101 protein-coding genes, 2 pseudogenes and 1 riboswitch are annotated in these 112,216 nt (G+C 44.0%); of the genes and pseudogenes, 57 read left to right on the forward strand and 46 right to left on the reverse strand.

The genetic code is table 11. The annotated features are described in order from the left end of the window. Positions 1-281: 281 nt before the first annotated feature. From DFP98_RS17300 to DFP98_RS17330, 7 genes and pseudogenes are all read right to left on the reverse strand, one after another. On the reverse strand, positions 282-749 hold the full coding sequence (locus tag DFP98_RS17300) for a DUF3888 domain-containing protein (protein ID WP_116061862.1): 468 nt from the start codon (positions 747-749) through the stop codon (positions 282-284). A gap of 213 nt (positions 750-962) precedes the next feature. Continuing rightward, on the reverse strand, positions 963-1,718 hold the full coding sequence (locus DFP98_RS17305) for a hypothetical protein (RefSeq protein WP_116061863.1): 756 nt from the start codon (positions 1,716-1,718) through the stop codon (positions 963-965). A gap of 492 nt (positions 1,719-2,210) precedes the next feature. Next, positions 2,211-2,408 carry a hypothetical protein gene (locus DFP98_RS38685; protein ID WP_147310220.1) on the reverse strand — a complete coding sequence of 66 codons (198 nt, stop codon included), beginning with the start codon at positions 2,406-2,408 and terminating at the stop codon, positions 2,211-2,213. 25 nt (positions 2,409-2,433) lie between these two features. Next, positions 2,434-2,655, reverse strand: a complete 222-nt coding sequence (locus tag DFP98_RS40255) for a DUF7695 domain-containing protein (protein ID WP_425455538.1) — start codon at positions 2,653-2,655, stop codon at positions 2,434-2,436. A 1,358-nt stretch (positions 2,656-4,013) separates the two neighbouring features. Continuing rightward, positions 4,014-4,193, reverse strand: coding sequence for a cation transporter (locus DFP98_RS40145; protein WP_342772494.1), 180 nt, complete (start codon positions 4,191-4,193; stop codon positions 4,014-4,016). 216 nt (positions 4,194-4,409) lie between these two features. Next, the gene (locus DFP98_RS17325; protein WP_116061865.1) at positions 4,410-4,610 is read right to left on the reverse strand and encodes a cation transporter; all 201 of its coding nucleotides are present in this window, start codon (positions 4,608-4,610) and stop codon (positions 4,410-4,412) included. Continuing rightward, positions 4,585-4,971: pseudogene (locus DFP98_RS17330) on the reverse strand (metal-sensing transcriptional repressor). Before DFP98_RS17330 ends, DFP98_RS17325 begins: the two are co-directional and overlap by 26 nt. A 267-nt stretch (positions 4,972-5,238) precedes the next feature. On the opposite strand from DFP98_RS17330, the gene DFP98_RS17335 reads away from it, so the two are divergent. Further along, a complete protein-coding gene (locus DFP98_RS17335) occupies positions 5,239-5,802 on the forward strand; it encodes a YdhK family protein (RefSeq protein WP_116061866.1) in 564 nt (187 codons plus the stop codon). 231 nt (positions 5,803-6,033) lie between these two features. Here the strand turns inward: DFP98_RS17335 and DFP98_RS17340 are convergent, their stop codons facing one another. From DFP98_RS17340 to DFP98_RS17365, 8 genes are all read right to left on the reverse strand, one after another. Continuing rightward, entirely contained in the window at positions 6,034-6,279 is a 246-nt protein-coding gene (locus DFP98_RS17340; RefSeq protein ID WP_342772495.1) for a spore germination protein, read from the reverse strand. Between the two features lie 61 nt (positions 6,280-6,340). Further along, a complete protein-coding gene (locus DFP98_RS40260) occupies positions 6,341-6,514 on the reverse strand; it encodes a M23 family metallopeptidase (RefSeq protein WP_425455539.1) in 174 nt (57 codons plus the stop codon). Next, complete coding sequence (locus DFP98_RS17345) at positions 6,486-7,283, reverse strand: murein hydrolase activator EnvC family protein (RefSeq protein ID WP_246016577.1); 798 nt, start codon at positions 7,281-7,283, stop codon at positions 6,486-6,488. Before DFP98_RS17345 ends, DFP98_RS40260 begins: the two co-directional genes overlap by 29 nt. 128 nt (positions 7,284-7,411) lie before the next feature. After that, positions 7,412-8,032 (reverse strand): D-alanyl-D-alanine carboxypeptidase family protein, encoded by a 621-nt coding sequence (locus DFP98_RS39130; RefSeq protein ID WP_181917759.1) that lies wholly within the window; start codon positions 8,030-8,032, stop codon positions 7,412-7,414. A gap of 81 nt (positions 8,033-8,113) precedes the next feature. Beyond that, positions 8,114-8,677, reverse strand: coding sequence for a rhodanese-like domain-containing protein (locus tag DFP98_RS40150; protein ID WP_342772496.1), 564 nt, complete (start codon positions 8,675-8,677; stop codon positions 8,114-8,116). Between the two features lie 509 nt (positions 8,678-9,186). After that, positions 9,187-11,415, reverse strand: coding sequence for a spermidine synthase family protein (locus DFP98_RS17355; protein WP_116061868.1), 2,229 nt, complete (start codon positions 11,413-11,415; stop codon positions 9,187-9,189). A gap of 49 nt (positions 11,416-11,464) precedes the next feature. Then, positions 11,465-12,709, reverse strand: coding sequence for a multicopper oxidase family protein (locus DFP98_RS17360; protein WP_116061869.1), 1,245 nt, complete (start codon positions 12,707-12,709; stop codon positions 11,465-11,467). A gap of 111 nt (positions 12,710-12,820) precedes the next feature. Further along, positions 12,821-14,116: a D-alanyl-D-alanine carboxypeptidase family protein gene (locus tag DFP98_RS17365; RefSeq protein WP_116061870.1), complete on the reverse strand. Its 1,296-nt coding sequence runs from the start codon at positions 14,114-14,116 to the stop codon at positions 12,821-12,823. Between the two features lie 96 nt (positions 14,117-14,212). Between DFP98_RS17365 and DFP98_RS17370 the strand changes: the two genes are divergently transcribed. Further along, complete coding sequence (locus DFP98_RS17370) at positions 14,213-14,953, forward strand: response regulator transcription factor (RefSeq protein WP_116061871.1); 741 nt, start codon at positions 14,213-14,215, stop codon at positions 14,951-14,953. Then, positions 14,940-16,379, forward strand: coding sequence for a sensor histidine kinase (locus tag DFP98_RS17375; RefSeq protein WP_116061872.1), 1,440 nt, complete (start codon positions 14,940-14,942; stop codon positions 16,377-16,379). The genes DFP98_RS17370 and DFP98_RS17375 overlap by 14 nt, the downstream gene beginning before the upstream one ends. A 5-nt stretch (positions 16,380-16,384) precedes the next feature. On the opposite strand, the gene asnB is transcribed toward DFP98_RS17375, so the two are convergent. Next, positions 16,385-18,259 carry an asparagine synthase (glutamine-hydrolyzing) gene (asnB, locus tag DFP98_RS17380; protein WP_116061873.1) on the reverse strand — a complete coding sequence of 625 codons (1,875 nt, stop codon included), beginning with the start codon at positions 18,257-18,259 and terminating at the stop codon, positions 16,385-16,387. 307 nt (positions 18,260-18,566) lie between these two features. Between asnB and DFP98_RS17385 the strand changes: the two genes are divergently transcribed. Beyond that, positions 18,567-19,070 (forward strand): C40 family peptidase, encoded by a 504-nt coding sequence (locus DFP98_RS17385; RefSeq protein WP_116061874.1) that lies wholly within the window; start codon positions 18,567-18,569, stop codon positions 19,068-19,070. A gap of 51 nt (positions 19,071-19,121) precedes the next feature. Here the strand turns inward: DFP98_RS17385 and DFP98_RS17390 are convergent, their stop codons facing one another. Then, positions 19,122-19,304: a DUF2933 domain-containing protein gene (locus DFP98_RS17390; RefSeq protein WP_116061875.1), complete on the reverse strand. Its 183-nt coding sequence runs from the start codon at positions 19,302-19,304 to the stop codon at positions 19,122-19,124. A 94-nt stretch (positions 19,305-19,398) separates the two neighbouring features. On the opposite strand from DFP98_RS17390, the gene DFP98_RS17395 reads away from it, so the two are divergent. After that, entirely contained in the window at positions 19,399-20,025 is a 627-nt protein-coding gene (locus DFP98_RS17395; RefSeq protein WP_116061876.1) for a TraX family protein, read from the forward strand. Here the strand turns inward: DFP98_RS17395 and DFP98_RS17400 are convergent. Next, positions 20,000-20,428 (reverse strand): cupredoxin domain-containing protein, encoded by a 429-nt coding sequence (locus DFP98_RS17400; RefSeq protein ID WP_116061877.1) that lies wholly within the window; start codon positions 20,426-20,428, stop codon positions 20,000-20,002. The two genes, DFP98_RS17395 and DFP98_RS17400, sit on opposite strands and share 26 nt — an antisense overlap. Positions 20,429-20,705: 277 nt before the next feature. On the opposite strand from DFP98_RS17400, the gene DFP98_RS17405 reads away from it, so the two are divergent. Then, positions 20,706-20,888 (forward strand): hypothetical protein, encoded by a 183-nt coding sequence (locus tag DFP98_RS17405; RefSeq protein WP_116061878.1) that lies wholly within the window; start codon positions 20,706-20,708, stop codon positions 20,886-20,888. A 164-nt stretch (positions 20,889-21,052) separates the two neighbouring features. Here the strand turns inward: DFP98_RS17405 and DFP98_RS17410 are convergent, their stop codons facing one another. The 5 genes from DFP98_RS17410 to DFP98_RS17430 form a co-directional block, all read right to left on the reverse strand. Beyond that, positions 21,053-23,062 (reverse strand): copper-translocating P-type ATPase, encoded by a 2,010-nt coding sequence (locus DFP98_RS17410; protein WP_116061967.1) that lies wholly within the window; start codon positions 23,060-23,062, stop codon positions 21,053-21,055. Positions 23,063-23,256: 194 nt separating this feature from the next. Next, entirely contained in the window at positions 23,257-24,003 is a 747-nt protein-coding gene (locus tag DFP98_RS17415) for an urease accessory protein UreH domain-containing protein (RefSeq protein WP_116061879.1), read from the reverse strand. 31 nt (positions 24,004-24,034) lie between these two features. Further along, entirely contained in the window at positions 24,035-24,676 is a 642-nt protein-coding gene (locus DFP98_RS17420; protein WP_181917749.1) for a phosphatase PAP2 family protein, read from the reverse strand. A gap of 11 nt (positions 24,677-24,687) precedes the next feature. After that, the gene (locus DFP98_RS17425) at positions 24,688-25,590 is read right to left on the reverse strand and encodes a F510_1955 family glycosylhydrolase (RefSeq protein WP_116061881.1); all 903 of its coding nucleotides are present in this window, start codon (positions 25,588-25,590) and stop codon (positions 24,688-24,690) included. Between the two features lie 81 nt (positions 25,591-25,671). Next, the gene (locus DFP98_RS17430; protein ID WP_246016578.1) at positions 25,672-26,874 is read right to left on the reverse strand and encodes a D-alanyl-D-alanine carboxypeptidase family protein; all 1,203 of its coding nucleotides are present in this window, start codon (positions 26,872-26,874) and stop codon (positions 25,672-25,674) included. A gap of 99 nt (positions 26,875-26,973) precedes the next feature. Between DFP98_RS17430 and DFP98_RS17435 the strand changes: the two genes are divergently transcribed. Further along, positions 26,974-27,795, forward strand: a complete 822-nt coding sequence (locus DFP98_RS17435; RefSeq protein WP_116061882.1) for a C39 family peptidase — start codon at positions 26,974-26,976, stop codon at positions 27,793-27,795. On the opposite strand, the gene lgt is transcribed toward DFP98_RS17435, so the two are convergent. From lgt to DFP98_RS39140, 7 genes are all read right to left on the reverse strand, one after another. Beyond that, a complete protein-coding gene (gene lgt, locus DFP98_RS17440) occupies positions 27,792-28,595 on the reverse strand; it encodes a prolipoprotein diacylglyceryl transferase (protein WP_116061883.1) in 804 nt (267 codons plus the stop codon). The two genes, DFP98_RS17435 and lgt, sit on opposite strands and share 4 nt — an antisense overlap. Then, entirely contained in the window at positions 28,576-29,304 is a 729-nt protein-coding gene (locus DFP98_RS17445) for a prolipoprotein diacylglyceryl transferase family protein (protein WP_116061884.1), read from the reverse strand. The genes lgt and DFP98_RS17445 overlap by 20 nt, the downstream gene beginning before the upstream one ends. A 1-nt stretch (position 29,305) precedes the next feature. Further along, a complete protein-coding gene (locus DFP98_RS17450; RefSeq protein WP_246016581.1) occupies positions 29,306-29,815 on the reverse strand; it encodes a TlpA family protein disulfide reductase in 510 nt (169 codons plus the stop codon). Between the two features lie 36 nt (positions 29,816-29,851). Next, positions 29,852-30,568: a cytochrome c biogenesis CcdA family protein gene (locus DFP98_RS17455; RefSeq protein WP_116061886.1), complete on the reverse strand. Its 717-nt coding sequence runs from the start codon at positions 30,566-30,568 to the stop codon at positions 29,852-29,854. Between the two features lie 55 nt (positions 30,569-30,623). Further along, a complete protein-coding gene (locus DFP98_RS17460) occupies positions 30,624-31,472 on the reverse strand; it encodes a M56 family metallopeptidase (RefSeq protein ID WP_116061887.1) in 849 nt (282 codons plus the stop codon). Continuing rightward, a complete protein-coding gene (locus DFP98_RS17465) occupies positions 31,469-31,876 on the reverse strand; it encodes a BlaI/MecI/CopY family transcriptional regulator (protein WP_220377130.1) in 408 nt (135 codons plus the stop codon). The genes DFP98_RS17460 and DFP98_RS17465 overlap by 4 nt, the downstream gene beginning before the upstream one ends. A gap of 66 nt (positions 31,877-31,942) precedes the next feature. Then, complete coding sequence (locus tag DFP98_RS39140; RefSeq protein WP_181917751.1) at positions 31,943-32,083, reverse strand: hypothetical protein; 141 nt, start codon at positions 32,081-32,083, stop codon at positions 31,943-31,945. A 176-nt stretch (positions 32,084-32,259) separates the two neighbouring features. On the opposite strand from DFP98_RS39140, the gene DFP98_RS17470 reads away from it, so the two are divergent. After that, positions 32,260-33,870 carry a multicopper oxidase family protein gene (locus tag DFP98_RS17470; protein ID WP_116061889.1) on the forward strand — a complete coding sequence of 537 codons (1,611 nt, stop codon included), beginning with the start codon at positions 32,260-32,262 and terminating at the stop codon, positions 33,868-33,870. Positions 33,871-33,931: 61 nt separating this feature from the next. Here DFP98_RS17470 and DFP98_RS17475 read toward each other — a convergent pair whose 3' ends face one another. From DFP98_RS17475 to DFP98_RS17490, 4 genes are all read right to left on the reverse strand, one after another. Then, a complete protein-coding gene (locus DFP98_RS17475) occupies positions 33,932-35,044 on the reverse strand; it encodes a sensor histidine kinase (protein WP_116061890.1) in 1,113 nt (370 codons plus the stop codon). Then, positions 35,041-35,736 carry a response regulator transcription factor gene (locus tag DFP98_RS17480; protein WP_116061969.1) on the reverse strand — a complete coding sequence of 232 codons (696 nt, stop codon included), beginning with the start codon at positions 35,734-35,736 and terminating at the stop codon, positions 35,041-35,043. The genes DFP98_RS17475 and DFP98_RS17480 overlap by 4 nt, the downstream gene beginning before the upstream one ends. Positions 35,737-35,813: 77 nt before the next feature. Then, complete coding sequence (locus DFP98_RS17485) at positions 35,814-36,149, reverse strand: four-helix bundle copper-binding protein (protein ID WP_116061891.1); 336 nt, start codon at positions 36,147-36,149, stop codon at positions 35,814-35,816. A 91-nt stretch (positions 36,150-36,240) separates the two neighbouring features. After that, the gene (locus DFP98_RS17490; RefSeq protein ID WP_116061892.1) at positions 36,241-36,867 is read right to left on the reverse strand and encodes a TVP38/TMEM64 family protein; all 627 of its coding nucleotides are present in this window, start codon (positions 36,865-36,867) and stop codon (positions 36,241-36,243) included. Positions 36,868-37,029: 162 nt separating this feature from the next. On the opposite strand from DFP98_RS17490, the gene DFP98_RS40385 reads away from it, so the two are divergent. After that, positions 37,030-37,332, forward strand: coding sequence for a four-helix bundle copper-binding protein (locus DFP98_RS40385; RefSeq protein ID WP_484014902.1), 303 nt, complete (start codon positions 37,030-37,032; stop codon positions 37,330-37,332). 65 nt (positions 37,333-37,397) lie between these two features. Here DFP98_RS40385 and DFP98_RS17495 read toward each other — a convergent pair whose 3' ends face one another. The 5 genes and pseudogenes from DFP98_RS17495 to DFP98_RS17525 form a co-directional block, all read right to left on the reverse strand. Further along, positions 37,398-37,904 (reverse strand): C40 family peptidase, encoded by a 507-nt coding sequence (locus tag DFP98_RS17495; RefSeq protein WP_116061893.1) that lies wholly within the window; start codon positions 37,902-37,904, stop codon positions 37,398-37,400. A 3-nt stretch (positions 37,905-37,907) separates the two neighbouring features. Continuing rightward, a riboswitch (cyclic di-AMP (ydaO/yuaA leader) is annotated at positions 37,908-38,040 on the reverse strand. A 160-nt stretch (positions 38,041-38,200) separates the two neighbouring features. Continuing rightward, a pseudogene (locus DFP98_RS17500) lies at positions 38,201-38,497 on the reverse strand (DUF302 domain-containing protein). 2,611 nt (positions 38,498-41,108) lie between these two features. Then, on the reverse strand, positions 41,109-42,194 hold the full coding sequence (locus tag DFP98_RS17515; protein WP_116061896.1) for an HNH endonuclease: 1,086 nt from the start codon (positions 42,192-42,194) through the stop codon (positions 41,109-41,111). 136 nt (positions 42,195-42,330) lie between these two features. Further along, positions 42,331-44,862 carry a UvrD-helicase domain-containing protein gene (locus DFP98_RS17520; protein WP_181917752.1) on the reverse strand — a complete coding sequence of 844 codons (2,532 nt, stop codon included), beginning with the start codon at positions 44,860-44,862 and terminating at the stop codon, positions 42,331-42,333. Between the two features lie 1,273 nt (positions 44,863-46,135). Then, complete coding sequence (locus tag DFP98_RS17525) at positions 46,136-46,954, reverse strand: ATP-dependent DNA ligase (protein WP_220377127.1); 819 nt, start codon at positions 46,952-46,954, stop codon at positions 46,136-46,138. 1,811 nt (positions 46,955-48,765) lie between these two features. On the opposite strand from DFP98_RS17525, the gene DFP98_RS17530 reads away from it, so the two are divergent. Further along, a complete protein-coding gene (locus tag DFP98_RS17530) occupies positions 48,766-49,623 on the forward strand; it encodes a helix-turn-helix domain-containing protein (protein WP_116061899.1) in 858 nt (285 codons plus the stop codon). A gap of 1,792 nt (positions 49,624-51,415) precedes the next feature. Here DFP98_RS17530 and DFP98_RS17540 read toward each other — a convergent pair. Then, the gene (locus DFP98_RS17540; RefSeq protein WP_116061901.1) at positions 51,416-52,858 is read right to left on the reverse strand and encodes a cell division protein FtsZ; all 1,443 of its coding nucleotides are present in this window, start codon (positions 52,856-52,858) and stop codon (positions 51,416-51,418) included. Between the two features lie 22 nt (positions 52,859-52,880). Beyond that, positions 52,881-53,300 carry a hypothetical protein gene (locus DFP98_RS17545; RefSeq protein ID WP_094048261.1) on the reverse strand — a complete coding sequence of 140 codons (420 nt, stop codon included), beginning with the start codon at positions 53,298-53,300 and terminating at the stop codon, positions 52,881-52,883. A gap of 1,528 nt (positions 53,301-54,828) precedes the next feature. Between DFP98_RS17545 and DFP98_RS17550 the strand changes: the two genes are divergently transcribed. The 13 genes from DFP98_RS17550 to DFP98_RS17625 all read left to right on the forward strand — a co-directional run bounded on the left by DFP98_RS17550 (position 54,829) and on the right by DFP98_RS17625 (position 68,057). Next, a complete protein-coding gene (locus DFP98_RS17550) occupies positions 54,829-56,370 on the forward strand; it encodes a replication-relaxation family protein (protein ID WP_181917754.1) in 1,542 nt (513 codons plus the stop codon). Then, positions 56,371-57,903 carry a hypothetical protein gene (locus DFP98_RS17555; protein WP_116061903.1) on the forward strand — a complete coding sequence of 511 codons (1,533 nt, stop codon included), beginning with the start codon at positions 56,371-56,373 and terminating at the stop codon, positions 57,901-57,903. 335 nt (positions 57,904-58,238) lie between these two features. Then, a complete protein-coding gene (locus tag DFP98_RS17560) occupies positions 58,239-59,750 on the forward strand; it encodes a hypothetical protein (protein ID WP_116061904.1) in 1,512 nt (503 codons plus the stop codon). A gap of 126 nt (positions 59,751-59,876) precedes the next feature. Then, a complete protein-coding gene (locus DFP98_RS17565) occupies positions 59,877-60,602 on the forward strand; it encodes an ankyrin repeat domain-containing protein (protein WP_116061905.1) in 726 nt (241 codons plus the stop codon). 158 nt (positions 60,603-60,760) lie between these two features. Then, positions 60,761-61,183, forward strand: a complete 423-nt coding sequence (locus tag DFP98_RS17570) for a hypothetical protein (RefSeq protein WP_116061906.1) — start codon at positions 60,761-60,763, stop codon at positions 61,181-61,183. Between the two features lie 86 nt (positions 61,184-61,269). Then, positions 61,270-61,722 carry a hypothetical protein gene (locus tag DFP98_RS17575; protein WP_116061907.1) on the forward strand — a complete coding sequence of 151 codons (453 nt, stop codon included), beginning with the start codon at positions 61,270-61,272 and terminating at the stop codon, positions 61,720-61,722. Positions 61,723-61,735: 13 nt separating this feature from the next. After that, the gene (locus DFP98_RS17580; protein ID WP_116061908.1) at positions 61,736-62,203 is read left to right on the forward strand and encodes a hypothetical protein; all 468 of its coding nucleotides are present in this window, start codon (positions 61,736-61,738) and stop codon (positions 62,201-62,203) included. 78 nt (positions 62,204-62,281) lie between these two features. Next, entirely contained in the window at positions 62,282-62,806 is a 525-nt protein-coding gene (locus DFP98_RS17585; RefSeq protein ID WP_116061909.1) for a hypothetical protein, read from the forward strand. A 288-nt stretch (positions 62,807-63,094) separates the two neighbouring features. Then, positions 63,095-64,186, forward strand: a complete 1,092-nt coding sequence (tnpB, locus tag DFP98_RS17590) for an IS200/IS605 family element RNA-guided endonuclease TnpB (RefSeq protein ID WP_116061970.1) — start codon at positions 63,095-63,097, stop codon at positions 64,184-64,186. A gap of 1,331 nt (positions 64,187-65,517) precedes the next feature. Continuing rightward, on the forward strand, positions 65,518-66,036 hold the full coding sequence (locus tag DFP98_RS17605; protein ID WP_116061912.1) for a hypothetical protein: 519 nt from the start codon (positions 65,518-65,520) through the stop codon (positions 66,034-66,036). A 228-nt stretch (positions 66,037-66,264) separates the two neighbouring features. Beyond that, complete coding sequence (locus tag DFP98_RS17610; protein WP_116061913.1) at positions 66,265-66,468, forward strand: hypothetical protein; 204 nt, start codon at positions 66,265-66,267, stop codon at positions 66,466-66,468. A gap of 256 nt (positions 66,469-66,724) precedes the next feature. Further along, the gene (locus DFP98_RS17620; RefSeq protein WP_116061915.1) at positions 66,725-67,159 is read left to right on the forward strand and encodes a hypothetical protein; all 435 of its coding nucleotides are present in this window, start codon (positions 66,725-66,727) and stop codon (positions 67,157-67,159) included. A gap of 160 nt (positions 67,160-67,319) precedes the next feature. Then, positions 67,320-68,057: a hypothetical protein gene (locus tag DFP98_RS17625; protein WP_116061916.1), complete on the forward strand. Its 738-nt coding sequence runs from the start codon at positions 67,320-67,322 to the stop codon at positions 68,055-68,057. Positions 68,058-68,261: 204 nt separating this feature from the next. Here the strand turns inward: DFP98_RS17625 and DFP98_RS17630 are convergent, their stop codons facing one another. Genes DFP98_RS17630 through DFP98_RS17640 form a run of 3 tightly spaced genes read right to left on the reverse strand, consistent with a single transcriptional unit; the run spans position 68,262 to position 70,172 of the window. Further along, complete coding sequence (locus tag DFP98_RS17630) at positions 68,262-68,729, reverse strand: YhjD family protein (protein ID WP_116061917.1); 468 nt, start codon at positions 68,727-68,729, stop codon at positions 68,262-68,264. Next, positions 68,726-69,982: a DNA polymerase IV gene (locus DFP98_RS17635; RefSeq protein ID WP_116061918.1), complete on the reverse strand. Its 1,257-nt coding sequence runs from the start codon at positions 69,980-69,982 to the stop codon at positions 68,726-68,728. Before DFP98_RS17635 ends, DFP98_RS17630 begins: the two co-directional genes overlap by 4 nt. After that, a complete protein-coding gene (locus tag DFP98_RS17640; protein ID WP_116061919.1) occupies positions 69,972-70,172 on the reverse strand; it encodes a hypothetical protein in 201 nt (66 codons plus the stop codon). Before DFP98_RS17640 ends, DFP98_RS17635 begins: the two co-directional genes overlap by 11 nt. 388 nt (positions 70,173-70,560) lie before the next feature. On the opposite strand from DFP98_RS17640, the gene DFP98_RS17645 reads away from it, so the two are divergent. From DFP98_RS17645 to ssb, 8 genes are all read left to right on the forward strand, one after another. Next, entirely contained in the window at positions 70,561-70,914 is a 354-nt protein-coding gene (locus DFP98_RS17645; RefSeq protein ID WP_116061920.1) for a hypothetical protein, read from the forward strand. A 143-nt stretch (positions 70,915-71,057) separates the two neighbouring features. Beyond that, positions 71,058-71,261 (forward strand): hypothetical protein, encoded by a 204-nt coding sequence (locus DFP98_RS17650; protein ID WP_116061921.1) that lies wholly within the window; start codon positions 71,058-71,060, stop codon positions 71,259-71,261. A gap of 388 nt (positions 71,262-71,649) precedes the next feature. Beyond that, the gene (locus tag DFP98_RS17655) at positions 71,650-72,339 is read left to right on the forward strand and encodes a thermonuclease family protein (protein ID WP_116061922.1); all 690 of its coding nucleotides are present in this window, start codon (positions 71,650-71,652) and stop codon (positions 72,337-72,339) included. Positions 72,340-73,193: 854 nt separating this feature from the next. Further along, positions 73,194-73,556, forward strand: a complete 363-nt coding sequence (locus DFP98_RS17670; RefSeq protein ID WP_116061925.1) for a hypothetical protein — start codon at positions 73,194-73,196, stop codon at positions 73,554-73,556. Between the two features lie 41 nt (positions 73,557-73,597). Then, the gene (locus DFP98_RS17675) at positions 73,598-73,834 is read left to right on the forward strand and encodes a hypothetical protein (protein WP_116061926.1); all 237 of its coding nucleotides are present in this window, start codon (positions 73,598-73,600) and stop codon (positions 73,832-73,834) included. A gap of 38 nt (positions 73,835-73,872) precedes the next feature. Beyond that, positions 73,873-74,169: a hypothetical protein gene (locus tag DFP98_RS17680; RefSeq protein ID WP_116061927.1), complete on the forward strand. Its 297-nt coding sequence runs from the start codon at positions 73,873-73,875 to the stop codon at positions 74,167-74,169. Positions 74,170-74,208: 39 nt separating this feature from the next. Beyond that, positions 74,209-75,108 (forward strand): 3'-5' exonuclease, encoded by a 900-nt coding sequence (locus DFP98_RS17685; RefSeq protein WP_116061928.1) that lies wholly within the window; start codon positions 74,209-74,211, stop codon positions 75,106-75,108. A gap of 48 nt (positions 75,109-75,156) precedes the next feature. Continuing rightward, positions 75,157-75,618, forward strand: a complete 462-nt coding sequence (gene ssb / locus DFP98_RS17690; RefSeq protein WP_116061929.1) for a single-stranded DNA-binding protein — start codon at positions 75,157-75,159, stop codon at positions 75,616-75,618. Between the two features lie 183 nt (positions 75,619-75,801). Here the strand turns inward: ssb and DFP98_RS17695 are convergent, their stop codons facing one another. Further along, positions 75,802-76,293 carry a hypothetical protein gene (locus DFP98_RS17695; protein WP_116061930.1) on the reverse strand — a complete coding sequence of 164 codons (492 nt, stop codon included), beginning with the start codon at positions 76,291-76,293 and terminating at the stop codon, positions 75,802-75,804. A gap of 168 nt (positions 76,294-76,461) precedes the next feature. Between DFP98_RS17695 and DFP98_RS17700 the strand changes: the two genes are divergently transcribed. The 10 genes from DFP98_RS17700 (at position 76,462) to lepB (ending at position 92,310) form a co-directional block, all read left to right on the forward strand. Further along, on the forward strand, positions 76,462-76,770 hold the full coding sequence (locus DFP98_RS17700) for a helix-turn-helix domain-containing protein (protein WP_116061931.1): 309 nt from the start codon (positions 76,462-76,464) through the stop codon (positions 76,768-76,770). Positions 76,771-76,937: 167 nt separating this feature from the next. Then, positions 76,938-78,032, forward strand: coding sequence for an IS200/IS605 family element RNA-guided endonuclease TnpB (tnpB, locus tag DFP98_RS17705; RefSeq protein ID WP_116061932.1), 1,095 nt, complete (start codon positions 76,938-76,940; stop codon positions 78,030-78,032). An 870-nt stretch (positions 78,033-78,902) separates the two neighbouring features. Then, positions 78,903-80,213, forward strand: a complete 1,311-nt coding sequence (locus tag DFP98_RS17710) for a replication initiation protein (protein WP_116061933.1) — start codon at positions 78,903-78,905, stop codon at positions 80,211-80,213. 287 nt (positions 80,214-80,500) lie between these two features. Beyond that, positions 80,501-81,679, forward strand: a complete 1,179-nt coding sequence (locus DFP98_RS17715; protein ID WP_116061934.1) for an S-layer homology domain-containing protein — start codon at positions 80,501-80,503, stop codon at positions 81,677-81,679. 410 nt (positions 81,680-82,089) lie between these two features. After that, the gene (locus DFP98_RS17720) at positions 82,090-87,798 is read left to right on the forward strand and encodes an Ig-like domain-containing protein (RefSeq protein WP_116061935.1); all 5,709 of its coding nucleotides are present in this window, start codon (positions 82,090-82,092) and stop codon (positions 87,796-87,798) included. A 311-nt stretch (positions 87,799-88,109) separates the two neighbouring features. Continuing rightward, entirely contained in the window at positions 88,110-89,378 is a 1,269-nt protein-coding gene (locus DFP98_RS17725) for a DNA polymerase III subunit beta (protein WP_116061936.1), read from the forward strand. A gap of 1 nt (position 89,379) precedes the next feature. Beyond that, positions 89,380-90,132: a hypothetical protein gene (locus tag DFP98_RS17730; RefSeq protein ID WP_116061937.1), complete on the forward strand. Its 753-nt coding sequence runs from the start codon at positions 89,380-89,382 to the stop codon at positions 90,130-90,132. A gap of 356 nt (positions 90,133-90,488) precedes the next feature. Continuing rightward, positions 90,489-90,806, forward strand: coding sequence for a hypothetical protein (locus DFP98_RS17740; protein WP_116061938.1), 318 nt, complete (start codon positions 90,489-90,491; stop codon positions 90,804-90,806). After that, positions 90,807-91,199: a hypothetical protein gene (locus DFP98_RS17745; RefSeq protein WP_116061939.1), complete on the forward strand. Its 393-nt coding sequence runs from the start codon at positions 90,807-90,809 to the stop codon at positions 91,197-91,199. A 523-nt stretch (positions 91,200-91,722) separates the two neighbouring features. Further along, positions 91,723-92,310: a signal peptidase I gene (gene lepB, locus DFP98_RS17755; RefSeq protein ID WP_116061941.1), complete on the forward strand. Its 588-nt coding sequence runs from the start codon at positions 91,723-91,725 to the stop codon at positions 92,308-92,310. Position 92,311: 1 nt separating this feature from the next. Here the strand turns inward: lepB and DFP98_RS39475 are convergent, their stop codons facing one another. Beyond that, positions 92,312-92,548 carry a hypothetical protein gene (locus DFP98_RS39475; RefSeq protein ID WP_220377128.1) on the reverse strand — a complete coding sequence of 79 codons (237 nt, stop codon included), beginning with the start codon at positions 92,546-92,548 and terminating at the stop codon, positions 92,312-92,314. Between the two features lie 476 nt (positions 92,549-93,024). On the opposite strand from DFP98_RS39475, the gene DFP98_RS17760 reads away from it, so the two are divergent. From DFP98_RS17760 to DFP98_RS17845, 16 genes are all read left to right on the forward strand, one after another. Beyond that, a complete protein-coding gene (locus DFP98_RS17760) occupies positions 93,025-93,918 on the forward strand; it encodes a helix-turn-helix domain-containing protein (RefSeq protein WP_181917756.1) in 894 nt (297 codons plus the stop codon). An 828-nt stretch (positions 93,919-94,746) separates the two neighbouring features. After that, positions 94,747-96,237 carry a TOPRIM nucleotidyl transferase/hydrolase domain-containing protein gene (locus DFP98_RS17765; protein ID WP_116061943.1) on the forward strand — a complete coding sequence of 497 codons (1,491 nt, stop codon included), beginning with the start codon at positions 94,747-94,749 and terminating at the stop codon, positions 96,235-96,237. Positions 96,238-96,298: 61 nt separating this feature from the next. Beyond that, complete coding sequence (locus tag DFP98_RS38690) at positions 96,299-96,715, forward strand: hypothetical protein (protein WP_147310222.1); 417 nt, start codon at positions 96,299-96,301, stop codon at positions 96,713-96,715. Positions 96,716-96,736: 21 nt separating this feature from the next. After that, positions 96,737-97,807: a hypothetical protein gene (locus DFP98_RS17775; protein WP_116061945.1), complete on the forward strand. Its 1,071-nt coding sequence runs from the start codon at positions 96,737-96,739 to the stop codon at positions 97,805-97,807. 511 nt (positions 97,808-98,318) lie between these two features. Further along, entirely contained in the window at positions 98,319-98,828 is a 510-nt protein-coding gene (locus DFP98_RS17780) for a hypothetical protein (RefSeq protein WP_116061946.1), read from the forward strand. 335 nt (positions 98,829-99,163) lie between these two features. Next, entirely contained in the window at positions 99,164-100,048 is an 885-nt protein-coding gene (locus DFP98_RS17785; protein WP_116061947.1) for a coiled-coil domain-containing protein, read from the forward strand. Positions 100,049-100,050: 2 nt separating this feature from the next. After that, positions 100,051-100,530 (forward strand): prepilin peptidase, encoded by a 480-nt coding sequence (locus tag DFP98_RS17790; RefSeq protein WP_181917757.1) that lies wholly within the window; start codon positions 100,051-100,053, stop codon positions 100,528-100,530. 184 nt (positions 100,531-100,714) lie between these two features. Continuing rightward, the gene (locus DFP98_RS17795; protein WP_116061949.1) at positions 100,715-102,130 is read left to right on the forward strand and encodes a hypothetical protein; all 1,416 of its coding nucleotides are present in this window, start codon (positions 100,715-100,717) and stop codon (positions 102,128-102,130) included. 96 nt (positions 102,131-102,226) lie between these two features. Next, positions 102,227-102,979, forward strand: coding sequence for a hypothetical protein (locus tag DFP98_RS17800; RefSeq protein ID WP_116061950.1), 753 nt, complete (start codon positions 102,227-102,229; stop codon positions 102,977-102,979). A gap of 55 nt (positions 102,980-103,034) precedes the next feature. Continuing rightward, positions 103,035-104,009 carry a DNA adenine methylase gene (locus DFP98_RS17805; protein WP_246016579.1) on the forward strand — a complete coding sequence of 325 codons (975 nt, stop codon included), beginning with the start codon at positions 103,035-103,037 and terminating at the stop codon, positions 104,007-104,009. Then, the gene (locus DFP98_RS17810; protein WP_116061951.1) at positions 104,003-104,368 is read left to right on the forward strand and encodes a hypothetical protein; all 366 of its coding nucleotides are present in this window, start codon (positions 104,003-104,005) and stop codon (positions 104,366-104,368) included. The genes DFP98_RS17805 and DFP98_RS17810 overlap by 7 nt, the downstream gene beginning before the upstream one ends. After that, on the forward strand, positions 104,355-104,945 hold the full coding sequence (locus DFP98_RS17815; protein ID WP_116061952.1) for a hypothetical protein: 591 nt from the start codon (positions 104,355-104,357) through the stop codon (positions 104,943-104,945). The genes DFP98_RS17810 and DFP98_RS17815 overlap by 14 nt, the downstream gene beginning before the upstream one ends. A gap of 79 nt (positions 104,946-105,024) precedes the next feature. Beyond that, positions 105,025-106,101: a phosphoadenosine phosphosulfate reductase domain-containing protein gene (locus tag DFP98_RS17820; RefSeq protein ID WP_246016580.1), complete on the forward strand. Its 1,077-nt coding sequence runs from the start codon at positions 105,025-105,027 to the stop codon at positions 106,099-106,101. 585 nt (positions 106,102-106,686) lie between these two features. After that, positions 106,687-107,607 (forward strand): DUF6094 domain-containing protein, encoded by a 921-nt coding sequence (locus DFP98_RS17830; RefSeq protein ID WP_116061954.1) that lies wholly within the window; start codon positions 106,687-106,689, stop codon positions 107,605-107,607. 694 nt (positions 107,608-108,301) lie between these two features. Beyond that, positions 108,302-110,284 carry a group II intron reverse transcriptase/maturase gene (gene ltrA, locus DFP98_RS17835; protein WP_116061955.1) on the forward strand — a complete coding sequence of 661 codons (1,983 nt, stop codon included), beginning with the start codon at positions 108,302-108,304 and terminating at the stop codon, positions 110,282-110,284. A 264-nt stretch (positions 110,285-110,548) separates the two neighbouring features. Beyond that, entirely contained in the window at positions 110,549-111,442 is an 894-nt protein-coding gene (locus tag DFP98_RS17845; RefSeq protein ID WP_116061956.1) for a hypothetical protein, read from the forward strand. Positions 111,443-112,216 lie beyond the last annotated feature (774 nt).

The raw sequence follows: 112,216 nt of genomic DNA on the forward strand, positions 1-112,216 counted from the left end.
ACTGAGCTATTCCTAGGGGGATGGCTTCAGCTTTCCGTTAAATCCATTTAGTCCCCAAGATCTGCCATCCATGAAACATAGAGTACTGGAGGGAGGGGTTCATTTCAGGGAACATGATTCTGTCAGTGCTTAACAAAATAAAGCACAGAAGGGACATTCTGTACTTAAGCTATGGCTGCCCGTTAGTTGAGAAAACGGCAGCCGATCTTCTGGCCGGCTGCCGTTGTGTTATTATTTGAGCTATCGTTCCCCGTTAGTTCAAACGATAATTGGTGCAACAATTATTTTAATACATCCTGCCAGTTTGGTGGAAAATCAGACTTTTGCGGGTCTTTCAGGTGCTTCCAACTTAACAATTCAACATTATCGGGGTTCTGGAGAGATATATCGAATGTAAGAATGTCTTTTCCAACGGGAATGTGAGGACCAACTGTAGGAACAACTTCCAGAGTTATTGAAAAATGAAATCCTCGAAATCCATTTACTCGATGTACGTCCTTAACTTCGACGAAATATGGATATATCTCTGGTGAGTAATTCAATAACTTTGCATAGATTTCGTCAATTTTCTTATCAATATGTGGTAATAAGAACAACATTAGCATGTCTTGAAACATTAATTCTTTTGAGTCTTCTTTAGGTTTATCTAACTTAATTGATGCAGCTGTAGCTGAAGCCTCAACCATTTTTTCGATCATATATCCATTAATCCCACATAAAAGCAACAGCATTAAAATCAATTTCTTCATTACATTTCCCCCATCCGTTTTGGGATATTATTCCTCATTTTTCATTTCGCTATCCATGCCCATTAGTTGAGAAAACGGCATCCAGTTATACCGGCTGCCGTCTTTTGAACAAACATTCCCAGTTAGCACAAGGAGCAGCGCTAAACTATTGCTTGATTCTTTATACCATGGAGTTCGCAATATTGATTAAGTCTATTGCTTTATATTTCACTTTCAACATTTTCTTGTTTCCAATCGCAAGCGTATATTGCATCCCGTTCTTCTGGAATCGAAGTTTAATTCGAATTTAGGACGGTATAACGCTTTTGTACCGTCCTTTAGCATATAATACACATCGTCCTTTCCTTTGTATCGTTCCAGTTCAACCGCGATAGGAGATGCTTTGACCCGGAAGAAGCCGTTCAGTGCATCGTTTCGATAAACTAGTTCCAGCGATTCGTTACTATCGACATAGCCATCGAACTGAGTTATCTTGAACGGAAATTCAGTGGGTACCAATACGTGTCTTATGAATTTTTTTTGGTATTCCCGGATCAGTCGGGCCTCATCGACGAGTGGATTGGCTCCAGCGAACAGAACGCGGATTTTGATTATTCGGTCGCCCTTTTCGGTCAGTTCCCAGATAAAGGCAAGTCGTTCTCCCTTAAGCACTTCATCATCAAAGTGAGCCAGGAGGATTTTCACATCCTTTTCTGGGGATGAAACAAGTTGTATTCCTCCGATAGGGGAATTCTCATTAATTTCGGGTATTTGGACGAAATCCTTCTCTACATATTTTTGTGCCCCATCAAGATCGTTTCGCAATAAGGCCTTTGCCAACTGTTGTGCTGGTCCTAGGTGAGTTTCGCCATCATTTGGGGCTGCCACGGCTTCGGATGTCGCTATATTTTGCGCTTTAACGCTTCCGGACACCAACAGCATCGAAGACCAACCCACAATCATTAGAAGAAATAGTGCCTTGACACTCATAACATCATCCTTCGAAAAGTCTGCTCGCAGTTATCTCGCCAATCCGAAGTAGTATACCCAATGCTGGAAAGATTTATTAAAGTAATCTCCCGTTACTTTAACGAACAACGGCAGCCGATCCTGTGGCCGGCTGCCGTTGTCTCGCGATTGGACTATAGTTTCCCATTAGCTTGAGTGAGCAATCTAAATCATTTCGAGGGAGTTTAATGGAATATCGGGAATCGGTACATATTCTTGGCATCAAGCGGCAATCGGTATATATTCTTGACACAGATTTTTGTCAAGAATATATACCGATAAAATGAAAAACCCGCGATTTACGCGGGTTGGAATCGGTACACATTCTTGACATCCGACATGTCCGGTGACAACAAGTTTACCCCTATTTTGCCAACAAGTTTTGCCCGTTTATTAAAAATGACAGCAAAGTTTGCCCCTATAAGACATATCTATTGAAACCCGTGCGCGCAATTAATGTATTCTTATCATAGTCTAAATATCATCATTGCTACTTTCAGCGGATGAGCGGACCTTCGGAATAAGTTTATTCTTGCGACTGGAAAGAGTTTCTGAAATCATACGATCACGCTCTGAATCTTGAGAAGGGAGAGACTGCTTTACATACCCGCCGGAAAGACGAGCAACGTCATCAAGAGATTTTCCATATGGCTTTATATGTGGTCTTCTCATATAAAAATCACTCCTAAGTTAGAGCTTAACATAATTTCGCCTCCCATTCAGAGAGTTCCCAATAATCATCAATAGAGCCAGAACGTTTTAAATACTCTCTTCCCCCATCAACTCCAACACGACCACAACGGCAGAATTTAATCTCATGGAAACTAACGGATTCAATTTTAACTAAACAGTGCTTACAGCAAATTGCATTTAGATTGATTTTTCTAATCTGTTCTTTCTTTGCGATGGACATACTCATTTTTGATTATTTGCTTTTACCATGACCATTCAATCTGTGATGCCTCTCCAAAAAATTCACTTCCCTTCATCCGCTGACTGTTATGGTTTTTAAGATGTGAGAGGCGCCATCAATCTATCTTGCAATTGTCTCATTTAACAATATTATTGTCCAACTTCCAACAAGATCAGGTGCAGGTGTTTCTCGCTGCAAAGATACTGCAGGATGACAATGTGGCCATCCACGAGGCCTCCTTAACCCGTATTCCGATGTGCTGTATTAATAAATATCAGGTTTAGTCCCATTTGTTTATATTTTTTCCCTTCCACTACGTACCTCCGCCCCAAATTCTTCGATCAAAAAATCAAGATGCCGATTCCGAAATAAGGTGCGCCTTTGCTCGCTAACATCATCGAAAGAACGGATAGTTTTTGCCTTCCCAGCCGGACTAATTGCGAGCTTCTGAGGGATTTTGGTAGGTATTTCTCTCTATTTGTTCATATGGTTCCCTCAGTCGTTTTATGTCCGCTTTGGGAGGGAAGCCAAATAGACGCTAATAACTGGGATGCACCAGTAATCATTGCATTCTCTCTGGTTTCCTGACTGACCGGACTTGTTCCGGGAACATTCTCCTACACGAAAGCAACAGTATGGATGAATTGCACGCAATCCGCAAACGCATCAGCCCACATACTGGCTCGTTAGGGTGCCGATTACAGCTTTCATGAAGTTGAATGACCGTCACTGGGTCATAACGGATAAACACGAGCAGCCTTAATCATTCATGTCGTGTTCTTTAAAAATTCAAGCTGCCTGGCCGGTCCGCTGGACAATATTCCCGAGCTGCACTCCCTGCCCTCCTTTAAAATAACAAAAAACCGCCGAGTGTGCATTACTTCGGCGGATCAGTACATGCGCTGAAGGTCGTTCTGGTGTGGGATCTCGATGCGGAGAAAGAACGAAAAAAGCGAGCGCAGGAAGCCACTCGCAGTTATCGGGAGTATGAGATGTACCCTGGCCGGTATTCCTAAACTGGAACTTCTTTGATCAGTTCCAAATTGTTCGGTTGCAGGGAGCTCGATTCGTTTCGCTATAATCCCGGAAACGATCGCTTCCGCAAGAGGATGCTCAGAGTCCTTCTCCGCAGCGCCAACCAAGCGAATAAATACGACCTCATCCATTTGTTGCGAGATAACATCCGTAAGTTCCGGCTTGCCCTTTGTGCAATGGCAGGAAAAGAAACGAAGAAATCAGTAATTTACGTTTCTGCTGCGATATTGCTTTCTCTTGGTGCCCAGAGAGATCGGCTTCTTTTTGTTTGGGAACCGCTTTATAACTCAACTTCTCCACAAGCTTCTGCATATCCGCGATCGACACTTCTACAGCATTGTATTCAACCCGTGCTGATATCGCAAAACGGTAGCGTTCGTTACGCCAGGTAGCTTGTTCAACGTCTTTTCAATTTTGACGGCGCATGCAGCGCAGTACATGCCCACAAGCTCAAGATCGACAACCTCTTTGGCTGTGCCGTGACCGAGTTTCTGAATGCTTTTCTCCATTTGTGCGACATTAACATTATTCAAATCGTAGGTAACGAGCTCATTTCAGGGCAAAGTTCACGTTCGCTACTTTCACGCCATCGAGTTTGTTTAGGACCTTCTCAATCCGGTTTGCTCAAGCAGCGCATGTCATGCCGGTAAGTTGCAAGGACGTTTGATCCAAAGTCTGCCTGGTTGATTCCATCCCGAACACCCTTCATTTTTTTCTGTACTATTTTAAACCACATCGTATCCTTGTTCTTCGATGATCTCCTTAATGGCTTCTAGCGTTAGTTTAGTTTCATCGAACGCTACGGCAACTGTGCCTCCAGAGAGATCGACTTTACCGCTTGCTCCGATCGCTTTCAAAGCGCCTTCAATCGAATTTACGCAATGTCCGCAAGACATTCCTTCAACATTCATTGTTACGTTTTTCATTGTCCATTTCTCCTTTGGTTTGTTTTATTTTTATTAGCTTTTGAATGGTTTGTAGTAATTCGTTCTACAACTTCAGCATCGCCTTGTTAATCCGATCCACCACACATTCTTTAAGATGTCCAATGAACAGCACTTTTCGCACTCGATTTAGAGCAGCTTGTGCAACGGCAATCTGATTTTATATTTGGTCGCAGTTCGTATCTTTATCGATCAGGCCGTTTACACCGCGAATTTGCCCTTCAATCCGGTTCAAACGAATTATCAAGTCCGACTTAACGGCATTTGAATGATGACTTCTTCGGCCGTTATTGGAAAAGCAGCATACTTCTTCAATGTCTGTTTCAATAACACCTAACGCCATCAACCCTTTAAAATACTATACCCCCCATAGCTATTAATTGTCAACTTACATTTTTATTTTCCCCCACCCCTATACTTGAAGCGAAAAAAGGATTCTTTCGAATCCACGGGCAAACCCAAATTTCATTAGAATAGTGATTTGGCTCGTCCACTTTGTAGTAAGAATAGACGGCCGAAAACGGCTGTCTCATTTCGTTTGAGTCTCTGTTTGTCAGAATGGGTATACTCTTAAAGGAGCTTTATTATCGAAAAAGGGAGAATATGTATCATGAGAAAACAAATTGTAATGTCAGGGATCGTCGCTTTAACGATTGCCTTTAGTGCCTTTAGTGGATGTGCAAATCAATCGACCTCAGAGAACACGCCAAGAGCTAGCCAACCGGGAAACCATGCCAACATGGATCATTCCACTTCGAGCGAAGTTCCTAAAGGGTTAAAAGAAGCTTCAAATCCGACCTTTAAGGTAGGAAGTCAAGCCATCATCCACGCTGACCATATGGAAGGGATGAATGGCGCTACAGCTAAGATTGTCGGGGCATATGATACGACCGTATATACGGTTTCGTACACACCAACGACTGGTGGGCCCAAGGTTACAAACCATAAATGGGTTATACAAGAGGATATTAAGGATGCCGATGATAAGTCATTCGAAGTTGGAGCGGAAGTGGTGTTAAATGCTGAACACATGAAGGGAATGATGGGAGCAACGGCAAAGATTGATTCAGCGGAAAAGACAACAGTTTATATGGTGGACTACACACCAACTACAGGCGGCGAAGTTGTAAAGAGCCACAAATGGATTACGGAAAGCGAGCTTTCGGTTAAGTAATGATTTCAGTATGCAGGTAGAATCGTGTTTTGAGCTTGCATACTGAAATCGACTGAATGATTATTTGAGTAAGTGGCTAGGCCTACCGGCAATCCTTACTTGTAATTGAGGTCGAGATTTTCCAACCATGCATATCCCGCGTTTCATTGACCAATCGTTATATTTTATGCAAAGCGTTTCTACATCGGACAAATGTAGCTCCTTCTCCACCTGCATTCGACTTCGTTTGTATTAAATTACTCCAGAATTCCCTGCAGTATTTTGATCGGAATCACTGAAATCCGGATCATTTGTATTTGTAGCATTAATGGCATTGTTTGATCTTGCAAGATCACCTGTTAAAAATGATCCTGATCCAGAAAATGTTTTGGTTGTACTTTGCGGAGCAAGTTGTATGGCGTCACCATTGATTAATATTGCACTCCCCCCCAAGCTTACAACTTTGAAAGCTCCAACAATCGCTGGCAAAGTCCTCACCCTTTACATTGTATTCCCGCCTATTGTATGCCGACAGATGCCCATTCGTGCCTAGTCTCACTTACAAATAACTCATCGGATTCTGTGCTTCTTCATTCTTTCGCACTTCAAAATGAAGATGATTTCCCGTAGAATTACCCGTTGAACCGACTTCAGCGATTTTTTGTCCTTGTTTGACTTGTTCCCCCTTTCGACTTTTATGCCATTCATTCGAATATGAGCATACAGAGTCCATATACCACTCCCATGATCAATAATGACAGCATTGCCATAGATTGCGCCACAATGACAGTCCCCGATCCGGCTGCAAGAATAGCAGTTCCTCCAGGTGCGCCAATGTCAAGTCCCTTATGAAACGACTCTTTTTCTCCGGTTATTGGATGTGTTCGGTATCCAAAATCGGAGGTGACAGGATATTTTTTATCGAACGGCCAAGCAATATTTCCTCCAGAGCCGATCACTTTTTTAGTCCGTGAAGCCTCTTCTTTTTGTCTTAATAAATTTGCCTGCTTGTTTGCCAAACGAATCAGGTTCATCTCCTGCTCTTCGGAAATATCGGAGATTGCCTCGCTTTTTTTATTCAAACTCGAAATCAATACAGATTTTTCATTCTCTTGTTTGATCAGATTCGACTTTAATTGTTCTGTTTGGTAAATCAAGGATTTAGCCTGAATCAACTTGTTATCGATTTCTACTTTTTGTTGCTCCACTTGAGTTTGATTCAAGCGGTACTGATCAACCATTTTTTGATCCTGTTTAACTACCATGGTTAGTGTATCCATACGGTCAAGAAAATCGGAGATGCTATTTGCACTTAAAAGTACGTCCAAATACGAAATTTGACCTTCCATATACATAGTTCTAATACGTGCTTCTATAAACTCCCTTCGCTGATCTATTCGCTCTTGTACGGCTTCCATCTCGCCAATGATCTGTTCTAGTTCAATTGTCAGGTCCGCTTTTTTCTGTTTGTAGTTTTCCAATTCTTTTCCGGTTACGTCCATATCCTTCAGTACTTGTTTCAGTTCTTGTTCCGTTGCTTGAATCTCTCGATTAACCGCTTTTAGTTCTTGTTCGGATTCCTGAGTCTCTATCTTCTCTAGTTCGATCTGTTGCTCAAGCTTTCTCGTTATTAATCCGTTCCAATTCCGAATCTGCTTTTCCTTCGACGGTAAAGCTTATTGACCCTATTGCAATGAAGAGAGTGGAAAATAGCGCGATAAGAAGTCTTTTGTTGATCAATAATATTACCTCCGAACGTTATGTAAGTTCTTTCCTTTACGCATTGAGGAATGCTACCGGACGATAGATGCAAAAAATAATCTTCCAATGTAATCTCTTTTAATGCCATTTCCTTGGAGTTGTCGGTTCCCACAAAACGAATATGCCATGGCTCGTATTGATATCCCGTAATGGCTTCCTTACCCTTAGGATAACGGATAATGTATCCGTATTTGTGTGCATGCTGATCCAGCCAGATCGCTTCTTTACGTGCTGCAAAGCAATCCAAAGCAGCGCACTTTCCATCGATTCCGGAGACGTCAATCGCTAAACCGGTCTCATGCTCGCTTGATCCTGGGTGTGCACTGTAAGTTCGTGCTTTTTCTATTCCATCTCTCTTTTCAAAATGATTGAAAATGGCTGATTGTGTTGCATAGGAGCGATAGGCTGAAACTCCTGCCAAGTAGATTTCATCTTGTTTTGCGCCCTTAACCCATTGTTCCAAGGCTTGTACAGCTACCATTCTCATCATGCGTTTTTCACTTTTTACATTGAAAATAAAGGGTATATTCGGATACTCCAGATCCTGTGGTCAATAATTCTACGACAATATTTATTTCTTATTGACAGGGACGGAAATGCTGTCCGGTTCGGATACCAATTGTGCTTCCCCTATCTTTTCTGTCAGACTTCCATACTCTTTTTCTGGATTGGACTGATTTTGAGGGGTTATTTCCTGTTTTTTCTTTTCTAGGGAAGAGGATTCAGGACGATCGTTTTCTAATTCCCCTGACCATTTCGCCATCCCGCCATCCAAATTATAAACTTGCGAATAACCGTTGCTTAACAAAAGATTACCGCTCTCCGTTCCCATACGACCGGTATGACAAACAAAAACGATTTTTTTGTTTTTCGGAAGTTCCAGATATCTATTTTCAATCTGTTCAAACGGAATGTTAATCGACCCTGGAACCTTACCCGAAGTATAAAGATCAGGTTCCCGCAAATCGACAATGACCATATTTTCTTGCGATTTGATCATAGCTGAAAGCTTAATGGTATCGACCAATTGCAACGACTCTTCTTCTTTCTCAACATTTAGGCTCCATACCCAGATAACTGCTGCTAATATGACGATATTAAGACCTATTAATATACCGATCATATAATTTTTCATAAAGTTCCCATACCTCCAATTGAGAAAGTTTTCCCTTATACACTACGTATTGTAGTAGTTGAGAGCTATTGGGTCAACTAGACAGATGATTAATAGAATGGTCTTCACAAGATTCACACACTTATTCCTATAGTCAGGACAACCGCATTTAAAAATAAGATGGGAATCTCTCATTTTTATATTTGAGTATACCGGAAGATTGCGTTCATAAACTACATATTGTAGTATTTTATTCAAGTCCTCATCACAAACCCTGGAGGTGTAGAAATATGAAATCAAATCGATTCATCGTGCTTCTTGTTTTATGCTTATCCTTAGTGGTGGCTGCTGGGTGCAGTAAGAATAACACTCCGCCCACTCCAAGCAACTCTGACGGCAGCATGAGTACAATGGATCACAGCACAATGGATATGGAATAACATACGATATAAAGGTGTGATGGGACTCGAATACAAAAAAAGTATTCGAGTCTCTTTCTGTTTAAGAATCTGTCCCCTGAAACCGGTTGGTCAACCTGTTTCAGGATTTTGCATGCCTAGCTGAGGTTGAATCCAATACAATAAGCCATAGATAGCCCCCCCGATCGCCAGCGTTGCAGCAAAACCGATCGTCATTGAAATCATGACCGACAACAATGAACCGGCTACAGTCATGAGTCCATTAATCCCCCAGCTTATGGCAACAACATGAGGTGGAATTCGGCATAATCCATTAGGAAAAGGCATGCCCATAAAGAAGCCTAAAGGCACTAATAGGATCCCTACAACAATAAGTCGTGCGAGTATGGGGAAACTAATCAAGTGGTCATTCCACCAGGTGATTGCCAAATTTACGCCAAGGGCATAAATCGCAGTGCAAATGAGTGAACCAAATCTTTGATTGGTCCCCATTCGCCATTTTCCAGTAACGAAACTACCGATGCCACCAGAAACCAGCAAAACGCCTAAAACGAGCACAAATGCATAAGTTGGATGGCCTAAAGTCAAAATCAATCGTTGTACAAGTGTTGTTTCGATGAGGATAAACCCGATCGCTATTCCTGAAAAATAAACGGCACGTCCCTTGGCGTAGTTTGTTTTCCGTACGATCATCAGAACCATCAAGAGGATTGCAAGGAGAAGCCATACAAAAACTTGCGGAACTCCGGATGTCATTTGATAGAAATACGGTTTATCGTCTCGGCTTGAAATGGTACTTAGTTGTTGTTCTTCTAACGTATTTGTCAGTAAACGATAGCTGTCCTGAACATAAGGAACATGAATCGGGATTTGCTGAATGCGTTTTGCTTCCTCCTTTAATCGTTGTGCATCCGACGTCTCAAATGGCTTTGAACCAATTAGTACCAGTGGACGCGTGATCAGGGTTCCACCCATCCCCCATACAACATGTCCCAAATGTAGATAAGTGCCAATGACGGCAAAATGGTTTTGAATTTGTGCGGATGGAATTCCTTGAGAAAGAAGCGCGTTTTCAGTTGCCTTCTTTACTTTAGCTAACTCTTTCTCATTATGAAGCAGAAAAGCAAGCTTTCCGCCTGGGTTTAACTTCGCCAAGTAAGCAGTGATGGCTTCCTGGGTAAACAAATAATTTTCTGATAACGCAATGCCAAATCCATTTTCGGACTTCTTCTTCACAAGAGATAAGTAAATGACATCGTATTGATGCCGTGATTGTCGGATATAACTTCGGCCATCAGAAATAATTGCGCGCACATTAGGTTGATGAAATACATCTCCAGAAAAAGCGGACAGTTCCTTAACCGCATTAAAACTTCCGGAATTAATGTCGACGGCTTCAATCATTTGAAATCCAGCCAATTGCGCAGCCAGCACTTCTTGTCCTCCCCCTGCGCCAATAATCAAGGCTCGCTCTTTGGAAAAGAGCTGAAAAGCTAAATAGCTTGTCGTATTTCTTAAATAATCAACGAATTTCAAGTCGCCAGAGTATTTCGAAATGGGAGACATTGCTCCGCCATCAATCGTGATGTATAGCAATTGGCCGTCTCCGGCATCATATACGTCCGTCTTCGAGAAAGCATTCCAATCGGAGAATACGATTCGGGTGTTTTTCTCCGCCATAAAGACGTTGCTCGGACTCGTTTGATAAGATCGAAAGGGCAGCTGCTCGGTTATCGGAAGAATTGCGTTATACAGGAGGGAAAACAGGAGAATGTAATAAACCGTTTTTTTACGGAAAAACGATTTATTCGTACGTGTAAATAAGCTCATCGCAAATAAACTTGCGGACAATAGAAAGATGGTTTGTATAGGGCTGGTTAAGTTCATAAGCGGGATGGCACTCACAGCGCCAAGACCTGCACCTGCCAAATCCGAAAAATATAGTAGATTTACTTCCTGATGTCGATGCTGCATCACAAAGGAAATCAACATCCCGCCAACAAGAAAAGGCAGAATGGCCAAAGCCGAATAGTACCAAATACCGGAATACGGCATGCGATACATGATCAAGACGACCGCGACCAGCACGAGCGAAAAACCCCCAATCCATTCGCTGCGCAACTTATAGAAGTTTCCTGGCGATCGGCTCGACAAATAGCCGCCTATCCCAATCCCAAGCGTCGCTAAGGTAATCGCTAGAAATACCGCTTGATTTTCAAATATCGCTGAAAAAAAGCGGGATAAGCAAATCTCATATACGATGAGGGTGTATGCTGTTCCAAAGGTTAAGATCAAATCTTTCCGAATGGAGGCTTCCATCCCATCCATCCCTTCTTTCATGCACACTCCACTAACCGAAGCCCAAGAAGCTTCGGTTAGGGATCCATGTTTATTTTACGTACTTCACGAGTGCCATCAAACCGCCTGGCTCTATATCTGCATTGGTCGTATGATGCAATTCATGACAATGGAATACCCATTCTCCGGGATTGTCGGCAATGAAGTCAATGTCGTACGTTTCTCCCGGATTGACGGTGACGGTATTCATAATCTGGGGGTTAGTTAAGGGGTGTCCGTCTTTTGCAATAACCCGAAAATCGTGGCCATGCAAATGCATAGGATGTACGCCATTGCTGATATTGGCCAGACGAAGACGAACAAGCTCGCCATTTTTGACTTCAATCGGTTGCGTGTCTGGAAACGATTTCCCGTTAATGGTCCAATAATTGTAATCCATGCCCATTACCGTACTTCCAGTCTTATCGCCAGAAGGTTTAGAGGGCATTTCCATTTGGGCATGCGGATGATTTGGGCTGCTTTTGGTTTGAAGTCCTTTGTTCATCATGCTTCTGATGTTCTCTTTTTTCTTTTGGGAAACATTTTGATCATTTGACATGCCAGTCATGGCGTCATCCCCCATGTTAGGCATTTCCTCTTTTCCTTGTCCACCAGCTTCGTTCGCGATATTCCACCCGCCAAACATAAAGGTGTATTCTCGATCGTGTTTTAAATTCTCATTCTGAGGATCAATGATCAGCAGCCCGTACAACCCTTTGTCGATTTGTTGAATACTGTTAAAGTGAGAGTGATACATATAGGTGCCAGCATGATTGGCAACAAACTCATAGGTAAACGTTTCTCCAGGTTTGATGGCGTGTTGCGTGAAGGCGGGTACGCCATCCATCTTGTTCGGTACATGCAGCCCATGCCAATGAATTGAGGTTTCTTCCGGCAGACTGTTTTTGAGGATGACCCGAATCATGTCACCCTCTTTCGCTCGAATTAGTGGGCCTGGTACCGTGGCATTAAACGTATAAGCATCTGCCTTCACGCCTGAAACGAGCTCCCATTTCGATATTTTGGCTTCGAGTTTGATTTCCCTTAGTTGCCCTGTCGGTTGGATCGAGTCGGGTTCAGACAAAGCAGGTAAGCTTCTTAATTTCTTGGTTGTCAAAATCGAATCAGAGCTGTCTTTTTTTTCTGACTTGGCCAATGACCTAACTTTTTCCCCATCATGGAGTTGTTGTTGTTTGACGTGTGATGATTCAATTGCAGCCCTCTGGTTCACGGAACTGCAGCTAACCAAAAGCAATAAAGCAGAAAACGTTGCAATTGTATGCCAAACATGCTTCATCGCCATGTCCTCCTTCTACTATCGTATGGACGGTAGTATGGATAGATGGCGAACATGTTATACCAACAAAATCCATTTTAATTTAATGCCTATCCTACAGCTCTCATGATATCAAGAGAATAAATTCACGATGGACTTGAACAGGGATGAAAAAAAATTGCCGATCGCTTGCAAGAGTAAGCGAAACCACCCTGATTTTTCGACATCTTCGTTTGCGATTAAATCCACGGTACGGCTATACGGTTGACCGTTCAACGAATAGGTAATCGTCGCAGTCCCTAAAATGGTTCCCTGTTTTATTGGCGCGACAAGTTTGCTCTTATCCACGATCTCCGCTTGAATCTCCAATTGCGGTTCTTCCCCTTTTGCCACCATAAACCGCAAATCCGTATTCGTCACGAGATCGATCATTGTTTGTTTACCCTTATCGACTTTCGCCGTCTCGAAACCTTTAAGTTTGGATTTTGCCGGCAGCACGGTTTTCGGCTCAAACCGGCTGAACCCGTAATCCAACAATTTTTTCGTTTCCGTAAATCGTTTGGATTCAGAGGCTGTGCCCATCACGACGCTGATGAGTCGAGTCCCTTCACGTTCCGCCGTTCCGGTAAAACAATAGCCGGCTTCATCGGTGAAGCCTGTCTTCATGCCATCCAACCCATCATACGCAAAGCTCTTTAACGCCGGAACCTCTTTATTCCCTTCAAGCATCCAATTGTAATTAATGATCGGTTTTTCATCACGTTTCCTGAATTGATACGAAGGCAAGCTGGAGATCTCTAAAAAGTCGGGATGTTCCTTTTGTATGGCAAGGGCCAAAAAAGCTGCGTCGCGAGCGGACATGACCGTTTCGCCATCGATGGATTGGGGTCCTTCCTTCATATCGACTCGGCCTAAACCCGTTGCGTTAATAAAGTGAGCCTTATCCAGTTGGAGTTTTTTAGCCGTTTCATTCATTCTGATCGCAAACGCTTCTTCTGTTCCAGCGATATGTTCAGCCAAAGCTACCGTTGCGTCATTTGCCGACCCCACTGCCATGGCGATAAAAAGTTCTTTCACGGTATGATTGTCTCCAGCGGCTAAAAACACTTTTGACCCTACCGTATCCTGCGCATTTTGAGACACGACCACAGTATTTTCCCAGCTTAATCTTCCACTTTTTATTTCTTTCATCACGATAAATTCTGTCATCATTTTGGACATACTGGCGGGTGGGTAAGCGATATCGGCATTGGATTGATATAAAATCTGCCCCGTACTCGCATCAAGCAAAATAGCCGACTTGGCTTCCAGTATGAGGTCCAGGGGGACTTTTCCAGCCTGTTCATCTTCTCCTGCCATCGCCGCGAGAGGAAATAACGTAAAGACTGTATACCACGCGAGGAAGAGATAAATCCATCTTTTTTGCATCACATGTATTCACTCCTATTTTAAATATGCGAATGTTTTTCTTCACCGTTTCTTTGAAATCTTCGGTTACAATACGTGTTAGAGGAGGCTTACGAAATGACAATTGACTTTTTTTCTTATCCTACAAACAAGAAGATCTTGATCGTAGACGACGAGGAGCCGATGCGTGAATTGTTACAGCTCTATCTGACTGCAGAAGGCTTTGAGACGGATTCGGCAATAGATGGTGAAGAAGCCATTAGACGATTAAAAGCGGGCACCTATGACTTAATACTGCTTGATCTCATGATGCCGAAAATGGATGGGTTAGACGTGTGCAAATGGATTCGCCAAGTGTCAACCGTCCCCATCATCATGTTAACCGCTCGAGATGAAACCATTGACAAAGTCGTCGGACTTAAGATCGGGGCCGATGATTATTTAACTAAACCTTTCGATCGGGCGGAATTAATGGCGCGTATTCATTCCCTGTTTAGAAGAGGGAATCTCAAACCAAGGGATGAGACGCCGGAACGTCCAATTCGCAAAGCGGTGTTGACCTATGAGGCGCTGCACCTCAATATGCAAAACCACCAAGTTTTTTATCGGGATCGCGAACTCCTTCTCACGCCCAAAGAATATGCCCTGCTTAAGCTGTTCTTGTCGAATAAAGAGCGAATCTTTCAACGCGAAGATATTCTTGAACTGTTATGGAAAAACCGTACGATTAACGATGACCGAACCGTAGATACGCATCTCAAAAATCTAAGGGATAAGTTGACTCAAGCCGGCATCCCTGGCCATCAAGTCATCAAAACCGTATGGGGAACGGGATTTATTTGTCATGAAGATACTTAGACCTGACAGCATTGCCGTCAAACTCGGTGCGATTTTCATCCTGTTGTTCATGGTGCTTATTTTTGCGGTCCAAGCCGTACTTTACATGCTATTTATCCGCTTCTATACGGCCGATGTTCTCAACGAGCAAATTCAACGTACCCAGCGTTATGCCGAAGTATTAAGCGATCATTTCGATCCACCGACCATTCAGCATCTCCTTCTCGTAGAGAGCGGAGCGGACCATCTTATGCTCATCTTGGATCAAGCTGGAAACAGTCGGGGGCAATCTGAAGGAATCTCGGATCTGCCTCCTCAAGAACTTCAACAAATCACGGAACACGGCTCGCTGGATCATGGCGGTCCTGTCTTAAAGTCGAATTGGAAGAACGACCCCTTTTTTGTGACGGAAGCCTCTATTGTTACAAAAGGACAACCCTTAGGCAGAGTATTGATGTTTAGCACGACAGATCCGATCAGATCCGCAGCTCAAACTTTGAAAAATACGTTTTTTGGCGTTGCTTTCATTGTTCTTTTTCTTGGGGCAGCGATGATTTTGCTGGTTACCCGTCGGATCGTGCAGCCTCTCCTTCGTATGATCAAAATCACGCAACAAATCTCTCAGGGGAAGCACGTAACAACGATTACGGCCGTTGGAAATGACGAAATTGCCCAGCTATCACATGCCATCAATCGCATGTCTCAGAACATCGAATTTTACAAACAGCAACGCAAACAATTCTTGGCGGATATTTCCCATGAACTACGGACGCCGATCACTTATATGAAAGGCTACTCGGAAGTTCTCATCCATGAACTCGAAGGATCGAAGGAAAGCCGTAAGAAATACTTAAGGCTCATTTATGATCAAAGCCATCAGCTTCAGCACCTGATTGAGGATTTATTCGAACTTGCCAAACTTGAAGAAGGAACCTATTCCCTTGACTTGAGCAAGACATCGTTGGACAAGATGATGCAAAATGTCTTAGGCATGATGGCGGATTCCATCGAGCAATCCGGCATTACCTTAAACTATAACCCTTCCTTGACCCCGCTTTTTGTTCAAGGCGACGCCAAGCGATTGCAGCAAGTCGTCATCAATGTGCTGGATAATGCACACAAATATTCGTCAATAGGCGGTTCCATCACCGTTTCCACCTTAAAGGAAGAAACTTTCGGTCTCTTGATCATCTCGGATACCGGGATCGGCATACCGGCTGAAGATCTCCCGCATATTTGGGATAGGCTTTATCGTGTCGATCGGTCACGCTCCCGCGCAACGGGTGGAACGGGGATCGGCCTGTCCATCTGCAAGGAAATCGTCACACTGCATCAGGGAAGCATTCAGGCGGAGAGTACCGAAGGCCAAGGGACAACCTTCTCTATCCGCATTCCATTATTCGAAGACACGACCGAAAAGAATCAAACGGATGCCGACTGTAAATAGCCGCCTTATACTGACGGCGAAAAGCTGAACTGTTCGATGTACATCTGGTGCCAAAGGACAAAAATAAGTATCGTCCACAGCTTCCGGCTCGCATCCACTTTACCCTCTCGATGATCGCTCAACAGTTGCAACGCATGTGTTTTATTGATCCAAGGGATGTCTGGAGAAGCTTGCAACACCTCTCTGGCCCAACCGTACCATTCATTTTTAAGCCAAACGCGTATTGGTACGGGAAAGCCCAGTTTTTTGCGTGTTTTGACTTCAGACGGTATGAAGTCTTTCATCGCTTCGCGCAGTAACCGTTTGGTTGTTCCTAGATGAGTCACTTTGAATTTAGTCGGAAGGGTGCTTGCAAATTGAAACACAACGGGATCCACAAAAGGGACCCTTAATTCCAACGAATGCGCCATGGACATTTTATCCGCTTTCATCAGAATATTTCCCCTCAGCCATGTATGAATATCGATGTATTGCATTTTCGATACATCGTCATAAAACTTAGCTTTCTCGTATAATGGGGACGTGATATCCTGTGCAACGGAAAAGTCTGCAGCATGATGCGCAGGTAAGTTTAATACGTTTCCTTTCTCCGCTTCTTCGAAGATTTTGGCATTTCCATAAAACCGCTGTTGCAGCGGCCGACTCCCCCGCTCGAAATAACTCTTGCCTTTTATGCCGGTTGGCATGAACCGCGCTACTCTCCCCATCAAATTTCGCATGCCCATTGGCATTTGCTCGAACAATCTTAAAGAAAGAGGCTCCCGGTAAATGTTGTATCCACCAAAAAACTCATCTGCCCCCTCGCCTGAGAACACGACTTTCACGTGCCGACTGGCTAACTGCGAAACAAAAAAGATGCCTGCGGCTGAAGGGTCTGCGACAGGTTCGTCCATATGCCAAATGATTTTAGGCAGCGAACCAAGATAAGAATGGGCATTGACCATGATTTCGTGATGGTCTGTCCCGAGGTAGGAAGCGGTTTTTCTCGCCAATGCTAATTCGCTGTATCCTTCCGATTCAAAGCCAACAGAAAATGTTTTTGTGGGTTCCCATTGTTGGAGCATGCCCACCAAACTGCTTGAATCGATCCCTCCAGAAAGAAAAGCGCCTCTGGCCACATCACTGTTGCGATGCAAGTAGACGGAATTTTCCAACACGGCTCGGGCTTCTTCGGCCATATCGTCAAACGATCGGGTATGTTCGGGTATAAACTTCACCTCGTAGTAAGATCTCGTCGTCAGTATCCCGTTTTTAATGGTTAACGTATGCCCAGCCATTAGCTTGTGAATGGACCTGAACATGGTCGCCGGCTCTGGTACGTATTGAAACGTAAGATAGTCATGAAACGATTGTCCATCCACTTCCCGGTCGACTTTTCCGGAAGCCAGTAAGGACTTGATTTCTGAAGCGACCATATATCCATAAGGCGTTTCACAGTAATAGATTGGCTTAATCCCAAACGGATCCCGGGCAGCAAACAGCTCTTCAAATCTACTATCCCAGATGACAAATCCAAACATGCCTCTCAAATGTTTCACGCATTCTTGCCCGGTTTCTTCATACAAGCGCAAAAGGACTTCTGTATCCGAATCGGTACGAAATTCATGTCCCTTCTCTCCTAGCCAGGAACGAAGCTCGAGGTAGTTGTAGATCTCTCCATTAAAAACAAGACAGATATTTCTATTGTTATTGACCATCGGTTGAGCGCCCTTAGTTAAATCCAGAATGCTTAATCTCCGAAAACCTAAACCTACATGTCCATCGATCTGCAATCCCTCATCATCCGGTCCACGATGAGCCATCATATTCGTCATGTTCTGAAGCATTTCCGCATTTACGGGAACACGATTGTGATTATATACGGCAACTAAACCACACATCCTTCATTTCTCCTACCTCTCACTTTATCTCTTCTCCCATTCTAATGAGGCTTTCTATACGTTTCGTGATGGAAATATAACAACTCCACTTGCATTTCTTCACGGGTTCTTCATGATGGATTAGTAAACACTACGGAATGTAGTTTTAAAAATGAACAAACTCTCACCGAATTTTAAATGTTTGCGAAATATGCGCAGTATCACTGGATTTTTTCTATCATTTACAAATAATAGTATTTTTTAATCTGATATATTGTTATCAGGCGATACCCCAAGCTATCAAATTCATTTTATCTGGAGGATTACGATGAACAACACGAATAACAGAATCATTAAAACGTTTGCCGGCATTACACTCAGTCTAACTATCGCTTTTTCGGCAGTTTTACTGCCATCTGCTCAGCCCGTTTCTGCGGCTACAGCAAGCAAGTCATCGGTTGCGGATAACGTGATTTCAACAGGGAAAAAATATTTGGGCGTTCGTTATCAATTTGGGGCGCCTGCAGGGCGAACGGACGTGTTTGATTGTTCTTCCTTTACGCAATACGTGTTTAAGAAAAATGGAGTCAAGCTCCCGCGTACTTCTAGACAACAAGCAAAAGTAGGTTCTTATGTGCCGAAAAGTCAAATTCGGGCGGGCGATTTGGTTTTCTCGGATACGAACAGAGACGGGATCATTAATCATGTTGGCATCTATATGGGGAATGGAAAGGTCATTCACACGTACAAAGTAGGTGTGGGCGTTACCATTTCAAACTTTAAGGGAAGCTCTTGGGAAAGGAACTTCGTCACTGCACGTCGGGTCATCTAATTCTTGAAAATAAAGAGGAGTTTGCGTAGTACGCAAACTCCCTTCTCCGTATTAATTGGTATTTGCCTCATTGAGTTCGTCTACTTTAAGATTTAGTTCTTTTACTTGCTGACGTAGTTCATTAAGTTCGTTGTCTTCCGGTTTAGTGCCCTGTTGGTGTTTACCATGCATGTACTTCATCATAAAAAGCATCATGATCGGACAAATTAGCACAATCAACCATGTCCACTCCATATGGGTTCACCTCGCTTTATTACTACGTTCTGTAGTAAAATAATGACGAAAGGTCTATACAAAAAATTCTCGAGTGATACCGGGGTGGCTAACAATGATTCAAGGGCTGGCCATGATGACGATGCTGATCGACCATATCGGCCTGATGTTTTTTCAAGAGCAACCGATCTTTCGCCTCATTGGACGCATCGCTTTCCCGCTATACGCTTGGTTCCTGGTACAAGGTTACTTACATACCAGGAGTCGGCGAACCTATATGCAACGGTTGTTCGTGCTTGCCCTTATCTCTCAAGTGCCCTTTACCCTGGCTCTGGGGACATTCAAATTGAACGTAATATTTACGTTGCTTTGCTCGCTTGTGGCTTTATGGGCAGTTGACCACGTGTCTGGATATCCTAAATATCTGATCACAGTTGTTGTCTTAGCCTCCTCTCTCATCGTACCGATGGACTACGGAATTTATGGGATCTTGTTAGTATTCATTTTCCGCTTTGTAGAAGGATGGAAAATGATTAGCTTCCATCTATTGCTCAATGGACTATACTTTTTGATTGACGGATTAGGCTATTGGATTCAAATGTTTAGTATTTTCGGTACGATCCTTATCTGGATAATGATGTCGGTGCGGCCTCGGAAGACTATTAATAAATGGATTTACCGTACATTCTACCCTGCGCATTTAATGATCCTCTGGGTTATTCAACGACTTCAATTTTTATAACCATGTCCCCATGTCCGGTTCCGCATATGACACTACACTTGATCTCATATTCACCTGCTTTGTCTGGTGTCCAAGTTACGATTTCCGTTTTACCTGCCGCAATCTGCTGATCGATGTTCGTCCCTTCAATTGCAAATCCATGCGAACCTTCTTTTCCTTGGATATTAAAAGCAACGGTTTCTCCGACCTTAAACGTGGATTGGGACAGCTCCCAACTCCAGTTAGTTGCGACAACATTGACTTGGCTGGGTTGCGCTTCTCCAGCGGTGTCCGAGCTTGAACTTGGGGACGTAGCGGTGGACATATTCATATTTCTCATATTATTAGACTTGCCGCAAGCTGCAGTTACGAGTGCAAGTGCAAGAATGCCTGCAATCGTAAGGTAAAATTTTTTACTTGTCATTTTACATTTTCCTCTCTATGGATCTTGTACTTCACTTGAACGTTACTATCCAATTCCTCATGAAACTAAAATGCTTCAGAGTTTCGCAATCACCCCCCTTTCGTGGACATATGAAAAACTCATTTACTACTACGTATTGTAGTTTATTGATTTGTTTATTCAATTGTCCATTCGATGACATCTCAAACGCTTGGAGTACGCGATGAGTTTCGCAGAGGCTATGTGAGCGAATAAATATTCAAGATTTTAGAATTCTAAGCGAGGGAGGTGTCCATAAATGATAGATGGCATGAATATGGATCGTTCGATGATGGTTATGATGTGCACCATGATGTTCATCGGTACGATCTTCGTTATTCTGATTGTTGGAGCAACCATTTACATTATTGTTCGATTGCTGATGATGAAGAGCCGCGTTGTGGATCACCCTTTGATGATGCTGAAAGAACGTCAGAGGTGAAATTAAGGATGATGATTATTTTCGAATGCGAAAAGTTATCAGTGACGTGAAGTGAACAGAAAAACTATTTCCTTTCATTAGTTCAAACTTCGCACTTACGCAGTTACGTTGCCCATGCAGCAGGCTCCCTGAGGGTTACTTCCTTCACAACCACATCGATTCCCCTATATCTTAAGTAATTTTGCATTCACTGCCACTACGATTGTGCTTAACGACATCAGAACTGCACCTAATGCAGGATTTAACAAGATGCCCATCCCATATAACACTCCAGCAGCTAACGGAATGGCCATAATATTATATCCGGTTGCCCACCATAAATTTTGAACCATCTTGGCATAGGTTTTACGTGATAATGCAAGAATGGAAACGACATCTTCCGGATCGCTTCGTACGAGCACGACATCCGCAGTCTCGATCGCGACATCCGTTCCGGCACCGACGGCGATTCCAAGATCGGCTTTAGCCAAAGCCGGTGCATCGTTTACGCCATCCCCCGTCATCGCTACTCGATAACCTTTATTTTGAATTTCGGCGATTTTATTTGCTTTCTCGTGCGGAAGCACTTCGGCATAAATTTCATTTAGCCCCAGCTTGTTTCCGACTAGCTTGGCTACCTGATGATTATCTCCGGTCAGCATCATGGATTCGACCCCAAGTGCCCTCAATTTCTCTATCGCCACTTTACCGCTTTCTCTAACCTGGTCAGCCAGAGCCAACATTCCAGCATATCGCCCGTCTATGACGGCAAAAACAACTGTCTTCCCTTGTGCGGTAAGCTGCTGATACGCTTCATGCGGATGGCCGATATCGTTATCTTTCATATATCCGGGGCTCACCACTTGAATATTTTTGCCACCAACCTTTCCCTGAAGCCCTTTTCCCGTAAGTGCTTGAAACGATTCCGGTTGCTCGAGATTGAGTCCGCGCTTTTTTACTTCATCCATGATCCCCTTGGAAATGGGGTGTTCGGATTGGGATTCCAACGCGCCTACATGTGAAAGTAGGGATGCTTCATCATATTGACTTTTCTCAGGTAGAATATCGGTGATGCCAAATTTCCCTTTCGTTAACGTTCCCGTTTTATCAAATACAACCGCGTTTAATTGACGTGCTTCTTCAAATGCGGTACGGTTGCGAATCAATAGGCCCTTTTCGGCAGCAATGGAAGTAGATGTGGAGACCACCAGCGGCACAGCAAGACCTAAGGCGTGCGGGCATGCGATAATCATTACGGTAACCATTCGTTGCATGGCGAAATCGAAGCTATAACCTAAAATCAACCATGTCGCTAGTGTGATTAACCCTGTTGCCAGGGCAACATAGAACAGCCATTTCGCTGCCTTATCGGAAAGGGTTTGGGCTTTGGATTTAGATTCTTGGGCTTCTTTGACCAGTTGGATGACTTGGGATAAGTATCCGGTTTCTCCGGCGTTCTGGACGGTCACGCGGAGTGCGCCTTCTCCATTCATCGCGCCGCCGATCACGCGATCCCCGGGTTGTTTGATTACGGGAACCGATTCCCCAGTCAACATAGCCTCGTCCACCGAGGATTGACCGGACTGGATGATGCCATCGACCGGAATCCGCTCGCCTGGCTTAATCAAGATCATTTGTTCCGGTTTCAAAGCACTCACCGCAACGTCCTTCGTATCGCCGCTTTCGGTGATCAGATGAGCCTCTGAGGGGATTAATTGGACCAACTTCTCCAGCGCATTTGAGGCGCCCATAATCGATCTCATTTCCAGCCAATGGCCAAGAAGCATAATATCGATGAGCGTCGCCAGCTCCCAGAAAAAATCGACTTCCGTGATGCCGAGCACCATCAGGGAACTATAGCCGTAAGCAACAACGATTGCAAGTGCAATCAGGGTCATCATGCCCGGCAATTTTTGTTTGATTTCACGGTAAGCACCCGTAAGAAACGGAACTCCCCCGTAAAAAAAGATGAAGGAGGAGAGCAGGAACAGGATCACGTAATCGTAAGGGAACCGCCAGTTCACGCCCATAAACATCTGGATCATCGGTGAAAGTAAGAGTATAGGAACGGTGATGGCTACGCAAATGAAAAAGCGGTTTCGGAAATCTTCCACATGATGACCGGCATGTTTGTCTACACCATGGGAGTCATGCCCTTCATGGGCGCTCGCTGTATGGTGATCGTGGTGGCTCATTGGTTCAGAAGAGGAATGAACGAATCGGTTTCGCTGGTTCTGATGTTCCTGATGATCATGTTTAATCACGAATCATCTCTCCTTCGGCTCTTTTTAGGAAGCTTTCTCATTCAAGAGAAATTTATGCACCACCCCCACAAAGCGCAATCTGATAAAAAATTCGTTAGGGTAAGTCCTTATCGTTCGTCCACGATTTATAATTCCCAATACGTGATCGTATCGCTAATGCCAAGAACGATGAGAAGAAGACCCGAAAGCTTGTAAATCATATTTCCCCATTTTTTCGCATGCTTAAACAGAGATCGGTCTAATCCAAAACCAATCACAATCGCGAAAAAGAGCAAAAGCGGGAAAGCCGTGCCAATCGCAAACACCGATGGCAAGATCATCCCATAGGAGGACTGAATTGCAACGGGCATCAACCAGCCGAAAAACAGTAAGACCATCGTGGGGCAGAACCCAAGCGAGAACGCTACGCCCATAAGAAAAGCTCCGCCCTTGTTCCCTGCCCGATCAGATAACTTCCGAACGAAAGCGGCGAGCTTGAATCCAAATGAAAGACGCTGAATTTTAAAGAGTCCAAGGAAAAATAGACCCATTAGGATAAATAACGGGCCGATTACTTTTCGTGCATAAACAAAAATAGGTATGGCCTCAACGGAAACATTCTGACCAATAAGCCAAAACAACAAACCAAAAGTCGTATAGACTGCGATTTTACCCAACAGGTAGAGCGAAAATTCGATGCTAGCAAGTTTTTCATTCATATATTTATTTCCGAAATACGTAATGCTCCCCAAGTTCGCGGTGAGCTGGCAGGGGGCGACAGAGCCCGCGAAACCGAAAAAGAGCGCAGCCAGTAAAGCCATTTTGGAATTGATCGCAATATCGGCAAATGGAGAGCTTAGCCATCGGCTAATTTCACTAAAAAATGAATACAAGGTCTCCCTCCCCTTTCGCTCCCCCTTGATCTTACAACCCGACTCCTACATTCGATTGCCGTTGCTTTCTGGCCATCACGAGGATTTGAAGTCGGGACATGAAGCGGTACACCACTTCGGCTAACAAGATTCCGCCGACCACATCCAGTAACACGTGTTGTTTAACAAACATCGTGGAAACAATAATGAAGATCGACATGCCATAAATGAGCATCTGATTAATTTTCGTCTTAAAGGAACTCTTAAACAACGTTTTCATCATTAAATAGCTCGAAAATACATGAATACTCGGAAAGCAATTAAACGGCCGATCGCGCTGATACATATAGCGAACAAGCTGGGATACGATATCGTTATCCTGAATTTCAGGGCGTGGAACGGTCGTTTGAAAAACGGAATATATACCATAGCTTATTAAGGCACTTACCACGTAAGTTGTGAGGGTTAAATAATAAACCTGGCGATCCTTTTTATAATAGAATAACAAGCAAATATAAATATAAAAGATCCAGAACGCATAAGGAATGATGAACCATTTGATAAAGGGGACCATTTGATCAATCGGCGTAACCAAGGAATATACTTTTTCGCCCGGTTGATTTACAGCAGCATAGATGGCACCCAAAAACGGAAAAACCAACATCAAGCCCAAGGGAGAATGTTTTTTTAACAAAAAGGGCAACTTCATTTCAATTTGCCTTGGCTAGCCAGAGGCGCCCAAGTACCGCCTTGATCGCGGCTTATCCAAAGATTCAGTTGTTCCGTAGCCACTACCCATTCCTTTGAATCGATCGGATTTTGTGCCATGTAGGTGATGATTTCCTCCGGACGTTTGTTGGAAAGGAGGATATCCGTCCACCCTTCTTCAGATTGCATCATCAACTTACCGTCTAAAGTACTTACAAGGAGTTCTCCGTTTGGTGCATAGTTTATTGCGGCTATACGAGGATCAAAGGTTATATTCTCGAACGTATTCCCGAAATCCTTGGACTGAAATAAGCCCTGGTCCGTGGCTACACTTACGGTGCCAGCATGGTCTGGATGCGCAGCGAACGCAACGGGTTGACCTGTTACGCCCTTAAAGTCACTCTGCTTCCATGTTTCTGCCTCATCAGTCGAAGAAAAGAAACCGGGCGTCGGCATAAGGGTGTTAGGACTGCTGTTAAAGACATACAACGTATGCGAACGATATCCTGCGGTTAAGCCATGGAAATCGACTTCTCCACTGAGCGCAAGCGTTTCAATGGTTTTTCCATCGTCCGTACTTTTAATTAAACCTAACGGATTGGGTAAATCCGAACCCCTAGCCGGATGTCCACTACTATAAAATCCGTCATTGGTGCTGGAAAATCCCATATAATCATGTTTCTTACCCGGAGCATTCGACCATTTGCCATCACGATAAACAACGATTCCTTCATGGGCTGGAATCCAAACTTCTTTTCCATCCTTGGAGAAGGCTAGTCCGTGCATATGTTCGATCGAATCGGGCGCAGACGATGATGTACAAGCAGAAAGAACGGTAGACAATACGACAATGGCTCCCCATGTGGTCATCCTTTTTCTACGTAGCTTCGAATTATTCATGTGCGGCATAACTCCTCCATTTTCTTGATTCTTCCTTACTTTATCATGACATTGTGTTGGAATTGTGTAGCCTTGGCCGGCTTAACTCGTTTTTCGCTTTTCTTTTATGGCCCATGCAACCATTCCTATAAACAGATTCATTAAAAACCAAAGAACTGTAATGAGAATGCGCCAAACGTTGGTTTCATTCTTGATTTCCAATTCAGGATCTGGAGTTGGTTTCGGCTCTGCAACTTCAATCGGAGATAGTCTGGAGATGATCCGCGATGGATTCACCCCTTCCTTGACGCTTAAATTGCCAACTTCGTCTAGGGTGACTTGCAGTACCTCATCTTTGCGAACCGTGACAATGATTGGATCCTTTGTTACGAATGCGGTAATTATTTCGCCTGCAGAATAAGTTTTGGTTTCATTAGCCGCCATAATCTGCTTGCGTTCATAATTCCCAAATCCATAATCCAACAATTGGGTTATATCCGAATAGGATTCGTTACTCGTTGCCGATTTCATGACGACGCCGATCAATTCCATTCCATTACGCATCGCCGAGCCGACTAAGGTGAATCTGGACTCGTCGGTAAACCCGTTCTTAATCCCCGTTGCTCCGTCGTAAGTCCATAATAATTTGTTATGATTCACGAGATTCGACTTCCACTCTTCCCCATTCCAGGGCTTTGTTTTAGTTGAGACGATGCGGCGAAAATCGGGATTCTTCATGGCATATTGTGCGATTAAGGCCATATCCTTTGCGGTCGTATAATGCTCGGAATCAAATAGTCCATGAGGATTTCGGAATTGCGTGTTTTTAAGGCCGATTTTTTCCGTAACCAATTGGTTCATTCGCTGGGCAAAAACTTCTTTCGACCCATCGATATGTTCGGCGATCGCCGTAGCGGCATCATTCCCGGAGTTCATCAAAAGTCCTTCGATCAGTTTCATCATGGGGACTTGCTCGCCTTCGGCAAGAAAGACTCTCGTCCCGTCTTCGTACCGGGCTTCTTTGGACACGGTCACGATTTCATCGGGACTGGACGCTTCCAATGCCACGATACCGGTTACGATTTTCGTGATGCTTGCTGGATAATAAGTTTGATTTTCATTTTTGGCGAATAAAATGGTTCCCGTTAACCCATCGATCAGGATCGCGGATTTGGCGTGAATATCGAGCTCTTGGGGATCCTGCCGATTTTCCGCAGCCTGCATATTGGTGGGGTGTCCAACCAAACCGGAAAGGAACACAATGACTAGCAGTACACGGAATACATGCTGCAACACAAAAATCATGATTATTGTTTTCCTCCGAAGTTGACGTTGTTTCAAAGACCACTTCTATAGTATCATAATTACTACACAACGTAGTACATAAAAGGACTGATCCATCACATGTTGAGATTTCTCATCCTCTTTAATGCTTTGCTAATTGGTCTAATCGTGGTGTTTGTGTTCATAATCTATAACGCTGAAAAGAAAGAATCCATCCCAAAAGTTAACCAACCGATTCAAGTGGGTGTACCCAAGTCCGCACCATTAGCGGAAGTCAAGACGAAAAAGGTAGAGAAAGAGATCAAGACCGATGAGCCAAAGAAGGCCGTCCATCAAACGGAAGTATTATTAAGCGCCCCTTTAGTCAAACAACTTCCGGAACTGAGAAACGGTTGTGAGATTACTTCGCTTGCCATGCTACTCAGATTCTATGGAGAAAAAGTCGATAAAATGGATCTGGTACCTGAACTTCGGAGAGACCCCACCCCCATTACCTATGGCAAGAATCGAAAAATTCTAAGCTGGGGAGATCCCAATCAAGGTTTTGTAGGCGATATTACCGGAAAAACGATCGGCTACGGTGTTTATCACGGGCCGTTGTTTAAGCTTTTAGAAAAATACATCGATTCCGCAGTCGATTTGACCGGCAGCTCTTTGGAGTCGCTTGAAATCCAATTGTCGAAAGGCGTCCCGGTAATCGTCTGGACAACCGTGAATTACGTTGCGCCCGAGCAGGCGTGGATCACTTGGGATTCGCAGAACGGTTCCATTCAAGCGACCTTCAAAGAGCATAGCGTTCTTCTAACCGGTTATGACCAAGACCATGTTTACCTGAATGACCCGTTAAGCGGAAAAAAACAAGTGAAAATCGAAAAAAGCACGTTTCTCTCCGGTTGGAATGCATTGGGGAATCAAGCCATTTCTTATGATCCCATCCCCTAATGGATCATCCCTTCGGTCACTTCTTTGCTTGTTTGGACTTTATTTTTGCGGTAAGTCATGACGAGCATGATTAGGATACTTGTCACAATGATTACCGCACTGGTCCATTGCCCTGCCGTCCATTCGAAAGCATAACGAGGCGAATCTCCGCGAAGGTATTCAAGGCTGAAACGACCCACAGCGTATAAAATATGATAAGTCAGAAAGAGAAATCCGTGTGGCAGCGTTTTGTTTTTCAACCCGATCAAGATCGCGAACACGATAAAATCCCATTGCCCTTCCCATACCTCCGCCGGCCAGAGTGGCTGCGCACCATATCGATCAAAGGCTTGAGTGCCTTCCGGATAAACCAGACCAAACGAAGAGCCTGTCGGTGAACCGTAAGCATCTCCATTTAAAAAACATGCGATTCGTCCTACCCCTTGTCCGAAGATGATGGCAGGTGCAACGGTATCCGCAAATTCCCAAAAAGAAAACTTATGAATCTTCGCATAGACAATACCCACGACAAATCCGCCAACCAATGCACCTTGTATGGCAAGCCCCCCTTCCCATATGGCGAAGATTTGGACGGGGTTTTTCGCATAATAGCCCCATTGAAAAAAGAAAACATGCCATATTCGCGCACCGATAATCGCACCCAAAACGACAAATACAAGAATATTCGGGATGTGTTTTTGATAAGGCGTATTTCTCGCCAGAAAATAAGCTAGGGATGCAGCTAATAAAATGGCTAACGCAACGATAACCCCGTATGATCGAATGGTAAAATCTCCAATGTTAATCAGCTCTACTCTCATGGACTTGCCCTCCCTTTAGGTTTACGATGAAATAGATCCATAACCCGACGCCAAGTAAGATAATGGAATACCATTGCGAAGCCGTTAGTCCGTACCATGACGCAAGCTTCGGCATAACTAACGAAATTGCAAGCGTTGAGATTCCAATTCCAATGATTCCGGTGTACGCGACCTTACCGATCCCATACGGTTTCATGTAGGCTCGTCCAATCAAAATCCCCAATAGGAGGGCTTGATAGACATTGATCGGGTGGTAACGGTAAGCGGAGTCGGATAACGATATTCCCCATGGCATCATTGTCTGCGTGCCATACCGCCAGTGCGTGATCGAATAGATGAAGATCGCACACATGGATCCAAACAGGAGTGCATCCAACACCTTACGCCAAGGCAACTTCTTCTTTTGGATCGTCAATGCACCATAAATCACGGCACCGAGTATCCCGATGCTTAATCCGTTCGGTGTTCCCGGTGTGACAAGGATAACGAAGGGATTGATCAACAAATCAGGCTGCGTAATGATTGGACTTAGCTTCCATAGAACAAAGGCAAGAAGGATAGCATTTCCAAAAACGTCCAAGTACGGCAAATCACTCGGTGCTTTCTTCTTCAAATAAAGCTTCGTAGCAGTCATTCCCAATGCGATCGTGATTATCAAATACACCCAATCTGAGCGGATCTGAAAGGAACCAAGCTGGAACACTTCCATATCAGGTTGCTCCTCTCGGGGCATTGATGGCTTGCAGAATCTGCTTTTCTAACGAATCGCTCGCAACCAGACCTGTGGTAATACTTTGGATCGTCCCTCTGCCATCGACAAAAAAAGTCGTGGGGATGGATTTGACCCGATATTGCGCCGTAACTGCTCCATTCTCGTCCATCAGGATCGGGAAAGGCAGCTTGAATTCTTCGACGAACGCTTTGGCGCCCGCAATGGAATCATCAGCGGTCATATTGATCGCATAAAATGCAATCTGTCCTTTATATTGTTCGTAGAGACGGACCAGTTCCGGGGCTTCCTTGCGACAGGGGCCGCACCAAGAGGCCCAGAAATTAATTAGCGCAGGTTTTCCTTTAAGATCGGCTAAAGAATATGTTTCTCCGCTTAGTCCCTGTAGCTCAAAGTGGGGGGATTGAAAACCGACTTTGGCGGTTTGCTCCTTATTGAACCCATCCGGTTGCATAAACGCGAATACGATCAGAATGCCTGCAACGATCATCACGATAATCGAATTTCGCAAGGTGCTCCCTCCTTTTTAGAAACCTATGAAACCTCCGTATAACCCGATTAATTTTCGTGAAATCAAGCTGAGTTGATCCGTATACAAGAGAACACCCGTGACTACTGTTATCGCTCCGCCGATTTTCATCAACCGCCCCCCATGCTTCGTAAGCCATTTTATTTTGACGACGGCAAAAGCCATGAGAATAAACGGTATAGCGAATCCGATCGTATAAATCGTGGTGTACCAAAGTGCTTTACTAGGCTCCGTGACGCCTAAAGCGAGAACCGCTGCAAGAATCGGTCCAACGCAAGGCGTCCAGCCCGCTGCATATGTCATGCCTACAAAGAACGATCCGACATGTGACCCGGCTTTCTGCTGAACAATCCATCTTTTTTCTTTGAGGAGCAAACTGGGTTTAAATATCCCCAACATCATCAGACAGGAAATCACAATCAATATCGCGCCTAATTGGCGAATCAACTCTTGCCGTTCCGCAAAAATGCGGCCGATAAAACTTGCGGAAAATCCTAAAGAATAAAAGATGACGGAAAACCCGACGATGAAAAATAAGGCATGCGGGATGACGGTTTGTCTTATGCTCTTCTTACCTTCTTGCAATTCTTTTGCAGAAATGCCGGTTAAATAAGACAAGTAGGATGGATAAAGCGGCAAACAGCACGGCGAAAGAAAAGACAAGATACCTACTCCAAAAACAAACCAAAACGTTAGATCAGCTGCGTTTTCCATTCACCCCCCAATTACTACTACATAAAGTAGTTTGAAAAGCGATAAAAGAAGCGGCTTATGAACAGCCGCTTACCAGAATTCCTGCTAGTAAGGTGAGCATCAAAATCGAGTTCACCACGGGAATAGACTTCAGCACAGGTACCTTAATCTTTTGTTTGGGATGGATGAGTTGTTGAAGCCGATAATTGATGGCGACGTCGGCAAACCCTACGCTCCCTAATGGCACTACCCGAACCTGCTGCGAACATTTCAATAATACGCAAGCCAGATCATGGGGATTATTGAGCTTGCGGATTACATAACGGTCGGCGAGCAGTTCCATCCATACCTGTATATAATGTGCCAACTTTTGAAGAATGGGCAGGAAAGGCAGGCTCGTCTTCATCATTTGAAGAATTAAAGATCGCAAGGGATCGAGGTTCCGACAATGATAGTTCTCGTGCCATACGATGGCTGCAATCTCACGATCTGAAAAATCGTCCAATACTTTTGAAGAGAGCACGATCCGCGGCTGAATGAAACCGTAGGTGACCGCAACGATGCCTTCATGATCAATGACCGTTATTTTCGATCCGATTTCTTCAAATTGATGTCTCATTTGAGCTGTACGCTCGTGATTATATCGAGTTTTTATCTGATTTCGCCAGTGTTTTGCTAATGTAAACTGTTGGATGACGCTCGATATCAAACTCGATGCGCTATAGGCGATCAGGATGTTTAACCCGATGCGTACAACCTGATGAATTAGGGTTTCCTCCTGCAAGGCAGACAAACAATACTGCAATACGCCCCACTCCGGATTGAACTCCGTCGTTTCATGCACCAAAAATAACGCCAACTGCGTCCAGGCAAAGCCACTAATGAGTAAATAAAACCCAAAGGCGAGATGGTTTCTCATCCTCATGAGGGATCACGCTTCCATTCGTTTAACCGCTCTTCTAGCAATTTCAACAATTCGGGGTCGGCTTTCTGAACGGCATCAAATAAATGATTGACGACTAATTCGCCATATTCTTGGACCAGATCTTCTGTAACGGCCTTCGTCTGTTCTTGAAGGAATTCTTCCTTGCTCTGGACGGACTGAAAAACGCTTAATCGATTCCTTCCGGCTCCCGTTGTTTTTTTCTTGAGATGACCTTTTTCATGAAGGCGGTTCATGACTGTCATTACTGCAGTATAGGAAAGCTCTTCGTCTAAAAATTCCTGTACTTGCCGAATCGTGGATTCTTTATGATTCCATACGATCTGCATAATCTGCGCTTCAAGCGGGCCAAAAAAACGATTTAATCCTTCTTCGTTCATTCTCATCCGAGGTACTTTCAAACGATGCACGCTCCTTTCCGCCCCATTTTATCATAAGTTCGGCAACATGTCCTAAATGTGCCTTTGTTCAGCTAAAGATACTGAAACGGGGTCGGTCTTTTCTTTATAATTCCCCCAGAGAAAAATGCCAACGAGAACGATTAAAAAAATCAGCAAAATCAGTTTGATGCCAAGCGCTCTTTCTTTTCTCATGGATGTCTCCTTGAAAGTTATGTACTACGAATTGTAGTTCCTAAGAAGTCGTCCGTCAACATCCAAGATGTGATATTCCTGTGTCATTCTCCCCTCCCCCTTCCTCCTCACAACTTCTACATAATTGTAAGGTAAGATGGACTTGTGCAAATGATTCTTGAAAGGAAGGATAAATGATGAGCATAAACTGGAAACTCAAAGCAGCTGGATTCGTAGGGGCGATTTCCTTGACTTTAGCGGGTTGTTCAAGCGCGATAGGTGGAATGGATCATTCGAAAATGAATATGGGGAACGAGCAAAAAAAGCCGTCCCAAACATCAGATACTAAAACGGGGATTGCTCAAACCGCGGAGTGGAAGGTGTTAACCGGTAAAGAATTTAATTTAACGGCAGTCGCAAGCAATCAAGAGATTGCTCCCGGGACGACCTTGCCGGTCTGGACTTTTAATAACTCTGTGCCCGGTCCGGAACTTCGCGTCAAGCAAGGGGAAACGGTAAAGATCAATTTGAGAAATGAACTTCCGGATCCGGTAACCATTCATTGGCATGGCGTACCGGTCCCAAATGACATGGACGGAATTCCTGGCGTCACGCAGAATGCAGTCCAACCAGGCGAATCCTTCACGTATCAATTCAAAGCCACAGTACCTGGGACATACTGGTATCATTCGCATCAAGACGGCGTAAATCAATTGGATCGCGGGCTTTATGGTTCCTTCATCGTTGAAGGGGTTGCAGAGCAGAAAGTGGATCGTGACTACACGCTCGTGCTGGATGAATGGATGAGCAGCGGAATGGATATGTCTCAAGGAACATCTTCAAACAATGACATGGATATGTCCGACATGGATCATAGCGGGATGGACATGGGAGATTCCAACATGAACATGGGCGGAATGGAAATGGACATGGCTCACGATATGAGTATGTATGACTTGTATACGATTAATGGGAAATCCGGAGACCTGGTGAAACCATTGGTCGTTAAAGAAGTCGAAAAAGTTCGTGTTCGCCTCGTGAACGCCGGATATCTTTCGCATCAAATCCATCTGCATGGTCATGAATTCAAAATAACGGCCACAGATGGCCAGCCCATCAATAATCCGGGGGTTTTGAAAGATAATGTTGTGACGCTAGCGCCGGGTGAACGTTATGACCTCGAATTTGAGGCGAACAACCCTGGAAAATGGTTGATCGAAGACCATGGCGAAAATAATGCCGTTAAAGGGATGAAGGCGTGGATCGCCTACGAAGGAGCGAACGAACAGACTGATACAGCCAACGAGAAAGAAAAGCTTAGTTCTGTGGATTTAGCAAGCTATGGTCAACTCGGCAAAGCAAGCTTTTCCTTGGATCAATCCTATACAATGGAATATACGATGAATTTGAACACGGAGTCCCAAAATGGCGAAACTGTCTACACGATCAACGGCAAAACCTTTCCGGAAACCGAACCGCTTCCAGTAAAAAAAGGAGATACCGTTAAAGTTCGTCTCGTTAACCAATCTAAATCCGATGACCATCCGATGCATCTGCACGGGCATTTCTTCCAGGTATTAAGCAAGAACGGCAAGCCGCTTGAAGGTTCGCCGATCATCAAAGACACAATTAACGTGAAGCCCGGCGAGGAGTACGTCATTGCGTTCATTGCGGACAATGAAGGAAACTGGATGTTCCACTGTCATGATTTGCATCATGCTTCGGCGGGAATGGTAACCCAAGTGAAATACACCGATTACAATACAGACTTTGTTGCGAATCCGAATGCCGGCAATAAACCGGAATAATTAAACGAAAATCTCTCCCTGATGCTGCTTCTGATCGGGGAGAGATTTTTTGAATAACGGATTAAGAATCTATTCGCTCCACGTGAAGTATGGCCTTTCGAGGAATTTTCATTATGATGGTCATCCCTTTGGCTTCATTATGTTTAGGTGCCCAAATGCGCCCCCCATGCGCCTCTACAATGGATTTAGCGATGGCTAACCCTAACCCCTTTCCCCCTGTCTTCCGACTTCGTGATTTATCTACACGATAAAATCGTTCGAATATAAAGGGGAGGTCTTTTTCCGGGATGCCAATCCCCGTATCCTGGATACTTAGGATAACCCCCTGTTGATCTTCTTCAGTATCGATAAAAACTTTTCCGCCCGTGGGTGTAAACTTCAGCGCGTTTGACAACAAATTATTGATCACTTGCGTCATCCGGTTTTCGTCCCAATAGACGTGAATCCTCGAAATTTTACGCAATCGCAAATCTACATTCTTTGCCGTAAATGCTGCTTCATTTAGACGAATGATTTTACTTAATTGTTCAGCTAATTCAAATTCGGACATTTCCAAAGTGAAATCCGGAGAAGCAATCTCGTTTAGTTGCTCTAAATCATTAACCAGGTAGATCAGCCGGTTAATTTCGTCGTGGCAGGAATCAATTCTTTCTTTGGTTGGTTCCCATACTCCATCGCTGATCGCGATCATTGTACTTTTCAAGGTCGTTAATGGGGTGCGAAGCTCGTGCGCAATGTTTTCAGTCATGGAAAGCCTAAGTTCCTGCTGTTTCTGGAGTTGCTCGGCAAGAGTATTCAATGCGTTTCCGAGATCCGCCATTTCATCATGGGTGGTGTTCGATGGGGATCTTACACTTAATTCTCCCTCTGACATCATTAAAGCGGCTTGTTTCATTCGAACAAGCGGTTTGGAGATACGTCGGGCTAAATAAATACTCATTAGTGCGGCTATGATCAATGACAAAATGACGGTGAGCACGATAGATTGTATAATGGCTTGTTCTAGGTGGGCATTCAACATGCTGTCGCTTGGTTTCATCAATGACGCTTCTTTCCCATACAACTGAAAATGGTAATGTGTGGCATTGACGATGACAATACTGGCGATGATTAAAATCAGGCTCGACCAAGCCATTAATAATAAACTTAATCGGAACGATAATCTTCGGGTCATTTGATTTGTCCCCCCGTAAAGCGATAGCCCTTTCCGTATACGGTTTGAATGTATATTGGGTGTTTAGGATCCCTTTCTATTTTTTGACGAATATTTTTGACATGCTGGTCAATGGTACGTGCGTCACCTTCAAAATCCAGGCTATGTACTTTCTCGATCAGCTGTTCACGGTCAAAAATACGATTGGGGTGCTTCGCTAGAACGAACAGTAATTTGATTTCGACAGGAGTGAGATTGATAAGTTCGCCATTCAAAAGCACTTCTTGTTTTAACGAGTCAATACTCAATTCCCCGTTCGCGCTTTCAATTCGATCGGCAAGAAGTCCATCATTTTGAGCACGACGCAATACGGTACGTATTCGAACAATTAATTCCCGCGGATCGAATGGTTTAATGATATAATCATCTGCGCCGAGCTCTAAACCTGTAATTTGTTGGGACTTGGAGGATTTAGCTGTCAGCATAATGATCGGAACGGAATGAGTAGCCCGTAATCGTTTGCATAAATCTTCACCTGGAATGTCCGGAAGCATCAAATCTAACAAGATCAAATCGACAGGATACTGTTGCATGCAGTTATAGCCATTCTCACCCGTCTCAGCGCCAATCACTCGATAGCCGGCATGCTCTAGGTAGGAAGTAATGACTTCGCGAATTTTCGTTTCGTCTTCAATAACCAATATGGTTTTCATGATACCCTCAATCCTGTAAGTTTTATGAAAATAGAACTTACCGTCGCAATTGTAAGTTCTATTTTCATCGATCAAGATTATGCAGTCACTGTCATATTCCTGCATGCCTCAGCACAGGAAAAGCAGGCTTGCGCGCATTTTTGACAATGATCAACATTATGCTTTTTGCACTCATTTCCGCAAGCTTCACAAACTTTAGCGCAAAGTTCGCAAATCTCCTGAACGAATGGACTGTTTCTCGACATGGCTTCTGCTGCTAATGAACACAGGGTTGCGCATTCTTGATCCAGACGAATGCACTCCCTCATCATGGCGACATCATTTTCATTTAAGCATGCATTGTAGCAATGGTAACATTCTTGCATGCATCTCAGGCATTCATCAATACAGTGTTTAAATTGTTCATGTGACACAGAGTATCCCTCCTGGCTGTATAGTTACTACGTGGATAGTTATCCCCACTCACCTCCGTTTTTTATTCATCAGTTGGGGTGTAACCCGAAATTACTTTTTATTTGTATAGAGGCGATAAATGCCATACACTACGCCTAAAAAAAGGAGATAAACCATTGAACTGAAGGCAATCTCTTTATAATTTGTTTCATTGAAGAATTGGTCGCCAATAAGGGTTACCAAGAGAATAAACGGGATTTTTCCAAGAATAGTGGCATAGATATACGGCTTCCATGGCATCTTTGTGATGGCAGCAAAAGCATTTATCGCTTGAGCGGGTACAATGGGGAGCAAACGAGCGAATAAGATCGACATAAATGCTTTTCTCTCAGCAAGTTTGGTTAGGAAAGAAACACCTTTCAAATGGGCGATTTTGTACCTCCCTTCTTCGGTAAAAGTACCTCTTACTAATCCAAAAAGAATGATTGCAGCTGCAACCGAGACGACGATGTTTATTCCCGCACCTAAAAACGACCCATATTTAGCTCCAAGTATCGCCGCGACAATCCCGTAGGGTATGACGGGTATAATCGCTACGAGCAAAGCAATGAGAGCGGTCAGCACATTCAAATACCAGGTGTTTTCCATTTCAATCCAACGAATCAAAGGCTCTCTAAACGAAAAAAGTGCAATCGCCGATCCCGCATATATCCCGAAGAACATGGTCTTCTTTCTCATTTGCTTGTCTTACCTCATCTTTCTGACCGTAAATCTTGATCTTCTCATCATATGGAACAGGGCATTTACTCAGTGAATAGCATACCACAGCGGTGATTATTGAATTGAAGGAGAGGCTTGCTCATGCAAGGGCAGATTTCGATGCCAACAGGCATGATTGGAATGCTCCAAGATTGTGCCGCATTGTGCTGCAAAACATGGGATTTGCTTTTGAATCGCTCGGATGTGCCGATCAGAAGGTACCAGATCAAATTATTGTCCGATTGTGCTTCTGTATGCGATCTTTGCGCTAAGCTAGTAGCGGAAAACAGTGTACTTATGAATTCGATCTGTGAATACTGCGCATTTGTTTGTGAGTATTGTGGAAACGAGTGCCTAAGGCACCATGATCAAGATTCTCAAATGTGTGGCAAGACTTGTTTGAACTGTGCCAGCGAATGTCGTGCATTTGCAATGCAAAATTGAAGTAGAAAGGCAAGAATCCCCTTGGAACAGGACGATTCTTGCCTTAAATTGCATTTAAATTATAATTACTCGCCTAATACCTGAGAATCGTCTTCGCTTGCGTGATCATCTTTAATCATTTCTGCATAGTTTTCACCCGATACAACTCTTCGTGCAGTTACATATCTTTTCGCATAGTAGGTTTCCGACAATTCACTAATTCTTACCCCTTTACTACTGGACGAATGAGCGAACTTTCCGTCTCCGACGTAGATTCCGGCATGTGAGACCCCTTTGCCATTGGTATTGAAGAAAACGAGATCGCCTGGACGGAGGTCATTTTTTTCGACTTTTGTCCCGATTTTAGACTGTGCACTGGATGTTCGAGGCAGTTTCGTCTCATATTGATTGAATATGTACAAGATAAATCCCGAACAGTCAAAACCGCTTGTTGTCGTACCTCCCCATTCATAAGGAGTCCCCACGACTTCGTCAACGGCTTTCCTTAAGTCAATCTGCGATGCGAAGACACTTCCTCCACTGAATACGAAAAACAGAACAAAACTGAACAACGTTAAACCAACCTTCTTCAAAGTTGCTGCTCCCTTCGCCGCCTACGAGGTTAGCTGAGGATTCGGTTGAAGGCTCCCTATAACTCTTGTTTCCAAGGTTAATTCATCCAAAACGGTTCCCCCGTTTCTCCAATCGAGAATTCGGCAAAAATATAGTTTTAATAATACACATTGTAGTATTTCGGCTAAACATGCCAAAACCCTCCATGGAATAGATTAGAATTCATTCATTTTCCGGAATTAACGACTCGAAGCGGCAAATTAAAAGGACATTGTGCCTGTTTCGCACCCAATGCCCTTTAGAACTTACCTAGGTTTTACTTGCTTTGATCAACACAGCTGATTAATCGTTTTTCAATATCATCAGCTATTTCCATAAGTTTTTCATTACCGAGAAGATCAATCAACGCAGTAGGCTTGGGCATTCCAATTGATGTGTTTCCATTTTCTTTGTAAATGACGATTTAACAGGGAAGAATATAACCAACGAGTGGTGATTCAGTTACTACACGCTTTGCTTCTTCTGGGTTACATACCTCAAGAATGTGATAATCTCTTTCGAAATCCACGCCCTTCTCATCAAGTTTCTTCTTCAGATCCAATTTCCAAAGCACTCCGAATTTTTCGTTTTAGAGGTTACTCGTGAGATCGGTTATGACCTGCTTTGGGGATTTTGATGAATAGACCGTGTAATGGAACATATTCAATGTGTACCTCCTTAAATCAACTTGGTTGAATAGGATTATCTCCAGCTTTTATCAGCATTACTCCTGAATCGTGGGGCGAGTTCTGATAGCAAGCACGATACTCGAAGGAATGCCTAATAAGCGTTGAAATTTGGCACATTTTTCGTCTCTCGTTAATGATGATGAGTTTGTGTAATTCAAAAACATTTCAGGTGAATTTGTGCATTTTTAGACGGCAACAAGAACCCCGCATAAAACAGGTATATTCTCACATAACAGGCTTTATCAGTTATTAATGTTGGTGTATAGATTTTATTGGCAATAAAACCTTTTTTTCGTTTGGATAAAAAGTACATATAAAAATCGAATTGGGCTTGATCAAAATTTTGATTGCCTCCGCATGGGTCATATCACATTTTCTTTTTTTTCTGCCTTGAAAGTCCTTCTCATCCTAAGCTACAATCTCAAGAGCAATACACAACTTCTTGCACGAAACCAGGTGCGCTAAAAGCTTCAGTGCAACCGGGTCTAACCGTGGATACTAACGCTTATGGTGCGAAGCCTCTTTGAAAATACGCAGTGATCTGAAACATGATGAGAGTTGATTTTTGAGATCATCTGAGGAGTGCCCCGACTAGGTACTTGACTTGGAAAACAGGCCCGTTCTTAAGAGCGGATCTTCGCTGTATGTTTATTCTTGCGACTGGTGAGCGCTTTAGAAATCATACGATCACGTTTTAGGATTTAACTGTTAAGGAATATCGATAAAGGTATCTACTCCTCTGGCCAAGCGCCACGGGCGACCCCATTCGACGTCGCTCCACTCTAAAATCGCGAACTGTTTCTGGCGCAGCCATCGGCTTCGCCTCCCAAACATCTTCAAATTGAAACCACCAAGCCAGTCAATGATTGTTCGCGACAAACAATGTAGGTTCTTGTCCATAGTCGAGAAACGATGTAAGTTCTTGTCCCGGCCAACGGCTACAGCGTCGAAGAGAAAATCAATGTCCCCCTTTTCCATCCGGACCACGTCTCTGGTGAGTTTAACTCGCGTTTTCCAGTGTAGTACTTCCTCAACTCCTTCAGTTCTCGTTCTGCACGAACGGTTCGTAATGCGACAATCGATGCAAGTTCTTGTCTTCGATCGGGAATGGATGTAAGTTCTTTTCCTTCGCTAAACCCGCGAAACGGTTATTCCGCCAGCCAGCGCAAAGTAAACCCTGCCCCCCTTCTTTTCCACGACTGTAACGAATCGCTTTTACCACTAGCCTTGCGAATATAGAGTACCCGCAACTGCTAAGCGCCGCGGGCGATCCCATTCGACGTCGCTCCACTCTGAATTCGCGAACTGTTTCTGGCGCAGCCATCGGCTTTGCCTCCCCAATCATCTTTAAATTGAAACCGCCAGGCCAGTCAATGATTGTTCGCGACAAACAATGTAAGTTCTTGTCCATAGTCGAGAAACGATGTAAGTTCTTGTCCTTCGCTTTGGACAAGAACTTACATTGCTAAAACAAAAAAGCCGCGATATACGCCGCTTTTAATCGATGTATGTTCTTATCCTCTGACAAATGTCACAAATTTACCCTCAAAGGTGACACAACAATCCCTCAAACTAAAGAGTCCCGCACGTGGTCGGTCGAACTCCGGGTTCTCCTGCAGCCGCGTTGGCATGCCGACCTTCAATTTCGACGGGAAAGTCCTGAACGCGGCGAGCTGAGTCAGCCCGCGGATCGGCTACCGACTGGCCGAATACCTGGTTGCCCTACAAACTGCGCCGGAACCCTTGCATGTAGTCGCAGTTCAAGCAAATCCGAATCTGAGGGCAGTATTTTGTCAATCTCCGAATTTGTGGATAGCTTTGTGACAGTATCAATTGACTCAAATATACCCCCAATGATTCGCGAAACCCTATGCGTCCGCTAAATTATTGGGGGTGCATTTGTGTCATTCTACATCTAGGGTTTAATATTGCGTGTCAATCTAAAGTGTGAGATATTATTTCTCTGAAATCGACCGCTTCAGTTGTTACTTAATGAAACGAATCTTATTTTGTTTTTTGACTACTTAATAAATTTCTTTGCAACGCATTTTTTTATTACATGAAACATTTCGTAATGCAGCATCCTTTTCGCTCGTAGACTTTTGGAATGAGGTTAGATTCCGTTCTTCCCTTAGACTAAGTATTACCCAGGAGACCTCCTGCCATTCTCCCCCTAACAAAAAAAATGAAAAACCCGCAAACGCGGGTTTGAATCCGTTCATGTTCTTGTAGCTCATCCATTATTGGAAATGGATTTCTTTTCCTCGACTAGCTGTGATATGCGATGTGAAACATACCAGGTCGCTCGAGCCACGAGCTCGGATACATTTTTATCGTCTGTACTCACTCCGACCAGACCTTCGAGCTCAGCAAATCCATGAGTCATCAAGTCCTGAACCATGTCGTCTTCTGGATAGGAAATGAAAGAGCCAGTGATTTGGGACTGTAATTTCACCGCCCCAGAGTAAAAAGTGAGTATCGCCATCCTCAATTCATTTACGTAGGCAGACGTAACATGGGTATGTTGCTCCGCAAGTTGACTAGTGCTACGGGAGAGCTGAGCCAATAGAGCATCGGTCCCATCGCCATGCGAGAAACCTGAACCAGTTCCTCTACAAAGTCATCTGGTTCCATAGCATGTTTGACTTCAACATTCGCGGGAAAGGTATCAGGAAACGTCATGAGTAAGGGATCTAACATACCGCTAAGAGATGGCTCCGCTACGAACAATATTTGGTAAGGCCCTTCATACTGGTTTGATATAACGACCCAACGGTTCAATCGTCCTAGAATGACAAGCCTAGCCGCAATTAGTTTGACTGCCGGCACATAATGAACTTCAACAGCATTGAAATCAGTGAAGGATGAAGAAAATGCGTCTACAATATCGACGAAGCGTGGAAATGCGTGAACAGCATAGGAACTCCATTCCCCAGTTCCATATCGACTAAAGTTAAGTATGTCCTGGGAGATGTGTTTCGTGAAATTTGGATCATAAAGGGCCATACACTTCAAAATCGTGTGTAGTGTAGACCGGACTTGGAGTTGAGGATCGATGGAATCTTTTAGTTCCACCGAACCTGCAGGTTCAGAGCTAAACTCAGCCTTACGTACCCAATTACGTAGCAACTCGTGCTCATCATCTCTTAGACTACGCCCCATATTGGATTCGATATCAGGCAATTGTTCTTTCATGAACCTTCGTAAAGTCGGCTTATCAGGAGCACTTGCTTGGAAGTAGAGTTTTCCATCCTCAACTCGAAGGTTAATCAAAGGAGGAGACTCTGGCTTTCCCCCCAGACGGATAACAATCTCCTTCTTCGTTTTAATTGTAGGTGCCTCTTTGTGCCGCTCGCCTTTAAGGGCCCGTACATTCATTATGTACTTCGTATAGGGAAAGAATGCTTTGTCTACTTCGCTGGCGAATGAAGCATTACATGTGTCGCAGATCAAGGAACCCGTCTTGTGCTTGCCGGTCCAGCTTGAATTAAAAATATGCTCTTTATGTTTAGCCGGTAGACGTCCGCCACAATAAAAACAAACTTCCCAACTGCGGTATGGTGGAATAACATGATCGATCATATTGAGCTCCTTCTATTTGTATGTCGTCCCCTTCCTTCTGTACCCCTCTTAACGATCGTAATCAATCAATTCATCATCAACAAGTGCATGGGTTAAAGCCATCTCTTCAGAATCTCCTTATCCATACTTCCGACCATTATTCATATATAAAATACTTACAGTATTTAATATTTGAGCACGAATAGTAATTAGAGCGTTTTCTACCATTCACCGTTTGCCCAATTTTTAGTGTAACGATCCCTTTCTTGCAAACAGGGCAGTATTTATATTCTGTATCGTTTTTATGCGTAGCTAGCTTATATCTAGCCTCTATTTCCCTCAAAAACAACGATTTATTTTTAGTGTCAGCGACTAAGTAAATATGCTTTTTGGCTCGCGTCAAAGCGACATAAAATAATCGACGTTCTTCCCCGTACTCAAAATTCTCCTCGTTGTCATGCAATAATTGCATGACAGGGTCATCCTCGATCTGGCTAGGGAAGCCTAATTTTAAATTCGTATTATTTAAAACAAACACAAATTCTGATTCAAGCCCTTTACTTTTATGAATCGTCATAAACTCAATATTTAAATCTGACCTAAGTGATAATGTGACGGTATATCTGTCAACATTGTTGCTTTTATTCTTAACAGGAGTAAACTTCAATTCATCCGTAACAAATGACTGATAATCCCTTAAATATCGCCCTAAAAATAAAACTTTCGCACCAACAGGTAATTTTGTTAAGGCACTAATAAGTTGTTGTTGAAGTTCCTCTTTAGTGTCTCCTGGAAGAATCGTGCAGGCCGGGGTATTATCATCTGGATCTTTAGGCTTCAGCTTTTTGGGCAATTGAGAAGGATTTTTCGTGATAAAATCTTCCCCGATTCTTATAATGTTTTTATTAAACCTGTAGGTTGTTTCAATATATGATTTCTCTGTATAACCAACATACTTCTCCAATTTCGAAAATAACTGAATGGCACTCCCTGTAAATCGATATATGGACTGCCAATCATCCCCCACGCAAAACAATTTAGCATTAGTTTGGTCTTTTAGTGAATTAATAAGTGAAAAACGTGCAAATGAGATATCTTGGTATTCATCCACGATAATATATCGATATGGACTTCTATACTCGCCTTTTTTAACTTTTTTTGTGGCTTTATTGATCATGTCATTAAAATCAATTTCATTTTCGGCCTTTAACATAGATTCATATTTAAGAAAAATTGGTTCAACTATCTGAATGAAATACAGATTTCTTGCCCTGTGAAAAGTATTAAAATGTTTCTCGTTCTTCTTCCTGATCTCGTCAAAGGAAATATCATTTGCTTTAGCATAGTTTAAAAATGTCCCAATCAGATTTTTGAATCCCACAAAATTACAGATGTGATTTGACTTAATCTTTTCAAACAGTTCATGATCTGACATCGGAAAAAATTGTACTCCTAAGTTTTCTAAACTCTTTTGCAGATTAACGAAAAGTACTCCTTCTTTTTTCTCATAGGAATACGTTTCAATCATTGTTGTTCCACGTTCTTTATGGGTTTCGCGCTTCCACATTATTCCTTTATTATATTTTTCTGTTGCGGTCTCTCCTTTACTTCCGGAAAAGAATTTAGGTACATTTCCATTTCGATCGATGCCAAAATGCTCAATATATATATCATGGTCCGGCAGATAAAAATCTGGACGATAAGGTCCATAGTCAATATTTTGGGTAGGATATTTATATTTTTCCTCGTATATATAGCTGATGTTATTCCTATAAAGGAAGTTAGCAATCTCCATCTCCTCGAAGCTTTTCACACTTTCATTTTTAAATGTCTTAATATTTTTATCACGAAGATAATCATAGTAGTCGGCTAAGGTTTCAAATTCCGAATCTTCTTTTTGCTCCTTAAAATACTCTAGAAAATAAACGTTAACCAACTTCATAAATTTTGGTTCCAAGCTAAAGTCATCTATTACATTGTTAATTACTTTTTCCAATTCAATATTTGTTTTTGCAATCGCCTTGCCTTTAGCTTTTGAAATGATATCTTTTCCCAAACTGTGGAATGTTCTGACTTCAATCTTTTCATTTGTTTCTTTATATAATCTTTCCTTCATTTCTTCTGCAGTCGCTGTTGTAAAAGAAAGTACCAATATTTCATCAGCACTGATCCGATAACGAGATAAGACGTATTTCACTTTTCCAATAATGGTTTTTGTTTTGCCGCTTCCTGCACCGGCAATAACGAGACTATTGATCTCATCTTTTACAATGCAAGTTCTCTGTTGAATATCTAAAGAGCTTCCTTCTATATTATTAAAAAAATTTTCATATTCCACCAACTCATTTGCGATAAATGTTTCGTTGTTTGATTCACAAATATTATCAAAATTTTCAATATTAAATGTGAGAAGCCTGAGATACAATAATTCTTTTTCTGTATGTTTATATTTCTTTGGTAACTTCTCCAAAAGCTCTCTTTGTAGTGTAACAGTCTCCTCTTTCCATCGTGTCTTTATATCGTGATTTATGTACATCGGATTAATTTTCAAACTATTAATTCGTTCGGAAATATACTCAGCTTTTTCTAATAGAACCCGGTATTCTTCAATAATTCTTAGCTTTTGTCGACGCTTTTCATTAAACCATTCGAGTACAGTAGCAATGAAACTATTTATCACATTCTTCATCCTGTTCTTATCCATCCTTGCTTCGCTTCTATGTCAACATGCATTATCACCTATCTACACCTTCCTTGCCAGCGGAGACGGCCGATCAACTGCAGCTCCGCACTCCTGATTCCTCCGGACACGATCGGTCGAGTCCGTTCCTCGCGCTGCCGAAGGCGAAGTTCTGCTAGCTGCAGTTCCGCACTCCAAAGTTCATCCTAACGCCGATCGGATGGCCGCGTTATTAGAGGTTGCTGAACGACAAATCGATTCGATGCTAACGCAACGCCCCTGTTACATTGTAAACTCGGGAAAAACAAAGTCTTTCCGCTGTTCTTCAATGTGGCACTGGATGTACTTTCTTCTCCCTCCTGGTTCGGTTGCTGATTAAGAGTTAATTCGCCCCAAATTTGCCATCATACGAATGCCTCCCCGCCCCTTGGTATAATAAAACAAACATACCCCGCGTTCATAATAGAAGTCAATATTTGGATAGAATTTTTCTATTACTTCTTCTCTACTACTACAAAAGAATAGAAGTCCGTTCTGCAACTTCGGCAGACGGACCATCTTTAACGGCCTCTAGTTGAAAATCCTCCGCTTACGATGGATCATCCCTAGCTCATTGATATTAAAAACTGATCAGCTGTCATATGCTTTTGGCAACTTCGGCTACAACCGGAATGAAGTCGCGGCAAAGTCCCTACCATCATACCAAGGGACTAGGGTCTCCTCACCGAGGGAGAATCTTCTTTAACCAGCGAACCATTATACGCGTTCCTAGACCCTTTCCGAGTATGGATCGTCACAACGCGACTGTATATTGCTACAAGTAACTGGCCCAGTCTACGTTTTGCCCCCTCCTCTATCTTATCTGCTACAGTGATTCTAAAAAATCACTCTAATATGATTCCCCCCATCCCGTCACATTGATATACGTCAACAACTCGATATGTGTCTTGCATTCCGAGAAGTTCAGGATACTCAAGTGTAAACTCTAGGATCTCAGATTGATCGAATGTAATCTTCATGTTTGTGCGAACTTCCCCATCATAGTTAACGCCTTTGAGTGTTCAATACTTTGCTTCATTCGGGTCCACTTTCAAATAAGATAATAAAGCATAGTAATCCTCCTAATATATAATTCCCAAAAAAAAAAGCACTCCAATGAAAGCCAAAAAGGCAATCAAAGGAGTGCTTCTCCTGTTGGTGTATTAAATTAGATTTATTTTATAATCAAAGTCCAACGAAGTCAAACCTTTTGTAAAAGAGCACCTCACCTTAAGTAAATATGTTAAAGATAAATCTCTTCAAGAACCGGTAACCGCATTAGACCAGATTTATAGTATCCCCGGTGCTTTATGGTACAACTAATTCTTGGTTCAACATACACGAAGTCTTTATTCTCTTTTATTATTGAGTTCTGAAGTTTTGGCCAAACCATTTTACGAGCTTTGACTGTAACTCCAAGTTCAATCGTTCCAAGTGGACGAATAATTCCCCGTTCTACCTTGCCAATTAGCCACCGGTAATCCCGCTTTGAAAATCCCGTAATGAGGATGTCATGAGTAATGCTGTAATTAATGACTTTTTGCCAATTCCAACTGCGTTTTCCTTTAGTTCCTGGCTCACAAGGACTTCTGCTACTTAAGTATCTACTATCGGCCCGTTTTAAGACAATTCCTTCTAGTCCAAATGACTTCACGATTTCAAATAATTGGATGGCGCTCCCTTCAAAAGATCGTGCTTTTGAGTAATACTCTGTATCCCTTAACTCTTTCTCCAATAGTTCTAACCGTCGATCAAGTGGTAAGTGCATTACATTATCACCGCGGTAAAATAAAATATCGAATGCACAAACATGGATTTTATTCTTGTCTTTCAGAGAATTAAATCTAGCAAGACATGCTTCGAAATCAGGGTGCCCTCTTTCATCTGTAGAAATTAGCTCAGAATCGATTATTGTACCTTTACTTATCGGTGGATTATGAAGTTCCGGAAAACGGTTGGTTACATCTTGATTTTTACTGTACAATTTTATTTTATTTCCGTTAGATACAAAGTAGCCGGATTCCATCCAATTTGAGTTGTGTCCTAAAATTCTTGTCTTCAAATGGCACATTGTCTTTTGCATATTGCATTAACATTGGAGGATAAAACATAGTAATCACCATAAATAAGAGTAACATTTACGTGAGAATCAGTATTTTGGAGGGTGCTGGGTATGATAACAATTTATGATAATTAGAAATAACGCTTGGCCCCTTCTTTATTCGCGCTATCGTCCTACAGTTTTATGGTTGCGATCGGCATTCTTTTTTCTTTCAATACTTTTCAAGAACAGATGTACAGCGGAAGTCAATATGTTCTGTCGTACAGCTAAGAATCGATCTCCTAGCCGCACCCACTTCATACTGAGATTGAACTAGTTGCGTTTACTTCAGGCCGATGTTGACTTATGCCTCTGAAGAGATGCGCTCTTGCTAGGTTACGGGCCTGTCGGAGATGCTGCAGCTTTTGCTTTGCAAGATCAATGTTCATATCCACATGGCGGTAGCGAGGACAACGACTTTGCCGATGCCTGAAGAACATCTCCCTTTTTACCGGACACGTGGTTCTCTCCATGCAGGTAAACAACGGCCAGCTCAATTGTTGATTTGAGCATTAGGGGTACATATATCTATCGCCGTCAACCAGTTGCCCTTCTCTAACGGGCGTCACAGATAGCAAATAGCTTCACCGCAGACGATCAAAGTTCGGTCCTCTCCGGTCACAGCTAAGTCGCGAGGTCTTGAAAGATCAAACCGATGCAGAACAGTTATGTGCGGATTCACATCAGATGCCAGCCAAATATTCGTCTGAGTTTTGAATTCGAAAGTCAGTTGAGTCGTTACAGAGCAATGGTCAAATCGTGGCTACAGGCTTTATTCTCCCTCCTACTTTCCTGTAGCCGTCTCTCTTGCCCCAAACGCTCATCCTCGTAACCAGGACTTCAGTTATACCAATCTTCGTTTCCAGCCCCTCTCATTCTATGATAGTGGCCTCTCAACGCATATGTAGATCCCTACAACTGATTGTCGTTTATGATTTTCCTCCTTTCTACAGGTATTTTCACTTCATGCCCCTGGTTGTCATCTTTATATATGTAGTGTTTTTAAATGAATGTTTGCACACTTTGTTCTCAATTGACCAAATGATTCATCTTCATGAAACATACTAAACTGGATTGTTTAATTCTCTTTGAGTAGTTTCTCTACTAGTTACTATATTAGAAACCATATTTTTATCCATATTTTAATTGAGAATATTGAATGGCATTTATTCTTCATAGCCTGATTTCAGGCCTATACCCTACTCTTTATGGACCTTTTTGATATTTTGCCAGAGGAAATCGGTCTGATTTGTATTTATAGTATCTAAACTGGATACTATAAATATAACCTTATTTTATATGAAGATACCCCGACTGGTGACATTACATTTCCTTTATAGACACCATTATAGTTTCTATATTGGTATCTATAATTTTATCATGAGCACCCCTTTATTCTTGCATGTGTCCGGTAAAAGTTGATTTCGATCATACGAATAATCACCCTCCCTTTCAGCATGTAGATAGCTACACCTCAAAAGATGTGCCAAAAACACAAATATTCCGATATGTAGACCCTCTACACATCATAGGTATATATCTACACCTATTAATGCATACATCTACATATTTTAATGTATCTACTTACATTAACAATTAAATACACCTTCACTTATGTATATATACATACATCAGTTTCTATGTATCCACATACCCTTATTTTGTAGAGGAATTACACGAGCTGTTGTATTTGTGTATAATAGAGGTGGATACATCTATGCATTGGATATGTAGACCCTCTACATATTGAGATAAAGGAGAGTGGTTTCTCTATGTATGAAAATGAATATTCTCTTGGTCCAGAGGCACTTGATCAACTACGCGCTTATTCAATTAAAGATTTCTCAGAGCTAGTTGGTGTGCCACAAACAACACTTAGAAAATGGGAGGAAGTGTTAGGAGAAGCCTTTCGAGTACCACGAGACGCACAAAATCAAAGATTTTATACAAAAAAACATGAAATATGGGTCGCTAAAATTAATAAATGGCGCGATGAAAAGGACCTTGGATTGCCTTTAATTAAAGAACTACTCCTAGAAATGCAAAGTCTGGAGAGAGATAATCCTCAATTTGAAACGAATGCTAATGAGTTGGCTATCATGGGACAGCAGGGTGGACTGCATCAGAATAATCAACTAGCTGATCTTTCTAGAAATTTTGATGACAAAATCAAGCTTGTTGTGTCACACATGGAAGACCTTCTTTATAAATTTAACCAAGAAAATAGGGAATTCCTAAAAGAAGAACTGAGTCGGATAAAGAACGAGAACAATGATCAGATAGAAAACATTGAAAAGAAGCTGACAACAGTAACAAAAGCACAAGAAGAAACAATGAGATCATTGCTTGAAGAGAACACTGTCATGATAAAGAATTCCCTAACCAAAAGTGAAAATCAAAAATCAGATGAAGAGAGATCAATTGAATTAAGACAGGCCCTTCACAATGAACTCGCGCTATCCAGAAGAGTTCATCAACGGCTTAGAATGGAAGCAATTGAGGCTTGGAACAAGAATCCAGTTAAAACAGGTCTCTTCAAAAAAAAAGAAGATCTATCAGCTAAAACTCTATTTATTGAGGAATTCATAGCCAACAGAATAGAGGAAGAGTACAAAAAGGAAATAACATAACGTTTAAAGGAAAGGCACAGGTTTTGATACCTGTGTCTTTTTTTACTCAGTGAACTATGAGTAGCAGATGGGAGGGGGGATGCGCGATAATCTAGGCCAGGGAGGGAATTGGTTCCAGCAGACTAGCAGTCCTGGGGTTTAAATGAGTCGCGGCGTGCTAGAAGGGAGCCAGAAAAGAGGCAGGAGGGAGGGCTAAAATTGCTGCGGCGCACGATGGTGAGGGACATTTAGCGGATTTGCGCCAAATGTGACGCCGGTATTCACTCACAAGGCTACCGAACTTACCATGAACTACACGGGTGATCGCCTGGAGTAATGGGGGCCCGGGTATCAAGATTTAAAATGGCCATTATTAGACGCCTCGGTTCTCCGGAGAAGCCCGCTTCGCGATCTGCGCCGGTGATAGCTTCCAGCTCCCCGTAACTGGCTGCTCAGGACTTTGTTCGTCTAGGGAAGCCCGGATCCTCGATCAGGGCACCGACGATTGCATTCAGCTCACGCAACTACAATTCAAGACTTTCGTTCGCCAGAAGGGCAAAACCCGGGCTTAGTGATCGACGCGCAGGTGACAGCATTTAGATCGATCGTGCAGCTGTAGTTCGCGACTTGATTCGCCAGTGGCGAAGCCCGACTCCGCGATCAGCGCGCCTATGACAACGGCCAGATTGTGAAGATCCAGTTCACCACTTGGTGCGCCAAGGGGCGAAGCCCGACTTCGTGAAGGGCGCCATCATGTGACGGGATTGCGCCATGTCTTCCCGGAGTTGTTCTCTCGCGCTGCCCCGCATAAGGAACTTCCCGCGGATTCCCTATTCCTGCAGCTCATACTTTTCCAGCCACTCCTTCGCACCCTGCAGCAGCGGCGACTCTTCTCGATGTGCCAAACTTCTTGTTCCAGGCTACCGATCTCCTGTGACAGATTCAGATGCAGCTTCTACAGCTCTTCCGGAGACATCAATCGCCGCATCCGATCGTTCATTTGCTTAAGGTTCTTCGCGTTTGGATAATTCCAGTATTAGGCTACCGGCCTGCGTGGCCAGTTTGTCTACCTTGATTCGCTGTAAAATGCGATCGGCCTGCGAAAGCACATGCCGCTGATCGGCGAGCTGCGCCTCAAATCCGGATATTCCTTTTTTTCGTGAAGTCGATTACTTTCACCTTTCGACTCTCCATGCTTCTCGCGATCTCAGAAACCGAGCGACTGAAGCCTGCTATGGGCTTCCTCTGCCCGCTGTTCGAGCTTCCGGTGCTTTTTCCCTCTCCGATTTGCTGAACACGCGATTCAAGGGCGTAGAGCCTTTCATAGCGTTCCTTGCTAATGATCCAGGGTGCGGCAATGGTAGTCCTCCACTTCAAACGGCTTCAGGTCTGCCTTCAAGCGCTTCTCACGCTCCGGCAGCTGTGTTTCCCGTTCCCGAACGGCTTTGACCGTGGCCGTCTGGCCGACACACTACTCGGCTGCAGTCAACACCTTCTGTTCTTCCGGAGAGACATTGAACCGTTTGTAGTCGCGATACAGTGCCAGATCCACCCGCATTCTCCGCGTGAATCAGTTCGTTCTTCGTCCGGATCAGCGTTGCCTCATCCCGTTTCTCCATCGCGCGACAGCGACGACTTACGGATCGCACAGTTGCACTCGCGTCATTCTTCACAACAGGCGAAGCCCGGCTAAGTTATCGATGCTTCAGTGACAGCGTCCTATCGGACGTATTTAATAAAAAACGTCATATGTAAATACTATGCCATAAAAAAGAAAACCTCCCTGATAAGAAGGGAGGGGGAGGAGCTTGAATTAAAGATCTTCTGGAGTAATATCGGAGAAGTCGAAATCTTCATCAACTTCTGGAGTATCTGAAGAATCAGTTATATCGCTATCCTTTATCTCAATGCCCATCTCTGAGAGCATATCAATATCATCGAAATCAAATTCTTCAGCTGCCACTGCAATCTGAGAGATACCCTCCGTCTTGAACCGAATTTTTTGTTGCTTCTTCATAAACTCTTCGTATTCTTCTACAAGACCGATCGAAAGCCTTGTAGGAAGAGCTTCTGCTTTATAGAAGGTATAAATTGTTGCGTTATATTGATTATGTTCATTCAAGAAACCAGAGAAAATTGTCCCTTGGAGCGGCAATCTGCTGCTAATCTCCTCCTTGGCATCATCAATAAAAGAACTGCCGATATGATTTAACTCAGGAGGAATAATGGCTAACAGTCCAACATGAAACACTTTTGCATAGGATTTGGTTTCCTCGTTTTCAGTTTCTTCTTCAAGTCTAATCGGATCGTGGAAATTGTTCGATTCCAGAGAGGACAAGAATAATTGCTTTAATTCAGTAGCATTTGTTACAGTCTTTGCGTTTTGCTCGACTCTATTAAGAATAAGGCAGCCATTGTGCTCCATAATAACGCGTCTGAAATCATTTGAATCTATCGTAACCGAGGTCCCGCCAATATTTGATCCAACGTTAATTTCATGGAAGATGCTTGAAAGTTCTGCATTGGCAAAATCGCGGTAATTGTTATATCTTCCATCACTTGAAATGCTTTGAAACCGATCATAAAACATTTGATTATCTGCAAAAATAGTAAATGCTATACCTTTAGTTTTGTTCTTAGTTATTTCCCATATTTTTGAAGCAAATGAGCTTACCTGCCTTAAAACATCAGGTCCGTCACTGCGCGTTGGAATCGTGACAATTACGCCTACTTTCTTATACTTTTGTCTTACTTGTTGAAATGCCTCTACCTGGTACTTTCTTACGTTGCGAGAGAATTCCTCGTGTCCAACATTCTCTTTAATCTCGAGCAATTTGGCTTTCAGCAAACTGTTGTTATGATGATCATGAAACTCTTCTATTGCTTTAATAATTGTTGAGGTTCCGGAACCACCACCAAGACCTGCAATAAACAAAGTTAATTCATCAGTCGGTTTTACTTTATTACGTATGAAGTCTCGCAAAATGGCACGAGCGTTTTCATTCTCCTCAAGCACGCGTAACCCTTTCTCCGGATCTTTGCCCATCCCGCCTAGTTTCAACGAAACACGATTTTCCAACGGGATATATTTAAGTTCGGCCAAATCTCCATCATTTGAATTTAGAGCATGAGTTACATAAACTGTTTTTCCGTCAGCAGTCTTAAATCCGGCAAACTTATCAGCAATCCTCGATCCTGCCTGGCCAAAACCTACTACCGTAGTAGCGATAGAAGGGAGGGCTCTTCTGAAATCCATTGAAACATCTCCTTTTCGTTTTCTATTGCTCTTTCTTTCTACGAACAATTTCTTTTGCGATTTGCCGACCTCTACGTGAAATATATATAAGCTTAGAAGGGGGGACGCTAACAAAATAACAAAGGGACATTTTAAGTAATGTATCCGTTATTCGTTCAACGTGCTTTCGATCGATATTCGTTTTTTCAATATTGAACTTTTTGGATTTATTCTTTTTTTGCTGGACACGTCTTTCTAAAACAATTGAATCAGCAAGTCCTTTAATCGAGATACCAGACATGACCTCTTCGTCCTTATTTATATCAGCGTGTTTAGCAATATGTAATAGAACACGTTTTAATGGGAGGTCAGTTTCTACGATGTCAGTTAACATAGCTACTTGTTGTTCGCTTAAATCAACATCACTGTATTTCTGATTGAGATACGCATCGATGGATACCACCCCCTTATCAAGTCTAGTTTCTCATTAAGTTTCTACATAACATATTATAATCGAAATTGTAGCGGAATAGCAATAAATCCCCTTTTATTCTAGGGATTTTTTATAGTTACTACGTTTTATATTCTGAATAGATACTATATATTATTTTGAACAATTTTTCATTATTTTCATTCTAATTTCATCCAGTTATAACCATTCCCTATAATCAATCAGAATTTTTGCTAAGTTTGATAGTGAAACTCATGTATTTCAGAATCAATAGTTACTATTAAGGATCCCTTAATTATATTGAGTTAATTGCACTTTGATGTGCATAGTTTCTAATCAAGATACTTATTAGACGTTATCAAGGAAGAAAAATGTTAGGATTCAAGAAACATATGAAGTCAGAATGAAATGCAATGGGGTGTGCCGATCAGTATGACCATAATGAGCCTCTATATTCAGGTGATCATATTATCAAAATATTAGATCTCTTAAAAAACTCAACTCGCTCCCCAATGCGCTGTTAATAGAGAAGATATTATTAACATTAGCAGCGGATATATTTGACCTTCACTAATGTAATAACCAGAATTTTTCATTCATCCGGAAATCAGTGGAAAACAAGTGTTATGACTATATGACAAACTGGGATATCAATAAGAGCAAACAAAATCGCTCGTTTACAGAACAGGAGGATTTCTTAGTTCACATATTCGTATGTCCAGCATCTGAAGTTGCGTGAGTTAATGTTGACCCATTTCAACACCTCTAATCTCTAAGACTCTGGCACTCTAATAGTTAACAATTAAAGAAACCATCTTGACGCTCAATTCAGAAGTTAAACAGATAAAGCAATACTGTTGAACATTTATATTTGAAAAAAATATTTATTATTTTTATTACCTTTCTTATTGCTTGTTTTCTCCCTCCCTAAAATCACTTTCAATCCCATATATATCAAGGGCTGATAGCTTCGATTGAACTTACAATAAGCTGATACTTTTCTGCTTTAATTTTCCTCACCTGTTTTTCTATCTGTAAAGCGCAACTAATTAGGAATCCCCAAAGGGATAAGGTTAATACAGAAAATAGTTTCGGTTGAACCAAAACTAAGACAAAGAAGGAAGTGGCTAGGTGCAATATACACAATCCGACAATTATTTGCTATTTTAGGCTGTAGGTAATATTAACCATGTCTATTTGAGGAGGGTGGTGTACAGATTTGTCAAAAGATGAAACGTTAGGCTCAAACGCAAATGAATCATTATCCCTAAGTAGTTTTTCTGATTCAAAGTCCAAATTACCTAACGCGGGCCATGCTCTCTCGTATCCAGAAATGAAAGATGAGCGGTCGGCAAATACACTTATGATCCATAACGGGACCGCTTCCCGCTCCGGGGGAAAATCCCCATTTGGGGTCGACGACATTCCACTTGGGGGGCACACCCCAAAAGGGAACGATTTACCAGTAGGGGACCGACGTCCCCAGCCGGGGACCGCTAATCCACTCGGGGCCCAGTCCCGCTTCAGGGGCCATGACCACATGGAGCCGTATGATTCCATCGAGGGGTACGAGATCCCACTCGGGGACGAAGATCACTTCTGGGACCCAACAAAGGCAACGGAAAACCAGCCGGGATCTTGGGACCCTAACCCTGACGATGAACCAGATGGAATCGAGGAATCCAATGAAGGGAGCAAGAGAGGAGATCGTAAGAAAGGGAAAACGCGTAAGTATCGTTTTTCGGAGGATCGTGCCATCAAGCTGGTACGACGGAGTATGGAACATACTATGGTGCTTCATTCCCTGTACGTGCATCGGAGACTTACGATTAATCAGATCCACCAGATGTACTTTTCAGAAGCTAATCCCTTCAAAATAAGAAGCTCGATTCGAAAGTTAACAGAGCTCGGGCTATTGGAGCGAAAGCGTATATTCGGATTAGCTCAGTCCTTAGCAGATGCGAGAACTTATCACTATCAACTAAGTCAGCTTGGTTTAAGAATTTATGCTCTGGCTTGTATGCGTGTAAATATGCTCCACGAAGACCCTGATTTGCCTAAGCAACACTTTCTGCATTCCGATCTTGCAATTCGCGCACAAGGAGAACATCACTTCATGTTGCAGTCCTTCTTGTCGGAATGCATTGGGCTACTCTGGGATAACCAAATGTATCTGCCGAGCAGTGAGTGGAGGAGATACCTTTATCTCAATGCTCAAGATGAAGCAAACTATCGGCCAGACTGGATTCTGTTTAAGCCCAATAGCTACTTTACTTCACTGGTAGAGGAAAACCGTGTAGGCGAAGATATATTGAGCGTACCGGTACAGTCTCGAACACAGCAAGACAAGGAAATACTTGCCGGTCACTATCAGCCTATCGTCTCTATCGAATGTGATACTGGCGCAATGCGGGCAGAACGCTTACAAGAGAAAGCTATTCGTATCAAGGATGAAAAGCGCTATATCCCGAAGTGCACCGCCATACTCGTAGGTGATGCAAGTCTGGGGGAAGAATCCCATAAAAAAAGATTCCAGGAAAGTAAGGTTCGCGTCCGGAATGTCGGTAATGCTGTAAAAACGGCTATTGAAAACGAACTGATCCAGGACGAACTCATCTTTCTCGTCTCTCGACAGTCGATTTTAGCCGGCACTACATTTCAATACATACAGCATTCTGGCGACTTCTTTGGATTATTTCCCGATCTTGAGGCGCATTTGAGCTTGAAGTTCCCGAGATCAATCCCTATGAGCATGAAGGAGTGGAAAAACCTTCGCCTGGATCGTGGATTACCAGATTACGCTTTTTACGACAAAGAGACAGGGAATACCATTGCGGTGTTTATTGCTTATCCAGGATGGTTGAATCCGCATATCAAGGTAAACCATCTTCTTGAGCGGACAGAGGATTATGTCGAATGCATTATGTTCTATCCGCAAGAGGCGCACTTCACCATGGATACCCATCACGTCCTTTCCCCGCGGCTGAAGTATGCAGCTTTGGACAAATGGCGTTCAGGGGAACAAACGTTCTATTCCCGTAATATGGACAGAAGCGGGGAACGGTGGGAGGTGAAGCCCTGAGTGAAAGTGCGGAAGTGGCTGCCCCAAATCATCATTGCCAGTTCCTACAGCGTGATTGCCTTACTTTTCTTTTCGAGCCTCGGCATGATTGGAGTGCTCCTGATAAATAAAGGAGATATGTCTCGGGCTGAAGCGGGAAAGTTATTTCGGGAATTGCACTACCTTATGCCGTTTTACCAAGCGCCATTATCAATCCCTGTTTTTCTTGTCTTTGGCGGCTTATTGTTCTGTCTCGTAAGCTGGCTATTTACCACACGCGTACAGACGACCAATAAGGGAGTAGGGCGGAGAGCTTTTTTCTTTCTCTTCGCTTGGTTTACGGCAACGCTGTTGTTTACCAGTGTAGCGGCGGCATGGATGAAGCCAATTAGTTATGATCGGCTCATGAACGTCGATAAATGGGTCACCGAACCACGATACCGCGAATATTTGCATCCAGGTAGCCTGCGTATGCTCGGCGGACTCATGATGATGCTGCCGTTCATTGCATTCATGAAACTCTGGGCACACCTTTTACACGAGTATCGCTCAGATCCTCTTGTCAAAGAGTGGTTTGCGACCTATCAGTTTCAATCCCGCTTCTTGGGTCGATTTGGAGACGAAAAGGCGAACGAAACACCTGACATCACTTTGGCCAAGGACGCAGAAACAGGTGCTCCCGTTGTACTCTCTGGTGAATCACGTCAGTTAGGAACTGGACTGATTGGTCCACCGGGCTCCGGTAAAACGGCTCTGAAGATCATAGTCGGCTTCAAGCAGGACATGCGCCATATGATTAAAGCAATTAATGCTTTCCCTGGTTTAATAAAAAAGCACGGCCTGAATTCAGAAAATTTCCATAAGGCATGGGCGAAATATCTCATAGGTTCGATCGTTATTGAGCCGGCTAAGGATTTATGTGATAAAGCTTACAAGGAAGCTCTTGAAAGCGGTATCCCCAAAGAGCTTATCACATACCTAGACCCTTCGGATCCGGATACGCCGGGTTTTAACAGCATGGTTGGGCCGGTAGAGCAGGTAGCGGAGATGATTGCGCAAGTACTCGACTCTATCAGCGAAACCACAGATGAGTTTTTCAAACAGAGTTGCCGCGTTGTTGTAAAGATGTACGTGTATTTGCTCAAGTTCCTGCATAAGAACGAGTGTACGCTTCCTGACCTAGATGAGATGTATCAAGACCCAACACATACCTTTTCACTTGTGGAGGATCTGGAAGACTTAATCCCGACCGATGAAGTCATTCGGCTAATGCCCAAGGATAAGCGTATCTACTGGATGCTGGCACGCCGTACAGTGCAGTGGTTTTATAACGACGGGCTGGAAGTCGCAACAGATAGGTCTGGGCAAACGATCAAGCACGCTAGCGGTCGACATAAGGGAAGGCCAGTAATCAAGGATAAGCAGTTCGAATTTACTCGGCAAACGCGGAACCTGCTGTCCGGGAATTGCGCTAGCGACTGTGTTGCAACAAACGTCGCAAATTTATACTTCCGTCCTTCTGCAGAAAGATCCAAGAACGGCTTGGTCAAGTAATTCCGGAAGAGTATGGACTACATTCCGGAATCTTTCTTTCAAGCTTTCTTGGTAGACGAATGTTTAGAAAATTTCCCACATGCCTTTTTCCTAGCTCAGAAGGGAAGACGAATCGGCGAAGTAAACCTTCAGCCCCTGCAAATGGATCTGCTCTAGGCCCAACAGGGGCTTCTAATTAAAGGTATATTGGAAAGGAAGTCTCTAGCAAGAAAACTAGCACTATATTCCGAAGGTGGAGTCATGAAGAACGTAAAATTGATAGTTACAATTGATGAAAAAAATGAGTTGTTGAACAGGCACCAGGAGAAGAGAAATAAAGAAAGGCGGTGAGTAGCTTGGATGATCATTACCGTATTGTACTTGGATTACAGGATGAGAGACTTAACGCCATTACTAAGACGGCCTTGGAAGAAGATCTAGTAGGACAAGTCGTCGGGATCGCGCTCACGCGCAAGAACATCGTTCCGCGCGTTATGGAGCATGGCGCCAACATGATCATTGTCGCTGACGAACTCATTGGGGACACGGAAACCGACGACGAATGGCTGGATTTGATCGAGGAACTTAGGCGGTATGACTTTCATATCCGTATCGTGTTCCTCTGCACCCGTTCCGTGGATGATCTCTTTCTCAGTAAACTGGTGCTTTCCAACGTAACGGATATATTCCATGAGGGGAAGCTCCCGAAAGGGTGGACCACCCAGCTCAGGCAAGCTCCGAAATACGAAAACACCGAGTTATTTCGGAATAAATCAGACGCAATCGCGGACGATTTACGAAAGCGAAAAGCCAAACAGAAGGGAACCCCTGAAGAGATCCTTCAGCAGCCGCTTATACCGAAAGCAGCAAAGCAGGCACCTCCTGGTGCAGAATCCACGCCTGCAGCGGAACCTCAGGTTATCACTGAGGTTCGCACGGAAGTGAGAACGGAAGTTCGGATAAAGAAAGAAACGGAATACATCTACGAGCAAATAAAGATTAGCCCGAAAAGTGTTGCAGTCGTTTCCTTGTTCGAGGGAGCTGGATCCTCTACGCTCACACGCTTACTGGCCGAAGAAGCAGCTGCGCTAGACGTGGAAGTCGGTGTGATGGAAGCAGCTTCACCGCCGGCCGCTTGGATGCAAATAATGAATGCTTATGATTTGGTCGAGCAGATCCGCAATCAGAGCAAAGGTAAGCGATGGCAAAGTTGGCATACCGCCGTGTTAGATATGGATGCCGTCCCTGCTTGGGAAGATGCGCTCAGGATACAGGGCGTACGCTATATTCTGCGAGATCCGGACGTAGAACTGCACAATTGGACTGAGACAGAAACAGCGGAGCTCCTGACGTACAGTAAAAACGTCTCGCTCCTGTTCTCCGATATCAGCACGGCCTATCATGACCCTAGAGAACAAATTATATTGAAAAGTGCTGATATCATTCTTGCCGTCGGGAACTATGACGCAATGCGGCTCGCGCGCGGCCGCCAGAAGTACGAATCCTTTTTGAGCAGATATGGGGAGAAGACCCTATTGGTTATGAATAAGAGTACACCGCGGTTGGAGCGGGCACACAGCCCCGTGATAAGAAATAAATACGCGCATCGCAAGCTATTTCACATGCCGGTAATGAATGTATTTTTGGAAACCTATATGGACGGCGAATCTTTTTGGACGAGCGGTTATGTGAGGGATGAGACGCGTCAGGAAATGCGGGAAAGGGCACATGAGATGCTTCGGGCGATTTTAGGTGATGAAGTCTTGAAAAAACTGAAAGCTCGCCGGCGCGGCGGTCTGATAGACCGCATTATGCGGTACTTCAAGGATTCAGATTCGGATATCGAAGCCGATGAGGGAACGGCATAGCACATATCTAACGGGAAATACCATTTAATGGTTAATATTCGTTTTCAGAGATTAATATTTTGATACTACATCGATGCCAGGAATGTACGATATAGCGCTTACATAAATGAATGGGGGAGATAGACGATGAACATAAACAATCCGATGCATGTGGGGCAGTTTGCTGCACTATTTGTCGGATGTGCTGTGCAAGACGACATTATCCAAGCTGCCAATATGTTAGATAGTGGTTTTGTAGGGATAAATATCGTGTACCAGAATCAGACATTGCTTTCTGCTTCAGCAGCGCTGGGTAGAACCCTGATTCTAAAATGGGCAGTTGAGCAAGGCGCAGATGTCAACTTCTTCAATAACCAGCATACCTTGCCGGCCTTGCACCAGGCAGCACAGTGTAATCAGTTTGAGTGCGTGAAGATTTTAGCGGAAGCGGGCGCAAATAGTGGAGCGGGAGAAACCTTTTTGTCAGCAGCCTATTATGCATTAAGACTGAAACACTTGAAGATTTTTCATTATCTCGATGCACGCGATCCAGAGCTCACATACACGTTTCCTCCAGCTGGCGAAAACTTCCGGAAAGTAGTCGATGACGCTCAGGATCTCCTTTGCATTTTATATGAAATGCAGGAGCAGCGGGTTCTTGACTTTTCAAGAACTGATCCCAAGGATCTCTTATACATGCTACGCAAGGGAAAACCCTTTTTCAGAGGATTTAGGCGAAAAACCCAAGAGCAGCGGGATCAAATGGCCCAGTTTCTTTACGGATTACCTCAGCGAGAGATGGAATATTTCAGTAAGCTCTTATATCACATTAATTTGACCATCACGAACAAATGGGACAAATCATTTGCTTAAATTTGGATGAGCTCGAGTGAATCCCGCTCCGGATCGGATTAATTTCATCGAGGTGCATTCCAGGAAAAGAAGCACCACGAACCCGCTTCTATTAACGATCAATAAACGATCTGAGGATGAACGGACGGGAAACATCTTTAGAGAGGAGCTTCGGGAAAATGTTATTTGCACATCGTCCAACTCACCCCACCATTGGGGTCGTTTCCACTTTCCAATTGATCGACTTGCTTATGCTTAGGCTTTCTCGCGGGATGGAATTGCCGGCAGCGATGCAATCCTTAGGCGGAGTTCAGTTTCCTGACTCTCTATTTAATTCACTTGACCTCATTCAGACCGATACGCCAGTCTCTTACCATCAGTTTAGCGATCGTTCCCACTTTTTTGTTGCATTGCTTGAGGTACTTCGCCAAGCCAGATCCTTAGAACCCTCTTCATTATGCGATGTCCTTGTTATTCTTAAAAACAAGTTGTACGTGCATCTCCTTAAAGTCGTTGACTATGGGAATATTGACAGTATTTTCTATAAAAATGGCCAAAGTAATTTATTGCCAGAGGATTTTGCAAGAGATATCCTGAGTTAATCGGGTGTGTGAGCTCCTTTACTGATCCGCAGCCAAGTGCACGCCAGAGAATATGTCCCAAACTTCCGCACAGATAGGAGATTTTAATGGGAACGACTTGGACAATGTTTAAAAGCTATGAAATTGGACGAGATATAGAATGGCCTGGCGGAGACATCATTCGTTATTTGGAGAGAGAGGATCTCTATATGGGAAGCGGGACTGCTTTTCATCTCGCTATGATCTTTGAACACTTTGGCGTACTCCTGCCTGTCTATGATTGGACAGAACCACCAAAGGGTAAAGCTCTTGACCTCATTCATCCATCCTATGTATTAACCGCTGCGGAAAGCGGGCTGATTCTTCTTCGAACAGATAAGAATCCTCAAGTAAAAGCCGGATATTCTGCAGTTGATGATGAACCCCTTGAACCGTTATTTAATGATGAACATCTCCAGCGCCATTCTGTTGAACAATTAAATCATGAGCTCCAATCTTATTTGGAGAAAATCCTACTGCTGTCGGGCAACGGGCATTACCTCGTGAGATCATTCGAATAAGGAGACGATTATCATGAGCAGCCGATCCACCTTGAAGTTAGAATTGGAAGTGAAGGCCCCTCAGAGGAACATTGAAGACTTGCTTGGATACGGCACAATGAAGTACGACCAATCAAAATTCTCTTTTGATGGGCGAGTCTCTGGCGGTCCGGATAATTTTGCAGGACTATTCACTTCTTTGGAGCCTTGCATCCATTACGAGGACTTTACATGCGTCGGGCAGCTCAAATCCGATTGTGGCGGGCAACAAATATGGGACGTTTATGCCTATCAGGATCATCTGTTTATTTCGCAGACGGAGCGGGACGACTTGATGTATGCTTACTGCTTGAGTTTCTTCTTCGACAACCTGAGAGGTCACAGGTTTCTGACCACATCGTCTGAAGCTTTTAAGCAATGGGATATTGATCTTCCTTCGATCCAGAGACCTTACTTTATGAGGTTTGGGATGCTTCTGGAATCGAGCCGCATACATAATTGATTGGCGTGAACATACTGCGACTCAACGTCTAATCTCAAGATCTCTTCCAATAGGATGAACCACTAGGGGGAAAACAAGTTGAATCCCGATCAAGGTAAGTCACTCTTCGCTTCCAGCATGCTGCTTATCGTAATGCCACTTTGCGGAATTCCCGCACTTTATTTGCTCGTAGATTTTCTGTTTGCGTTTGAGTTTCCGCCGCTGCTCAGGATGTTCATTTTGTCGTTACTCACACTGATGATCGTTATGTATACGGCAAAGCAGCTTCGTTCATTTCGTTTCATTTGCTCGCTCATCGGCGAGCTAAGAGAGGCATCAAAACCAGAATCGATATACCCCGATATCATACAGCAAAAGCTGAAGGCAGCGGATCGGGATTACTATCTCTTTCTTGCCTTTGGTTTCTTGACGCTCTGGGTGATCGGAAGCGCGATTACTAGCTTTGAAGAAAAGACATTACTCGTTTTCTATTCGCTGGTCGGTGCCTTTGTACTCTGGTTGGGCCAGTTTTACAGAGAGAAGTATTACCTACATGTAAGTGCCCTGGAGCGCAGCTTACGAGAAATCAGAATTGATCCACGGAAGCGGGATATTCACTTCTAATTATGCCCATTTAGGAAGGATGATAGAATGTGACAACCGAAGTGATGTTGCCAGAAGGAGTTAAGGTTCTATGCTTGGAGGACGGGGAGATCTACACAATCCATGATGCAACACGGACGAACAATCAATTTGGCTACGGAGTATATTTATCAGCTTTGTCGAGAAGACTCCGACTTCAACACGAATGTGTAAGTCGGGGATGAATCGATGCCTTTTTGTTGTGAGAAAAACGAACGTATGTGCCATAATGGATATAATTGGATTAAAAAAAAGGGGGGGGGTGTTGGCTTGCTCGTAGAGAAGGCCTTTCGCTATCGCATCTATCCCAATGTAGAACAACAAACTCGGATTGAGCAAATGTTTGGTTGTTGCCGGTTTGTCTTCAATCATTTCTTGTCCCAATGGAATGACGCGTATGCCGCAACAGGCAAGGGTTTGTCTTACTACGCTTGTGCAACACAGCTTCCTTTGCTCAAGCAAACGCGTGAATGGCTCAAGGTTGTCGATAGCATCGCGTTGCAGTCTGCAGTCCGTCGCCTGGCAGACAGTTTTGATCGCTTCTTTAAGAAGCAGAACCAGGCGCCGCGTTTCAAAACCCGCAAGCATCCGGTGCAGTCCTATACAACGAAGTTCACCAACGGCAACATAGCCGTGATCGGAAATTGCCTCAAATTGCCGAAGCTTGGGCTTGTTCGCTTTGCCAAATCACGAGAACCCGGTGGTCGCATCCTGTCCGCAACGATTCGTAGACAAGCCACAGGGAAGTACTTCATCTCGCTCGTTTGCAAAGTGGAGGTCCATCCTCTTCCGCCAAGCAATACGGCCATTGGCATTGACTTAGGTTTAACCAGCTTTGCAGTCACCTCCGAAGGCCAGTCGTTTGACCATCCAAGGGCGTTCAAGCAACACGAGGAGAAGCTCGCCCTCTGGCAGCGTCGCTTGTCGCGCCGCACCCCAGGGGGAGCCAACTATCAGAAAGCCAAAAGAAAAGTTGCCCGCATTCACGACAAAATCGCGAACATTCGAAATCACTTTCTACACCAGTTGTCTACGCAGCTGATCCGCGAAAATCAAGCGATCAGTATCGAAGACTTGAGCATCAGCAGTATGCTCCAAAACCGTAAGCTGGCCAAGTCAATCAACGATGCGTCATGGGGCGAGTTTGTGCGGCAACTGACGTACAAAGCGTTGTGGTACGGACGCACGCTGAAGAAAGCGGACACGTATGCGCCAACGAGTCAAAGGTGCCACGTGTGCGGTGAAATCGACAAGGCTGTTAAAAACCTAAGCGTACGAACGTGGCAATGCCGATCGTGCGACGCGGTGCATGATCGCGACGAGAATGCCGCCAAGAACATCTTGCTCCTGACAATCGAATAGAAGCTTCCAGGTCAACAAGAACTGCGGGAATCGCAGGGATCGCTTGCTCAACTTCACTTCGGATAAGGTGATTACGCAAGAATCTCCCACTTCAACGCAAATGCGTAAGTGGGGGAGTGTTCAAACAGAGTCAAAGAGCGCCTGAATACAGGATTCGGGCTTTATCGAAAATGGTTTACTGTGCTCAAAGAATGCGATGATTGCGGCCAATTCCATAATGCCACCTATATCCTGTGCAAAGAGTGCCTTGTCGAGCGGAAGACGGCCAATAATGCCGATAACTGTTAACCTTGCTGCACATATCTATGAACAATAGATCGGCTGTTGAGTGAGTGAATCGGATTCAAATACTTCGATCAATAGAGTGGTAATAAGGGAGGACACAAAAATTGAGTGAAAGAAAAACTACAAATGTGGCTCTAAGTGATCCAAATGAATAAAGGACTGTGTATTTATGGATAAACATTATCGTGCAAGTATTAAAAAAATCACAACGAGCTCATGGCTCAAATCCATAACGATAAATAGCTATACCCATACACTTATCGCAAGTGAGCGCCGCATATTCAAAGACAAAAAGAAAGCGGAAAAAATATTTAATATATTACAGGAAAAGTACCCTGATACATTCACTCTCGTTGTTGAAACATAACTGACCACGATAGCCAAACTAAAGATACATCATATTAAAAAATACTTTGTTGCACAGTTCGACCCATTTTGTTCATCAAAATACATGAAAAAATATCGACCAACTGCAACTCGCTTGGTTCTCAGGGTGAAGCTCGGCTTCAGGTTTAGCGCGCGATGTCGAAAACCGTCACGATCAACTGCAGCCCCGTATCCGGGTTATCTCGTCTTTCCGATGAGCACTCGCGACGGCTGACAACGAAAGCAGATGTAAGAGTCGCGCTCCTCGTTTGGGGCGCCGGCATCGACGGCCGGCAACGCTTAGCTGCAGTTCGCATCATCAGATTATCCGATTTGGATTCGGGCTTTTCTATCAGGGATGCTGGCGACAGAGGTCAGCGCGAGCAGATGTAGGTCGCGCTCCTGGTTAGCCGCGGCAGCGACGTCGAAAACCGGTACTCAGTCCGCTTCCCGTTCACTGGTTCGAGCTCGTTTTTTTCGATCGGCGCGACAGCGCATGCCGAACACTGCTGCTACGCACTCCGGGCTCTCCGGCACGGTCAGTGCAGTTCGATCCCGCTCCGCCGGAGACAACGGGAGCTCTCGGTTCGGCTCTCAATACAAAATTCTGGTGATATTATTTTTGGTCAGTCAGAAGGTGAGGAATTGAAGCCTTTACTATGAACAGACGAGGGATAACAATGCAAACCAAACAAGAAATGCTGGCAGTAAATCTTAAAAATAAGGAACATTTTCAAATGAAATATGAGACAGAACGTAAATCTTATCTTACAATCATGCAGGAATTAATGGAGAATACGTTCTGTTCAACAGAACGTATTGATCGAATTGAGTCAGGTATTCGGCACGCTTTGGAGCGGGGCGAATCGAACTGCATAATTACGATCGCTGTTGAATCGCATCTTACCTCTTATGTATGGGATTATAGTTTTGTTCGTGAAATGAGGAAGTATTTTAACAAACGCAATTTGCTGACAAAATTTTTCGATATCAACTGGCTCGATAAGCAAAAGGCTGGTCCGGTAGTTATACAGTTTTTGGATAACATCCTACTGATAGAAACAAAAAATCTAGTTAAGGATTGCCTTTCGAACTCACTGGCTTTTTCGCGTTTTATCAATCTCTTGGAAGAGAAGGGGTTTGAAACGAACATAATATACGAAGATTTCGCTGCGTTTATTGAGATAAATGTAACTTAAGCACAACGATCTGAGTTTTCTTGTTGTTGGAAGCTGTAATCGTGGAATTGTCAGAGGAAAATAGAGATGTAGACTGGGTACAACGGCGCTATCAGTACAGCCCCGACTCAGTCCCAGTTCTCCGGAAGAAGCCCGGCTGATCCACGGAGCTCGGTCGAGAAGGTGCTGAACGTGCACGTGGGGTACTAACTGCAGCTGGTGCAAGGGATATATAGAGGCGACTAGCGGGTGCACGCAAGCTTGTATGGCGGTGGCGAGGCAGATCCATACGGCAAGCAGACCGTCTCATGGGAAGGGGCGCATGTCGATTCTGATCGACATCTCGGCTCTACTTCTTCGGCCCGGCTGGTGGACATTCCGAATTTGCTGCAGGCCAGCAGCGGCATGAATGTCGTAATGGGGAGGGTTCGCCAAGGAGATGTTCCGGGTTGACTTCATCTTCCGGATTCTCCATGCGATCGGCGCAGAACCGAGGCATCCAGAAAGAGGAAGCGGCGACGTTCGCCAAAACGACTGCTGGTGCGGAAGACTCCATTGTTGTCTCGGTCTGCACTCCTTCATATGTGGGACGAGGCTCAGTCGTGGCAGCGCTGGCAACAGGAGCAGTCGTAGCTACGCTCCTAGTTCTCCTGGTGAAGCCTGAAATTTCGGGTTTGGTACTTTAAATTTTTGAGGGGAGGAAGTTGGCATGCTAAGAAAAGTGATTGATAATTCCATGACGAATGAGGAGCTCCTACTAGATCCGGGAAATGGCAAATTCAGAATCGAGATTCCCCCTCACCAATTCGCAGTTCTAGGCAGTAAAAAGTTTTTCCTAATATTGCTAGTTAAACAGTTAAAAATTGCTGGAATTCCGCTGCCTCTTAAGTATAGAATCGCGGTGATCTCTAGGAATGATGATGCAGAAATCGAAAGAGTGTTGAGGAATGAATTTCCTGCTTATGATATCGTAGAACTGCGAAAAGCTACGTGGAAAGTTTATCCTTACTGTCAGATCCATCTGATTGATTTCTCAACCACGTCTACCATTTATTTCGAAACTAAAAATCAGATGGATCAGTGGGAAAAGCCAATTGAACATGCGATCTGCAAGTTGATTTTCACTCCAGGTAAGAGGGTGTGATCTTCTATGAGAATGACAGTTCAGCAAGTAATTGACCCTCCTAGAACCGACCTATTAAATTCCCAGTTGAAGGTATACGAGTGAGTGCACGCCCGTCGGAGAACCGCGGGAGGCGCAAAGCATCAGCTGTTGCGGAGCTGCACGTGAAGACTTCCGTAGCGTGCGCACCACTGCCGGCGACGGCGGCCGGATAGAGCAGCAGCTCGTACTCCAGGATGCCCGTGGCGAAGTCGGGCTTTCCGGTTCGGCGCTCCGGCGAAGCGCAAAGTTTCAGATCGTGCTCCCGCACCGAATGAAATTTAACGGAGCACTTAAAAAATATCGAAAGTGGGAGTGGGCTATCATGAGACAATTTAGCCAATGTCCAAACTGCGGAAATACAAAGAAGTTTTATGCAAGGGCAACCGTAAAAACGGAACTAACTATGGTCCAGAAAGACGACGGCAAGATAGGATTTGTTACTGATGAAGATGCAGAGGGGCTTTTCTTGCGAATTAATTTCAAATCGGCGAACAGCATTCATAACAGCGTTTCGATCCAGAATTATGAAGCGCCATTAAGGTGCGCCAGCTGCCACACAGAATTATTGATTCGGAAAACCCGTCGCGGTCACTTCGGAGAATCAGGTTTGAGGAAATACATTCTTGTCATGAAGGTTTATGACCGCAAACGAGTTTTATTCTGTGATTTCCTAAAGTATCGAGGGGATTCCGTTTTACTTATTAAGTCTGACTCATCAGAGAAGGCAGAGGCAATTGCAAAACAAGTCGTTGATGATTTCAGCGATAAACACTCTGTTAGAAAAATCTCTAAGTTGTTGGATCTTCAGAAACTAGAATTCCAGCATACAGTCGAAGAAGATTACCGAACGAAGAACTACCTCGATCACAGTCTGTAGGTGTATAACGCTTTGTCGCGGCTTCTCAATCGGTGCGCCTGGGCCGGCAACCGGCCCGAGTATCTTCAGTTGCCCGTCTTGTTTGTCCGGCCATTCCGGTTTCGCGATCGACAAGCCGCCAGCTGGTCAAAGGATTTTTTTAAAAGCATGGAACATGGGGGCTTCGCTGGATCCAATCTTCAGGATCCGCAGTTTGAGATAGTTTTACTTTGTTGGGGGGCGTAAGACCTGATTGACAAATCTCTTAAGGTGATTTCCGATTTCTCCCCGCATTACCTCTCTAGTCATCCCAAAACGATCTTCATACCCCCGACAAACGTACTTGTGATAAAAGATGTCGTCTTGAGTCTCCTCTGTCAATAGTTTAATGTTGTGCTGACGAAGCTGACGCCGTAAATTGAACATATCAAGCGTGACATGATCCATCACTACTCGAAGAAATTGTGCCATCACCTGGTGCAAGGTCATTTCGGAACGTTTTACCTCGTCGTGGGCGCGCTGAAGCATCGTCATCAGATGTGGCAATAGGATTGTGTCCCTGATCCAGAGCAGCTCATCCGCGTTTGGCTTCCCCGATCTCTTAGTCAGATCCCGCTGCTCATACTTTGCTGTATGATCAGTTAGGAGCATCTTAACACTCCTTCGACCATTACCTTCAAGTTTTTTGCTCACTTGTAATGCCCCCCAATTTGTCCGGCACGTTCTCGCACAATACTTGCCTCCTGCAGAGCGGAAGCGGGCATTATCGCGGCAGCACCGAAGCGGTCTTTTATTACATCTGTTACATGTTCCAAGTCTTGCATCTTAGCCCGATCTTCAAATAAGGTGAGTTGCGTTGCGTTGGCCTCTCTAAGCTGCGTAAGAGAAACGTATAGATAACAGACAGGCATTCCTTGCCAATGCTTCCTGAAGAGCCTTAGCGCGGCCTCTGCGACCTCACGAGTCAGGTTTGTGGCATGTTGCAACGTGGATTGACGACTGAAGCGGGCTGCCTGTGAACCATCCGTTTCTCCGAGTCCGACCGAAACAGTTTGTCCTTGCTTCCCTTTATGCCGTGCCCGGCGACAAACCTCAGCAGTGAGTTCATGGAGAACAAGCTCGATATCATGTCGTCTAAAATATAAACTCGCCCGAAGTGTCTTACCGTGTGATATTGATTTGACCTCGTCTCGAATCGACGGAACGACTGGAGAATCATCAATTCCCCAAGTCATTTCCCAATAATAACGGGCCTGCACATCTGCCTTTCGGCCCATTCTCAGACGCATTCTTTTCTTGAACTCGTCTAGTGACAATTTGGAAATATCCCCGATTCTATACATTCCCATCGCTTGAAAATGTGCCGACATCTTATCTGCTACCATGAAAAGCTCTTGTACCGGTCGAGGCCAAAGTTCTTGCTCCAAGTTATCGAACCCCAACCGAAATAAACCCGAATCTGTTTTTTTTGCGTAATTGTTGGCCATTTTTGCAAGGATTTTCGTTGGTCCAATGCCAATTCGAGTCCAAACGCCGGTGGACAGAAGTATTTCCGATCGAATTTGCTTTGCAAGATCCTCAACTGAATCATAACGTTTTAAAATCCCAGTAACATCCATAAAGCTCTCATCGATACTAAATACCTCAACAAGATCCGTGTAAGTCTCTAAAATACGAGTAATCTCCAAGGATATTGTGATGTATCGCATCATCCGAGGTCGAATAATTGTGAGCTGAGGACACTTAGCCAATGCTGAAAAGTTACGATCAGCAGTTTTGACACCAAAGGACTTGGCAAGTGGGCATGCGGCCAGGATTATTCCAGACCGGCGGACGGGATCGCCAACGGCGACAGGATGATAGCGGTATTCTGGATGAGCGGATTTCTCGACTGAAGCGTAAAACGACTGGCAGTCCACAAGGAAGATCGTGCGATCAGGAGGCATGCACGATCACCGGTTGCGCAGCCAGAATCCGCTCGACAGTGAACCTTCTCGGCCTATTGCAGGACGTATCGAAAGCATATACCATCCCCGCTTCGATACGGATTACCCGTATCGTCCGTTTGCTGATCCGATCCTTCTTGTCCATATATACGATTTCAACCGTCCGACCAATATACTTGGAAATGGACACTCTTCTTCGCCTCCACAGAACGTACGTTCCTATCATTTATATAACACGAACGAACGTTCTGTACAAGTGGAATAATAAACCAGCCCTGATCATATAGATTTTTTGTTAAGGCCGTTTAGCACGTTGAAAAAGAAGCTCTATTAAAGAATGCGCAAGTTCCTAATTAGATGAGATTATGTTAAAATGATGGAAATTAGCGCTATTAGCGATTACTGACAAGGGAAACACTCTATCGAGTGCTGCCGGCTTTCTACAGCCTGGTGCCGAGAGAGTGTTTTTTTGCTATCACAAATAAAGTGTATACTTAATATTATTGAGTATTTACTTTATTTTTGTTATAATACGTATAGTAAGTGTCGATTTACCAATAAGAGAAGGAGTGGTTACGGTGGATAGACAAGCAAAACAAGCTATATTGGATGTACTTAACAGCCTGGAAGTGATTTCACATCAGGATGGTGAAATGGCGAATGCATTTGTGAGGAATACCCCTGAAAATGTCGCAGCACTTAATAACGTTGGTATTTCAGTTGAAACGATAAAAAAACACGGCGACGACGAAGCATTCTGTATTTTCAGTATCGCAGCTGACTTAGAAATTGCAGACTATAACCGGGGCGAGAAATTGTATTTGTTTGGCCCGGTTGATGATGAACTACGTAATCGCGTAATTGACGGAGAGGGCGACGCCATTGATGCTGAGCGCCTCCTTCGTCTGCTGGAGCCTGAACTTTTTGATTAAGTTGTGCATAGCACGAAGATTCTGTCCAGGAGGAAGCTTAGGATCCATCCCTTTTTCGCACCGCGCGCTGGGAACTGCTCGCGGCGCTTCACTGCATGACTGTGGTCAGTTGATCACATGTATTAAAACTAGGAGGGAAATCGATGAAAAAGAATGATGTTAACAAGAAGATTAAGGAATTGGAGAAATCACTTAAAGCGGCTCGCGATGTAGCCAAATGCTTGGCAATAAACCTTGACGCCAAGGATTCAAAACAAGAACTGTGGGCCTCACTAGTTGCATTGGAACACATCGACTATGCGCTTGATCGGCTTGAGAAAAGAGACTCTATTAGAGTTGTAGTATGATCAGACGCAAGTTGGAGGAAAAAACAGGAGCGGGTGCACAGAACCAAAGTAAGCTTCTTGGTATACTTAAGCAGTAATTCGTTGGATAGATACGATCAAGTATGAGAGGAACATGTCTATCATGAACTTCTTCCGAAAGATTCCGTACCAGTTTTTTTTATTTTACTTTTTGAATATTTCAGCACTGGGTCTTGTTGGGTCTTTCTTAAATCCTTATAAGAAGTCCTACTTATGCTTGATCGCGTTAGGACTTCTTTCATTTTCCCGAGCTCGTTCTAAAAAGAATAGGCTGAAACCCATGAAATGGCTTTTATTATCATTCCTTTGCGGTGCGCTGACAATTTCCTTTTTTATGAACAATAAACTGTAGATATGGGAGGCATTTGTTTTGAAAAAATGGTCGATTGGTGTCATGGTTGTATTCCTTATCTTGACGGGTTGTTATGTTGAGCCGGTTGAACCGTTGTACCATGAAGAAGGGATAACCAACCAGGAAGTTTACGAAGTCAAAGGGATGCTGCTGGAATCATACGAAGAGACGCTGGCAGCATTTAAGGGGGAGAAGTCGGAGAAGTCGTCCCAGGAATTGATCGAGGAAATTGCAACGAAAGTTAAAGGAGATACTCCGACTATCCCTGCTGATGGAACCTACATGGTATTGTCTTGTTATGACGGAGACACATGTACGATTCAGAATGGTAAAAGACGTGAAGCGGTCCGCATGCTGAACATCGACGCGCCTGAAATCAAATCAAAGGATCCTTTCGCAGCGGAGGCGCGAGCGTATCTAAGGAAGCAAGTGGTAAAAAAGAAAGTTATGATTGAGTTCGGTCTGGGTAAGGATCGAACTGGACGCGACAAATATGGACGATTGCTTGGATATTTTTTTGTTAATGGCAACAGCATCAACGAGCAGATCGTTAGAAATGGCCTAGCGCGCGTTGCCTACGTTTTCGAACCGGACACAAAATATGCCGAAGACTACCGGAAGGCCGAAGCAGAAGCTGAGGATGAACAAATTGGCATTTGGAGCATTAAGGGATATGTCACAGAAAACGGTTTCGACCGATCAAAATAAGGTCGATCATTCAAATGTGGGGATGTGTCAGGATGTACAAAGGGTATTGTATGGACAAGTACGGGCGATATTATAGTCCCGTTACTCTCAAAGAAGCAAAGGAAATTTACGACTACTGCCAGTTGCAGAAACATTTCCATTATGAGATTAGAATTGTTGAACCAACGGACGACGCCATCGTTGTCCAAGTGATCGAAGGAATGTTTGTGTTTCCAGAAGAATGGAAGAGGTATAATACTGTGTAGACCATAGCAGAGTTAGCGGGGGTAGGTGAAAGTTCAAAATGGAACATGTCATAAATTGGGTTAACGACAATTCGTTTCATTCACATTTAGGTGCTATTTTTGTGGGGGCTGCTTTCCTGGCTATATTGAAGCATTCAAAAGCCTTAGTGAAGAAAAGGCTTGAACGTAATGTTCTAAAAGTCATCATGGTAATACTCATTGTTGGAATTTCATTGTTAATGGATAGAGGCTTTAGTTACCTACTCGCTGTCCTAGTTATATTCGTAATTGTATTTTCCAACGGAAACATCGCGGTGAAGAGTAAAGAGGAGCCGTGACGGGTCACGGAAAGGTCTGAACAAGATGTCCGAGTTCAATGGAGGTAATGCATATAACGACCCATTTTGTGCAATTAGGGGAGGGTTCGAATGATTGAAGCCATATCAGCCATTCGACTATTTGGAAGATGAAATAAGAGATTTAGAAAAAATGCTGATGAAATACTCATACGAGACAAATCCGGGAATTGTAATGAGAATACTTATGCAATTAGCTGAAAAGAGAAAGCTATTGAAGCAATGCCGCTTGCAGACATGACCCATTTTGTGCAGGAAGAAGGGAGTGAATGAAATGGCTAAAATTGAGATCGAGGTAAAGCAAATCGGTGGATTATCAACTTGGAAAGAGACTTACAACTGCGAAGGAGATCCGCAACAATTCGCCGACAATTTGATTGCAAGATTCAACGCTACGTTGCGAGAGCAAGAAACCCCTCGTGAAGTTGTCGGGGTGAATGTACTCGACGAGAACGAGAACGAGAACGAGCACAAGTGGAAGAAAGTTAATTCATTTACAATTATCCGCGCTGGTCGAGTTTACGACAAATATGAATGCGAAAGATGCGGCATTACGAGTAAGCGTAAAGGCGTCGGAGTGCACGTTCGGGACTCTAAATACAAAGCCAAGAAATACGAGAAATGCCGCATGTCTTAATGCTGAACTTAACGACCCATTATGCGCAGGAGGGCGAATGGATGAAGTATGTCATCTTTTTATCTACCACAAGCGCTTTTGATAGGAACCGCAATCAATATGGATACTGGGCAGGAAAGACATATCGAGTCGAAGGACAGGATTTTCCTTTGTGGGACCGCTCAATTACGGAACAAACGAAGAAGTATACGAGTCAAAAGCGTGCGGAAACAGCGGCGGAAAAACTCATGGAACGGTGTTCGTACGTGGTGGCTTGGCGGATAGAATCAGTTGCTTGATGCACAGTTCGACCCATTTTGTGAGGGAGAGGGCAGAAATGGAAAAGTTAAATACTAAGTCAAATGTTAAGCGTGTCAATGGAATTGATGTATTTTATAGCCGGATTCCAATTGGGTTGGTTGAGGGCTTCGACGGCATTGTATTTTATTTTCAGACAACGGAAGCATTTAATACTAAAGCACATGAAGGTGCAGTCAAGCCTGTTATCGACTCGCTGATAGACCAGAGTCACGATCATGGAGCTTATTGGGAAGTGACAAAGTGCGAAGCTGTAGTTTGGCACGAACGCAGTCAGGTTTCAGTTGTGTCTTTTAGAATCAGGGACAGCTACTGAACAGTTCGATCCATTTTGTGACACAGTGAGGTGTGATTCATGAAACGTATTTGTGGTGGGTGGTCGAATGTTCCAGCTAATTTAAAAACAAAAACTATGCTTTCGCAGATTGGATTGAAACCAATCAGAGAACCGATTGCTGAAGTTTGGGGTGGGCACCAGTGGGTTAAGCTTTATGACAGTTCTTCTGCAGTCGCGAAACGTAAACCAACAGAAAAGCAGCTTGCCGCGCTCGAAAAGGCAAGAGAGTTGGCGCGAACCAAATACGAGATTGAGAATACTTGTTCAGAATGCAAAGAAGTCTGCAAGCCTTCTGAACTTGAGGAATCTGGCGGTACGAAGATTTGTAATCATTGCATTAAGCGATTAACATGGGAAACCCGTTATGAGTCGATGATTGCAGCAGGGGCAGATTCATTCAAGGGATGGTACAAAGAGGATTTTGTTATCTTGGACACCGAAACGACAGACTTGGACGGCGAGATTGTCGAAGTAGGTATTATCAATAGAACGGGAAGAACTTTGTTCCAATCTCTTGTAAAGCCGGTTCGACCTGTTCCTGATGATTCTCCCGCAACACGCATCCATGGCATTACAAACGCCGATCTCGCCTGCGCACCAGCATGGGTAGATATCTGGCTTGACGTTTTGAAGATAATCGAAGGCAAGCTAATTCTATCGTTCAATGCAGCGTTCGATAAATTGATGATAAAAAATAGCTGTCGGAGAACCAAAATTGCGTATCCGGAAGATCTAAAATGGGATTGCGTTATGGAGGCATATCGCCTTACTCAAGGTTCTGAGCGTTGGATTAGCTTAGAGAGAGCAAGTGGAATGTGGTTAAGCCATCGTGCAATTGAGGATTGTAATGCAACGCTACATGTTATTCATTCGCAGTGGTCCGATATCGGGATATTAGTAGATGAATCTGTTTGCTAGAGTACTATGGTCGGGAAAGAAATTCAAATAAGAGGGGAAGAGAGTAGATTGTTGAATCGCGTAATTTTAATCGGTCGCCTGACCAAGGACCCTGAACTGCGCTACACGCCTGCAGGAGTAGCTGTTACCCAATTTACGCTGGCGGTAGACCGTTCATTCTCGGGTAATCGTGAGGAGCGGGAAGCGGATTTTATCCCCGTTGTAACTTGGAGACAGCTTGCTGAGACATGCGCCAACTATCTTCGCAAAGGTCGTCTGGCCGCAGTGGAAGGTCGCATTCAAGTACGCAACTACGAGAATAACGAAGGACGACGCGTCTACATAACGGAAGTAATTGCCGATAATGTTCGATTCCTGGAATCGCCCAACCGTGAAGGCGGCGGACAAGGAACTCCAAGAACGGGTGGAAGTAATGGCGGTAATCGTAGCCATTCCGGAATCAACAATAATGATCCTTTTGCCGGTGAAGGGAGACCGATAGACATTTCTGACGATGACCTCCCGTTTTGATAGGATGAGGATCTGGATGTAATCATCTTTCGGAATTGCAACTCAGGGACGAGGCCCAATCGGCGGCCGAAGTGCCGGCTGCAACCAGGATTGTCTTCCGGAAGCTGTCGATTACTGTCCAAGTAACATGCGAAGTAGTAAACATCTGGGGAATTATGTATAATCTCGCGTCATGAGCTTAGGTTACTTAATTTGGTCCTGACGTTGCACTTTGGCGAGCTTCCATCTTAAGAGCAAAGGGACCGCGTTTTCGACCAGTTTATCTATGCTGCCAAAGCGTTTGTTAGTAAATGGACAGATGTATTGTGTTTTAGTTTCAATGGTTACGACTTCGGCGTCTTTGGGAAATAAGCTGCGAAAGATAGAGTTCTTTACATCGGCGATCATCTCGGCAGTGTATGGGTGGTCTTTCTCAAGTCCGTATTTAACCGTTGTGTTGAAGCGATATTCGACAGCAGCCTTGGACATGTCGTACCAGTCAATTGAGTTTAGGTTACCTAAATTGTTCACTGACGGATCCGATGGGAAGATGGGAACGGGATTTAGTTGTTCCTTAATAAAGGCGGCAACGTTGGAGAATCCTTCAAGCTTCGACCATTCTTCTTCCGTTAACGTAAGCGAGACTTTCTTGGTAATGCCTTGACGAGGGCGACCGCCAGGGTGCTTATCTGACATTATCATCAACTCCAGAGTTTAAGTAACTTTAACTACATCCTAGTTTAAGTAACCTAAACTGTCAAGAGATTTTGGTAACTGCACAAAACGAAGACTTATGTTGAGTAGGACTTCTGAGAATGATACACTTTCGTTAGTAGCAGCTGTGCGAATGGAAGGGTGGACAATATGCAAGTTTGGTTTGACCCTGGATTGTCCTTCGGGAAGACGGTCAAACGAATACGGAGAGGAATCGATGGTTTGACGCAAAAGAAACTCGCGGAGCTCATCGGGGTAACTGATGCTTACATCAGCCGGCTTGAGGCGGATAAGGATTCCGTTCCAACTGAAGAAATGATTATTAAGTTAGCGTCTGTGCTTGGAGTCAATAAATATCATTTGGTGTTGGCATCTGGGCGGATCCCGACAGACTTTCATCAAGTGTTCATTGAACACCCAGATCTGCTCGAAGAGATTATCAAACGAATACCGGATTGATTCAGGGGCGTGCCTAAGTGGGCGGCGTCCCTTTTATATAAAAATTCCAAATCTTCCTGATCTCGCTCTCTGCAGGTGGCTAGCAAGATGAATCGGCTACTTCTTTCCTGATGCGAACATATGTGCTATTATAAGGCATATCCTGCTTCCATGGGGGGGAATCGTCTATGCTGTATCATAGGGCCTACAAGTATCGGATCTATCCAAACAGAGAACAAGAGAGGCTGATCCATCGTACGTTCGGATGCAGTCGATTTGTGTTCAATCATTTCTTGACCCAGTGGAACGAAAAGTATGCGGCTACCGGTAAAGGGTTAACTTATAACAGCTGTGCAACTGTTCTGCCCATACTGAAGAAGCAATTCGAGTGGCTCCGCGAGGTGGACAGTATAGCCTTACAGTCAGCCGTGCGTCACGTTTCAGACGCCTTTGAAAGGTTTCGCAGCAAGCAGAATCATGCGCCGCGCTACAAGAGTCGGAAGCATCCGGTTCAAAGCTATACCACGCGATGCACGAACGGCAATATTGAGGTTAACGGTAATCGGCTTAAACTGCCCAAGCTCGGCGTCATCCGGTTTTCCAACTCTAGGCCGGTCGAAGGCCGAATTCTCTCTGCAACCGTGCGAAGGAATCCGGCAGGCAAATATTTTGTCTCTATCGTTTGTGAGGTAGAGATGAAGCCGCTGTCGGAGGTTTCCGGGGATATCGGCATTGACCTTGGACTCAAAACCTATGCCGTTTGCACGGACGGTCGTTCTATTGAGAATCCGGGAGTGTACCGCAAGCACGAGAGACGGCTTGCATGGTGGCAGCGCCGAATGACTCGCCGGAAGAGAGGCGGAACAAATTGGCATAAAGCCAAGCGTAAAGTTGCTCGAATACACGAGAAGATAGCATGCCGTCGAGGGGACTTCCTGCACAAGGTAACGACCATGCTGATTCGTGAAAACCAAACGATCAGCATCGAAACGTTACGGGTGACAAATATGCTGAAAAACCCCAAACTGGCAAAATCGATTTCGGATGCAGCTTGGAGCGAGTTTACTCGACTACTGACGTACAAGAGCGAGTGGTATGGACGAACACTCAAGTTTGCACCGGCATTTGCATCGACTAGTCAGGTGTGTCATGTATGCGGAGAGAATCATCCAGTGGTGAAGGATCTGGCCGTCCGGCAATGGGCATGTCCATCGTGTCATACCATCCATGATCGAGATGAGAATGCTGCCTATAATATCAAGCAGGCAGCAATTAGCAAATAACAGCTAAACAACTGCGGGAACCGCAGGGATCGCTTGGTCCAGTTCGAATCAATAGATTCGATTACCCAAGAATCCTTCACTTCTTCAAGTGGTGGGAGTGTTCAAGTCCGGAAAAACCGGGTTGGTATCATTCAAGACGGGGACTTGTTTATCTTATTGTTTATTTTTTAAATCTGTTTTAAATGTTATATATCTTGTTATGCGATGGCTGATCGTAGACGGGAGTAAGTGGGATATGATCTGATGTCCGGTATAATGGGGTCAAATAGCCGGAAAAACGGGGCGAGATGTCCGGTAGAAAAGGGTGGGAAGTCCGATCATTTGGGGCGAGATGTCCGATCAAAGATGGCCTATTGTCCGCATAAACGGGGTCATGTCCTGAAAAAGAGGGTGACATGTCCGGAAAATAGGGGTCATTAGGGCTAGTATGTAGCAAAGTGACTGAAAAAATTATACACGGAAGCGGGATTTACCATCGAATGTCCGGGTAAAAGGGGTTGAAATTTCCTCATCCTGCTTCTCTCATTGAGTTGTAAGAGTATATTCAAAGTCCAACCTTCGTATGCAGCCCTGTTTATCCGGACATATGAGTGGTAACCGTTTCGTTGGCTCCCTTCAACCCCCATTGACCGGACATATGAGATGTTCATTAGAACACAAAAAAATTTTTTGCCCTGTTTTTCCGGACATATCGGAATATCTTTAATTCCACTTCTGTCATTTGTCTTATGATTATCAGGAGTTTGGATCTAAGCAAAGAGGATAATAGCCCCGTTTATCAGGACATATTGTTGTTTGTGCCAGTGGACTGATTTTTCTCTATTACAAGCTTGAATAGATTGAGGTATAGTAGGGAAAGAGGTGTTGCGTATGCAAGATAACATACCTTACGAAACCGAATTTGAGGATGATGGTCAAATGGCGCTTATCGTGCCAGAATACGAAGCACAAATCAAAGACTACTATTGGATCAATCAGTCCAAAGAGATCATAAACTCGCAGCAGGATCTATCGCTAATGGAACGCCGACTGATATACTCGTTGGTTTCGTTGGTCCAACCTGACGATGAAGAATTTAAAACGTATACAGTCCAAATCAAAGATTTGGCAAATCTGCTAGGGGTAGTCGAAAAGTCATTTTATGAGCGCGTTGAGAAGACGATCGATCAACTGCAGAGTAAGCAGCTCGTGATTGAGAACAATTCGATTAAACAGAAGATAACCTGGGTACAGAGCGCGACTTATGTTAAGGGCGAAGGCAGGGTTAAAATAAAACTATCCGAAGATCTCGCCCCGTTTTTCCGGAACTTGAAGCGGGCATACACAAAGTATCGCATCAAGAATGTGCTAAAGCTTCGCTCGGAATACTCCTGGAGGCTCTATGAGATTCTAAAGGAGCGGGAGTTCCGGAAGGAACGCGTGATCAAAATAGCGGAGCTGCGTTACTTGTTAAATATTCCGGACGACAAGTACAAAATGCTTAAGCATTTACGCGAGTTGCTAGATAGCGTTCAGAAAGAGTTGGAGGAAAAGACTGATATCACATTTTCGTACGATGTACATAAGCGTGTTGGTCGATCGGTAGAATCGTTCATTTTCCAGATCAGCCGGAACGGGAAAAATATTCAATCCGAGCAAGACATGGCCAATTACGACGCAGAGAATGTATTTAATCTTCTGGTCCAAAACGGCGTTCACCGGAAAAAGGCGATTTCGCTTGCGAAATTGTACCATCCCTTTTATATCGAGGAGAATGTTCGGCATGCACTGCAACTGAACAAAGGGCAATCTATTCTAAATTTGGCCGGGTACATCATTAAGGGCATCGAAGATAATTATGCTAACTCAGTACACGATATGCCGCTGGATGATGCGCTCTTTGGGATGGAGCTCCGAAACGTCGAAGAAAATTTGGCAGATCAGACTCGTGAGGAACTCAGCCAATTCAAAGAGATTATTGAGAACTATAAAGATTTGATAAACCGCGGGGTTTACAGTAAGGTCGAAGAATTAACCGATCTTGCTGAATCTAGGGATCAAATGTTGCTCCAGAACTTGGAGGTTATTCAGAAGAACAGAAAAAAAACGAAACGGCCGCCGCTTTTGATGGAGGATCTCGCTCACGATCCATATTTAAAGAAAGTGTACGAGTTGTGGCTAGAAAAGCAGACCGACTTTTAGTACTCTATACAGCTGCTATGACATTCTGCTAATGCTTGCCGGCAATTTCCCTCTATGGTATATTAATCCTAGTTCATATTCTTTCCAACATTCCTCACAAGTAATAAACCCTATGGGTGGTTTGCCATATGAGTAGCTCCTATGGAGTTATGAAGTGGTTGCCTCTCATTGGGTTTTTTTATTCCCCTTACTGTCTTATGGAAAGATGAACAAAGGTTCCATGAATGCAAAATGGATGGAACACTAGAGGAAAGATCAAAAAAAATTTCAAATAGGAGGATCAGTTTATGAAAAAATTACTTATGCTTATTATTTCAATTTCATTAGTACTGACGGCTGCTAGTTCTGTATCTGCAGCGACATCCAAATTTAAGGATGTTAAGGCAAACCACTGGGCGAGCAATGCAATTAATGAGGCAGCTCAGAAAGGATTTATCAAAGGTTACCCTGATGGCACATTCAAGCCAAGCAACAATATTACTCGAGCAGAGTTTGCATCTCTACTGGCCAAGATATCGGGTCTTGTTGGAGAGCCGCATCAGAGCAAGGAAGTGTTTTCAAATGTACCATCTTGGGCCAAGGAAGCTGTCGATAATCTTGTGGAAGCGGGATATATCGATCAGAACGACTACAAGAAAAAGCCTAAAGCTACGGAAGCTATCTCCCGTTATGAGATGGTGAAGTGGATGGTCACCGGGTTAACGATTGCTGAACCGACCTATAAGCAGGCCTTGGATGAAACAAAGGGAACGCTCGTCCCCTTTACTGAATACTATAAGAGCGGCATACCTGCAGACAGAATACCTTATGTGGCTGTTGCAAGAGGCACGCAGTTAACCGTGGGGCTCCCGGATGGATCATTTGGGTTTGACAAGCCTACGACAAGGGCAGAAGTAGCCGTTATTCTAAAACGTTATCTTGGACTGTTAGGGAATAAAGCGGATGATTTTAAGGAGTTAAGCGAGCTTCGGGAAGTTGGAAGGACTGGCACAAACATAATGACTCATGGTGCAAAGGTTGGCTTAAGTCAGAATGATAAACCGTTGTTCTTTGAAGATATTGTAGGAAAAGAGATCAAGACAAAAACAGGCGGAACTGTTACTGTCCATCGTTATGTGGTAGTGGACGCGTCTTCGAAGGAAATTGTTGGCGTTTATGCGAATATGTTTGTCGACAATTCTATCAACCGAATTCCAGACAGTGTTTTAGCATTTATTGAAATCACATATAAACCTGCGTCGGAAAAAATGAATGAGCTATTGTTTCTAAGTGAGGTTACCTCTGTTACTGCACAGAGGTTACAAAATTATAATCTCATAGGAAAATACGGATATAGGTCCTATTACTTCGATTTTATCAAAGGAAAGCAAGAAAGATTCTGGGTAGTAGATCTCGTTGAGAGGAATTATAGGTGGATTGATATAAAAGCAATAGATGGATCTGCTGCATCATTCAAATTTGAATAAAATAGGAAGGGGGGCGCTGTAAAGCGTCCTCCTTTTTTTCTGCAGACAAAAGGGTAAATATTGGAACCGACCGACCATGGGACCATAATATATGACCATCATAATTGCTTGTCGGTGGTTTCGACATATGGTATATTAACCCTAGTTCGTTTTCCAACATTTCTCGCAAGTAGTAAACCCTATGGGTGGATTGGCCATTGTTAGAACCCAAATTTTTGGAGTTCTTTCATGGGCTGCCTCTCGTCGGGTTTTTTTTATTCCTCTCTTTTTTAGAGCCCATTAGTAAATACGATTTCAATTGATTATTAAATAGGAGGCACATTCATGAAAAAGGTTATTTCTGGCTGTAAATTCAGATTTGTCTGCGAGAATATCCTGGTAAATCGAGGAACAGGAGTGAGAGTTCGAGCATGAAGAAGAATCTATCATTGGTATTGTTGTTTGCGATAGCTATATCATTGATCCCGATATTTCCAAGCACTGAAAGTGTGGCGGATGCAGCCACAACAGATCAACTGTTAGGACCCTCCGTATCTCCCGCTGGACCAGTGACAAGTCAGACTATGAAGACCCCTGTTGAGGCTTATGCTCGAACGGAGCCAGGTGTTTTTTGGACACAAATGGATAATAAAAAGTTCCGAGCAAGCGAATATATTGATGACCCCGTACTGGAGCAAATTGCCATTACGGAGAAAGGTGGAACAAGGTTTGATCTCAAAGGGAATATGAATAAAGATTATCCTGCAGAGAACTCAAAATTTCGAACAATAATTGATTCGAACAAATATAAACCCGGGCAGTGGAAAGACAAAGACGGAAAAACATATGCATCAAGTAACGTCACTAGCACTAAATTAAACAAGAATAAGATGAAATGGGTGGTAAGACCAGAGAATCAAACGTATAAGCCTGCACCTCCAACAGAAGATTCTCCTGGTGTCTGGCCTGGAAACGATATGTGGATTGTACATTATACTTACACAGGAGGTCCAAACTGGACATCAAACGAACGATATGGTGATCCTGGAAACTATAAATTTGTAGTTAGTTACGCAACTCCCATGGACCTCTGGTGGGACGGGGAAGTCAAGCAGACTAAAACCATGCGTATGACGCCGATGTCCGTTAGCGTAAACCAAAGTAAGAACATGGTCGCTGAAGTAGAAACGACCGGCTACGGTGCAGTAAACTGGACAAGCGTTTCAGCCAGAGCTGAGAACTGGAACTCAAGCAATACCGCAGTCGCGACCGTTGATAGCAAAGGTAAAGTGACCGGGAAGAAAGCTGGCACTACTGTCGTTTCGGCTGAATGGAAATCGGGTCTTTATCACCTTAAAGCCTCCGCAACGGTTACGGTTGTTGCCGGCACGACGCCGCCTGATCCGGAGCCGACGCCAGAGCCGCAGCCGTACGAAATCACTGGTAATTTTGATATCTTGCCCGATCAGACGATTGAATGGAGAGATACGTTTACTTTCCGGCCGAGAGACTTTGTGATTTCGGCGCAATGTACGTACCAGAAACATCACTATCTAATAGAACGTGACGGCAACTGGTCCCGAAGCAATAATGTCACAAGCCGTACAGCAGATACTGTATATCCATATAGCAGCTACCCAGACATTATCGGTATCGGTGTGCATCAGGTATCTCTAAAAATCTTTGCCAAATGTGACGGCAAAGACGTCGAGACTGGCTGGCTGGGTACTAAAGACTTGATTGTAAATGGTCCGGTGTCCAATAGTCCGCCATATTTTAACGCCGGGTGGTTTGAGGAGTACGATCGTTTTAGCTGGGATGCTCCATGGTATGTTGTTGTAAATAAAAAGGTCAACCTGCGCATTATTAATAAACCGTACCCTGTGGCAGACCCAGCTGAGCCTTATGATCCGGACGGCGATCCCATTACCTACACCTGGGATTTTGCTAATAGCAAGAGTTCCTGGGTGCAGTCGCTTCCGGAAAAATACGGTCTATGGTTAAACGATGAGATGCATACGAATATCTTGGCAGAGGAGCTAGGTCAACATTGCGCTCGAGTAACCGCCAGAGATCCATTCGGGGCTGCAGCAACTAGGAACGTTTGTGTTCAAGTCATACCCGAAAACCCGATCCCGATGATTGATGGTCCCTATGAGGTAGTAGAAGGGCGGCCGCTGCCCAGATCATTTGACGGATCGCGCAGCTTTAGCCCGATTAAGCGGAGTATCGTTAAGTATGATTGGACCAACGTCCATGAGCGGTACTATACGCCCGGCCAAGAGGTTATTACGTTGGAAGTTACGGACAGTGGTGGACTAAAATCAGAAGCTCCGGCATCGCATACCCTTACAGTAAAAGAAGACTTGCCGCCAGTCCCTAAACTAGATTTTGATAATACGGCTCTGCGCACAACTCCGGTTGTAATGACCAATAACAGTTATTCACCGGATAATGATATCATCGTCGAAAATCTCACCACTTATAGATATGACAGCAATAATGATGGCTCCTTTGAGGATGAGACTTCTATCCCAGTGGATTTCGACGAAAACGATATATTCATTTTCAATCCGCCTAGAATTGGAAACTATCGTTTTCATGTGTATGTGAAGGAGGATTGGGGGAAAGAGGCCCAGAAGGATTTTGATCTGAAGATTGTAAATGATAATCCACAAACTTCGTTTACGGTTTCCGGAGAAATCGAGCAGCCTCCAGGGGCTCTGCCAGATGCGCTCTTGCCTAATCAGCTCTTAGGGAGCACATGGAAGACCTCTAATTTTAATGGTGACTTAGCTAAAAGGTTTTACCGAACTGGGAACGAACTGGTGAGCGGAATTACGCATACGCAAGTGGAACCAGTTTGGCCGGTTTACCCTCATGAATACCTAAATAAAGAATCTAGATACTTTGCACCAACTGCTGGCGCTGAGATAAGAGGGGTCGATTTTGATGAACTCCTTCGAGCTGCGTTCGGGGAAGAATATACATTGACTACTAAGGATAATGGCGTCAATGCGCCATATAACAGTCGCTATACCCATCAGATGCGCAAGAATGGGGTCATTGAGGCCGAGCTAAATTCACCTTGGTCCGATGAATATATTAGAGGGCTCGGTTCTTATTCATTTATTACAGACGGTAGATTGGCTATCTATAATTATTCCGGCCAGCTATGTAGCTGGAACAGCTCAGACGGAACGACTGGAACTTATGGCGGTACTAATTATAATTACTTTTATTACAACCCTAGCACGAATAAAGTAGTTATTTGGAATGGTCAGCTATGCGACAGCGACGGAAAGTACAATAATCTAAGCTATGTTACAGGTGATCCCGAATTCAAGGTAAAGACCTCTTATGTTGAAGGTAGTGGCAATGTATATTATATTGCTCGAATGATTGGCCCCACTGAAGCCTATTCTGTATCGTTGCCAAGGGATGCGGTTGAGTATCGAGTTGGGTATTCCACAGCACAGGTTTTACCCAAAGTTTTTCCGGTCTCTACAGACGGAAATCGGATGGCTCATCTCGAATTCAGAAGTGGGGGAAACACTTATTTAATAATTCGAAACAATACAACAGGTGGAAAAATTAGCGAACACTTGGTTTATAGTGATGCTGATAGTGATCCATCAAGTGTAAAAGTTCTACACTACGCACTTAATCGTATCGTCATAAACTACGGATCAACCATTGAAGTGTATGATTTCAACGGTAACAAAGTTTGGGGAAAAACATTATCAGCAATTGGAATAGGGAACATAACACGATTTTCGAGTTCCGCAATTGCCTCGAAGGATGGTAAAGTACTTTGGATTGACCAGACCGGTTCGGACAGCAATTTTAAGCTTTATTACAAGTCGCTTAATCTGCTGACCGGGGCGATCGATCAGTCGGTGGAATTGGGAAGTTATGATGTTGGACATTATTATTACCGCGGTCCAGTGGCATACCCTCCGAGATTTATGGATGACGGTAAGGTCTTCTTAACTTACGGCGCTTATACGGACAGTTACGACTGCTATGGGTGTAGGAGGCACCAAGTTACAAATAAAGTTGTCGATGGACCTGGAATAATACCGGAATATTCATCCAACCTCGGACAATTTTATTCTACCAGTAAAGAAATTATCAACGCTGAGTTTCAATATGCGCTGAAGCTCCCAAAAACTTTTTATAAGACGCGGGAGTCTGCTGGACTCTCATTTAGAATGACAGACAATAGAAACATGTATCGGGTAGAAACAACAAACTATCACGTCCGAATTGTAAAAGTGGTCGATGGAAATCGAACTATCCTGAAGGAAATTAGTCGGGATTCACCACCAGATGTATGGACAAATTATAAGGTGAGGGTCGTCGGGAAGAGGATAAAAGTCTACATCAATGGAGTCCCATTAGTAGAAGTAATCGAGGACTCTCCGCCAATATTTGGCTATTACGGTCCTTACGCAAACCGTGAGTATGTGTCTTTCAAGGATATGTCAGTGTTGCCGTATGAAGTCGATATGATGGACAATGTCGCTTTGGTGGATGAATCGGTTGAATACGAGACATCCTGGAGTGATCCAGAAAATGATCCACAGCTCAAGGAACGAACAACTTGGGATTTCGAGCACATCGACCCTAATAAGTTCCTTAATGCCGGTGACGGAAAATCAGGATTATCGTCCGTACATGGCAAGACGGTGGATTCACCGATTCTGAGCTTCGACAGAGTAGGATTGTACAAAATAACGTATCGCGGATCGGATGATCCGCATCCAGACTACAAGTTCCCGTCAATGACCTTTGACGCGTACCGACAGTTCTCAGATGATTACTGGCAAAATATTGCCGTGCATCGCCGGCCGATTGCACAGTTTACGCTCAGTATTGATCCGGGAACAAAAAAAGTCGTTTGGAACGACACGTCTTATGACCCGGACCGATGGCTCAACCCGACGAATTACAGCTCCGAGGCGACCGGAATCGATTATAAGAATAGCCGAGGCATCACTAAACGGGTATACTACAGTATTTCGCCTTCCGGAGAGGTATCCGATACGCAGCTCATCTCGCCGCGGGAAGCTGGGGTTTATACGGTAGGCGAAGCTGTACGTGATGAATACAATGCATGGTCCGAGTGGTACATCCAAGCAATCAACATTACGCAGCCAATCATCGACGAGCCGCCAATTCCAGGCTTTACACTGAGCAAAACGACGCTCAGTGCGTCGGAGACGCTTACGATTACTTCTACCGCGTGGGATAAGGAGGACGGCCCAGCAGAAAATCTACCGCACCAGTATTTCATCCGTAACCTGACAACCGGCACGGCCGAGTCGCTGCAGAGTACGGATCGCGGAACCTGGACGAAGAGCTTCAGCTCGCTCGGTGAATTTGAGATCCGGCAAGTCGTGCGTGACTCTGTTGGTCAGACAGCGCAACTGATCAAGCGTGTCCAAGTAGTCAATACCCCTCCGGTGGCTAACTTTGACTGGACGCCGAAGCCGGCATGGGAGGGGGATACAGTTCACCTCATCAACCAATCAACAGACGCTGACGGGGATACACTAAGTTCGGCCTGGGTGATTACTGGTCCAAACGGCTACTACCGAACCAGCTCAGAGACAAATCCAAGCTTCTCGGATACGGCTAATCGTCCAGGGGTATATTCGGTGCAGTTGACGGTTCGTGATCCGATCGGCGCATCGGACACGATTACTAAGCCAATCGTTGTAGGAGACTTGACCATTGAAGGCCAGGTTCTTCACACGGCTGATTGGGAAGAGTATCGACTAAAATGGAATGCAACTAATCCAACCAAGAAGAGAGATCAGAATGTATTTTGGGCCGGAGAAGCGTTCGTATTAGCATCGATTGTGACGGATACAGGGCCAACAAGTACAACGAAGCCGCTGCAGGTCGTCGCGCAACTGCTGACACGAACAAACTCCGTGGTGATGACAACGACAGATCGCATTCGTTTTACTGGGGAAATGCTAGATATAGGGTTTGCCAAAACCTTAAAGGATGGACCATACACAATGCGGTTTACTGTCAATTGGAGCAACGGCGTCGTCGATTCCGTAGACGTTCCGATCATTATCAGGGGCAATATAAACGATGTTATTCTAGTTCATAACCGGCATTAATAAAAGAAAGGGCGCCTTGTGGCGTCCTTTCTTGCATCTATAAATGATTGTTATCTCATTAAAATATGTGATATAGTGGACTTAGAATCTAGGAAGAACATTATACGCAAGATTAGAAGCCCTAGCGGCAGAATATCTCAATTGCTTCAGAAACATGAGGCAATCGAAGGTATCTGTCCGTCTAGGGCTTTTTTGCGTTTTCTAGACTCTATTGGCGGACGTAGCGCACCGTTCAATTAAAAGGCTCATGTTCCGAGAGGACATGATTTTCTACCTGGAGGTGAATGCCCGAGGAATTTTGAAGGGCACATATGAGCAACTTACTTGAAATGATGCAAGAGAAAGCTGCAGAAGAGATGACGGTTCGGTTAAAAGTTAGGGACAAGCCAGCTTTTATTCGGATGATCGATGAAACTGCGGGCTTTTGCGCAGAAGTGGAATCAATTCCGGTATTAAAAGGGATGCTTCTGCAAGTTAAAACCAAGGTACCCAAGCGAACCGCAAATGGAATGGAAGAGGTGGACGGAGTCGCATTGTTCACCACTGGTAGCAACAGCAATCAGACCCTTATTAAAGGGTACGCTGCCGAATTTGGGCAAGATATCATGTTCGAAGCAGATGCACCTATCGAAGCGTTGGTTCCTGCAGGTAGGTTTGCGGAGCTGCTGAAAAAATTACCCCAAAAGGCTGAATGGATCTTCGAATTCAATGCCGGAAATGGGGAAGAAGACTATGGATTCCTCAACATAAGGTGTGGAAAATCGGAGTATATGCTTCAGCTACTGAATGTTTCGGAGTATCCTCAGACTCGACCAGAGTCCGTACCCCCTCTAGCGTTTTCGAGCAAGGAATTCTGTTCCGCATTGCATAACAGTAAATATGCATCTGAAAAGAAAACAATGGATTCACCGATCGCCGGCATACATCTGATATGCCGGGAAGAGGGTAAAATCATTGTAGAAACGACAAATCGAAGGCAGGCTTCAGTTGAAACACTGGCAGCCACGACTTTGCGTGAGCTTGACATGATCATATCCCACGATACCGTAGACCGTATATACGAGGTTTTTGGGAAGCACGAAGGTAGGATCGTTGTACAGTTCGGAACGGCAACCATTACAGTAAATGGTTTTGGCTCGACGCTCATCTCTCGGGTTGTCGAAGGTAAATACCCTGACTTGTCTAAGATGGTGCCAAATGGGATAAAAGCAGAGTGCATTGTGTTGCAAAAAGATCTGCTTGGAGCTTTTGAAAGGTGTCTACTGATGGTGGTCGGAGATAAAGAGAACAGTAGTTGTTCGGTTTCTGTGCGCTTCGGTAATGGCGTCCTCGCGCTCAGCGCAAAGGGTCAACTTGGGAAGGCAGAAGATTGTTTGGAAGTAGAGACGGATGGCGATGCTAGCTTTTTGATCGATCCAGCGAGGGCTAAGAATGCCCTAAAGTCGCTGAGCTCGCATGAAAAAGTGCGTATTCAATTCATCGGAGCGCTGAGGCCGATTATTTTCTATCCGGATGCCTCGGAGTATGAGGACTACACCAAGTTTGCATTAGTGCTACCATTACGAGCAGCGGAGGGATAAGATGAGCATCTTTATTCCTACAGATGTTACCTTTACAAATGTGATTAATGGGTTATGTGATTGCAAAGACGATAAAGTCCTTGATCTACTGGGGACAAGATCACTAAGCGAACTGCTTGGATTGTTCAATGGTTATAAACACGAGATCATAGATTGCTACAATCGCGTTTACGGCCAATCCATTGCATTCTATAGCATCCGTTTTAAGCGGGAGCGCTACGAGGATTCAACCGCTCAACTGTTGACATCGCTCCAATTCATCCACTATCAGTTGACGGAAACAGTTCCATGCGATGAAGATCTTAGTTTGATGGAGTCATTGATCTGGAGGCTAAAGTACATCTTGATTGAGCAGTTTCCGGAATACCGGGTCGCTTCATCAGATATCCATGAAGGCAGCTTCCCATCAATTATCTCTTCAATATGCAGGTCTGCATATTGGGAGTTCTCAGGAATATATTGGGACGACTGCAGCCAATACATGATCAAGGATTTTGAAAGCATCCGAAAACGGATGAATCAGATTAGAGATACCAAAGGTATGCGATTGATCGACGAGCCTAGTTACGTTCGGCCCGAGACGGATCTAAATCGCTTCGAGTTATTAAAAGTAATTACGGCTATCGTAGAGGAATTTACGATGCAGCCGCCGTTGCCGAAAAAGGAATGGATGTTCATCCAATCACTGTTGATTCGTGCGCAAAATTGGATTCTGGACATGATTCCTGAATACCATGCTGCCGAATTCAAATGAACGCAAAGAGTGCTAAAGGGCACTCTATTTTTATTATCTTAGGAGGGTAATCCATTGGAGAACAATAAAGTGCTCTTGTTGCAATGTAAATGTGGGAGGGCGCATACCCATCACACGAAAGGAAAGCTCAGTTGTCCAGTTTGCAAAAATGAGAGTATTGAAGAGTTTGTAATCGTAACCGACCGACCCATCTTCAGGGTGTTTATGGTTGTTCTCAACCGGTTAGGTAGGCGAATACCTTATTTCTTTACAGCATCTAGCAGGCAGGGAGACTTCAGACGAGCGCGACTTGTTTACGAAACCTTCGATTGGGAAATTGCTCGATCGATGGTTGTTGAAGATTTGGAGGTGGCCTTGTGAAAATCGGACTTTATATTTGCGAATGTGGCGCGATTCATGTGTTGGACGGGCATTGCCCCTCAGCGCTGTGTATCGAATGTAAAGAGAAAGTACAAAAGCAAGTGGCGGTTACCTGGGAGGATATGAGGAGATTGCAAGTCAAACATCTGCTTCTTGTACTTCGAGGGATCTTCTTGCAGCAGACAACAGAAGAAGGCACTTTAATTGAACCGTATCTCATTTGGGCAACTGGTACTCAAAAGCAAGCCATTATCGATTGGTGCGACGGCCGAATACAGGAACTCCCAATCGAAAAGATGAAGGGAGTAATTTAATTGGATTACAAAAAGATCGCATCGATACTGGTTCCCGGCGAAAAGTATACACTTACTGCACTCACAGATTTCGGATTTCCATACCGTCAGCATATGACCATTGTGGAAGTGTCCGTAACCCCGTACGCACAGTACAAAGAGAGCTTGCTTATCCGATTCAAACGGCCGCGCGGTCGTAAAGTGTTGAGTGTTCGTTTCTATGCTCAACACGAAGAGTTTGTGATTTGGAAAGGCCACGTTTCTCCTAAGACCGAATTGTATGGTGAGCCGGTCCAAGTGGATTCAGGCTTGATCGTGCGGCAGGGGAGATATCGTCCCTTTCATCAAGGCTATTTGCGTGATGCAATTGCTTCGGTAATAGAGCAGCCATTGCTTACCTTTGGGATCAATTGAATTTTGATTTCCTCGATTGGTTTTGTTTTTGCTAAGCGAGCCAATTGGGGAAATCTTTATAAAAACCGAAAGGGTCGAAAATTATGACTAAAACGAATGAGAAGACAGATACAGTAACAATGATCGTTGACAAAGAACAACGGACTGTACGTTTTGACTGTGAGGGAGACGTCTGGAGATGGTTAGTCAACTGGGAAGGATTAGACCTTTGGGGTGCTACTAATGAGGTGCTCAATAGCATCTTGGAAAAGGATGTGCGAAAATTCTATTATGATATACCACTGTTTAATTTTATCAGCAACTTTAGAAGGTTTGTAGACAAAATCGTATTCGTAAACTAAAGAATAAGGCTTAACAGGCATTCAATTCAATTGCGAGTTCTATAAATCGATGATAAAATGGATATAATTGTCGATTCAATAGACATTCTCGCAAACATTAGCCCTATGGGTTCAGGCGTATTTTCGTCTGCTCATAAGGGCTTTTTGTTTGCAGGTTTGAAAAACTGAGGTGAAACAATGTTATGGATACAATTGTGATAGAAACAGAACAAGAAATACTGAATAATTCAAGAAAGAAAAATGAAGCCAAAGAATGGATTAAGGCTCTGCTCGCTGCTGCTATCGTTTTATTTTTAATTCAAAAATTTTTATTTATGCCGTATGCGATCGAGGGGCCTTCGATGTTTCCGACCTTCAAAACGGGAGAGAGGATCGTTGTGAATAAACTGATTTTTGAATTGCGGAGCCCAAAGCGGGGGGAAATCGTTGTACTTCGTTCTCCGGAGGGCAGAACCCTAATCAAGAGAATAATCGGATTGCCTGGGGACCGGATTCAACTGAAAAACAACTTAGTTTACATAAACGGCGAAGTGTTAGTAGAGCCTTATCTGCAGAGTAGTTTGTATGATAAAGCAGGGAATGGCATCAAAATGATCCGAGACTATTCTCAGTATCTGGTACCGGAAAATAAACTATTTGTGCTGGGGGATAATCGTTTACACAGTCAGGATAGTAGAGCTCTTGGTGCAATTTCTTTGAAAGAGGTCATTGGACGTGCTGACTTAGTAATTTGGCCAATCAACCAAGTACGCTTTGTTCAGCACAACTAAATTAGGGGAATTGGAGGTGTAAACTGGACTTATTGCATTTTTGGATGAAGGTCGCCTTATCGGCAAACCGAAAGCGTGCCGGCATCGGGATCCGCGCGGCGAAGGCATCGGCCAGATCGAGCAGTTGCAGCTCGTCCGGGTTTTCAGACGAAGCTGAGCATCGGGACCTCGCAGCGCAGGCATCGGCCAGAACGAGCAGCTGCAGTTCGTCCGGGGGTTTACAGACGAAGCCGGGCATCGGGATCCACTCACTAATGCTATTATTGAAAAATAGTCCAATCAAACAAATATATTTGATTGCGAGTCGTATAGATCGATGATAAAATGGCTTTAATCTCGTCGATATGTATTATCGACATTCCAGCAAGCAAAAGCCCTATGGGTTCAGGTGTATTTATGCCTGTTCAAATCGGGCTTTTTTTGTGTATGTCGAAATTTGATGAGGGAGGGATGAAGAGTGATGTCGCGAGATGGACTTATTACATATTCCTGATGGGAGGGAAGTGGATCAGCTAAAATAAAAAAAGAGCTTTGGATTGGGACCCTTGAGCTCTTGATTACTAAGATATGGTTTTATTGATAAAATCATATCATGTCTGACTTATTGAAGTCAACATTTTAGCGCGCCACAGATTAATGAACTTAAAAGGAAGAGAAGAGAAACTCAAGTACTTTAGATACAGGTCAACGGGAAGGCAAGTCCCCCGAACAGGCATGAGGCATAAAAAGAGCATTCATTATTTTGAAGAAGAGCAGGAAAAGGTGTACTTCCAAGAGTCTGAGGTGGTTCAGTTTTCGCTTGATCGATTCGGGCTGAACTTGCCTCTGATGGAAGGGAATGTGGTGTTTGTTCACCACTATCTTCTAAAATTTTGGAACAGATTCATCAAACCGGAAGGCTTGAACATTTATCTGTTGCTGCGAATGCACTGTTACAACAAGGATTATTGCTGGCTTGAACTTCAATCACTTTGTAATTTCACTGATCGTTCTAAAGAAACGATTCGGAAGTATTTAGATCTGTTAGAGCGCTATGGTTTTATCTATCAATTCCAGTGCGAAAACACCGCTCGTAACAACATGCAAGAATCACCGATTACAAAAGTGAGGAAAGAGTTCCCTTTTCTTACTGAAGAATTGATTGAACAATTGCCGGTGAAGCTACAAACTGAGCATCATCGGTTCATGGCAGATTTGAACCAGAAAATATCTGTTTCTCTACACGTGATGGAGAAGGTTGACTACGAATCGGTCTTTAATGAGGCACTTACTACAGGTGAAGTAGTTCCAATCCGCAGGCCGTACTATGAGGAACAAAAGATTAATCAGCTTAAGAGGGAGGCTCTTCAAGCTGAACGAAATGAAGATGATCTGGCATTTTGGGAACAAGTCCTTGAAGTGCTTAAAGATCAATTTTCGAAACCCTCCTATAATACGTGGTTCTCAAATACATTTTGTATTCGAAGAGAGAATGTACTCTGGGTATACGCGCCCACTCGTTTTCACAAGGAATGGCTTGAAACCCGATATCAAAGCAATATAAAAAATGCGGCACAGTTTATTCTGAAGGACTATATCCAGGTCAAATACGATTCATTTGAACAGTAATCCGCCGGAAACGGCGGTTTTTTTTGTGGAAAAGTTGGGGTCTAGAATTTAGAGTCCCCCGTCTAGAATTTGGAGGGGGGGGTCTAAATTCTAGATGGCGCGTAGTCTAAATTTTAGAGGGCGGAGTTATCCACAATTTTTCGTAGTCTAAATTTTAGAGGGCGATAGGGGGTCTAAAATCTAGAGGGGGAGGGTCTAAATTCTAGACCCGAAGAATTAAGTATTTAAGTATTTTAAAGATCATCAACAAATAAATGATTCTTCTAATATTCAAAAAATGACACAAATATCCCGGCTTTGGGTTTGGTCCCCAGCGATCACAGCCGGATCAAATATCTGCAGCTACGGACTCCTGTTTCTCATTTCTCAGGAGCGATCGGAGCAACTGAGCCCGCGCCGCCGGCGATGCAGCCAGTTCGATTAGCTGCAGGTCGCGCTTCTGGTTCTCCGTGTGAAGCCCGGATTCGTATTTGGCGCGCCGGCGACGATGTAAGGCATGATCAACTGCAGTTCACGTCGGGTTCACCGTGGAAGCCGGCTTTGCGATCTGCGTACGGGCGTCAGCGTCCTCACAATCAGCTGCAACTCGCATTCCGGGTCTCCGGGTGGATCTCGGCTTTTCGATTGACGCATGGTCGGCGGCTTCGCCTTTGGCGCGGCGACGTCGATAAGGTTGTGCCTCCGGTATAGCGCTCAGGATGGGTAGGCCGTACTCCTTTCGGTTCAAATAGTTGAGTGAGACGCCCATTACTTCTTACCTAACTGGCAATTATTGCAATCATGGAGATCCTATCCCATACTAGAATAAAAGATAGGAGATGGTTTGTGATGAAAGAGAGAATGACGATTATTCAACCGAGCAAAATTAAAGCCATCATAAATGAAATTGCAATCTTCCCCTTATTGCCATTGTTTCACAAGGAGAGCGAGCATTCTAACCTTGCAGCATTGGTATTGGACCAAAAACAGAGTAACTCCACGTTAGAAGAAAGGATACAACACTATCAGGGACTTTGGAGGGATACCTTCCACTATTTATTTTTTCGGTTTTTACCTCACTCAGATCCGGATAGCGAATCCATCGGCTTTGAGATGACACCGTTTTCATATATGTTGGCAACAGAGTATTCTCTTGAGTTAAACAATTTGTTTGAGTTAACGGAAAAGGACTTGAACTACATTGACTTGCTTCTCTTATCATGGGCAGAAGCAGGTTGGAAATTGCCTGCCCCATCAGAGCAACTGGACTTTGCATTAAAGATCATATGCTTCCCACCGTTTATGGCCTTGTCGACGTTTTATAGAAAAGCCTATCACTGGAACGTACAAAACGCCGAACACTTGTTGAGCATGGTAGTTAGCAAAGATGTAAGCTTTCCATCATATGAGAAAAATTTCGCGTTTCAATACACAGATCGGTTTATCTCTCAGGAGACATATCGCTCGATTGGCGGAGTGGATGGGTTAATCGCTAATCTTGGTCTTTCGAGCAACACAAAGGAGAAATTAAAACAACTTAAGAACAGTATACCGGAAAGCAAGCAAGTTAAAATAAGGGTAATATGCCCAACATGCGGAGATTATCACGACCAACCAACTATACATCACGATGACATCCTATATGCACATCTCTTGGAAGAGGCCCCAAATGTTCAAATTGAAATTGGGTTTAACTGGTATGAGGAATTCCGTCTAATGGTAAGAAATGAGATTGAAAAACTGATAAGTGATCCATTATCCAAAATCAACAATGTAAAAGATCCGACATGCGTAATTTTGGTTGAAGGTGCAACGGAGGAGTTGGCGCTCCCGCAAATGGCGATCCGGATTGGGATGCCGCTTTCCCTCAAGAACATACAAGTGACAAACTGTAAATCAAAAGAGAAGGTACTTGAACAATTTAGGTATATTCGAAGCAACTTTCCGGAACTGAAAATCTGTGTGCTACTTGATAGTGATGCAGAAAAAGAGAAACGTGAACTTGAAAAAATGATGGAGGGGAAGCGGGACAAATTCAGTTTAACTTTCATACCGAAGGGGACATTCGAAGACTTAGTTCCACTCCCAATAGTTGTGGCCAGCCTGAATGAGCTTTATCCAGCGGAGAATGGTTATGAGGAATCGGATTTCAAATCCGAGAAAGGCGTCTTGCATGATATAAATTATTTAGTATGGCAAAGAGGGAATTCAAAACTGGATAAAGTCAAATTTATCAATGAAGCTGTTAGGCGTATGGAGGAGAAAGATGTTTCAAATTTAATATGGGAGCTAATTAAAGAAGCCTATAAGTTAAGTGGTGCAAATATAGGAATGGAGTGAAAGCTAATCAGTCCCAGCCGGCGCTAGTATCTAATACTTTTAAAAAGGAGTAATGATTTTAATGTCCAAAGTCCATGGTTGGTTTCCCAAAATTTATAGCGCGTACTGTTATGAATGCAAAAAAGTTTCCGTACCTGAAACTCCATCGGAAATGTTCTGCGAGACATGTGAAAGTCCATTGTACATTCGTATGAAATCAAGTACGAAAGGAGGAGTCGATACGAATATCGTTCGTCCAATTCGGGTGCGCGATATGTTAGCTAAGTCTCATCGTTACTCGCGCTACCTCAGTATTCCTCATTCCTTCCAGGGTGAATGGAGGAACGTACTAAATGTTGAATGGCACAAAAGTAAGGTTGGTAAGGTGGCGGTGGCTATTGAAAAGCATACGGCAATTGCTTGTGATCCCGAAGATGTGTTCCTAGAGCTTTTTGGTGGCTGGGGTGGGAGTTGGGAATCCTTAACTAAGGACAATTAGATGTAATTATGGGGGAATATAATGATTAATACTATGTTTCAACGGACAATAATTGATAGTTTATTATACGAGAGACGCAAAAAAATCGACATGATAGCTTATTCAAGCAATATTCAATCTAAAGATATCGGCACTTTCATCAACACTTTAACTAATTGTATTAATTCCGTTCAATTAGATGATAAACCTTTGGAAAGTCTGTTAGAGCAGACAGAAGTCAATATGAATTTGATTTTAAACGAGACATTTAGGGGCTTTACGAATGATGATGTAAATGCTGTAAAAAAAATTAAGGAAAGTTTTCAATGTTTGAAGAAGCAGTTTTCAGAATATAAAGAAAATAGATCGAATAGGGAGAGAGATATAAAAAACGAATTGTCATGCAATCATGATCTCGCAAGGAAAGTAATTAATCATTTAAATAGCGATGATGATGACTTTAAATCACGATATCAAACATATGTAAATTTTAGGTATTATATTGAAGAACCCCTCGCAGCAATTACATTAAGGAAGTGGGAGAATCAACTTACAAAACCCAACGAGTATCGACGCGGATGTAAGTTTAAATTTCTTGTACATGCAATAAACACTACTTTTGAAAATGCTCTTCAACAAGCCAAGAGCAGATCTATCATTTCTACAAGTCTAATTACAGACGAATTTCAAGGGACATATCAAAAATCGAAATTTGGGTTTGTATATCAGCCTAATTTGAAGAATGTTTTGCTTATTAGTAATTCTGATTGCTATGCGAATGATATCCCTTTCTGCGAAAAAAGAATTAATGCTGAATTTTTCTCGCTTACTTATATTCCGTTAGGTCCAAATAACTACTTGCAATATAACAGTATTAAAACATGCAAAACTATGCACATTGAAGAAATTGAGAGTGATTCTAAAAAAAATCAAAATTGCAGCATTGAGAATACCGCTGGACATGAGTTATATAACGAAATTTTGCTACGTAATGATCCTTCTACAAATCCAATTGCCGTCTTTCTCATAGAAACAGAAGATATAAACGATTGGTCGGTAGGTCAGGCAGAAGAACTAGCCACAAGATTAAAGTTACCTTTAATAAGAATTTAATCATAGGCATTGCTCAACTTAAGCGAGGTGTGGGAATGCCGGTAATTGACGACAGCAGTGATCTAAGACTTTAATTTTCAAGTCTTGGCTCGCTGCTGTATCTTTTTTGATATGACACTGAAGCGTAGCGCTTGAATTCAGGAATTTCAGATATGACGGTATGATCCGTCCATCCTTCTTTTCCCCAGCTACTTAGCAATCGACGAGCGTGAACGATTCAGCATTAGCGCAAGAGCTTCCAGGCTCAATCCCAGGTACGCTTCATTTGTGGGCGACATGACTCGTATCCCCTAGGAACAGATCGTTCAACGACGTTGATCGCAGTGATCGTGGCTTTAAAACTGGGGACACCGCTTCACTTTCTGGGCAGACGAGACGACTGCTCGAACTTGGCTTATATCTGGGCGAGTTCCGGCGCGCAATAACATCGCGGATGATGATCCTTATTGTTGAAAAATCTATTGTGCTGTATCATTGATTTGAAAGATTTGGAATCCAAGGGAGTCACGGCATGAATACAAATGTTAGATTAACTACAATGATTGGCGGCGCCTTCCTGATTCTTTCCTCAATGAGGTTAACGTCTGGAATACAGCTAGATCATAAATATGTATTCTCTTTGTCTATAGCAGGCTTCTTATTTATTATTTTTGATTTCCTGTCTTTTGAAGCAAAAGACAGCTATAAGACTATAAAGAAACAAAAGATGTTCGATCGGTTAGCTTATTTTTCACTGTATGCAGCAGTTCTATCTATAATTGTTTTACCTCACTTTTCATTTCTTGATGGAATTAATAAAATGCAAGAAATAAATGATTTCATAGTGTTATTCGGCTTAGGATTAGTAATCATAATGATTAGTAATAAGGATTTGAGGGAGCAACTTGAATTCTATAAATCACAATTAAAAACTCTTGAAGAACTCCATGGATCAGATTTGTTGCGAAAAAACGAAGAACAAGAACGGTTGGATAAAGATAATGATTCAAGTATAGAAAATCCAAAAGAACAGCGCGAATAGGCGTTGTTCTTTTTAGTATCAGGGGTGTGGTGATATGTAGTGGCTAAACCGCGCAGTACGAACCGTACCAAGGCATTACATTATTTTCTTTACACACATCCGTCACCGGCGGAAACTGTGATGCTAAATCGCTATTTTTAAGGGTTAACTCGGTAAACCTAGTTAACCATTGTTATATAAGGGTTTAACAGTTAACTATTCATTTTCCGTTTTGAATCTAACGGGCCGATGGGCACTAAAGCTATTGATTCATAAGGGAGTTAACCTAGTAAACCTGGTTAACCTATGTTAAAATATATATTAAATAGTTAACTCTAATTAATGGAGTGGTAAATGTGAGCGAAGCGAAAATTGTTAAAGCATACAAAGTGAGTTCTGAATTAAAAGAAAAGCTCGAAACTTTGTTTGAAGAGTCGAAGTTGGAGACACAAGAAGCATTTATCGAACATATTGCCGCGCTCTATGAAATGAACCTTTTAAAACAGGGGGAAGTAGGGGCAGGCTATCGTAAGCAGCTTGATGAACTCGAATATCACTCGAGACGAAACGTTGAGTTATTCCTCGGAATGATCCAAACAGAAATTGCAGAACGAATTAGTTTAACGCAAGCGCATGATCAAACCATGCTCGAAAGAGCTGAAGTGATCGGCATTCAGGAACGAGAAATTTCCGAATTGCAGAATCAGTTAAAGGAGAAATCAGAAGAGAACCTGCGGCTAGCGAAAGAAGTTGAGGCCCAATTGAAGCAGGGGGAGCAACTTCAGGAGATTTCGAGAAAAGACAACTTACTCGTAGAGGAGTACCGGGAAAAGGTTGAATCGCTTGCTGGAATCGTAAAGGAATATAAGGGCGCCGCCGACGAAAACAAGGAGCTCAGAGCAATAAATGATGAAAATACGAAGCTTCTGCAGCGACAGGAAGATAAGATTAGAGAGTTGGAGGAACAATTAAGACATCAAGAGAGCAGACAAAAGGATGAGCTGGAGCGTCTTGCAGAAAGAAAGGATTTAGAGAAGGAGCGGGAGATGCTCCAGCTTCGGACAGAGATGCAAAATAAGTTATCGGAAGCGAGTGAGAAAGCGACGGAACAAATCCGAGAGTTGTATGAGCGAGCAGAACAAATCCGTCGAGAGTATGAGAAACAGCCAGGAGAGGAAAAGAAGGCAAAATCCAAGAAAAGTTCAGCAGAGAATTCTGACAGCGACAGCAAGGAGGAATGAACTTGCCGGAGGACATTTCCACGCTAACCATAATTATTGATGCCGTTTTCCTCGCAGTCGTCATTGCCGCTGCCTACATGGATTTCAAGAAAATGATCATCCCGAATGGCCTGATCATATTCGGAATGCCGGCAATGCTGGTTCTAAGATTTTTTGAACATACTTTCCCATTTGAAAGCTATGTCATAGCAGGATTAGTGGTAGGCGCGCTCTTTTTCCTAGCCTCTTTGATCACCAAAAATCAAATTGGGGGCGGGGACTTCAAGCTCTGGATGTTCGTCGGATTTTCGCTCGGTATTCCGTATACAGTAATGGCTCTTCTCCTATTCGCGGTAATCGGTATGGCTTATGCGATCATTCGGATTTTGGCGACGAAAGATATTCATGCGAAAATGGCGCTCGGACCGTTTACGGCAGTAGGCGCGCTTATCGCATATTTATTTGGTGAGCCAGTTGTCAATTGGCTGATTGTCCACGTCTAGGGAAAAAGGCAGATTGCGAATAGGATGTCGAAGTGCTAAGATAAAACTAATTAACTAACGCCATTATGGCATTCATCGCAAGAGAAACGCCTTATAGGTTGTATTGTGTGCAAGGATCAAGCACGCAAACACTCTATAGGGCGTTTTTTTGTGCTTCAAAAATTGATAACAAGGGGACGATCTTATGACGGATGCGCCAAAAAAAAGAATCAGTGATGAAACATTGGAAATGATTCGAAAATTAGATATTAAAGAATTCGCTGAGAATGCACTTGGCGAAAAGTTGAAGAGAGAAGGGACCGCTTATATGGCTTATCGCAATGGAGGAGAGAACAATCCATCCGTTGCAATTGTGCCATCGAAACACTATTGGAAGGATTTTACCCGCGATGACATTGGCGGTATTGAGGTTCTTAGTTATTTTGCCTACAGGATGTGGGACACTGTTGAACTGAAAGGAGAGCGCTTCACGACAGCCGTGCATCAGGTCTGCGCATTGGCCGGCATTCCACTGAAGTATGATGATGGAACTGTCATCCAACCGACAACTGATCGCTGTGTCGGTGAAGTAGATCTTGTCGAAGACGATGGGTCAGAGCATAAGCAAAGCCCGGAAGTCTTAAATGATTATTATCGCGGGCTTTTAAGTCTAATGCATCTCACTGAGGGGCACCGCAAACACTTTGAAGAAGAACGAAGGATCCCGATCGAAACGGTCAAGATTCGCAGCTATGCTTCGATGTCGGATAACCCACAGGACCGGTACAAACTTGCCCGCGACGTCATCAAAAAGCTGGGTAAAAAGCCTGAAGGCATTCCAGGATTCTATTTAGCGCAAGGCGAGTACGGACCCTATTGGACGATGCTTGGGAGAGAAGGGATAATCGTACCTTTTCGAAATCTCTTTAATCAAATCTGGGGGCTTCAACTTCGTCTAGATGACCCGGATACGATCGTTACAACAGGGAGTATAAGGGCTGAAAAGAAAGGCGATCTGGTTGAACTTTACGATTACGGCGGTCAGTTTCTTTGGAGTGGAAAGCGCAGCCAGCTGCCAGTAAGTGTGAGCGGGGGAAGCGCGGAACTGATCTTGGGCAATCGGTATCGTTGGTTCAGCAAAACCAAAGATCTCAAACGTGGCGTTCTAAGAGGAGCAACCATTAGCATGCCTACGCCGGCACCCTATCATGTAGCAGTTCCATCTCGGCTGCTCGAATGTTGGGAAGCCGGAGTGCACTTGGCAGAGGTCTATGATACGGAAACGGTGTGGTTAGGCGAAGGCCCCTTAAAAGGAGACATCGCAGCGGATTTCACTGACCAGATCCATTTACAAACTGCAAGTGTGAGTGCGATGCAATCCCTTTTTGAACCGGCCATGCAGCTCGGAGCAAAAACGGTTATTCTGGCGCCGGACGCTGACGCGCAAACCAAACTTGAGAACGTTGGTAAGACGGTGATCAATTTGGTGGAAGCGGCAAGGGATTATTTTACGCCTCGACGAGTGCAGCTCAAATTTGCCACATGGTCTATCGAGCAGTCGAAAGGACTCGATGATTTACTTAACCTCGGCTTTAGGCCGAATTTTTTGGAGTTAAATTAATCAAGAAAGATAAAATAAAACTTAGATAAGGGACCGAATGCAGCGCTTCATAATGAAGCTCTGTTTTCGGTTTTTCTTATTTCTGGAGGTGTATCCATGAGAGCAGTCCAGCTTGTTCTACCCATTGAGCATTACGGCCCGTGGATTCGGACGTATAAGGCTGATCCTGATTGCGCGGCGCTTGCCGATCGGCACTATACGCGAAAGAAGGAAAAAATAGGCTCAGTTCAATTTACAAGGCCCGGCGAGAACCTAGTCTTACGGACCGCTCGCGGCGATGCTGTTTGGTGCTCCTGGAAGAGTAAGTTCCGAAAAGATGGCTTCGACGCCATTGAAAGCACCATTTTCCGGAACGAAAGCTTCAGGACCAGCTCCTTTCTCATCAAATGGGCAATATATGCCACGCTGATGCACTGGGGGGGAAAGCTGCCGCCTGACGGCATCATCACCTATGTAAGAGATGAATCCGTGAAGTCATCGAACAAAGGATATTGCTACAAACAGGCTGGCTTCGTTTCAGCCGGTAAGAGCAAAGGAAAGGGGTTAACAGCGCTGCGGCTAACGCCAGAGGGTTGTGATCTTATCCTGCAGGAGTTGAGCCTGATTTATCAGCTCAAAGAGGTAAAGCGATGGATGAAGGTCGCACTCATCAGCGGAGAACACATGGAAGCTTATGATTTCCAGCAAGACGCGTTATCCATTGAAGACCGTCTGCAGGAAGTAAAGCGGATCATGAAGGCCCAACGCAGACAAGGTTGGACGGAACATGAACCCCCTGTTCCAACAGAAGAATTTCTCAACCGTTTGTACGGGTGGATTCCAGAGGACTGTTTGCAGGATTGCCTATAAAGAAAACCAAGGGATCTTGAAAAGAGAATAAATACCAATCGAAGGAGTTATCGAAATGAATAACCTGGTGTGTCGTTTTTGCTTTGAAGAATTTGAGTTTCACGAGGCAGAGATCGATCGATATGGCCGTGGATTTTGGTGCCAATGCGATGGCTTTACATACATCGATGAAGGAGAAGGGATTCACCGATTTACATTGCTTTTAGAGGATAAGCAACGGACAAGTACGCCGGCACCGCGGGTTAATCTGAAATTTCAGAAACAGCTCTCGCTGCTCCGCTATCCAGGTGGAAAGTCTAAGTTTATTCCTCACCTCTACTTGAAGTTGCAAAGCAATAAAACCGAAACGATGAGCAGCTCCTACTGCGGAGGCGCAAGCGCTGAATTTGCATTTCTCCAGGCCGGCGTCATAAAGCATCTCAGGCTAAACGATTTGGATTTCGGCATCTATGCCCTTTGGTGGGTCGTACAACACATGCCGGATGAGTTGGTTTATCGAATTCGGCACTACCAACCGACGCACAAATCGTTTTTCCAGGCGCAATCCATCGTGAAATCGGACTACAACGGTTGCACGATTATGGACGCTGCGTGGAATACGCTGATAGTCAACCGTCTAGCATTCTCGGGGATCTATAAGGCTAATCCGTTGGGCGGCCGGCAGGGGACTGTTCAGGACCTCACATCGCGATGGAATCCGAAGGCCCTCATTAAAAGAATCTATACGATTCACGCGCTGGGCGATCGGTATACTGTCAGCAACCTGGACGCGTGCGAATTCATTGAAGAGGAATACTGGCGAGATAACTGCACGTTGTTCATTGATCCACCTTTCTACGAGCAAGGGAAGAATCTCTATCGATGTTATTACGACGAAGAGCAGCACTTTGAACTGAAGGAGCTCCTTGAGTCGTTGTATCACGGCATGCCGGGGGCGGATATTATCCTTTGCTATGATAACGCGCCGTTCATCGAGCAATTGTATTTTTATCCGGAAATCGAGAAGGTGGGGAGGGTTTACTCATGTTAATAAGCCAAAGTGAATATGGAGTAACGAAGAAGTTTATTCCTGAGTATTTACAGGAGTTGGAGGATCTCTTTGCTTTGAATGAAGCACAACAAATAGGTATAGAGCCAGTTCAAGAGCATGTAGCGAATATCCTCAATACTTTTATGTGGGCTTATTACGAGGGATACTCCGCCATTTGTTTTTTCGGGTTCGAACTAGAAGATTTCTACTTGGATGCCGTCGAGAAAATATGCCGGTATTTCAATGTATATTACCTCATCATGCTGCATAACAATGGCGATTACTATTTGGAATTAATTGAGCCCTACTTTGAACTTAACTGGGATGTGATCAGGAGGAGAGCAAATGGTATCAGTTGAACGAATTCGCTTCTTTCATAATCAGATTGTTGAAGAGGCGACGAGCTGGCGTGATGCCAATGACATACTCCGGAAGGAAGCCATTCAACTACAAAAGGAACAGACGTTTCCTATTTCCTTCGAAGTCCTATTTTCGAATGGCGAAAGTCATATAGGGGTATACAAGGTGAGTGTAAATGATGTCGTGTTTGCGAATCTATATGCTCACATACTCGGATTTGTGGAATTCATGATGGGCAATAGCAGACCTGACAATATGCCTGAGACGTTGTACAAGGTGCTGATTGCTTTTGATCGAGAAGAGTGGTCCTCCTTTTATTATCAGACTTTACTTCCGAGTTGTGGTGAAGAACAAGTGAGCTGGCAGCACGATCAGCGCATCGCGCTGCTCGCTTCTATACTCCAACAAGGCAAATGGGAGACATCGTTTCTGCCTCCCAATCATGAGCTTTATAAAGCAGAGAAGGAGCGATATTTTCTGACTGAAGCGGGTACCGCATTTTATCGTGCCAACCAGTTTGAGATTCGCAAATTGATCAGGCAGAACATGCAGATCCGCGCAGCAAAGAGAGCATAAAAAATAAAACATCAATGGAAGCCGGTCATCAGCGCTCATGCGCTGGCACCGGCTTTCCGTATATAGGGGGAAAGAAATATTGGCAATACAATACGAGCAAATGATGTTTTCTTTCGGACTGGATCAGCCCCAAAATGTCCAAAAAGGCGAACCCATTGAATTGCTTCCCTTACATGAGTATGATGTCGTAGTCGTGCATATCTCCGCGGGAAAGGATTCTATGGGGAGCTTTTTCCAGCTCATTAAAAACGGTGTAGACTTGTCAAAAGTTGAATTGTGGCATCAAGCAGTTGACGGCCATGGGGAAGAACATCAAGAATTTTGGGACTGGCCATGCACTGAACCTTACATCGAAGCGGTCGGGAAAAAATTCGGCGTGCCGGTATATTATCAATGGAGGCGTGGAGGGCTTTATGGGGAACTTATGCGTGAAAATAGCTACACTGGAGATGTGTTTTACAAAGAAGGAGAACAGACCATCTGTCTGCCGACAACTAAAGGGACGCTTTCAACGCGAAGGAAGTTTCCAGCGCAGAGCGCAGACCTTAGAATAAGGTGGTGCAGCTCATACAAGGTGGATTCTGCTAAACGGACATTGGGTAACAATCCGAGGATGAGCGGTACTTTGGAGCACCGTAAAAAGATTCTATGGGTGACAGGCGAAAGACGTGCTGAAGGAGGCAACCGTGCAAACTATTTGGAGAAGGAGCTGCACGGATCGACGAGCCGGCGACGCTTGGTGCATCATTGGCGCCCAGTAATCGACATGAAGCAAGCGGACATTTTCGCGCTATTCCGCGAGTTTAAGATCATGCCTCATCCTGCTTACTATTTAGGATTTGGCAGAGTGTCCTGCATGGGCTGTATTTTCTCAACTGCGCATCAATGGGCAGCCTATCAGTACATAGCGCCGGAGCGGGTCGCACGGTTTGCTGAGGTCGAAAAGGAAATTGATCATACGATCGATGTCAAACTTTCTATTCTCGAAAAGGTTGCGATCGGTTCGGTATCCAAGGTACTCCCTATCGGGGATCCGCTGCTGCCCAGGTGGGTTTCTTTGGCACTAAGTCGATCCTTTAGCGTCGATGACCTGGTGATGGAAGATTTTATCATGCCAGCAGGGGCTTTTCGTGGTTGTGAAGGGGGTTCCCCGTAAATGAGTTACAGATTAGCGGACCTTCGTGAAAATTGAAGGCACAGGGATTGTATCATAAAACGCTTGATCATTTTTTTTCCTTTGCTATACTGAAAATATATTATTTATGGCGTTATGCCGTTTCCGCAAGATCGATCACCTTAAGGGTTGATTTTTCTCCTGAAGGATGACCGATTGCGGAAACGGCTTTTTTGCGTTGTTCGCCATATTCCCCTCGAAAAAACACCATTCGCTTTTACAGCATGGTGTTTTTTATATTCTGCCCTTTCACCTGGGCGTATAAAACCGGTGGCACAAGTCGTACGTATGTGCCATCTGGCATACGTGCGCTTGTGGTGAAGGAGTCAATATGTGGGATAAGTTGTTGGATGGAGAGTTGTCAGCTTGGTATGCAAGTATACCAGGTGGTAGGCTCGGCGTATTCATTGGCGGGATCATGATCGCGGCAATTACACTGACTGCGTATGCGTTATTTAGGCGTATTCGCCCGAAGGAGGATCGGACAGTAGATCTGCTTAAGCGTCCGATGCACATTCATTATCCGGAATCGGCGCGCTCTGCAGGACTGCGTAGGAGGCGGGTGTAATGGCCAGGCTTGGATCGGAGTCAAAGGCTGGGTTCTATGCGACGCCGCCTTATGAACTGGAACTTTTGCTGCAAAGAATTCTGCCTGAAGAGGGAAATAAGAACGGGGACTGCCTGTCCTATTTCCTGTATGATCCTTGCTGTGGTGAGGGCGAAGCCCTTCTCATGATCGCACAAGCCTTACAAGGACCCAATCGCAGTGTCATCACGTATGGCAGTGAAATTGAAGCAGGTAGGGCAGAGGAGGCGAGCCGAGTTTTGGATCATGTGATTCATGACGGCTACCAGCGCGTTCGCGCGGAGGCAAAATTTAGTCTCCTCTGGCTGAACCCGCCATACCAAACGAATGTAGACGGTGAGCGAGCAGAGTTGTCTTTTTTGCGTGCGCTTACGGATTTCAAGAAAGGTGTACTTCAAAAGGGAGGATTGCTGCTCTTCTGTATTCCTCAGTATGTGCTGACGGATACAGCAGGTCTATTGAGCGGCAGATTTCGGGATATTTCGGTCTATCGCTTTACTGACGAACACTACGACAACTTCAAGCAAGTGATCGTTGTCGCACGGTATGAGCGAGCGCCTCGCGGGGAGCAAACACGAATGTACAGAGCGCTGCAGACGCTCGGAAATGGGGATCGAACTTTATTACCCACGCTTGAAGAGGTCGCTCCATTTATTGTACCTAGCGCTCTTTCAACGGAGCCTCCCTACTTTCGGCGAGATGCGCTGGATGTCGAGGAATTGAACAAAGATCTGGAGTGTTCTTCGCTATTTCAGGAGATGAGGAAGAGCTTGGTACCAACATCAAATGAAACTAAGCTCAAACGCCCTATGCTGCCGTTGAAGCCTGCTCACATGGGCATTGCCCTCGCTGCAGGAGCAGTTGGCGGGAACATGGGAAGTCACAGTGCGCACTGTTCCTAGTGCACAAACTACTCAGAAATGAGTAACAAAGACTAGGTGATTCTTACGAATCTAACTATGTATCCGAGTTGGTAGGGGAAGTACCTACTTAGAGCCGAAGATCGGCGACTCTACCCTGAGACTCCGGCATGCAGATATCACTGTCAGATACCTGTATGAAGCCCGGTAAAGGCGGAATTTTCCTTCCTGTGATGGATAGGGAGATGCGGGGGGCTAAAAATTCACTATGCCTAATCACCATATGAATCCACGTTTGTACGGCTCGTAAACCCAAGTACACCGAACAAGAAGGTGTATGCTCCTTAGGGAGTCCAGCCGCGGAGTTGTTGTTTGTGGCCTGCAACTCTGTATCACGACATTTAGTCATGATGTTCTGCGTCCACCGATCATGGACAACTGAATGACTGGCGGGTCAAAGTGGAGGGCTAAGGTGAAGATGAAAAGCTAGGATACATGGAACAGTGGAACCTTGATAGAAACTGCTAATGGCGGCAGAGCCAGATGTTTCTAATCGGTAGGAAATGACCGACCAAATCAGGGGGCATCAGCCCGTAGTAGTCCGAGCTAGGGAAAGCCTAGTACATGGCGAAGGGGCATAGTCGTGATTAACAGCAAAAGATTCCTTAACTGTTGAGGAAGCCGTTGTGCATACCTGACTAAAGCCAAAGGCAATCTCCGAAGGGAGGTGGTGCCAATGGAACAAAAATTCAACTATCCGGATAATGAAGCAGAATTACGTTTAATCCTTGACCAACTGTATGAGCATGCATTAACATCATGGGCCGCTGGCACCCGACCAAGGGTAAAAGGCCTACTCGAAATAATCACTGCTGACGCTACCATCCTGACAGCAATTCACAATTTGAAAGCTAACCAAGGTGGAAACACTCCCGGTACTGACGGTCAAACAATGAAGAGAGACATCCTTCAGATGGACGCCGAACAAGTCCTTCCGAGGGTCAAAAGTTTACTTCAACGCTATCAACCTCAACCCATCCGAAGAGTTTATATCGATAAACCGGGTAAGGTTGAAAAACGACCGCTAGGTATACCCGCTATTATCGACCGGATCGCACAGGAATGTATCAGAATGGTCATCGAGCCTATCTTAGAAGCTCAGTTCTTTGATCACTCATATGGTTTTAGACCAATGCGAGACGCACATATGGCAATCGGGAGAGTCGCTGACGTTATCCATAAAACAGGGTACCACTGGGTTGTTGAAGGTGACATTAGTAACTTCTTTGATAACGTAAACCATTCCAAACTGATTAACAAGCTATGGAACATGGGGATTCGAGATCAAAGAGTGCTAATGATAATCAAAGCGATCCTAAAATCAGGCATCAAGGGCGAAATTGAATCCAATGAACTTGGCACAGCCCAAGGCGGTATCATCTCCCCGTTGCTTGCAAATGTATACCTGAATATCATGGATGAATGGATTATCAGAGAGTGGGACAGAAAGAAAACTCGTTCGCAATACAAACGAGGGTTCTCCAGAGGCAAGGAAATGATGCTTCGAGACATTACGAAGGGAAGATGCAAGCTTAAACCAGCATTTCTCATTCGTTATGCCGATGATTGGATACTCGTCACACAATCCAAGAAATCTGCTGAAAAGTGGAAGTCTAGGGTGGCTAAGTATCTCAATACTAATCTTCGATTGAAGCTCTCCGAGGAGAAAACCCTAATCACGAATGTTGAGAAGAAGCCTATTAAATTTGTGGGCTTCAACTTCAAAGTAGTGAAGGGTAAATCCAAAAAGGGGTTTATTTCGAGGATCAGACCAAACCCGGCACGTCTCCAAAGTAAGATTGATGAAATTCACCGGTTCACTAGAAAAATGAGGCACATCCCCCACAAGGATGCTCTAGTTCACCACATCAATGTGTTGAACAGCAAAATACGCGGGGTCATTCAATATTATGAACCCGCCACTTGGGTGAATATCGATCTAAGGAAGTTCGAGAGAGATTTAGCATGGGCTGCGTACCTTTCCTTAAAACGAAACCATGCCGTTCGATGGACACCTGCAAACGAAACGCACAATTTGCTTTCTGTCCATTCTGAATACATCTCTGGCATCCCGGCTATCGAATACCTTGACCGTAAAGTTGGGGTCACTTCACTTAAGTTTTGCAAATGGAAGAATTCGAAGCTTAAAAATCCACTAGAAACCCCATTCACCTTGGAAGGACGTAAACTCTACACCGAGCGAACGGGAAACAAATCTACATTAGCCAGAGCAGATGAATTGATGAGCCTTCATTACTCGCTCGTGATCAGAAGCGGCAGAAAACGTGGACGCGGTGGAAACTACAACTTCGAATTCTACTTAAACAGAGCATATGCTTTCAACAGGGATAAGGGACGATGTAGGGTCTGTGGCCGAGAGGTTCATCCTCCAGACATTGACATCCATCATATTGACCCAAATCTGCCCATTGATCTGGTCAACAAGGTAAGCAATCTTGCTACGCTTCATAATTCCTGTCATGAGTACATTCATAATGAAGTCGAGCTCAGCCAGCTTGGACCAAAGATAAGAAGCAAAGTTCTTCATTTTCGTGAGAAAGTTAAGGGTCTTTTCGCGGTGGAGCTGCAACGCTCTAATCACGATGGAGCGCCGTATGCGGTAAAAGCCGCACGTACGGTGCGAAGCGGGGGAAAATGACTCCTAACCTCTCAATGAGGAAGGATGATCATTACCTATCGCTATTAATTAGCGGTGTAACGAAAAGAAGAACCGAAACGGAGAAAATGACCGATGATGAGGGTAAGTTCGTCGGTACGAAAAAGACTGATTTTTTTTCTTCCGTCATTCGGGTATTTACCAACGAGTACGGTGTAACCGACTTAAAGTAACTGCGCAGGCAGGATAAGAAAAAATCTTATCCTGCTTTTGTTTTTTCATCATCATCAAAGGAGACATTATCATATGAACACCGAGAAGGATTTTGAGCTGAAGATTACGTTAGTAGGGAAAGTCATTGAGGTAACGGTTCACTTCCTGATTTGGGACTGGGGCGGCAAAGGAACACGGAATTTGTATTTTGCATCTTTTGCAGGTCTGCCAGAATCTGTGAAGGCGGTGTCGGCTAGCCTGTTGGAGTCATATGAAGCTCAAATGAATCGTATTGCGTATTCGAGATGCAACGGTGAACCATACAAACGGTTAATGAAACCGATTGGACTTGGAGATGTCGCACATGGCTGCATCTATAACCAATTCTTCGAGCTTTCTTCTATTGAACAGGTGAATGACCCTGAGAAGCATAATCGCGCGCTTCTCATTGCACCTGAAGGGAATATGGAAAAAGTCGTTGCAGAACATGTGATTTGTAGATTCGGATTTCCGCGTGAATGGGAATCCGCCTACTATAATATGTTCCAAGACTACTGCCAACCATTATTTGTTGAGATTAATCCGAATTTTATGAAGTGGAATAAGGTTCAAGCCCTTCTGTTCAAAGCCGACGAAAAGCAAGCCATAGAAAGATTAACCGAGGCGTTGAAGACAAAGAAACTGCTTATACCAGAAAGTGATGTGGTGGGCGAGTTCAATCCGGAGTGGTCCATGTCGGAGTATATGCTGAACAACGCAACCCATCTGGCCGAGAAGTTGGCGGATCTTAAACCTCGTCATTCATTTGACCAGCCCATTGATCCGGCTATCGCAGATATGCTACGAATTCCATTTCCAACACAGGCCCATGTGATCCAAGCCATCGTAAACACAGTAGATTGTGCGGACAGTGAGTCACCCATCCTTGGTGGCGATATGGGTTCGGGGAGTGCGGCACGTTCAGCTATAACCGAAACTTTCATCTGAGTCTGGTGAAATTACGGGAAATGCTGGGGCTTGAATAAGCCTAACTGTTATCCTGAAGTGACAGGTGAAATCCCTGTTAGGAGTCATAACCCGTAGACTCCTCCTTGAGACTCCTGCATGCGTAGCTCTTTCCAACATGAGCGCGTGTGAGAGCCAGGTAAAGTCGTCACGCTGCATATCTCATCCGGATGATATGCCATAAGGCGGAGGTCCTTAAAAGCACTCCATGGAGAGCGAAGACGAACCCTCGACATGTACGCATCGTAACCCATACGCACCTTAGCCGGATTCAGCGGGTGTAACGAGTCAGAGCGGAAGTTTGTTGCCTAATAGCTTCTGCTGGTCCGCATTCAATTTCCTAATGGATAACGGATTGCCTTGGAAGAACAGGGTTATGTTCTCCAAGTGCCCGCACTCGCGGTGTATAGAGGGCTCCTAAAGAGTAGCAAATAAAGGGATAAGGATAACGGAACGTGCGAGATCTCGTATATGGAGCCGTTGGAGGCGATGAAGTATGCGAGAAGTCAGCAGCTCCATAGTGCGTGCGTGGCAGCACGATCATCAGGTGGGTTAAAGTCCCGCTGAGTCTCGGACTAGGAGACTCATATCCAAACTCGGGAGTAACTTCTCGGGGGCCGGTAATTTTTTTTTTTTTTTGCCGGAGGGCAGGGCGTCTGCTGCGAGGCAGAGTCTGAAGGGCTTGAGGAGAAGTACCAGGCCGTAGTGAAACGGGGCTACCCGAATTGCGAACCGGTCGGCCAAAGATGGGGCAAG

Source organism: Cohnella phaseoli (assembly GCF_003386235.1).
Taxonomy (GTDB): domain Bacteria; phylum Bacillota; class Bacilli; order Paenibacillales; family Paenibacillaceae; genus Cohnella; species Cohnella phaseoli.

What these genes read in the sequence shown, in the direction of transcription:
- DFP98_RS17425 (WP_116061881.1), bottom strand. Translation starts at nt 25,590, where the DNA reads ATGAATAATTCGAAGCTACGTAGAAAAAGGATGACCACATGGGGAGCC.
- DFP98_RS17570 (WP_116061906.1), top strand. Translation starts at nt 60,761, where the DNA reads ATGTTATTTGCACATCGTCCAACTCACCCCACCATTGGGGTCGTTTCC.
- lepB (WP_116061941.1), top strand. Translation starts at nt 91,723, where the DNA reads ATGGATACAATTGTGATAGAAACAGAACAAGAAATACTGAATAATTCA.
- DFP98_RS17580 (WP_116061908.1), top strand. Translation starts at nt 61,736, where the DNA reads ATGAGCAGCCGATCCACCTTGAAGTTAGAATTGGAAGTGAAGGCCCCT.
- DFP98_RS17805 (WP_246016579.1), top strand. Translation starts at nt 103,035, where the DNA reads ATGAATAACCTGGTGTGTCGTTTTTGCTTTGAAGAATTTGAGTTTCAC.
- DFP98_RS17715 (WP_116061934.1), top strand. Translation starts at nt 80,501, where the DNA reads ATGAAAAAATTACTTATGCTTATTATTTCAATTTCATTAGTACTGACG.
- DFP98_RS17390 (WP_116061875.1), bottom strand. Translation starts at nt 19,304, where the DNA reads ATGGAGTGGACATGGTTGATTGTGCTAATTTGTCCGATCATGATGCTT.
- DFP98_RS17515 (WP_116061896.1), bottom strand. Translation starts at nt 42,194, where the DNA reads ATGATCGATCATGTTATTCCACCATACCGCAGTTGGGAAGTTTGTTTT.
- DFP98_RS38685 (WP_147310220.1), bottom strand. Translation starts at nt 2,408, where the DNA reads ATGAGAAGACCACATATAAAGCCATATGGAAAATCTCTTGATGACGTT.
- DFP98_RS40260 (WP_425455539.1), bottom strand. Translation starts at nt 6,514, where the DNA reads ATGGACTCTGTATGCTCATATTCGAATGAATGGCATAAAAGTCGAAAG.
- DFP98_RS17435 (WP_116061882.1), top strand. Translation starts at nt 26,974, where the DNA reads ATGTTGAGATTTCTCATCCTCTTTAATGCTTTGCTAATTGGTCTAATC.
- DFP98_RS17685 (WP_116061928.1), top strand. Translation starts at nt 74,209, where the DNA reads ATGAAACGTATTTGTGGTGGGTGGTCGAATGTTCCAGCTAATTTAAAA.
- DFP98_RS17675 (WP_116061926.1), top strand. Translation starts at nt 73,598, where the DNA reads ATGAAGTATGTCATCTTTTTATCTACCACAAGCGCTTTTGATAGGAAC.
- DFP98_RS17800 (WP_116061950.1), top strand. Translation starts at nt 102,227, where the DNA reads ATGAGAGCAGTCCAGCTTGTTCTACCCATTGAGCATTACGGCCCGTGG.
- DFP98_RS17375 (WP_116061872.1), top strand. Translation starts at nt 14,940, where the DNA reads ATGAAGATACTTAGACCTGACAGCATTGCCGTCAAACTCGGTGCGATT.
- DFP98_RS17430 (WP_246016578.1), bottom strand. Translation starts at nt 26,874, where the DNA reads ATGATTTTTGTGTTGCAGCATGTATTCCGTGTACTGCTAGTCATTGTG.
- DFP98_RS17775 (WP_116061945.1), top strand. Translation starts at nt 96,737, where the DNA reads ATGATTAATACTATGTTTCAACGGACAATAATTGATAGTTTATTATAC.
- DFP98_RS17410 (WP_116061967.1), bottom strand. Translation starts at nt 23,062, where the DNA reads ATGAGCCACCACGATCACCATACAGCGAGCGCCCATGAAGGGCATGAC.
- DFP98_RS17830 (WP_116061954.1), top strand. Translation starts at nt 106,687, where the DNA reads ATGGCCAGGCTTGGATCGGAGTCAAAGGCTGGGTTCTATGCGACGCCG.
- DFP98_RS17700 (WP_116061931.1), top strand. Translation starts at nt 76,462, where the DNA reads ATGCAAGTTTGGTTTGACCCTGGATTGTCCTTCGGGAAGACGGTCAAA.
- DFP98_RS40385 (WP_484014902.1), top strand. Translation starts at nt 37,030, where the DNA reads ATGCTCCAAGATTGTGCCGCATTGTGCTGCAAAACATGGGATTTGCTT.
- DFP98_RS17810 (WP_116061951.1), top strand. Translation starts at nt 104,003, where the DNA reads ATGTTAATAAGCCAAAGTGAATATGGAGTAACGAAGAAGTTTATTCCT.
- DFP98_RS17480 (WP_116061969.1), bottom strand. Translation starts at nt 35,736, where the DNA reads ATGAAAACCATATTGGTTATTGAAGACGAAACGAAAATTCGCGAAGTC.
- DFP98_RS17620 (WP_116061915.1), top strand. Translation starts at nt 66,725, where the DNA reads ATGCTAAGAAAAGTGATTGATAATTCCATGACGAATGAGGAGCTCCTA.
- DFP98_RS17360 (WP_116061869.1), bottom strand. Translation starts at nt 12,709, where the DNA reads ATGAAGCATGTTTGGCATACAATTGCAACGTTTTCTGCTTTATTGCTT.
- tnpB (WP_116061932.1), top strand. Translation starts at nt 76,938, where the DNA reads ATGCTGTATCATAGGGCCTACAAGTATCGGATCTATCCAAACAGAGAA.
- DFP98_RS39140 (WP_181917751.1), bottom strand. Translation starts at nt 32,083, where the DNA reads ATGAGAAAAGAAAGAGCGCTTGGCATCAAACTGATTTTGCTGATTTTT.
- DFP98_RS17385 (WP_116061874.1), top strand. Translation starts at nt 18,567, where the DNA reads ATGAACAACACGAATAACAGAATCATTAAAACGTTTGCCGGCATTACA.
- DFP98_RS17450 (WP_246016581.1), bottom strand. Translation starts at nt 29,815, where the DNA reads ATGATCGTTGCAGGCATTCTGATCGTATTCGCGTTTATGCAACCGGAT.
- DFP98_RS17490 (WP_116061892.1), bottom strand. Translation starts at nt 36,867, where the DNA reads ATGAGAAAGAAGACCATGTTCTTCGGGATATATGCGGGATCGGCGATT.
- ltrA (WP_116061955.1), top strand. Translation starts at nt 108,302, where the DNA reads ATGGAACAAAAATTCAACTATCCGGATAATGAAGCAGAATTACGTTTA.
- DFP98_RS17760 (WP_181917756.1), top strand. Translation starts at nt 93,025, where the DNA reads ATGAGGCATAAAAAGAGCATTCATTATTTTGAAGAAGAGCAGGAAAAG.
- DFP98_RS17730 (WP_116061937.1), top strand. Translation starts at nt 89,380, where the DNA reads ATGAGCATCTTTATTCCTACAGATGTTACCTTTACAAATGTGATTAAT.
- DFP98_RS17445 (WP_116061884.1), bottom strand. Translation starts at nt 29,304, where the DNA reads ATGGAAGTGTTCCAGCTTGGTTCCTTTCAGATCCGCTCAGATTGGGTG.
- DFP98_RS17695 (WP_116061930.1), bottom strand. Translation starts at nt 76,293, where the DNA reads ATGTCAGATAAGCACCCTGGCGGTCGCCCTCGTCAAGGCATTACCAAG.
- DFP98_RS17780 (WP_116061946.1), top strand. Translation starts at nt 98,319, where the DNA reads ATGAATACAAATGTTAGATTAACTACAATGATTGGCGGCGCCTTCCTG.
- DFP98_RS17720 (WP_116061935.1), top strand. Translation starts at nt 82,090, where the DNA reads ATGAAGAAGAATCTATCATTGGTATTGTTGTTTGCGATAGCTATATCA.
- DFP98_RS40150 (WP_342772496.1), bottom strand. Translation starts at nt 8,677, where the DNA reads ATGAAAAATTATATGATCGGTATATTAATAGGTCTTAATATCGTCATA.
- DFP98_RS39130 (WP_181917759.1), bottom strand. Translation starts at nt 8,032, where the DNA reads ATGATGAGAATGGTAGCTGTACAAGCCTTGGAACAATGGGTTAAGGGC.
- DFP98_RS17795 (WP_116061949.1), top strand. Translation starts at nt 100,715, where the DNA reads ATGACGGATGCGCCAAAAAAAAGAATCAGTGATGAAACATTGGAAATG.
- DFP98_RS17530 (WP_116061899.1), top strand. Translation starts at nt 48,766, where the DNA reads ATGTATGAAAATGAATATTCTCTTGGTCCAGAGGCACTTGATCAACTA.
- DFP98_RS17405 (WP_116061878.1), top strand. Translation starts at nt 20,706, where the DNA reads ATGATAGATGGCATGAATATGGATCGTTCGATGATGGTTATGATGTGC.
- DFP98_RS17355 (WP_116061868.1), bottom strand. Translation starts at nt 11,415, where the DNA reads ATGAAAGAAGGGATGGATGGGATGGAAGCCTCCATTCGGAAAGATTTG.
- DFP98_RS17650 (WP_116061921.1), top strand. Translation starts at nt 71,058, where the DNA reads ATGAAAAAGAATGATGTTAACAAGAAGATTAAGGAATTGGAGAAATCA.
- DFP98_RS17765 (WP_116061943.1), top strand. Translation starts at nt 94,747, where the DNA reads ATGAAAGAGAGAATGACGATTATTCAACCGAGCAAAATTAAAGCCATC.
- DFP98_RS17365 (WP_116061870.1), bottom strand. Translation starts at nt 14,116, where the DNA reads ATGCAAAAAAGATGGATTTATCTCTTCCTCGCGTGGTATACAGTCTTT.
- DFP98_RS40255 (WP_425455538.1), bottom strand. Translation starts at nt 2,655, where the DNA reads ATGAGTATGTCCATCGCAAAGAAAGAACAGATTAGAAAAATCAATCTA.
- DFP98_RS40145 (WP_342772494.1), bottom strand. Translation starts at nt 4,193, where the DNA reads ATGGAGAAAAGCATTCAGAAACTCGGTCACGGCACAGCCAAAGAGGTT.
- DFP98_RS17725 (WP_116061936.1), top strand. Translation starts at nt 88,110, where the DNA reads ATGAGCAACTTACTTGAAATGATGCAAGAGAAAGCTGCAGAAGAGATG.
- DFP98_RS17635 (WP_116061918.1), bottom strand. Translation starts at nt 69,982, where the DNA reads ATGCCTCCTGATCGCACGATCTTCCTTGTGGACTGCCAGTCGTTTTAC.
- DFP98_RS17465 (WP_220377130.1), bottom strand. Translation starts at nt 31,876, where the DNA reads ATGAGAATGAACGAAGAAGGATTAAATCGTTTTTTTGGCCCGCTTGAA.
- DFP98_RS17520 (WP_181917752.1), bottom strand. Translation starts at nt 44,862, where the DNA reads ATGAAGAATGTGATAAATAGTTTCATTGCTACTGTACTCGAATGGTTT.
- DFP98_RS17335 (WP_116061866.1), top strand. Translation starts at nt 5,239, where the DNA reads ATGAGAAAACAAATTGTAATGTCAGGGATCGTCGCTTTAACGATTGCC.
- DFP98_RS39475 (WP_220377128.1), bottom strand. Translation starts at nt 92,548, where the DNA reads ATGCCCGGCTTCGTCTGTAAACCCCCGGACGAACTGCAGCTGCTCGTT.
- DFP98_RS17710 (WP_116061933.1), top strand. Translation starts at nt 78,903, where the DNA reads ATGCAAGATAACATACCTTACGAAACCGAATTTGAGGATGATGGTCAA.
- DFP98_RS17300 (WP_116061862.1), bottom strand. Translation starts at nt 749, where the DNA reads ATGAAGAAATTGATTTTAATGCTGTTGCTTTTATGTGGGATTAATGGA.
- DFP98_RS17680 (WP_116061927.1), top strand. Translation starts at nt 73,873, where the DNA reads ATGGAAAAGTTAAATACTAAGTCAAATGTTAAGCGTGTCAATGGAATT.
- DFP98_RS17575 (WP_116061907.1), top strand. Translation starts at nt 61,270, where the DNA reads ATGGGAACGACTTGGACAATGTTTAAAAGCTATGAAATTGGACGAGAT.
- DFP98_RS17305 (WP_116061863.1), bottom strand. Translation starts at nt 1,718, where the DNA reads ATGAGTGTCAAGGCACTATTTCTTCTAATGATTGTGGGTTGGTCTTCG.
- DFP98_RS17455 (WP_116061886.1), bottom strand. Translation starts at nt 30,568, where the DNA reads ATGGAAAACGCAGCTGATCTAACGTTTTGGTTTGTTTTTGGAGTAGGT.
- DFP98_RS17395 (WP_116061876.1), top strand. Translation starts at nt 19,399, where the DNA reads ATGATTCAAGGGCTGGCCATGATGACGATGCTGATCGACCATATCGGC.
- DFP98_RS17550 (WP_181917754.1), top strand. Translation starts at nt 54,829, where the DNA reads ATGGAGCCGTATGATTCCATCGAGGGGTACGAGATCCCACTCGGGGAC.
- DFP98_RS17540 (WP_116061901.1), bottom strand. Translation starts at nt 52,858, where the DNA reads ATGGATTTCAGAAGAGCCCTCCCTTCTATCGCTACTACGGTAGTAGGT.
- DFP98_RS17845 (WP_116061956.1), top strand. Translation starts at nt 110,549, where the DNA reads ATGAACACCGAGAAGGATTTTGAGCTGAAGATTACGTTAGTAGGGAAA.
- DFP98_RS17815 (WP_116061952.1), top strand. Translation starts at nt 104,355, where the DNA reads ATGGTATCAGTTGAACGAATTCGCTTCTTTCATAATCAGATTGTTGAA.
- DFP98_RS17345 (WP_246016577.1), bottom strand. Translation starts at nt 7,283, where the DNA reads ATGGACGTAACCGGAAAAGAATTGGAAAACTACAAACAGAAAAAAGCG.
- DFP98_RS17460 (WP_116061887.1), bottom strand. Translation starts at nt 31,472, where the DNA reads ATGAGGATGAGAAACCATCTCGCCTTTGGGTTTTATTTACTCATTAGT.
- DFP98_RS17400 (WP_116061877.1), bottom strand. Translation starts at nt 20,428, where the DNA reads ATGACAAGTAAAAAATTTTACCTTACGATTGCAGGCATTCTTGCACTT.
- DFP98_RS17605 (WP_116061912.1), top strand. Translation starts at nt 65,518, where the DNA reads ATGCAAACCAAACAAGAAATGCTGGCAGTAAATCTTAAAAATAAGGAA.
- DFP98_RS17670 (WP_116061925.1), top strand. Translation starts at nt 73,194, where the DNA reads ATGGCTAAAATTGAGATCGAGGTAAAGCAAATCGGTGGATTATCAACT.
- DFP98_RS17370 (WP_116061871.1), top strand. Translation starts at nt 14,213, where the DNA reads ATGACAATTGACTTTTTTTCTTATCCTACAAACAAGAAGATCTTGATC.
- DFP98_RS17470 (WP_116061889.1), top strand. Translation starts at nt 32,260, where the DNA reads ATGAGCATAAACTGGAAACTCAAAGCAGCTGGATTCGTAGGGGCGATT.
- DFP98_RS17325 (WP_116061865.1), bottom strand. Translation starts at nt 4,610, where the DNA reads ATGAAAAACGTAACAATGAATGTTGAAGGAATGTCTTGCGGACATTGC.
- lgt (WP_116061883.1), bottom strand. Translation starts at nt 28,595, where the DNA reads ATGAGAGTAGAGCTGATTAACATTGGAGATTTTACCATTCGATCATAC.
- DFP98_RS17565 (WP_116061905.1), top strand. Translation starts at nt 59,877, where the DNA reads ATGAACATAAACAATCCGATGCATGTGGGGCAGTTTGCTGCACTATTT.
- DFP98_RS38690 (WP_147310222.1), top strand. Translation starts at nt 96,299, where the DNA reads ATGTCCAAAGTCCATGGTTGGTTTCCCAAAATTTATAGCGCGTACTGT.
- asnB (WP_116061873.1), bottom strand. Translation starts at nt 18,259, where the DNA reads ATGTGTGGTTTAGTTGCCGTATATAATCACAATCGTGTTCCCGTAAAT.
- DFP98_RS17475 (WP_116061890.1), bottom strand. Translation starts at nt 35,044, where the DNA reads ATGACCCGAAGATTATCGTTCCGATTAAGTTTATTATTAATGGCTTGG.